The sequence below is a fragment of the Corallococcus sp. BB11-1 genome (assembly GCF_026626625.1).
In the GTDB taxonomy this organism is placed as follows: Bacteria; Myxococcota; Myxococcia; order Myxococcales; family Myxococcaceae; genus Corallococcus; species Corallococcus soli.
Window position 1 is genome coordinate 1 of the sequence record NZ_JAPNJY010000039.1, and the last position, 114,115, is coordinate 114,115.

A 114,115-nucleotide genomic window follows, 5' to 3' on the forward strand; every position below is an offset into this window, starting at 1 on the left:
TTCACGGCTGCCGGAAGATGGCGACGGTGGGCGCGCCGTCCTCGCCGACGTAGCCGCGATACATGCCGCTGGAGTTGAAGGGCATGGCCACGTTGCCCTGGTGGTCCATGGCGATGACGCCGCCCTCGCCGCCGACCTTCGCCAGCACGTCGTGGATGACGACGTTGGCGGCCTCCGGCAGCGGCAGGTCCTGGTATTCCACGCGGGCGCAGATGTCGCGCGCCACCGTGTAGCGAATGAAGAACTCGCCGTGCCCGGTGGCGGACACCGCGCAGCGTTCATCCGCGTACGTGCCCGCGCCGATGATGGGCGAGTCGCCCACGCGACCGAAGCGCTTGTTCGTCATTCCCCCGGTGGAGGTGCCCGCCACGAGGTTGCCCTCCTGGTCCAGGGCCACCGCGCCCACCGTGCCGAACTTGTGGTCCCCCGTCACCGGATCCACGCCCGGCTCCAGCGATGAGGCCGGAGACTTCCCAGGCGCCGGAGGGGGCTGGGTCGTGGGCGGCTGCCCAGGCACGGCAGGGGGCGGCTTCCCGGGCGCGGCAGGCGCATGTCCTGGAGCTGCGGGCGGCTGCGTCGCGGCAGGCTGTCCCGGCGCGACGGGCGGCGGCTGCCCAGGCGCGGCAGGGGGCGGCGTCACGGGCGGCGATGTCCCCGTGTCAGGCGCCGAGCCCTGCGGCACCGCCTTCGCCCGCTCCTGCGCCAACGCGCGCTGGAGGCCCTGCCAGCGCTCCTCCGTGTAGAAGTACTTCGCGTCCACCAGCGGGATGCCCTGCGCCCGCGCGAACGCCTCCGCGCCCTCGCCCACCATCATCACGTGCGGCGACTGCTCCATCACCCGCCGCGCCAGGTCGATGGGGTTCTGGATGTGGTGCACGCCGGCCACCGCGCCCGCCGTGCGCGTCTTGCCGTCCATCAGCGCCGCGTCCAGCTCGTTCACGCCGTCGTGGTTGAACACCGCGCCCTTGCCAGCGTTGAAGTACGGCGAGTCCTCCAGCACGCGAATCGCGGCCGTCACCGCGTCCAGGCTGTGACCGCCCTTCGCCAGCACCGCGTGCCCCGCCTGGAGCGCCTGGGTGAGCGCGGCGCGCATCGCGGCCTCGCGCTCCGGGGACAGGTTCTCGCGGGAGATGACGCCCGCGCCGCCGTGGATGACCAGCCCCCACTTCGGCTTCGCTTGCGGCGGAGGGTCCATGCGCAGGGCTGCCTCGTCGCGCGCGGCGCCCGCCTGGGTGGACGTGGCACAGCCCAGCGGGGCGAGCAGCAGCGCGGTGCCCGCGAGCAGGCTCCGGTGCAGCCGGGGGGTGAACGAAGAAGACATGCCGTTGCGCCTCCAGAAGAGAGCCTGACCTAAAGCTGTTCGTCCCGGGCCGTCCAGGCCCACGGCACGCCGCGCCGCGCCGTGCCCGCGCGTCGTCCTCCGGGGAGGGGCCGCCCGACGAACCCCCGAGCCCCCGCCTGCCTGCCTGCCCTCTGCTTCCCCTCCCGGGAGGGCATGTCCACCCTTCACCACTGGGTTGTCGGAGAACCACGGACATCGGGAGGATGGGCGCGATGAAGAAGCTGACGGGGATGCGGGTGGCCGTGCTGGCGGCGGATGGCTTCGAGCAGGTGGAGCTGACGCGGCCGGTGAAGCGCCTGGAGCGCGAGGGCGCCCAGGTCACCATCGTCTCCCTCCACAAGGGCCGCATCCGGGGCATGAACCTGCTGGTGCCCGGCAAGAAGGTCCGCGTGGACGCCACGCTGCGCGAGGTGAAGGCCGCGGACTTCGACGCGGTGCTGCTGCCCGGCGGCTTCATGAACCCGGACTTCCTCCGGCAGAGCGCGCTGGCGCTGGACTTCGTGCGCGACGCGGACCTGCTGGACCTGCCCATCGCGGTCATCTGCCACGGGCCCTGGCTGCTCGCGTCCGCGGGGCTGCTGGAGGGCCGGCACGTCACGTCCTGGCCCGGCATCCGCAACGACCTGGAGAACGCGGGCGCGCACTGGACGGACGAACCGGTGGTGCGCGACGGCAACTGGGTGTCCAGCCGGGGGCCGCACGACCTGCTCGCCTTCGAGCACGCCCTGGTCGCGCTCTTTGCCGAGCGCATGACGCCCGCCATCGCGCAGCGTGAAGCGACCGCGCCAAGCTGGCCCAAGTGGGTCGCGGGCGGCGTGGCCGCCGTGGCCACGCTGGGACTCGTGGCCCGGGGCCGCAAGGCGCTGGCCTGAGACGTCAGGGCACCTGGAGTTCCCGGATGAATTCATCCGAGCAGCGGTAGCCCACGCGGCCCTGGCACGGATCCACGACGATGACGGTGTAGGAGGTGTCGCGCTGCGCAGTCACTTGGCAGACGCGTGCGGTCGCCGCCAGCCACACGTTCAGTTCCGCGTCGAGCGCCCCTATCCCTTTCGCGAGGGAGTGCTTCGTCGCCGTCTCCAGACATTTCCGGTAACGGACACAGCGGGGGCTGTTCGAAGCACTACAGGAGTCGACCGGGGCCCCGTGCGCACCAACAAGCCCCACCCACACGACCACTAACGCCCCCTGCCAACCAACTCCCTAGCTTTCACGGCAAGGAACTTCGAAAACTCAGCATCCCCAGTCAACCACTTAAAATCTTCCCGACCCAACAACCTCTGCCTTAGAACGCTAATAAACTGACCTTCCGTCTGCCCGCTGAACTTGAATTTACTATTTGCATAACCAACCACACCAGCCAAAACCTGACTAGCCTTCACCATCTGCTCATCAGGGAGGCCACGCCTCATTATCCTCGCCAAGATTTCAGCAGATCCTTCGCCATCACTGCCCGACAGCGAATCTTCCTCGGGCAATATCCAGCGATGAATAACGCTCCTAGGCCTCGCCAGGGATTCATGTACAGCTGACAGCCCATCATACTGGCTCTCCCTGACCTTACTACCACGTCTAGGTGCCGATACCGCAGTCCCTGGAGATACGGCTGCAACCAACACAATGCCTGATGCATCTACCTGCGCAATAATCCGCCCAGGAGGCATGCATCTCGCAAGAGCAAGACTAGCAGCAGCGTCGGAAGCATCGGCCGTTGCCAACCAATCATATACTTCCCTCAACCCACTAGCGTTCTCCACCACTAACTTAAGCCAAGACGAAGGCATCAACAATTCCGAAGCAAAACGATTAGCCTCAGATTCACCCTCCTGATAAATCTGACCGCCCCAATCCTCAAATGCAGTTGGATGACAACCAACAACCCCAAGATGCCATGGAATCAGCAAATGCCCTAGTTCATGCGCCAGCGTAAATCTCTTCCTCGCTGGCAACTGATTCTTCTCGACAACAATCAACGGGCGCGCCCTGACAACCGGATTATTGACCAGCACAGCATCAACGCCAGGCGGAAGAAAATCCTCTTCCATATCCGCAAACTGCGCCACCAACCCCTCAACATCAACCGGCACAGCCAATCGATGTTTTTCCAAAACCCTCACAGCAATCATTTGCTCCGGAGTCATGTCTTCAAGCGCCCCGTTTGACGCAGCCAATCCAACACCGCTCGTGCCTCTTTTGGAGACGACGCCCGCGCTGCCGCGCTCATATTATTCGCCTCACCCAGAACGTCCTCCAGACTCATTCGGTTTCTTCTTGCAAATAATATAATCCTAAGGGCTTCAGGCCGTTCCACCCAAAGAGCATACTCCTGCGCAGAAAACCCCAAGAACTCAGAAAGACTACGACTATCCCCCCCGTCGTGCCAACGATCTACATATTCATCTGCATCCTCCGGCAAGGCGAGCCCCTTCAAACACCTACTCACAAAATCAAACGCTCCCGCAGATTGCTTAGACATCAATCACCCTGCCTTTGACTGCCTCCTTAATTAATTTCCCAGACACCGCATCTAAAGCCCCCAGATGCCGCCCTCTCTTATTAAAAACCTCAATCTCACCATGAAGCGAATCCCAGGTATAAAGCCTCTCTCCATCTAAAGAACGCCATCGTTTTTCCCCGTCCCTCGACCCTAACGATTCCATTTCATCTAAGAAACACGGCCGTGGCCGCGGATAAGCAGACAATCCACTCCTCCAGTAACTCCCAATCGCACTACTGTATATAGCTCCACACGCGACAAAGAGACGAACTTCACATCCAGCCGAGCTGGAGCTTCGCCACGTCCGTCATGCGGCTCTGATCCCACTGCGGCTCCCAGACGAGCTCCACCTGGGTCTCCTTCACGCCGGGCACGGAGGACACCTTCTGGCGCACGTCCTCCACCAGCACCTGCCCCATGCCGCACCCAGGCGCCGTCAGCGTCATCTCGATGGAGACGCGCTGTCCGCCCTCGTCCAGCGGCGTGGCCTTGCAGGTGTACACGAGCCCCAGCTCCACGATGTTCACCGGGATCTCCGGGTCATACACCGTGCGCAGCTGCTCCCAGACCTGCTCCTCGTGGAACTCCCCGGGGGGGGCTTCGGTGGCGTCCGCCTGCGGCTTCGCCTTCGCCGCGTAGTCCTCGCCCAGCACCGACGCGTTCTTCTCGTCGATGCGGAAGAGCTGGCCGTACGGGTCCTGCACCGTGACGTTGCCGCCCAGCGTCTGCACCACCGTCAACTCCGAGCCCGCCGGCAGCAACACCTTGTCCCCGCTGGGGATGAGCATCGCGTCCACGTCGCGCTCGGTGATCGTCATCGCGCCTCGCATCGTGTTCCCTCCCCTACTCCGTCGACACCGACGTGGAGCGGCCATCCAGCGCCGCGTGCAGCGTGTGCCACGCCAGGCTCGCGCACTTCACCCGGGCCGGGAACTCACTCACGCCCGACAGCACCGCCAGCTTGCCCAGCGTCTCCGGATCCACCTTCTCCGGGCCCTCCGTCACCAGCGTGTGCACCCGCTCGAAGAGCGCCTCCGCCTCCGCGCGCGTCTTGTCCTTCACCGCGCCCGTCATCAGTGAAGCGGAGGCCTTGGAGATGGCGCACCCCTGTCCCTGGAAGCCGATGTCGCGGATGACGTCGCCGTCCATCTTCAACGTGACGGAGAGCTGGTCTCCGCACAGCGGGTTGTAGCCCTCCGCCGTGCACGTCGCGCCCTCCACCACCCGGAAGTTGCGCGGGCGCTTGGAGTGCTCCAGCACCACCTCCTGGTAGAGGTCCTTGAGGTCCGAACTCACGCGAACACCTCCCTCACCTTGTGCAGCCCCTTGACCAACGCATCCACGTCTTCCGGCGTGTTGTAGAGCGCCAGCGACGCGCGCACGGTCGCCGCCACCCCGAAGCGCTGCATCAGCGGCTGGGCGCAGTGGTGCCCCGTGCGGATGCAGATGCCCTCCTGGTCCAGGATGGTGCCCACGTCGTGCGGGTGCACGTCCGCCAGCGTGAAGGACAGCACGCCCGTCTTCTTCGGCGCGGTGCCCACCAGCTTCAGCCCGGGCACCGCCTCCAGCGCCTGCGTCGCGTAGGCGAGCAACCACTGGTCGTGCCGCGCGATGGCGGAGAGCCCCACGCCCTCCAGGTAGCGGATGGCCGCGCCCAGGCCCACCGCGCCCGCCATGTCCGGCGTGCCCGCCTCGAAGCGGTGCGGCACGCGGTTGTAGACGGTCTTCTCCATCGTCACGGAGAGGATCATGTCCCCACCGCCCTGGTACGGCGGCAGCGACTCCAGCATGGCCAGCTTGCCGTACAGCACGCCGATGCCCGTGGGCCCGAAGAGCTTGTGCCCGCTGAAGGCGAAGAAGTCACAGTCCAGGTCCTGCACGTCCACCGGGAAGTGCGTCACCGACTGCGCCCCGTCCACCAGCACCGGGATGTCCTTCGCGTGCGCCTTCGCCACCAGCTCCTTGATGGGATTGATGGAGCCCAGCGCGTTGGACACGTGGGTGATGGCCAGCAGGCGCGTGCGCTCCGTGAGCAGCGCGTCCACCGCGTCCAGGCGCAGCTCGCCCCGGTCATCCACCGGAATCACGCGCAGCTTCGCGCCCGCCGCGTCGCACACCATCTGCCAGGGCACGATGTTGGAGTGGTGCTCCATGGCGGAGATGAGCACCTCGTCGCCCGGGCCCACGTGCTTGCGGCCGTAGGTCGCGGCCACCAGGTTGATGGCCTCCGTGGTGCCGCGCACGAAGATGACCTCCCGCGCGTCCTTCGCGTTGAGGAAGCGGCGCACCGCTTCGCGCGCGTCCTCGTACGCCTGCGTGGAGCGCTCGGAGAGGATGTGCACGCCCCGGTGCACGTTGGCGTTGTCGTGCGTGTAGTAGCGCGTCAGCGCATCCAGCACCGCCTGCGGCTTCTGCCCGGTGGCCGCGCTGTCCAGGTACACCAGCGGGCGGCCCCGCACCTCCTGCCGCAGCAGGGGGAAGTCCCCGCGCACGCGCCCCAGGTCGAATCCAGGCCCCGTCATCCCGTCACCTCCGGCCGGGCCCCGCCCGGCAGCTTCGCCGACAGCAACGCCTCCACGCGCGCGCGCACCGGCCCCGCCGGCACCGCGAGCACCAGCTCGCTCGCGAACGCCTGCGTCAGCATCCGCTCCGCCTCCGGCTTCGGGATGCCGCGCGAGCGCAGGTAGAACAGCGCCGTGTCGTCCAGCCGGCCCACCGCCGTGCCGTGGGCGCACTTCACGTCGTCCGCGAAGATCTCCAACTGGGGCCGCGTGTCCACCTGCGCGCCCTCCGACAGCAGGAGGTTGCGGTTCGTCTGGCTCGCGTCCGTCTTCTGCGCGTCCTCGCGCACGCGGATGCGTCCATGGAACGTGCCGCGTGAGCGGTCATCCAGCACGCCCTTGTAGAGCTCCCGGCTGGAGCAGCGCGGCACCGCGTGGTCCAGGTCGGTGCGGTTGTCCAGGTGCTGGGTGCCCCGGCCCACGAACAGGCCGTTGAGCAGGCACTCCCCGCCCTCCCCCGCGAACAGCGCGTGCACTTCATTGCGGGCCACCGCGCCACCGAAGGAGAAGGCGTGCGACTGGAAGCGGCTGTCGCGCCCCTGCCGCGAGTACAGCCCGCCCAGGTGCAGCGCGGCGTCGCCCTCCGTCTGGAGCTTGTAGTGGTGCAGGCTGGCGTTGTCGCCCAGCGACACCTCCGTCACCGCGTTGGTGAAGGTCGCCTCCGTGCCCAGCCCCGCGTACGTCTCCACCAGCGTGGCCTCGCTGCCCTCGCCCGCCACCACCACGATGCGGGGGCTGGCCAGCACCGGCCCGTTGCCACCGCGCGCCAGGAAGAGCAGCTGCACCGGCACCTCGCTCAGCGCGCGGGGCGCGAGCGTGAGCAGCGCGCCCTCTTCCAACAGGGCGGCGTTGAGCGACGTGAAGGCATTGGCCCCCAGCCGCGTGCGCTGGCCCAGCGTCCCCTCCAGCAGCTCGCCGTCCTCGCGCAGCGCCTGCGACAGCGGCTTGAGCGTCACGCCGCGCGGCAGGCCGGTGAGCACCGACAGCGCCGGGACGTAGCGTCCGTCCACGAAGACGAGCCGGGGCCCGGGCAGGGCCAGCCGCGCCACCGCCGCCGCCACGTCCTCGCCCGCGTACACGTCCCGCGCGGGCTGGAACGGGTGCGACGACAGCGTGGAGAGGGGCGTGTACTTCCACTCCTCGTCCTTCGACGTGGGCAGGCCCCGCGCCTCGAAGTGGCGCAGCGCTTCCGCGCGCAGCGTCTTGAGCCACGCCGGGTCGTTCGCGCTCCCGCGCGACTGGAAGCCCCGGGCGACGTCCAGGTAGTGCGCAAGGCCCGCGCTCATCGCCGCACCTCCTTCGCCTTGCCGGCCCCGACGCCCTCCCCGCCCAGCCACGCGTAGCCCTTCTCCTCCAGCTCCAGCGCCAGCTCGCGCCCGCCCGAGCGCACGATGCGGCCCGCCGCCATCACGTGCACGTGGTCCGGCACGATGTAGTCCAGCAGCCGCTGGTAGTGGGTAATCACAACCATCGCCCGGTCCGGCGCGCGCAGGGCGTTCACGCCGCCCGCGACGACGCGCAGCGCGTCGATGTCCAGGCCCGAGTCCGTCTCGTCCAGCAGCGCCAGCTTCGGCTGGAGCACCGCCATCTGGAAGATTTCGTTGCGCTTCTTCTCCCCGCCGGAGAAGCCCTCGTTCACCGAGCGGCCCATGAAGGCGCTGTCCAGCTCCACCAGCTTCGCCTTCTCCTTGGCGAGCTGCATGAAGTCCATGGCGTCCAGCTCGTCCTCGCCCTTCGCGCGGCGCTTCGCGTTGAGCGCGGTGCGCAGGAAGTGCAGGTTGCCCACGCCCGGAATCTCCACCGGGTACTGGAACGCCAGGAACACGCCCGCCTGGGCGCGCGCCTCGGGCGACAGGCCCAGCAGGTCCTCGCCGTTGAAGCGAACCGAACCCTGCGTCACCGTGAACGTCTCACGCCCCGCCAGCACGCCCGCGAGCGTGCTCTTGCCGGAGCCGTTGGGCCCCATGATGGCGTGCACCTCGCCCGGGCGGACCTCCAGGTCGATGCCCTTGAGGATCTCCTTGTCGCCCACGCGGGCGTGCAGGCCTTGAATGCTGAGCAGCGACATCACCCCACGCTCCCTTCCAGGCTCACGCCCAACAGCTTCTGCGCTTCCACCGCGAACTCCATGGGCAGCTCCTTGAAGACCTGCCGGCAGAAGCCATTGACGATCATCGACACCGCGTCCTCCTGGGAGATGCCCCGCTGCCGGCAGTAGAAGAGCTGGTCCTCGCCAATCTTCGACGTGGACGCCTCGTGCTCCACCTGCGCGGTCGAGTTCTTCACCTCGATGTACGGCAGCGTGTGGGCGCCGCACTTGTCACCGAGCAGCAGGGAATCGCATTGCGTGTGATTGCGCGCGTTCGCCGCGCTCTTGAGAATCTTCACCAGTCCCCGGTACGTGTTCTGGCCCCGCCCGGCGGAGATGCCCTTGGACACGATGGTGGACCGGGTGTTCTTCCCGATGTGGATCATCTTCGTGCCCGTGTCCGCCTGCTGGCGGTGGTTGGTGAGCGCCACGGAGTAGAACTCGCCCACCGCGTCGTCCCCCTTGAGGATGACGCTGGGGTACTTCCAGGTGATGGCCGAGCCCGTCTCCACCTGGGTCCACGAAATCTTGGAGCCCTTGTGCGCGATGCCGCGCTTGGTGACGAAGTTGTAGATGCCGCCCTTGCCCTCCGCGTCACCCGGGTACCAGTTCTGCACCGTGCTGTACTTGATGGACGCGCCGTCCAGCGCGACCAGCTCCACCACCGCGGCGTGCAACTGGTTGGTGTCGCGCATGGGCGCGGTGCAGCCCTCCAGGTAGCTCACGGAGGCGCCCTCGTCCGCGACGAGCAGCGTGCGTTCGAACTGGCCCGTGTCCGCCGCGTTGATGCGGAAGTACGTGGACAGCTCCATGGGGCACTTCACGCCCTTGGGCACGTAGCAGAAGGAGCCGTCGCTGAAGACCGCGGAGTTGAGCGCCGCGAAGAAGTTGTCGGAGAACGGCACCACCGTGCCCAGGTAGCGCTCCACCAGCTCCGGGTGCTCCTTCACCGCCTCGGAGAACGAGCAGAAGATGACGCCCGCCTTGTAGAGCTTCTCCCGGAACGTCGTGGCCACCGACACGGAGTCGAACACCGCGTCCACCGCCACGTTCTGCAGCCGCTTCTGCTCCTCCAGCGGGATGCCCAGCTTCTCGTAGGTGCGCAGGATCTCCGGATCCACCTGCGACAGGCTGTCCTTCAGCGGCTTCTGCTTCGGCGCCGAGTAGTAGCGGATGGCCTGGTAGTCGATGGGGTGGTACTTCACCGCCTGCCAGGTGGGCTCCTTCAGGGTGAGCCAGTGCCGGTACGCCTTCAGGCGCCAGTCGAGCATGAAGGCCGGTTCGCCCTTCTTGCGCGACAGCACGCGGATGACGTCCTCGTCCAGGCCGGGCGGCAGCGTGTCCGACTCCACCTGCGTGACGAAGCCCGCCTGATAGCCCTTGCGGGTGAGTTCCTGGATGGTTTCGGTGCTGCTCATGACCGGACTCCCGTCGCGGAAGGAGGAAGGGCGCTGTTCACGCCGGCGGCGCTCGCCGGCAGGCCCAGGCCCACCAGCCGCTCCGGCATGCGGGGCGCGGGCGCGCGCAGGTCCGCCAGCGTCAGCTTCCCCAGCGCCTCCTGGATGGCTTGGTTGATGAGCCGCCAGTGGCCCCGCACCTGGCAGACGGACTCCAGCTCGCAGGGTGTGGCGGGCGCGGTGTGCTGGCCGCACTCGGTGAGGGCCACCGGGCCCTCCAGCGCCGTGACGAGCTCCGCCAGGGAGATGGCCTCCGCGGGACGCGCCAGGCCGTAGCCGCCGCTCGCGCCCCGGTGGGACACCACCAGCCCCGCCTGCAGCAGGCCCTTGAGCACCTTGCTCGCGGAAGGGAGGGAGACACGCGTGCGTGCCGCCAGCTCTCGCGTGGTCCGGGTGTCCCCGTCCGCGCGCGCCAGCTCGGCCATCAGCACGATGCCGTAGTCCGTCATCTTGCTCATCCGGAGCATGAGGGGGTGTCTCCTGTGCCTGCCGTGGCTTCGCGGGCCCGATGCCCGACGGCCTCTTACGTAATCTGGACCTATTCAGTCCACATTCAAATCAGGGGCGTCCGCCGGCCCCTGGAGGGAGGGCCGCCAGGGTGGGGAGCGCACACCGCCCCGGGGTGCGGGTTCGCCGCGCTCCACTGCTCAAGCTAGGGTGCGACCGTTCGCTTTCCGGTCGAGGAGCCCCCCTGATGCGCCGTCCCCTGCCCCTCCTGCTCACCGCCCTGGCCCTGGCCCTGGTGGGCTGTGAGAAGAAGTCCGCTGCTCCCGCGCCCGCGGCCCCCGCGTCGCAGGGCGCCCCGTCCACGGCCGCCCCGCCGGGTCCTCCGCCCGAAGGCAGCATCCTCATTGGAGAGGTGGGCAGCCTCACCGGCTCCGAGGCCACCTTCGGCATCTCCGCGCGCAACGGCATCGACCTGGCCATCCAGGAAGCCAACGCCGCGGGCGGCGTGAGGGGCCAGAAGCTGGTGGTGCGCCTCTACGACAGCCAGGGCCGTCCGGAGGAAGGCGCCCAGGCCGCCACGCGGCTCATCGCGCAGGACAAGGTGGTGGCGCTGCTGGGCGAGGCCGCGTCGTCCGTGTCCATGGCCATGGCGGACAAGGCGCAGGCCGGGCGCGTGCCCATGATTACGCCCACGTCCACCAGCCCGGAGGTGACGAAGAAGGGCGACTACATCTTCCGCGTCTGCTTCATCGACCCGTTCCAGGGTTTGGTGATGGCGAAGTTCGCGCGGGAGAACCTGAAGCTGTCGAAGGTGGCGATGCTCGTGGACAACAAGAGCGCCTTCTCCGTGGGGCTGGCGGAGGTGTTCAACGAGAAGTTCAAGTCCTTCGGCGGGCAGGTGGTGGCCCAGGAGAGCTACTCCAAGGGCGACACCGACTTCCGCGCCCAGCTGACCGCCATCAAGAACCGCAAGCCGGAGGCGGTGTTCGTGCCCGGCTACTACACGGACGTGGGCATCATCGCGCGGCAGGCGCGCGAGGTGGGCCTGCGCGTGCCGCTGCTGGGCGGTGACGGGTGGGACTCCGACAAGCTCTTCGAGCTGGGCGGCTCCGCGCTGGAGGGCAGCTACTTCTCCAACCACTACTCGCCGGACAACCCGGACCCCATCGTCCAGGGCTTCCTCAAGAAGTACAGGGCCGCCTACGGCGCGGTGCCGGACAGCGTGGCGGTGCTGGCGTACGACGCCGCGCGGCTGCTGGTGGACGCGATGAAGCGCGCGCCGGACACCTCCGGGCCCGCCATCCGCGACGCCATCGCCGCGACGAAGGACTTCCCGGGGGTCGCGGGCACCATCAACCTGGACGCCAACCGCGACGCGGTGAAGCAGGCCGTGGTGATGAAGGTCGAGGGCGGCAAGGCGGTGTTCGTCACCACCGTGAAGCCCTGACGTCGCATCCACCCGCCCCCGGGCCTTGAGGGCCCGGGGTCCGTCCCTCCCATCACCGCATCAGGGGATGGGGGACTGGATGACGTAGTAGACGGACTGGAAGTAGGTGTGCAGGGCGTTGATCAACTGCACGAGGAACGGCCAGCTCATCACCGAGAAGCCGAAGAAGGCCGCGGAGATGACGCCGTACTCGGACATCGCCTGGCCGCGCTGAAGGCGCTGGCGGCGCAGCAGCTCAGTGCTCGTCTTCATGGGAGTCGTCTTCATGGGAGTCGTCCTCCTGGGGCGCCGCCTTCTGCGACGGATTCTTGCACTCCTTGAGGCACTCGTCCTTCGCCTGCGTCATCATCTGCACGCACTCGACCGACTTGTTCTTCGCGTGTTGCTTGCACAGCTTCGAGTTCCTCGCCAGGTCGTCGACGCAAACCCGCGCGCACTCCTTCGCCCAGGCCGACGGAGCCACGAACAGCATCGCGCTCACGCCCATCGCCAGGGTCCAGCCACCAAGCTTCTTCATGCTCCAGCGCTCCTCTCGCACCGTGTTCATGGCACGGCCTCCGCCTTCTGCATCAGCGACAGGTGGAACTCCACCTCGTCGCCGGCCGCCTGCTTCAGGATGACCTGCCCACGCAGGCCCGTGTTGCTGACCGTCAACTCCCGCTGCTGGAAGCTTGGAGAGCTGCCGTCCTCCGCCACCCAGCCCCGGGAGCGCAGCGTCTTCCGGTAGATCTGCTCCGCCGCCTCCACGGTCGCGGCGGACATCGTGCCGGTCACCGTGGTGTTGTCGAGCCCTTCCATCTTCAGCGTCAGGGAGGAGGTCACCTGCAGGCCCGGGGGCACGGGGATCCAATCCGGCACCCGGCTGTCGCGGTTCAGCACGTTGGCCATCTGCCCGGCGGACACGAACGCCATCGTCTCCCCACCCTGGTGCAGCGTGGAGACGAGGCGAACCTCCTCGGTGTCCGGGACCCAGTAGCCCACGTAGCCCGCGTTCGGGTTGAAGCGCATGCCGATGACGGGCAGGCCCTGGTCCAGGAGCACCTTGCGGTAGTGCTCGAGCACCTGGTCCGACGAGTCCGTGGTGGCGAACCAGGACACCGCGATGGGCGCGTCCGGCCCCATGTAGTCAGCGGCCAGCGCTTCCGGACGGCTCGCCTTCGGGTAGGGCGGAAAGTACGTCAACGTCCGCGCCAGGATGGCCTCGTCCCGCTTCGTACGGGCCGGAAGCCCCGTGTCCTGCGCGGTCTCCCGCGCTTCCACCTGGGCCTCCACCCGCTCCAGCGCCGTGGGGGCGCCGCTGTAGCGGACATCCTCCCAGGCCACGCCAAGGAGCACGCCCACCACGGCGACGGACGCCAGGAGCGTCCCCGCGCGAAACGCAGGATGGTGGGCGAGCTCCTTCAGCACTGCTCAGCTTCCTTGCAGCCCATGTACCAGTCGCCGCGGTCGCTGTTGTTGTAGATGTTCTCGCTCTTGTTCGACTCCCAGTCCCTCCACTCGGTGGTGAAGTAGTTCGACGAGCTTCCGCCGCGCCCCTCCTGCGCCACCCTGATGGAGGGCATGGTGTTGCCCGTATGCGGCTTGATGGCCAGGTTCGGGGTGAGGATGTTGTCGGCCCCAAAGAGGGGCAGGTACTGCATCGACAGCAGGTCCTGGGTGATGTTCTGCATGAACGTCGGGTACTCCGAGACCACGTTCGTGTACCCCTCGCTCGTGCGGTAGGTGAAGTTCACCCGGTCATACATCTCACCGCTCTTGTCTCCGGGCTCCGTGTCGGCCTCCTGGGTGAGCGCCCAGGTGTCGGTGAAGACGGACATCTGCTGCTGCTTGAGGAAGTAGGCATTGCCCTCGATACGCGTCCCCATGCCGCCCGCCCCGGCCTCGCCCGCCGTGGCGTTGTCGTGGACCGCGTTCGCGCTGTCGTTCTGCCATTGCTTCTTGGTCAGCTTCTCCTTGCTGAACTCGGGCAGGAACGTTTCGGGCAGCATGTAGTTCTCCACCACGGCCCGGGCCTCGCACTGCACCAGACCGCCCCGGGTGTACTGGCTGTGGAAGGCCTGGTGCCTGGGGTCCATGGACCTCCCTGCGCCCTCGTCAATCTGGCACGTCACCTGCTTGGCGTTGGCATTCAGCCAGCAGACGTGGGCCACCACGGCCTTGTGGTGGTCAGGGACTTCACAGTCATCGTACTTGCCGCCGGTCATGGCCTCCGGCCGGTCGATACCGGACTCGTGGTCGCAGAAGGTCAGGCGGGCGAAGCGCTGCACATCGGTGGGGGCCTTGGTGAAGTCCTGCACGGTGTAGTCCCACACCGTGGAGAGCGCGCCCTCCTGGGCATCCAGTGAGTAGCGCAGCAGGTCGTCCAGGAACACCGAGTACAGGAAGATGGGGATGAGGACGATCATCGACAGCGCCATCTCCACGGAGGCGGCGCCACGGCGGCGGACGTGATGGCGACGGTTCATAGGGGCAGGTCCTGTGCGGATGACGCGATTTGGCTGCCGTCCGAATTGTTCGCGGCGCTGAGCACCCTCGACGCCTCCTCGGCCGAGAACGGGTGGAGCTTGGCGCGCCAGTAGGGATTGAAGAGGCTGGGGGACTCCTTCCAGCCGTTCGGTCCCAGGCGGTGGTAGTAGACGAGCGCCTTGGAGAGGGCGGCCCCTTCTCCCGGCGCGAGCCGCAGCGAGCCCGTCCCCTGCGCTCCGTGGCCGAACTTGAGGGTGCCGGAGCTGTTGAGCTCCCAGGGCGCCTTGGCGTAGGAGCCGTTGAAGAACTGCCGGGTGGTGTAGCTGTAGGCGCGCGGCTGGCCCCAGTCCTCCGCCTTGGAGTCAATGCCGCGGAACTTCATGAAGCAGTTGCCTTCCGTGGCGCACGAGGCCAGGTCCTTGGTGTTGACGCCCTTGAACTCGGAGTGCTGGCCGCTATGGGCACCGTTCGGCGAGTGCTCGCTGCCGCTCGCGCGGCTGCTGATCTTGGCGTCATACGACGAGATCCACGCGCCATCGCGCCACTGCTGGAAGAGCGTGCCGTGCTCATCCGCGGCGACGGCATCCCCCGTGTTGCCGCCATACTGACCATTGCCGTGGACGTCACCCATCTGCTTCACGACCTTCGCCGTGCCCTTATGGTCGAAGCCGATGTGGGTGCCGCGGCTTGGGATGTCCTTGAGGAGCGACTTCTGGAACTTGTTGTTCAGATACGAGGGGATGCCATTCATCAGCACCGGGATGCCACGGTCGGTGGCCCAGCTTGGACGGGTCGCGTTGGCGACCTCCGTCATCGAGCGGGCGCGCGCCTGGGTGGAGGTGCTCTGCGCCTTCTGGCAGTTCATCCCGTCCACCACGCAGTTGAACTCATCCGTGTTGATGCTGCCCACCCCCGTGGCCACGGTGGACGCACCCGGCGCGTTGTACTCGGTGAGCTTCTTGAGGTCCGCCGACTGGCCGTCCCGCACCGCGTTGGCCGTCGACCTGTGCACCGCGGCCTGCGAGGCGTGCAGGGAGTTGGCCATCTTGTCGAGGTTCTTGATGATCTTGTTGAAGTCGCTCTCGAGGTTCTTGACCTTCTTGTTGTAGTCGTTGGCCTTCTGACTGTACTTGCTCGAGATCTTGAGCGCCTCAGCAGCATGAATGCAGTGCGTGAGCTTGGGGTAGCACTGCGCCAGCTCCATGATGGCGATCATGACGAAGTTCGTGCTGCCGGCGCTCATCATGTCGCCGGTCACGCTGGCGGCCGCCATGTAGCCGTGCATGGTGGTCATGGCCGCGTAGGAGGCGGCGATGGAGCGGTTGGTGACCGCGTAGTAGTTGAGCGAGCGCGCCTCCAGCACGGCCATGGAGTAGGCCATGGTGTCGCTGTGCTGCTGCAGGCTCATCTTCTCACGCAGGGCGTGGCTCAGGTTGAAGCTGAGCGTCGTCATCAGCGCGAGCAGGAGGAAGGACAGACAGGCCAGTACCAGCGACTGGCCCCGGGCACGGCTTCGACGAACGCGTTTCGAGCTCATTCCGCCGCCTGGTCGAACGTGAAGGTGCATTTGTTCACTTCCGGGAGGGCTTTCTGCGTGAGGTAGAAGTTCGAGTGCATCCGCATGATGTAGGTGGCGCGGATGGGCAGGATGTAGAGCTTGTTCTCCGCCGCGGCATCCAGGGGATCGGTCCGGAAGTCGACGTACGACTTCTTCGTGTGGTTCTCTTCCTTCCCGAGCCTCAGCACGTACGGAAGGGCCTTCTGCCCGCGGGCGATGTTGAAGATGGTGACGTCCGCGAAGGGGATGGGCAGGCGGTAGTTGAACGTCACCTGGATGCTCAGCTTGGTGCGCAGGCTCTCCGCCCAGTCACCGCCGGACGCGACCCGGGGGTCGTCGAAGTCGAGTTCCTTGTTGGCATGGGTGCCGGAGGTGATGTCCGCCTTGAGCGGGCCGCAGATGTGGACCTGTGCGTACTTCAGGTCCGCATCCGGCATCTTGTTCTGCGAGATGCCCGACGAGTTCCACTTCTGCGCGAAGTCCGAGGCGCTGGCGATGGGCTTGAGGACCTCCGCCCCACCGCCGCCCGCCTGGCTCACCATGGGCAGCAGCACCGCGAGCGCGGCCCTCTCCATCACCTCCACGTCCGCGTTGTGGAGGGAGCCGGCGCGCACGGCCTTGTAGGCCGCGTACTTCGTCAGCAGGCGGGCCTGATGCATCATGCCCAGTTGCAGGATGCCCAGCAGCAAGAAGACAAAGAGGGGGAGGACGATGGCCGTCTCCACCGCTACCTGGCCTGATTCGCCCCTGCCGCGCATGGCTGTCACCCGGTCAAACAAAAGGTAGGAGTCTTCCAGACCTCGATTTACCTCCACCTTATCCTCCACAGGCAAGCATGAAGGGCATCCGCCAACTGGACGGGGCGTGGTCGCCGTCCAGCCTGTCGGACATTCCCCCGTGGCCCGCCGCCAGGAGCGCTTGACGCATCCGGGCGCGCGTGGTCTCGAGCGGGTCCGACGTGAAGCGGGCCGGACGTGGGAAGCGAACGAGCAGCGATCAGGAGGAGCGGTGATGAACTGGCATCTGGCATGGCGCGCGGGTGTGGTGGCGATGGCGGTGGCCCTGGCGGCCTGCGGCGATGAGGAGGATCCCATCGACAAGCCCGACGGGGGAGGAACCACCGACCCGGTGCACCGTCCTGGGATGGGCCTCAACGAAGAGGAGCCGGAGGGCCTCCCCTTCATCCTGCCGGAGGGCCTGACCGTGGAGACGCCCATCAAGGGCTACAACAGCGCCGACCCCGAGGACTGCGACTACAAGTATGAGGATCAGGCCAAGGGGCATGGCGAGCAGGTGCAGCTCTGCCTCGTCTTCAACAACACCACGAATCTTCCCATCCCCCTGGAGCTTCCCCCGGGGCTCATCTTCGTGTCCCGGAGCCGCGAGGTGCAGAACGGGATCATCGCGCAGCGCATCTCCATCCTGGTGCCGCCCCAGGAGCGGTACTTCCAGCCCATCTTCGCCTACTGCACCAACAGCGGGCGCGACACGTCGGCCCTGAGCAGCGAGTTCGACCTGGGCAAGGTGACCCAGTACGAAGATTTCCAGGAGCTGTTCAAGATCCTGGAAGGCAAGACCTTGAGCAAGCAGGACGCCGCCTATGTCGATCAGGCGATCGGTGACCTGTCAGACGGCCAGAGCCTGTCAGCGGAGCAGCGCGCCAGGTTCAACGCCCTGCCGTAGGTGCCGCACCCGCCCGGTGGCGCTCACCGCCGCCGGGCGATGTCTTGGATGAGCGCCACGTAGCGGCGCTGCTGGGGGTTCAACTTGAAGGCCTTGCGCAGCGCGTCCTCCGCGAGCGCCCACTGGCCTTCCCCCCGGGCCACGTCGCCCAGGAAGGCCCAGCCCTCCTCCAGGCCGGGCTCCTGGCGCACCAGCTCCTGGAGCTCCTGGAGCACGAGCCGGCCGTGGGCCTCCGGCTTCATCAGGTAGCGCGCCCAGGCGCGGTGGGCCTGGTAGAGCGGCCGGGGGTCGATGTCGCAGGCGTACTCGAAGTACTCGAAGGCGCCCGGGAAGTTGCGCGCCTCCAGGCGCCGCTTCGCCTCGTCGAACTGGGTGGTCGCGTCCAGGAGGTCGGTGCGGATGCGGAACTGTTCGGCCGCCGTGGGCCGGCCGGTGCCCCGGGCCTTCTCCCGGTGGGCCTGCCGGCGCTTCTTCCACAGCGCGTTCTGCTCCGGCTCCGACAGCGCGCCGTAGGCCCGGGCGTAGGCGGCGAGCAGCCCTTCGGCCTTCTCCTTCAGCTCCGAGGTCTGGAAGCGCAGCGGGGAGCACCGGTCCGCGGCGGCGAGGAACGCCTTGCGCAGCGCCACCGGCTGCACGTCCTCCGGCACGTCCAGGAGCGCGAACGGATCCTGGCTCCGGTGGGAGAGGAACGCGCCCACGAGCGCGTTGCGCGCGGCCTCGTCTTCATCCGCGAAGGGCGTGCCGGTGGGGGCCATCGGGGCCACCACCGCCACGGGCTCGGGGGCCGCCACCGGTTCGGGCGCGGACGGGGCCTTCGCGGCGACCTCCGCGGCCCTCTGGTCCACGTCCTCCACGAAGCCCGCCACGCCCAGGAGGCACAGGGCGTAGAGGCGGCGCAGCACGGACTCCATGTCGAAGCCGGTGCGCTCCAGCAGCTCGTTGAAGGTGGGCCGCTGGCGCAGGGCCTGGAAGAGGCGCGCGTCCTTCGAGGACAGCTTGGGCGCGGACTCCACGCCGGGCATCTGCCCGAAGCGGCGGTCGTCGGTGAAGGTGAAGTGCGTGGCGACGGCGTCGAAGGGCAGCTGGGTGGAGACGCCGGTGAGGATGAGCTGCGCGCTGTTGGCGCGCACGGTGGCGTCCGGGGCCTCCACGTCCGAGATGAGCCGGTAGCGCGCGTCCGTCCAGCGGAAGCAGTCCAGCAGCTTGTGCGCCAGGTTCGCCTGGAGCTGCTTGTAGAGGTCGAAGGGGCTGATGAGCGCCTTCTGCACCAGCAGCGCGCCCATCTGGTGGCCGGAGGACACGCTCTCCGCCAGGGCCTTCTGGTAGTCGCCCTCCGTCAGGCGGCCCTTCTCCACCAGGTACTTGCCCAGCGTCTCGTGCAGGAGGTTGGAGTGGCACGCCACCGGCGCGCCGTCCTCGAAGATGATGCGCTTCTCGCGCTGGCGCACCTTGAGCTCCAGCGTGCAGGTGCGCTCCTCCACCATCAGCGCGTGCAGCAGCAGCGGGAAGGGCGTGTCCTCCAGCGTTCCCTCCCGCTGGCGCAGCACCTGGGACGGCGGGGGGAACATGCGCGGAAGCCTCGGCCTGGGGTCGGGCGGAAGCCTGGGGAGCGGACGTGCGCGGACTACTCCGCGTCGTCCCCGCCCAGGTCCTCCGCGGCGTAGGGAGCCTCATCGTAGTAGTAGCGCGGCGCCACGTCGTGCGTGGGCAGGTGGCGGGTCGCGTAGGCCCCCACCCCCATCATCACCAGCGCCACGGCGGCGTACGTCAGCGGCCGGGAGGGCCGCGCGCGCCAGGCCCACCAGCGGTCGCGCCGGCGCTGGAAGCGGGGCGCCACGGTGTACTCGCGCCAGGCGGCGTCGCGCGTCGCCTTCGCCTCCGCCGCGAGCCCTTCCTTCGCCAGCACGCGCGACAGCAGCACGCGGCCCTCCACCGAGCCCTGGCGCACCTGGAGGAAGCGCTCCAGGGCTTCGCGCGCGCCCTTGAGGTCGCCGTACTGGAGGCGGAAGCGGCCGCGCTCCAGGTCGATGGCGCCCTGGCGGTAGTCGGCGTCCAGGCGGGCGGCCTCGTCGAGCAGCAGCTCGCCCTTGGGAGCATCCCCCGCGCCCAGGTAGGCCACGCCCAGCAGGTAGAGGGTGTCCACGTCGTCGTCGCCCGCGTCCAGGTTGGGGCGCAGGAGGTCCACCGCTTCCGCGTAGCGCTTCTGGCCCAGGCGGATGTCGGCCAGCTCCGCGCGGGCGCGGCGGTCGTGGGTGTTGGTGAGGATGGTGCCGGCCAGCTCTCCGGCGCGCTGCCACCGCTTCAGGGCGCGCACCGGGCTGGGAAACAGCTGGAGCGTGAAGCGGTCCGCCGCGAACAGCAGCACCACCAGCAGGGCCAACGACAGGAGGGGGCTGCCCGTCAGCAACGTCAGGCCCATCCACAACAACCACTTGGTCAGCACGCTCGAACGTCCTTCCTCATCCGACACCCCCGCTCCGCGAGCGGTCATCCCGTCCTAGAGCAGCCGCGCACAGATGGCGCTGTGCACGTCCGCGCCCCGCTCCGTCAGGGCCAGTCTGCGCCCGTCCCGGGTGGCGAAGCCATGGGCCACCAGCCGCTCGACCTCCGCGCGCCGGGGCTCCACGGGCTGGCCGTATCGCTCACACACGGCCTCCCAGTCCACCCCCGACACCAGGCGCAAGCCCATGCTCAGTCGCTCGGCGAAGAGCTCCTCGGGCGCCAGGTCCTCGCGGCTCGCCTCCGGCACCCGGCCCTCCTCCACCGCGCGCAGGTACGCCTCCGGGCTGCGCAGGTTGACGTAGCGGTGGGGCTGGGGCGACAGCAGCATGCCTGTGGCGCCTACGCCCAGCGCCAGGTACTCGCCGCCCGTCCAGTAGAGCGCGTTGTGCCGCGAGCTGAAGCCGGGGCGCGCGTGGTTGGACACCTCGTAGCGGGCGAGGCCGTGGGCGCCGTACACGTCGCGCACCGTGCGGGCCATGGCCACCACGTCGTCGTCCTCCGGCAGCGTAAGCTCCCCTCGCGCCAGCTGCTTGGACAGCGGCGTGTCCTCCGCCAGCACCTCGCGCTCCACCGTCAGCGCGTAGGTGGACAGGTGCTCGGGGGCCAGCGCCACGGCGCGGAGCGCGTCCGCCTCCACCTCCGCGCGCGTCTGGCCGTGCACGCCGTAGATGAAGTCCAGCGCCACCACCGGGAAGTCCGCCTTGCGCGCCGCCGCCACCGCGCCCTCCACCATGGCCGCGTCGTGCGCGCGGCCCAGGGCCTTCAGCGTCCGGGGCTGGAAGGACTGCACGCCCAGCGACAGCCGGTTGATGCCCGCGGCGCGGTAGCCGGCGAAGCGCTCCGCGTCCGAGCGCTCCGGGTTGCCCTCCAGCGACACCTCCAGGCCCGGCGCGAGCGACATGCGCGCGGCGATGCCCTCCAGCACCCGCGCCACGTAGCGGGGGTGCCAGAGGGACGGCGTGCCCCCGCCCAGGAAGAGCGACTCCAGCGGCTTCGTTCGCAGCGAGGGGTCCGCAGACAGCCGCGCGTCCAGCTCCGCGAGCACCGCGTCCGCGTACCGCTCCTCCGGCACCTGGCGCGCCACCGCCACCGCGAAGTCGCAGTAGGGGCACTTGGCCAGGCAGTACGGGAAGTGCAGGTACAGCCCGAAGCGGGCCGCCTGCATCCCCGTGAGCGGATCCGTGGGCGCGGCGAAGGACATGGAGGTGGAACCTCTACTTCAGTGCCTTCAATTGCGCTTCCAGCCTCGCCACCTTCGCCTTGGTGCTGGCGGCCGATTCGAGCGCCGCCTCGGCCGCCATCAGCTTGCGCTTCATGGAGGCCATGTCCGCCCTGAGCTGCTCGCGCTCCTGCTCCCAGTCAGCAGGGACGCCCGAAGCGGCCGACGGTGCCTCCTCCAGTTGGGCTTCGAGCAGCTGTCGTGCCGCCTGCTCCGCCTGCAGCGCGGCGTTGAGCTGGGCGAGCTGCGCGTCCAGATCCTTCACCCGGACCGCCTGCGCTTCGGCGACGCGGCGCTTGGATTCGGATGCCTCCAGCGCGCCCTCCACCATCTTCACGCGCTGCTGGAGCCGGTCCACCTTGTCCGCTTCCGCGCGGGCCGCCTCCAACTGCTCGGTGAGGGCGGCCAGCTCGTCGCGCTGCCCCCCCTGCCCCGCGGCCAGGGCGTCCACGCGGGCCTCGGCTTCCGCGGCGTTCACCCGGGCGTCCGCGGCCTCGGCTTCCACCGCCTCGCGCCGGGCGCGCTCCAGCGTCAGCTCCTCCTGCGCCTTGGCGACCTGGGCCTGCAGGCGCAGGAGCTCCGCGTCGCGCTGGCCCACGGCCGTCTCCAGCATGGACACGCGCGCGGAGAAGCCGACGCGCTCCGCCTGGGTGGTGGCCACCTTGCGGTCCAGCGCGGCCAGCTGCTGCTGGTGCGACTCGCGCTCGGTGTCCGCGGCCGTCACCTGGGCCGTCAGCTCCGCCACCCTGGCCTCGGCGTCCCGCACCCGGGCCTCGGCGTCGTGCACGCGCGTCTCGGCGTCCTGCACCGCCTCGCCGAGCGCCGCCGCGTCCGACTCCATCCGGTCGCGCAGCGACACCTGCTCGACCTCGGCCGCCTCCAGCACCTCCTTCAGCGAGGCCAGCTCCGACTCGGCCATCCGCGCGCGGACCTCCGCGGCCTCGATGTCCTGGCGGACGCCTTCCTTCGCCTGGGCCAGCTCCGCTTCCAGCGCGCGCACGCGCGCCAGGGCCTGGCCGGCCTCCGCCGCGCGGCCCTCCAGGGCGCTGCGCAGCGAGGGCAGCTCCGCGGCCTCCGCCGTGCGCGCGGTGAGCGCGGCGCGCAGGCCCACCGCGTCCGCGTCCTTCAGCGCGAGCGTCCGCTCCAGCTCCGTCACGTGCGTCTGGAGCGAGCGCAGCCCGTCCTCCACCACCGCGAGCTGCCGGCGCGCGGCGTCCCGTTCGCCCTCCAGCAGCTTCGCGTGGTTGTGGGCCTCTTCCAGCGAGCTGCGCGACCAGTCGCTCTCGCTCTCCAGCGTGCCCAGCGACCCCTGCGCCTCCGCGAGCGCCGCCTCCAGCTGGCCGCCGCGCAGGGTGAGCGCGTCGCGCTCCTGGGTGAGCGCCTGGACGTCGGCGGTCAGCCGCTCCACGTCCCCGAGCAGCGACTGGTACTGCTCCTGGACGGCCTCCAGCGCGCCCTGGGCTTCGGACTTGCCGGCGGCCAGCTCCGCCACCCGGTCCTGCGCGAGCCCCAGCGCCTCCTTGGCGCCGACCAGCTCCTCCGCCATCGAGCCGCGCGACTCGCGTTCGACCTGGAGCTCCTCCGTCAGTCGGGGGACCTCCGACTCCACCTCCGCCAGCGCGCGGGACAGGTCCCGGCGGTCCGCCTCCGACGCGGCCAGCTCCGCCTCCAGCGCGGCGAGCTTCGCCTGGGCCAGCTGCGCGCGCTGCTCGTCCTGGGCCGGCGTCCCCGCCGCGCCCGCGTCCTTGCGCGCCTTCTCCAGCGCGGCCCGCAGGGGGGCCAGCTCCGCCTCGCGCTCCGCGTACAGCGCGCGCGCCCGGGCCAGCGTCTCCGTCTTCTGCTTCAGGATGCCCCGGAAGAACTCCAGCTTCTCCTCCGGCGACCCACCCATGGGCAGCCGGGGTTCGGCGGGCTCCCCGAAGGGGTCCCCCTTGCCGGGGCTGCGCGCCGCGGCGGCCGGTGACAGGGGGGCGGTCGTGGGCAACCCTCCACCCCCGATGGGCGCGGGGGTGCGGGGCGCCACGGGGGCGGGCGTGGCCGGAGACCCGGCGGGACGGGCCGCCGGCTCGGCGGACAGGGGGGCGGCCGGCCGGCGGGGCGGCAGGGGCGGAGGCGCTGTGGTGGGAGGCTTGGGAACCGTGAGCGGCCTGGAGGGCGCCGGGGCGGGCGCCGCCACCGGGGCGTCGCCGTCATCCAGCAAATCCTTGAGGTCCGCGAACGGATCCGCCTCATCCGGAGGGGACGGCATGTGCGCTCCCAGGTTACTGGCGGCGGGGGGTTTCCACCAGTTACGCGACACACCCGCCGTCGCTTCGCCTGCCTGGCAGGAGGAAGGCGGCACGGTCCGCTCGACGCGGGGGGCCCCGGACGTTAGCCAATGGGGCAAACATCACACCTCGCACACCTCGCCTTGCCTCCCCGAGGGGGCGGTGACAGCTTCGGACGTTCCCTATGGCCATCCGCTACGCCCTGCCCAACGGTCTCACCGTCGTCTTCGAAGAGCAGCACGCCGCCAAGGTCGCGGCCTTCCAGGTCTGGGTCAAGGCCGGCAGCGCGGACGAGCGGCCCGACCAGGCCGGACTCGCCCACCTGCACGAGCACATGCTCTTCAAGGGCACGGAGCGCCGCGGACCCGGCGAGATCGCCCGCGACATTGAAGCGCACGGCGGGGAGATCAACGCCTGGACGTCCTTCGACCAGACCGTCTACCACATCGTCATCGCCAGCCAGTTCGCCCGCACGGGCCTGGACATCCTGGGGGACGCGGTGCGCCGCTCCGCGTTCGACAAGGACGAGCTGGCGCGCGAAATCGAGGTGGTGTGCGAGGAGATCAAGCGCAGCTTCGACTCGCCGTCGCGCCGCGCCTCGCGCGGCCTGTTCGCCACCGCCTTCCAGACGCACCCCTACCGGCTGCCCGTCATCGGCACCGAGGAGAGCGTGCGCAGCTTCACCCGCGAGAAGGTGCTGGAGTTCTACCACCGGCACTACACGCCGAAGAACCTGGTGCTGTCCGTCGCGGGAGACCTGCGCGAGCCGGAGCTGCGCGAGTGGGTGGAGGAGATCTTCGGCGGTGACTGGGGCCGGCCCTACGCGGGCCCGGTGCCCCGCCCCCGCGAGGCGGCGCCCACCGGCCGGCGCATCCACATCCAGGCGGAGGACGTGAAGGAGGCCTACCTGCACCTGTCCTTCCCCATCCCGGAGCTGGAGCACCCGGACGTGCCCGCGCTGGACATGCTGGCGATGATCGCCGGCCAGGGCGAGTCTTCATGGCTGGTGCGCGAGGTGAAGCACCGCCAGCACCTGGTCAATGACATCCACGCCTCCGCGTACACGCCCAAGGACCCCGGCATCTTCTCCGTGGCCCTGACGCTGCCGCCGGCCCAGGCGACGAAGGCGCTCACGCAGGCCGCGCGCGTGCTGGAGGCGCTGCGCACCACGCTGGTGCCCGAGGACGAGCTGCGCACGCTCAAGTCCGCGGTGGAGGCGGAGTCCGTCTACCGCAAGGAGACGGTGCAGGGCACCGCGCGCAACCTGGGCTCGTACCAGACGAGCCCCGGCGGCCTGGAGTCCGAGGCCCGCTACATGGAGGACATCCGCGGGCTGAAGCGCGAGGACCTGCTCCGCGTCGCCCAGAAGTACCTGCGGCTGGAGCACGCCATCTTCACCGCGCTGGTGCCGCCGGCCGCGGAGCTGACGCAGGACGCGGTGAACACCGCGCTGGACGAAGCGGCCAGGGCCCCGGGCCTCACGCCCCCGGAGCGCGCGGCCCGGCCGGTGCCCCCCGAGGCCCCGGCGCGTCCGGCCCGGAGCGCGGTGGCCTCCGCGCGTTCGGAGGTGCACCAGGAGAAGCTGCCCTCCGGCGCGACGCTGGTGGTGCGCGTGGAGCCCCACGTGCCGCTGTTCTCCATGCGCGCGGCCTTCTCCGGCGGCCTGCGCTACGAGACGCCCGAGGACAACGGCATCACCACCCTGGTGAGCCGCACCCTCACGCGCGGCACCGCCACGCTCAGCGCGGATGAGGTCTCCCAGCTGAGCGACATCTACGCGGGCAACGTCAGCGCCCAGGGCGGCCGCAACTCCGTGAGCCTGAAGGCGGACTTCCTGTCGCGCTATTTCGAGCCGGGCTTCCGGCTGTTCGCCGACTGCCTGCTCAACCCCGCCTTCCGCGAGGAGGAGGTCGCCCGGGAGCGGGCGCTGCTGCTCCAGGACATCCTCACCCGCGAGGACAAGCCGTCCAGCCTCGCCTTCGAGCTGTTCGCGCGCACGCTGTACCGCGAGCACCCGTACCGGCTGCCGCTCACGGGCGAGAAGGCGTCGGTGGAGAAGCTGGGGTCGGAGCAGCTGCGCGCGTACCACCGGGCGCACATGGACCCCTCGCAGATGACGTTGAGCGTGGTGGGCGACGTGCGGGTGGAGGAGGTGCGGGCGCTGGCGCTCGAATACTTCGGCACGTCCCGGGGCGGCGCGGTGAAGGCGAAGCCGGTGCTGCCGGAGGCGCCTCCCTCGTCAGCGCGCACGGAGAAGAAGGAGCTGGCGCGCGCGCAGACGCACCTGGTGATGGGCTTCCAGGCCGCGCGGCTCACCGACCCGTGGCGCATCACGCTGGACGTGCTGTCCACGGTGCTGTCGGGCCAGGGCGGCCGGCTCTTCGTCGAGCTGCGCGACAAGCGTTCCATGGCCTACAGCGTGAGCAGCTTCTCCATGGACGGGTTGGACCCGGGCTACTTCGCCGTCTACATGGGCACGAGCCCGGAGAAGGTGGACGCGGCCGTGGCGGGCATGCGCAAGGAGCTGGAGCGCATCCGCGACGAGCCGATTCCGGACGCGGAGCTGGAGCGCGCCAAGCAGCACATCATCGGCGCGTACGAAATCGACCTGCAGCGCAACAGCGCCCGCGCGACGCTGCTCGCGCTGGACACCTGCTACGGCGTGGGGCTGGACAACTTCCTGCACTACTCCGAGCACGTGGCGAAGGTGACCGCCGCGGACGTGCAGGAGGTGGCCCGCCGGGTCATCGACTTCGACCGCATGGCCATGGCCGTCGTCGGGCCGTAGCGGGGTCGGAACTGACGTGCGTGGGAGCGTCCAACGGCGCTTCCACGCCGCACCGGCTGGGGTAGAAGGGGCGCATGTCCCAGACCTACCTTTCACTCACCGTGGATATCGCGGAGGAAGCGTCCGAGATTCTCCAGGACCTGCTCCATGAGTCCGGCGCCCTGGGCCTGGAGGTCCGCGACCCCGACATGCCCATCATGCCGGGCGTGCGCGCGCCTCCCCCGGGTGAGGCCATCGTCGTCGCCTACTTCGAGGACCGCGAGAGCGCCGAGGCCGCCCGCGACGCCGTGGCCGAGTCCCACCCGAGCGCGCGCATCACCCTGGACGAGCAGCCCCAGCAGGACTGGAGCAACGAGTGGAAGTCGCTCATCAAGTCCGTGCAGGTGGGCCGCCTCTGGGTGGGCCCGCCCTGGGAAGCGGAGAACGCGCCCAAGGACAAGCTGCGCATCGTCATTGAACCGAAGATGGCCTTCGGCACGGGGGACCACCCCACCACCGCGCTGTGCCTGGCCGCGGTGGACGACTTCATGGCCACGCACCCGGGCGCGAGCGTGCTGGACGTGGGCACCGGCACGGGCGTGCTCGCCATCGCCGCGAAGAAGCTGGGCGCGGGCACCGTGGTGGGCACCGACAACGACCCCGTCTGCGTGGAGCTGGCGCGGGAGAACTGCACCGACAACGCGACGCCGGACCTGGACATCTCCGAGCGCGAACTGACGCAGGTGCCGGGCACCTTCGACCTGGTGCTCGCCAACATCCTGGCCAACACGCTGATCGAACTGGCGCCCCTCATCGTCGCCAAGGCGAAGGACCGGCTGGTGCTCGCGGGCGTGCTCGCGCACCAGCGGGTGGACGTGGAGGCCGCGTTCCGCCAGCTCGGGTGCAAGGTGCTGGCGGGCGCGCAGCAGGGCGAGTGGGTGCGCATCGACTTGCAGCGCTGAAAACAAAGGGGGGTCGGGTCGCGAACGGTGTCCGCCAACCCGACCCCTGCCTTGGACTCGCGAGGCTTTCCCCCTTTACCTCAGGACCTCGCGACTCCCGCCGTGTGCCGGGAGTCATTGCAGTCCCCATGCCCGCCTGGCGTGTCCCGGCGCCCCGGAGAAGGGCCGGACGGGGCCCCCGGGGTTGTAGCGGGGCGGGTTACGGGGCGCGGCGCGCGTGTGACCTTCCGCGCTACAGCGGGTCTCCGGGCGTCACGCGAAGCCGAGCGACCCGGCCACGCGCAGGGAGCCCACCGCTTCACCCCGGGTGTTGAAGAGGCGCGGCTCCGAGTGGTGTTCCAGGCCCGTCATGGGCAGCGGGATGCCCTGCTGTTCGGCCACGAAGCGGAGCACGGTGAGCAGCGCGGGCGGGGCGCAGCGCGCATCGCCGTCCTCCACCTTGAGGGCCACGCCCAGCCGGGCCCGGGGCAGCGCGGCGCAGTAGACGCCCTCCGCGCCAATCTTCACCACGGCCTCCCCCTGGAAGGCCGTCATCAGGTCCGTGCAGGCGCGCCCCTTCCCCGCGACCAGCTCCGGGTGCGCCAGCATCGCTTCACGCAGGCGGCGCGCGCCGGGGTCCTCGGAGATGCCGAAGCGGGCCCACGCGGTGGCCATGGCGCGCAGGGGCAGGCCGAAGCACACCGCGAGGCAGCCATCCACGCCCGTCACCAGCGCGTCGCGCGGCAGGCCCGTCCACTTCGCGATTTCATCCTGGATGCGCTCCTGCACCGGGTGGCCGGCGCTGGCGTAGCCCTTCGGGTCCCACCCGTGGTGCCGGGCCAGCGCGAGCATCCCCGCGTGCTTGCCGGAGCAGTTGTTCCACCGGGGCGTCAGCGCCACGCCCGCGCGCAAGGCCTCCTCCGCCACGGCCTGTGACAGCGGGGGATGCGGGCCGCACGCGAGCTGGTTCTCGTCACAGCCTGACGCGCGCAGCATCTGCATGGCGAGCGCGCGGTGCACGGGTTCGCTGGAGTGGGACGCGCACGCCAGCGCCAGCTCGCGCGAGCCGAAGCCGTAGCGGTCCGCCGCGCCGTCCTGCACCAGGGGCAGCGACTGGAAGGGCTTGGCCGCCGAGCGCCAGAAGGTGACGCGGTCCGGGTCCCCGGCCGCCGCGACGAGTTCGCCCTCCGCGCTCACCACCGCGACGGAGACGACGTGGAGGGACTCGACGAAGCCGGAGCGGGTGGACTCGACGACGAAGGTGGGCGTGGAGGTGGACATGGGCGTGGCGGCCCATAGCAGGGCGGGCATCCGCGTGTCCCGCCGCACCGGGACGCGTCCGGGGCTTCCAGGGGAGACGTGTCCAAAAAAGGGGAAGCCGGGGCTGGTGTCCAGGCGGGGGCTGCTGAATCCTTCGCGCCCCTCCTCCAAGGAAGTCGCCGTGGTCCGCCTCTTCGTCCCCCTGCCCGAGCCCGCCCCTTCCGACGTGACGCTCACGGGCGAGCGCCGCCACTACCTGGTGCACGTGCTGCGGCTCGCTGACGGCGACGCGCTGGAGGTGTTCGACGGCCAGGGCCGCGCCTTCGAGGCGCGCGTCAGCAGCCTGGGCGCGGAGGAGGTGCGGCTGGTGCTGGGCACCGTGCGCGTGACGCCGCCCGCGCGCGAGATGAGCGTGCTCCAGGGACTGCCCAAGGGGGACAAGCTGGAGTGGGTGCTGCAGAAGGGCACCGAGCTTGGGGCCACCGCGTTCCACCCGGTGGCGACCGCGCGCAGCGTGGTGAAGCTGGAGCCGAAGCGCGCCGAGGAGCGCACCCAGCGGTGGTCCAAGATCGTCGAGGAGGCCGCGCGCCAGTGTCGCCGCGACGACGTGCCGCGCGTGCACCCGCCGCGTCCGCTCCTGGAGGCCGCGCGCGCACTGACGCCGGGCACGCTCCTGCTGGTGCTGGATGAAGAGGAGTCCGCGGTGCCGCTGGGCGAAGCGTTCCGGAGCGTGGGGCCGGGCACCCCGGTGGCGCTGGTGATTGGCCCCGAAGGCGGGCTGGCGCGCGAGGAGGTCACGGGCTTGCGCGAGCTGGGAGCGCGGCCCGTCACGCTGGGGGCGCGCATCCTGCGGACGGAGACGGCGGCGCTCGCGGCGCTCGCGGTGATGCAGCACCTGGACGGCTCGCTCGGGTAGCAGGCGGGCGGACAGGCCCTCTCCCCAGCCTGGGTCACGGATCCGTGTGCCCATTCCTACGTTTCTGCCATTCGGGACCTCGCGGGTCCCTCAATAAGGAGAGACTCTCATGGGGATCATCGCATTCATCATCATCGGCCTCATCGCGGGCCTCATCGCGCGGGCCATCCTCCCTGGCAAGCAGAGCATGGGCCTGGTGGCCACCACCCTGCTGGGCATGGTGGGCTCGCTGGTCGGCGGTCTCGTCGGCTCGCTCTTCCAGCGCGACGGGCGGCTCTTCGACCTGCATGCGTCCGGCATCATCATGTCCGTCGTGGGATCGATCCTCGTGCTACTCCTCGTCGGAGCAGCGGGACGGCGCCGCGTCCACGCCTAGCGTGAGCCCCCGCGCAGCGTCCCCTGAGGATGGCTGCCGCTGGGTTGATGAGCCCCTGACGGTTCCTCGGGCGAGGGACCTCGGGGGCTTGTCCTTTTCTTGCTACAGGCCTGAATGCGGCCTTTCATGGCGGCGGTTGTGCGCATCGCCAGGAGGATCCGTTGTCCAAGTGCCTGAAGTGCGGCGCCTCGCTGCCGCCGGTCGGAGATTGCACTGCTTGCGCCGCCACCGCCGCGCGCCCACCCACGGTCGCCCCCGTCCCGAGCCTGCTCGACCGCGACATCCACATTGACCGCCGCAAGCTGGGGGAGCGCAACGCCCCGGAAGCGACCACCCTCGATGGCGAGCCGCTGGAGCCGGAGACGCTGCGAGGCACGCCGGCGTTCGCGATGGAGCCTCCGCGCGGCCCCATCACCCCGCCGGGCATGACCCCGACGGTGCGCCCGGCCACGGGTGCGCCTGCTCCTCAAGCCGCGCCCCGCGCCGCCGCGCCTCGGCCCGCGGCGCCCCCCCAGGCTCCAGCCGCCGCCCCTCCGCGTGCCGCCGCGCCGCGTGCTTCCGTGCCCGTGACGGATGGACCGATGGCGCGCGCGCCTGCGTCGCCGGCGGATGCGACGCTGCGTGCCGCCGTGCCGCAAACCGATGCGCCCGTTCGCGCCGCCGCACCTCACGCGGATGCGACCGTTCGCGCCGCCGCGCCGCAAGCCGATGCGACCGTTCGCGCTCCCGCCCCGCACGCGGATGCGGCGGTTCGTGCAGCGCCGCGTGCACCTGCTCCGCCGACGGACGCCGCGCGGGCCTCCCAGCCTCAAGCGGATGCGGCGGTTCGCGCTCCCGCCTCGCACGCGGACGGTCCGCCGGGCCGGGCTCCCGCGCAGCCAGAGCGCGCCGCGGCTCCCCGTGCGGCCGTGCCCGCCTCCGCGGCCCCTGTTCCTCCGCGCGTCGCACCGCCTCCCGCGAACGCCACTTCCGGCGCCGTGCTCCCGCCGCGTCCCGCAGTCGCGCAGCCGCCGAGTGCATCCCCGCAGGCCGCGCGCGCCGCGCCCACCCCGCCTCTGTCGGAGGCGGGCTTCCAGAACCCCGGTGTCGCCGTGCCTCGCGCGGCGCAGGCCCCGGTGAGCGCGGAGCCCCGTCCGGGGTCCGTGCCCACGCCGGCCTACGGTACGGAGGCGCACGGTGCGCGTCCCGTGCCGGCCCCTGGCCTGCCACGTCGGGACGCCGCGCCCGCGCAGCCCTCCTCCGGCCTCCCGCGCATGGAGGCTCCCGCCCAGGCCCCCTCCGGCCTCCCGCGCATGGAGGCCCAGGCCTCGTCCGGAACGCCCCGCGCGGAGTCCTCCGACCCGGCTCCGGTCGCCTCGGGCCTGCCGCGGCGGGAAGCAGCCCCCGCGCCGGCCCTGTCGCTCGCGGACGAGCCCTCCTTCCTTCCCCCGCTGGAGACGCCGGCCGTCGCCGCTGCTTCCGCGTCGTCCGCCCCGGGAGTGTCCCGCATGGAAGCCTCGCCCGCCCCCGCCGCGTCCTCGAAGTCGAAGGCCCCCGCGCCGGCCCCGGTCGCGGGTGAGGTCCACGCGCGCCCCGCGTCGCTGTGGCGGCGCCTGCTGTCGTTCACCGTGGACACCGCGGCCATTGGCGCCGTGGCGGCGGCCTACATCGTCCTCGCCTCTTCGATAGCGGGCGTGAAGGGCCCCCAGCCGGGCCTGACGGGGCTGGATGCCTTCGTGGCATGGCTGCGCGCCCTGCACACCGTGCTGCTGCCGGGCATGGTACTGGTGCTGGTGCTCGCCACCGTGTACTGCGCCGTCGCGGCCTTCCTCTGGAATGGACGCACCCTGGGACGGTTGCTCCTGGGACTTCGGCTGGTGGACACCCATGGCATGGCGCCCACCCCGGGCCGGGCCATCTTCCGGGCCCTGCTTGCCGGGCTTTCCTTCGTTCTCTTCTTGGGCGGCTTCTGGATGGCGCTGTTCGACCGACGCGGCCAGACCCTGCATGACAAGCTGACGTCCACCTTCGTCGTCCAACCGAGCTGAAACCGGCTCATTGTGCCTTGCGGCCGCGGCCGTAAGATGCCGCGGCCTTCATGCCTTCCCGTCTTGCCCAGCACCTCGTCTCGCGCGGCCTCCTGTCCCAGGAGCAGGCCGGGGAGTTGTTGCGTCAACACCAGGCCCAGGGTGGCCACCTCGACACCGCGCTGATGGAGCGCGGCATGTCCGAGCAGGACGTCCTCGCCATGCTCGGCGAGGCCTCCGGCTTCCGGCCCGTGAACCTGGTGGACTTCGAGCCCAACCAGGAGGTCGCCACCTTCATCCCGCCGAAGATCGCGGAGCGCCTGAGCGTGGTGCCCCTGTCCCTGGACGGCACCACGCTGCACGTCGCGTGCGCCTACCCGGTGCCGAAGAAGGAGCTGGACGAAGTCGGCTTCCTCCTGGGCAAGCCGCTGGAGCTGTGGGTCGCCATCGAGCTGCGGGTGCGCGAGTGGATCTCCATCATCTACCGCCAGCCGCTGCCTCCGCGCTTCGTCCAGCTTGGTGACGCGCTGGCCGCGCAGCAGGCCGGAAGCCACACCCCGCCGCCGCCTCCTCCTCCCGAGGACGAGTCCATGTCGGTGGACATGGTGGAGCAGCTCGCGCGCTCCGTCGCCCAGGAGCCCGTCGCGCCCGAAGGCCGCCCCGCCGCGCCGCGTGAGCCCGCGCCCGCGGACATCCCGCCGCCCGCGTACGTGCGCGAGCCCCTGCGCCTCAACACCTCCGCGGGTCCCGTCACGTCGGCCCGCGCGGTCCAGCGCCCCACCCCGCCCCCGGCGCCCGCGGACATCCCGCCGCCCGCGTACGTGCGCGAGCCCCTGCGGCTGAACATGCCGGGCACGCCGGCCCGCGCCACGCCCGCCGCGCAGCCGCCCCCCGCCGCGACGCCCCCGAACCGGAGCGCGACCGCGCCCGCTGGCGGCGCGCCCCCGACGCTCCATCCCCCCGGCGAGCGGCCCCCACCGCCTCCGCAGGCCGTGCCCGTGCTGACGCCCGTGGGGCCGGCCACGCCCCAGGCCCCCACGACCGCGGGGATACCGCCGCAGCCCCGCGCCGCGCCGCCGCAGGCCCCGGGACAGCCGCCCTCCGCGCGCCCGTCCACGCCCCAGGCCTCGGGCCGGGGAATCAACACGGACGGTGTCTCGGGAGTGACGGGTCCGCAGGGCACGTCCGTCTCCGCGCCACCGGCTTCCGCGCAGGGGGTTCGACCGGGCGCTTCCGCCCAGGCGACCCCACCACCAAGCGCGGCTGCCCAGGCCCAGAACGCCAGGCCGGGCGCCTCCGCGCCCACGGCGCCCGCGCAGGGCCCCTCCGGAACGCAGCCGCCCGCCACGGCGCCGCAGCCCTCCGCGCAGGGCGCACGACAGGGTCCCACCGCGCCGCCGCAGGCCCCGGGCGCGCGTGCTCCCGCGACGACGCCGGTATGGCCTCCGGCGCCCGCGCAGCAGGCCCGTGAAGCCGCGCGCGCCGCGACGCCGACCCCGCCGCCCGTTCCCCCGACGCCGCCCCGGGGCGAGCCGTCGTTCATCATTTTCAGCAACCCGGCGTCGAACCCGGGCGCGGCCCGTCCGCGCGGCGCGCCCGAGGGTGCCGCCCCGGTGCCGGGCGCTTCGAGCGCGCCGGGAGCGCCGGTGCCGGACTGGACGCTGCCCCAGGCTCGCTCCGCGCTGCGCGAGGCGACGCGGGATCGCGACCGGCTGGTGGACGTGGCGCTGCGCTTCGGCCGCCGCACGTTCGACTACGTGGCCGCCTTCGCGGTGGTGCGCGGCGCGGCCGGCGGTTGGGACGCGCGGGGCGAAGGCCTGGACGCGAGCGCCCTGTCGCAGGTGTCCATCCCGCTGGACGCGAGCAGCGTCTTCCGCACCGTGGCCGTCACGCGGGGCAGCTACGCGGGCCCGCTGCCTCCGGACGCGCTCACGCGGCACTACCTGGAGCTGTTCGGCCGTCAGGCGCCGCGCACCGTCTTCCTGTACCCGGTGGAGGTGAAGGGCCGGCTGGTGGCCATCCTCTACGGGGACTGCGGCCAGAAGCCGATGAGCCAGCGCCGGCTGAGCGACTACATCCTGTTCTGCCAGGACCTGCCGGCCGCCTTCCAGGAGCTCATCCTCTTCCGCAAGCAGCGCGTGGCCGAGCTGCGCGCGCCGGAGGAGGAGGACATCAGCATCGACGTGGACGTGCCCGGCTTCCCGGCCGCGTCCCTGCCCGCCCCCGCGCCCGCCGTGGTCGCGGGCCTCGGCTGGAGCCCGTTCTTCGGTCGGGGTGGCGTGGCCAACCTGGGCCGCGCCGCCGCCATGCCGCCGCGCGTGCTGTCCCCGGAGGAGCGGCCGCCCCCGGACTTCGCGCCCCTCCTGCGCCGGCTCACGGGTCCGGACGCCGCGCAGCGCTCCAGCGCGATGGCGGAGCTGGCGCGCTCGCCCGAGGCCAGCGCCCGCGTGCTCGCGCAGCACTTCCCCGGCCCCACGGCCTGGAGCCGCCTGCCGGTGGTGGAGCTGCCGGAAGCGGACGAGCTGGGTCCCATCCCCGCCGCCCTGTCGCGCCTGGGCCGCCCCGCGGCCGTCGCGCTGGCGCCGCTGCTGGACTCGAACGACGCGGACGCGCGCTACCTGGCGCTGCTCACCGCGGGCAACCTGCCCTACGCGGAGCTGGTGGACGGGGTGCTGCGCGGCCTCTTCGACATGGAGCCGGACATCTCCAGCGCCGCGCGCGTGGCCGCCGCCGCGCTCAAGCACCTGCCGCGCCTGGATGCGTCCCTGCGCGACCTGCGCCAGGAGCTGACCAGCCGGGACGCGCTGCGCCGCTCCCTGGCGGCCCGGGCCCTGGGCACGCTGCACGACCGCGACGCCATCGAGGGCCTCATCAACCTCACCGGCAGCGACGACGCGATGTGCGCGCAGGCCGCCGCCGAGGCGCTGCGCGAGGTCACCCGCGCCACGCTGGGCCTGCAGCCGCGCCAGTGGACGTCCTGGTGGGCGGAGAACCGCAGCCGCCGCCGCGCGGACTGGCTGGTGGCCGCGCTGCGCCACCGCGAGCTGGACGTCCGGCTGGCCGCCATCGAGGAGCTGAGCCGGGCCCTGCACGACACGCTCGGCTACTACGCGGACGCGCCCGACGCGGAGCGCGAGGCCGCGGTGCGACGCTGGGAGGCCGCGGCGGTGGACCCCGCCAACGCCCGCCGGCTGGGCATGCTCTGAGGTTCCCGCCCGGGAGCGCGCGATGACCGGCGCCATGTGGGTCAGCCTGTTGGCGTGCGCGGGGCAGCTCGCGCTCGCCGGCATCGCGCTGGCCCGCGTGGGCAGGAGTCCGCTCGCGCTGCCGCTGTCGCTGCTGTCCATCGCGCTGTCCACCTGGAACTTCTCCGCCTTCGGGCTGGCGCGCTCGGGCGACGCGGGCTGGCGGCTGGTGGGCTTCGCCGCGGCGCTGATGACGCTGCCGTGCGCGGTGCACTTCATCCTCGCGTTCGTGGGCCGCAGGCGCCGCTCCGCCTGGGCCATGTACGGCACCTACGGCGTGATGAGCGCGCTGGCGTTCACGATGCTCCTGGCCATCGGCGTGCCCGCGCTGGCGCAGCGGATCAACACCGTGGACTTCGGCGTCGCGGTGAGCGTGCTGGTGGTGCCCACCCTCGTCACCGGCTTCGTGCTGCTGGCGCGGCACCTGCGCCGCTCCGGACCGCCGGACGAGCGGGCCCGCGCGGGGCTGGTGCTGCTGGGGCTGGCGCTGCTGGTCGCGATGCTGCTCACGGACCTGGCGGCGGACATGGGCCTGCCCGTGATGAAGCTGGGCAACCTGGGCACGCTGCTGGGGCTGCCGGTGATGGCCACCGCGTCGCTGCGCTTCCAGCTCTTCGGCCGGGACGCGCGGGCCACGAGCGCGGCGGTGCACGCCGTCGTCCTGGCGCTGGTGGGCGTGCTCGCGTACCTGGCCCTCTTCCGCGCCTTCGCCGCCGAGTCGGGCGCGCTCGTCGTGGGCACCACCGCCATCACCTTCGCGCTGCTGGCGGCGGCCCGGCGCGTCGTCACCGGCTTCGTCACCCGGCGCGAGCGGCTGGAGCAGCTGGCCACGCTGGGGCGCTTCTCCGCGCAGATGTCCCACGACCTGCGCAACCCCATCGCCGCGCTCAAGGGCGCCGCGCAGTACCTCAAGGAGGAGCATGCGCGCGGCCACTCGTGGGAGGCGCACGGCGAGTTCCTGGACCTGCTGCTGGAGCAGGTGGAGCGGCTGGACCGGGTGGCGGGCACCTACCAGCGCCTGGCGCGCGTGGAGCCGCTGCGGCGGCCGCTGGACCTGAACCGGCTGGTGGAGGGCGTGCTGTCGCTCCAGGCGTTCGCGAACCCCGGCGCGGTGGCGCTGACGAAGGTGCTCGCCCCTGACCTGCCCCCGTGCGAGGGCGACGAGGACCTGCTCGCCAACGCGCTGGAGAACCTGGTGCGCAACGCCTTCGAGGCGATGCCCGCGGGCGGCACCCTCACCGTGCGCACCGGCGCGGACTCCGGCGCGGTGGTGCTGAGCGTGGAGGACACCGGCGCGGGCATGGACGCCCGCACGCGCGAGCGCGCCTTCGACGACTTCTTCACCACGAAGGCGACGGGCAGCGGCCTGGGGCTGGCCTTCGTGCGGCGCGTGGCGGAGGCACACGGCGGCACGGCGACCCTGACGAGCGCGGAGGGCCGTGGCACCATCCTGCGCCTGCGCCTGCCGACGGCCCCTGCCCAGCCGTCCGCGGTGTCCGAGGGAGAAGCCGCGTGAGCGAGCCGCTGAGAGGCCATGTGTTGGTGGTGGACGACGACCCGGCCCTGCTCAAGGTGCTGGGCGCGCTCCTCACGCAGGCGGGCCTCACCCCGCACCCCGCGTCCAGCGCGCGCGACGCCCTGGCCCTGCTCGCGCGCCGGCCCATCGACGTGGTGCTCAGCGACGTGCGCATGCCGGGCATGAGCGGCCTGGAGCTGCTCGCGGAGGTGGGGCGCGGCTGGCCGGACGTGCCCGTCCTCCTGATGACCGCGCACGGCACGGTGCCCCTGGCGGTGGAGGCGATGAAGGCGGGCGCGGCGGACTTCGTGCTCAAGCCCTTCGACCGGGAGGAGCTGCTCTTCTCGCTCCACAAGGCCCTGCTGCGCGCGCAGAAGGAACCGGAGCCGACGCGCGGCCCCGGCAAGACATCCGGAGGCTTGTTCGTGGGCGCGAGCCGGGCCATGGCGGACGTGCAGTCCCTGCTGGCGAGGGCCGCCGTGGGCACCGCCACGGTGCTCCTGCGAGGCGAGTCCGGCACCGGCAAGGAGCTGGCCGCCAGGGCCGTGCACGACGGCAGTCCCCGGCGCGCGGGCCCCTTCGTGAAGCTGCACTGCGCGGCGCTGCCGGACACGCTGCTGGAGAGCGAGCTGTTCGGCTACGAGAAGGGCGCCTTCACCGGCGCGGCCACGCGCAAGCCCGGACGCGTGGAGCTGGCGCACGGCGGCACGCTGTTCCTCGACGAGATTGGCGACGTGTCCCAGGCCGTGCAGGTGAAGCTGCTGCGCGTCATCCAGGAGCGTGAGTTCGAACGCCTGGGCGGCACGCAGACGGTGAAGGTGGACGTGCGGTTCGTGGCGGCCACGCACCAGCCCCTCGAAGAGCTGGTGCGCCGGGGCGCCTTCCGTGAGGACCTCTTCTACCGCCTCAACGTGGTGCCCCTCTGGCTGCCCTCCCTGCGCGAGCGCCCCGAGGACATTGAACCGCTCGCCCGCCACTTCCTGGACGTGCACGCGAAGGCCAACGGCCGGCCGCCGTTCACGTTGAGCGCGGACGGGCTCGCGGTGCTGCAATCCCAGCCCTGGCCCGGCAACGTGCGCCAGCTGCAGAACTTCATGGAGCGGCTGGTGGTGCTCTCCGACGGGCCCGCGCTCACGGGCCTGGACGTCGCGCGCGAGCTGTCCCGCCAGCCCGGCCTCGCGCCGCCGCCCGTCGCCGCGCCCCTGCCCACCACGGACACCGGCACGCTGGAGTCCCGGCGCAAGGACGTGGAGAAGGAGGCGCTGGTGGATGCGTTGAAGCGCGCGGGTGACAACCGCACGCTGGCGGCGCGGCTGCTCGGCATCAGCCGGCGCACGCTCTACAACAAGCTGGAGGAGCACGGCCTGCTGTAGGGGAGCAGGGCTCAGGGGGCCACCGTGGCCAGCGCCTCCACCTCTTCAAGGAACGCGGCGACGAGGGCCCCCGGGTCGGGCACGCGCGCCGCATCCGAGGCCACGCCCAGGGTCACCTGTCCGGCGTAGCTGAAGAGGCTCACGCCCAGCCCTACGTGGCCGGCCTGGGGCACCCAGAACGTGAGCCCGTCGAGCCGCGCCCCCGCCAGCGACACCGGCTGGCGCGGTCCCGGCACGTTGGTCGCGACGAGCGACGCCTTGGTGCCCATCACGTCCACGACGGCGCGCTCCAGCGCGGCCGGGGTGCGCCCGAGCAACTCCAGCGCGCCGGACGTCACCACGGCCTCGGGTGAGCGCTTGAGGGCTTCCATCCGCTTCGCCACTTCACGAAGCCGGCGGCGAGGGTCCTCCAGGTGGACGGGCAGCCGAAGGAACACGACGCCGAAGCGGTTGCCCAGCTCCCTGGGCACGGGCTCATCCAGGGGCCGCAGGTTCACCGGCACCAGCGCGTGCACGTCCCGCAGTGGGGCGTCCACCGCCGCGAGGTAGCGCCGCAGCGCGCCCGTCACCGCCGTGAGCAGCACGTCGTTCACCGTGCCCCCGAGCGTCTGACCCACGGCCTTCACCCGCGCCAGGGACACCGGCTCCGACCAGGCGGCGATCTTCCGCGTCCCCAGCGGCCCCCGCAGGGGAGAGCGGGGGTCGGGAGGCAATCCGAGCAGCTTCCCCAGCGCCGCCACGCCCCGCGCGCCATCGCGCACCAGGTCACCCGCGAGGATGGGCTCCTGCACCAGCTCCGCGCCCTTGCGCAGGGCAGCCCGCGCCCCCCGGGCCAGCCGCAGCCATCCCGGCGCGCGCAGCGACTCCGCACCCGAGCGCACGGGCGCTTCGCGCTCACGCGTCCGCGAAGGACTACGGGGCTCGTCATCCTGGAGCACAGAGGGTTCCGAGGCGCGAGCCTCCTCATCCCGGAGCGCGGAGAGCTCCGCGACCGTTTGCACGGGCGCGTCCCGGTCCCCAGTCCGCGAATCCGCGCGAGCCTCGTCATCCCGCGCGAGAGGCCGCACGCCCGCCGGATCCGGGCCCACCGGAGTGCCCGCGTCATCCTCACGCGCCGACACCTCCCGTGCCTCCCCGCCAGACGCGCTCCGCTCACGAACCGCCCCCTCCACCGGCTCCGTGAGCGACAGCAGCACCCGCGCGAGCGCGATGCCGTCCGCCATGCAGTGGTGCAGCCGCGCCAGCAGCACGTCACCGCGCGCCGCGCCCTTCACGATGTGCAGGTGCCACAGCGGCCGGGAGCGCTCCAGCGGCACGCCCAGCCAGTCCCCCACCACCGCCTCCAGCGCCGCGCGTCCTCCCGTGGCCGGCACGCGCAGCGTGGACAGGTGCGCGTCCAGGTCGAAGTCCGCCACGTCCTCCCAATGCGGCGCGCCCAGGGCTCCCGGCACCGCGCGCTGACGGAAGCGCGGGTAGCGCTCCACCAGGCGCTCGCGGACCACCGCGCGCAGCCGCTCGCGGTCCAGGGGACCGTCGAACCACAGCACCGCGGTGATCATCATCAGGTTCGCGGGCTCCTCCATCTGGAGCCACGCCGCGTCCATGCTTCCCATCCGCTCGCGGCCTGCCATGGCGTCCTTCTCACCCGCGCGCCCCCTCCGAGCAAGGCCCAAGGCCCCGCCCCGCTACGGCTTGGGCGGCGGCTCTGGGGCCCGGGGCTTCTCACGCTCGAACTGGAAGGTCTGCCGCGTGGCGCCCGGCACCGTCAGGATGAGCGAGTCCTCCTCCTCGATGGCGTACGTGTAGTCGCCGCCCTTGAACTTCCCCTTGGACAGCGGCACCACGCGCTCCTTGCCGCACACCGGCCCCAGCGCCTGTCCGTCCTGCGTGCGCAGCGCCAGCCGGTCCTTGCCCTTCAGCTCCACCCGCCCCCAGGCGCGCACCTCCAGCGTGCTGCCCCGTCCGAGCGTCGCGTCATCCAGCTTGGTGCGCAGCACGAAGCACCCCTTCGGCGTCAGCCGCAGCGACCGCGCGTAGTCCGAACGCGGCTGCACCTCCAGGCGGTCCTCCCTGCCCTGCTCCACGTCCGGGAGGCTCGCCGCGGACAGCACCCACGTGCCCACCAGCTCCGCCGGCACCGCCGTGCCCTGGACCGCCTTCGGCCCCTCGCAGGGGTCCTCCACCGGCTTCTCCGGACTCTTCGGCGCGGGCTCGAAGGCCCGCTCACACGTCAGCCCGCAGGACGAGGCCGCGCACTTCGTGTCGTCCGGCGCGCACGCGGCCTTGCTGGTGCAGGACTTCAGCCGGTCGAGCGATGCCTCACAGCCCTCCCGCAGGCACTTGTCGACGCACTCCGCGTCAATGCACTCCGACACACAGACCCAGTTGGTCCGGCCACACACCCCGGCCACCGTGCGCGGGGCCTGGGCGGCGGCGGGCAGCGCGGCGCTGGAGACGAGGAGCAGGACGAGGAGGCGGGACGGTCGCATGCGTACTGCAAGCTAGGCAGTCCCACCTCCAGCGACACCCGGAGGCAGGACGCCTGTCCACCGGCCATCACTCCGGCCCGCCGCACTGCCGTCAGGTGAACTGCCACCGCCAGGTGCGCGGATCCGCCGGGTTGGGCAGCTCCAGCTCGAACTCCAGCGTCTCGTAGCGGCTGAACTCGCGCGGCTCCACGCGCAGCAGCGTCATCGCCGAGGCGTTGCGCTCGCGCAGCGGGGACACGGTGAAGTCCAGCTCGGAGTCGAAGGCGACCTTGTAGAACAGGCAGAAGCCATCCACCCGGCCGTCCTCCTCCACCGGCCGCCGGACGCGCACGCGCGAAGGCAGGCCGTCCGCGCGCATCGTCTCCAGGTCGAAGCTGAACGCGACCTCCGGCTCACACAGCAGGTGGTCCACTTCGTACGAGCGCACCAGCCGCGTGAAGTACGACGGGCTCATCGCCTCGCGCAGCGACTGGAGGCAGCGGAAGTCCACGTGGGGCAGCTGCTGCGTCCAGATGAAGGGGACGCACGCCTCCTCGCGAAGCTGCACAGGCTCCACGAAGACCTCGAAGCGGTTGGGGAGGATGCGACCGCCGGGCTTGAGCACGCGCGAGCGCAGGTCCAGCATCCGGGGCACGAGCCCCGCGTCGAAGAGCGCGTCGCCCAGCAGCTCGTGCAGCAGCACGTCCGCCTTCTCCGCGGGCTGGAAGTGCCTCGAGGGCTCGCGCACGAAGTCGATGTGCTCCAGCCCGTTGCGGCGGGCCACCCACTGCGCGGTGTCCAGCAGGCGCGAATCGTCCACCGCGTACAGCTTGCGCGGGTGCTGGTGCGCGGCGAGGAAGGTCCGCAGGCCCGTGCCAGCCTCCACGTCCACCACCACCTGGTTCGGGCGCACGTAGCGCTCCACCGCCCGGCGCCAGGTCTCCACGCGCTGCGAATCGGCCAGCATCAAGTCCTGTGGCGCGGGGCTCGACAAGGTGAGGCTGTTGGGCGAATGCCGGCGCTGGAGCTGGGACACCAGCGGCAGGTGGCTGATACGCGAGCGCAGGTCCATCAACGCCTGACGAGGCAGGTCGAGCAGGTTCAACATGGCAATCCCCCCGGAAGGCCTGTGAAGGTCCCGAAGGCATGGGCCGGACGCCCCACCCTCAAGACCCGGACTCCGCACGATGCTGGAGTTCCCGGACCTGGCCCATCCGTCCTCGGGGCAGCCCTCTGTCCCCCCCTGAACACGCGCCTGCCCCGCCGTGACGCACGCCGGGCGATCCACGAAATACCGGGCCCGACAAGATAAAGGGATGACCCTGGAAAGACCTGACAGGACCGACGCAACCTCTCGGAATCCCAGCGAGCGAGAAGGGTCTTCCCACCGGCGGGGGTGTCGAAGACTGGCGCGTCCGACACGCCTCCGGGGCGGTCAAGAAATCGGGGCTCAAGCGTTTTCCATGGGGAACCTGAGGCCCCCAGGCCGCGAGGACGGCTCGCGGACCGGAGGCTCGATGTCGGTCATGCCTGGAGACGGAGCCCGTGGTGGAGAGGGGGCACTGATGATCCGAGCCATTGAGTCGCAGCGGGTGCAGGAGCGGCGTTCGGACCCGGCCGGGGTGCGGGAGTCCCCGGGGGACGCGGCCCGAACGGGGTGGGAGGCGCAGCCCTGGCGACGGCAGTTGCAGGACCCTCGGGGCCATGAGCACCGGGTGGCCCGCGCGGCGCTGGTGGAGGCGCTGCTGGCGGAGGGCTTCGGGGTGGAGGCGGACGTGGCGCGCTTCGCCGGGGCGCTGGAGGACCGGGGCGCCCTGAGCATCGGCCAGGTGGTGCGCTTCGCGGACGGGCTGCGGGTCCGGATGGCGCAGGCGACCACGGACGACGAGGTGTTGCAGCTCGCCTACCTGCGCCGCAACGCGGAGGAGCTGGCGGAGCGGATGATCGACTGGGCCAACGCGGGGCGCCTCTAGTCACCGGAGCCAGGCGGGCGTTGGTGGAGGGCGTCCGGGGCCGGAGTGCCTTGACAGGGGCGGTGGGGTGCTCTCACTTGGGGGGATGCTCGCCCTCGCCCTTGCCGCCACCCTGGCGGCCGCCCCCGCGCCCCGCGTCGCCGCCTCCACGGTGACGGTCCTCCACGTCCCCCAGTTCGACCAGCTCCAGGGGCTGACCGCGTTCATGACGCGCGCGGGGGCGTCCTCGCAGATGCTCAACCCCGCGTCGTGGCGGGGGGAGCTGCACCCGTTCCTGCCGCTGGACCCGACGCGGCCGGAGTCGCTGGAGGCGCTGGGCATCGACGCGACGGGGCCGCTGTCCGTGTCCATCCGTCAGGACGGGCGCCTGGCGTGCACGCGGGTGAAGGACGCGAAGGTGTTCCAGGAAGCGTCCGCGAACGTGCTCGCGCGCAACGGCGACGTGAAGGCGGGCACGGTGAAGGGCGTGACGACGCTGCGCGCGCCCACCGGCCTGGGCGGCTACGCGGGCTACGTCATCAAGGGCCAGGAGGCCTGCGCCTTCCTGAGCGCGGATGAGGACACGGCCCTGCGCAAGGAAGCGGCGAAGCTCGTCACGAAGGCGCCGGCAGCCGATGCGCGGATGGCCGCGGTGCCCGGGGTGCTGTACGTGGCCACGCAGCAGGGCGTCTTCGGGCTGGACGGCACGGCCAACGGGCTGAAGGTGGAGGGCACGGCGACGAAGCTGCCCCTGCCGCCCTTCCAGTCCCAGGGCACCAGCCCCTACGGCGCCATGGCGCCCACGGGCCTGCTCTTCTCCCGCGCGCAGGTGGCGCCCACGGGCGTGGCGCAGGCGACCGGGTCCATGCGGAGCCTGGCGCGCACGGTGTGCCCCGACTGCGACGAGGACCAGGTGAAGGGCGTGACGGACGCGCTGGCGAAGCAGCTCACCGGGCACATGTTGTTCGCGGTGGACTCGGTGCAGGTGAAGGGCTCGCTGCGCAAGCCGGAGGTGCGCTTCTTCGCCGCGAAGCAGGCGCTGGCGGCGGAGGTGCTGGACGCGGCGGCGGTGAAGGCCGCGCTGGCCCCGCTGACGCAGCTCCCGGGCGCGAAGGTGCTGGAGGACGGCTACATGCTGGAGGCGAAGGCAGGCCGCATCTACGTGCGGCTCAAGGGCAAGCACCTGGTGGTGGGCAACGACTCCACGGTGACGCAGGCGGTGATGACGTCCCTGCCGGAGAAGGGCGCGCCGCTCGCCCGCGCGGTGGACTTCACGTTGGATCCGAAGAAGGTGGCGCGAGCCCTGTCCCAGGTGTCGCTGATGGACGTCATGGGGGATGAGACCCTGGCGGCCTTCTTCGGCGCGAGCACGGAGCTGGGCCCGCTGCTCTCCAAGAGCGAGCGCATCACGGGGTGGCTGGACAGCGCGCCCAATGGCGCCCACCGCTTCCTGCTGAACTGGACGCTGCCGCAGAAGCCCTGAGCGGCCCGGCGCAAGGGGCCCGGCCCTTCAGGCAGAGCCTGTTCCGGGCTCCGGGCTCCGCGACAGCCGCACCGTGAACGTGGTGCCCGCGTCCGCGGTGGACTCGACCGAGATGTCGCCCCCGTGCGCGCCCACGATGGAGCGCACGATGTAGAGCCCCAGCCCCACGCTGCGGCCCGCCTTGTCCACGTCCTCCGTGCCCCGCTGCAGCGGCTGGAAGAGGGCCCTGAGCCGCTCGGCCGGAATGGGCGCGCCCTGGTTGTGCACGGCCAGCACCACCGCGCCGCCCTCCCCCCGCGTCTCCACCTGGACCGGCGTGTCCTCCGGGCTGTACTTGAGCGCGTTGGTGACCAGGTTCTGCACCACCTGGGACAGCCGGTCCGGATCCCACGTCCCCCGGCCATCGCCGGAGCGGCGCACCTGGAGTTCCCGGTGCGGGTAGGCGGCCTCCACCTCGTCCAACACGCCGCGCGCCAGCTCGTGCAGGTCCGCCGGCCGCCGCTCGATGCGGATGCCGCCCCCCAGGCGCGCCTGGGTGAAGTCCAGCAGGTCCTTCACCATGCGCGTGGCCCGCTCCGCCGCGTTCTGGATGCGCGTGACGCTCTTGCGGCTGCGCTCGTCCAGGTCCTCGCGCCGGGCCATGGCGGACACCCCCAGTTGGATGGCCGACAGCGGGTTGCGCAGGTCATGGCTCACGATGCCGATGAGGTGCTGCTCGAACTCCGCCTGTTGCTTGACCGCGCCCTCCAGCCGCCGCTGCACCGTGATGTCCTGGAGGAGCGCCACGTAGCCATCCGCCTGGCCCTCCGCGTTCCGGTAGGGATTGAACGTCACCCGCACGTCCCGGGTGCCCCCGAAGCGATAGGGCACGCCGTGCTGTTCGAAGGACAGCGCCTCTCCGGCGAGCCCCCGCCGCACGTAGGGGCCCAGCACCGCGTAGGCCGCCTCCCCGATGATCTCCCGCACGGGCTGCCCGAGCAGCTCCTCGCGCGTGTGGCCGAACCAGTCCTCGTAGGCCTTGTTGGCGAAGCCGTAGCGCTCGTCCGCCGTCACCAGCGAGACGAGCACCGGGATCGCGTCCGTCACCTGGCGCAGCTGCGCCTCTCCCGCGCGGACCTTCTCCGCCAGGGCCTCCGCGCGGCGCCGCGCCTGCACCGGCTCCGTGATGTCGAAGCCGAAGACGACGATGCCGTCCACCTTCCCCTGGGCGTCACGCAACGGCTGGTAGACGAAGTCGACGTACGCGTCCTCCAGTTCGCCATGGCCCTTCCGGGCGAAGCGCACGTGGGTTTCGCGCCCGATGTACGGCGTGCCCGTCTGGTAGACGTCGTCCAGCAGCTTCAAGAACCCCTGGGGCACCAGCTCCGGCAGCGCCTGGGCGACGGGCAGGCCCAGCAGCTTGCGCTCGGACCCGACGTGCAACTGGTAGGGCGGGTTGATGGCCTCGTAGACATGGTCGGGGCCCATCAACAGGGCGAGGAAGGCGGGCGCGTTCTCGAAGAGGCTGAGCAGCCGGTTGCGCGCCGCCTCCACCTCCGCCAGCAGCCTCTCCCGCTCCAAGTCCGCCTGCTTCCGCACGGTGATGTCGGTGACGGTCCCCGTGACGCGCGCGGGGTTTCCATCCAGGCCGGGGAGGACGTGCCCCCGGACCTCCACCCACCGGATGTCCCTGGACGGGAGCGAGGGCAGGACCCGATGTTCCATTTGGAACTGGCCGCCGTTGCGCCCCACCCTGGCGTCCTCGAACGCCTGGAGGAACCGCGGCAGGTCCTCCGGGTGACAGGTCCGGGTGGCCTGCTCGAAGGTGAAGGGCGCATCCCCAGGCAGACCGATGATGGCCCGGCAGCGGGGATCCGCCTCCCCTTCCCCGGTGCCCAGGTCCAGGCGGAAGCTGCCCGCGGCCAGGCCCTCCACGACGCCGCGCAGGCGCGCCTCGCTCTCCACCAGCGCCGCGCCGCGCTGCTGGTGCTCCAACACCGCCTCGGTGATGACCGAGGAGAAGAAGTCGGAGAGGACACGCACCTCGCGCAGCGTCACCGGCAGCCGCCGCGCCTCCGCCAGGTCCAGGATGAGTCCGCGCAGCAGGTCGTACTCGTGGACGAGCACCTCCAGGTTGAAGCCCATGCGGTGGCGCTGGCGCCCGTGCTCCCGCGCGTTCGGGTTCGTCGCCGGGACGGCGCCCTGTCGCAGGCAGGAGCTGAGCTCGCGCAGCACGTCCGGGATGTGGTCGCGCAGCACGGACGCGGAGCGCTTCTCCGGGGACAGGTGCTCCTGGATCTGGACGGTCCACCGCCGCACCAGCGGCTCCAGCTCGGCTTCAATCAGCGCCGCGAGCTCACTCACGCCCAGCCCCGACTCCTGCGAACAGCCACGCCACGCGGATCCTCCAAGGGCTTCTTGTCGTCCACAACCTACGCGCCGCGCGCGACCCTGGCGACCGTTGCTGCCCCCACGCTCACGCCGGACGCTCGCGCTGCCAGCCTGTCCGCGTCCCGTCCCGCTCCGCCTCCTGCTCCGCCCGGTTCATCCCGCGTTGGAGGTCATTCCAATCCAGCGTGCCCGCGAGCAGCCCCTCCTCGTCCACCACGGCCACCAGCGGCACGCGCGCCTCCGCCATCCGCCGCAGCGCCGTCCAGCCGTCCTCGTGCAGCGCCACCACCACCCCGTCCTCCATCGCGTCGCGCACCATGCGCCCGCCCCGCTCCGGCTCCGGCAGCGCCTGCACCGCCGCCCACGTCACGCGCCCCACCGGACGCCCCGCGTTCGTCACCGGCAGCGCCGCCACGCGCTCGCGCCGCAGCGCCCACTGCGCGTCCAGCATGGACAGGTCCAGGTCCACGCCCACCACCCGGGGCGTCATCATCGCCTCCACCTTCACGCGCTCCAGCGCCACGCGCATCCGCACCTGCTTCGACTCGGCCTCCGCGCCCATCAACACGAAGAAGGCAATCACCAGCGTGAACGGGTTGAACGACACCACGCCCCACACGCCGAACAGCACCGCGAACACCCGGCCCAGCCCCGCCGCCACCCGCGTCGCCTTCACCACCCCCAGCCGGGGCGTCAGCGCCGCGCGCACGATGCGCCCCCCGTCCATCGGGAACGCCGGCAGCAGGTTGAACAGCCCCAGCACCAGGTTGAGCATCGCCAGCGTGAAGCACGCGAACTGCCACTGGAACGCGCCCAGGCCGTGCATGAGCCACGTCACCCCGCCCAGCACCACCGCCAGCCCCAGGCTCGTCAGCGGCCCCACCAGCGCCATCAGCGCCTCGTCCCGCGGCCGCTTCGGCGTCTCCGCCAGCTCCGACACCCCCCCGACGATCATCAGCGTGATGCCGTGCACCTCCCCGCCATGACGCAGCGCATAAAGCGTATGCGCCATCTCATGGAGGAGCACCGACACGAAGAGCCCCACGGCCACGCCCAGCCCCCAGAGCAGGGGGTGTCCGCCCAGGGTCTCCGGCGGCACCTCCGCCGCGCTCGCGGCCTGCTGGAACGCCGCGCCGAAGGAGAAGGCCAGGAGCGGCAGGACCAGCAACAGCGTGAAGTGGACGCGGATGGGCACGCCCCGGAACGAGCCCACCTGGAGTGCTCCCGGCCTCGCTTGCATCGTCGCCTCCCCGCTCCCTCGCGCCCCACCCGGAGGACGCGTGTCGGAAATCCTGAACTTCCATCCCACCCCCTGCCGGTGCACGAAAAGCCCGCCCGTCCGCCCGTCCCTCCGGGGGCAAGGGAAGCGCTGCGACCGCCCCTCCAATCATGTTAGAGCCGCGTCCCATGGACGCGACCCCCGAGAAGGATCCTCTCCGCGCACGGCTCCAGCAGATGGAGAAGCAGGCCGAGCAGGGCGGCGGTGCCGACCGCATCGCCAAGCAGCACGAGGCCGGCAAGCTCACGGCCCGCGAGCGCATCGACCTGCTGCTCGACCCCGGCTCCTTCAGCGAGCTGGACAAGTTCGTCACCCACCGCAGCCACGACTTCGGCATGGGCGACAAGAAGATCCTCGGCGACGGCGTCGTCACCGGGTACGGCACCGTGGACGGCCGGCAGATCTTCGTCTTCGCGCAGGACTTCACCGTGTTCGGCGGCTCGCTGTCGGGCGCCTACGCGCAGAAGATCTGCAAGATCATGGACCTGGCCACCCGCGTGGGCGCGCCCGTCATCGGCCTGAACGACTCGGGCGGCGCGCGCATCCAGGAAGGCGTGGAGAGCCTCGCCGGCTACGCGGACATCTTCCTGCGCAACACGCTGGCGTCGGGCGTGGTGCCCCAGATTTCGCTCATCCTGGGGCCGTGCGCGGGCGGCGCGGTGTACTCGCCCGCCATCACCGACTTCATCATGATGGTGAAGGACACGTCGTACATGTTCATCACCGGCCCGGACGTCATCAAGACGGTGACGCACGAAGAGGTCACGAAGGAGGCCCTGGGCGGTGCGCTCACGCACAACCAGAAGTCCGGCGTGGCCCACTTCGCCGCGGAGAACGAACAGTCCGCCATCGCGATGACGCGCGAGCTGCTCTCGTACCTGCCCTCCAACAACCAGGAGGACCCGCCCGCGCAGCCCTGTGAGGACGACGCGTTCCGCGCCGAGGAGTCGCTCAAGACGCTCGTTCCGGCGAACCCGAACAAGCCCTACGACGTGAAGGAGATCATCCGCGCCGTCGTGGACGACAAGCACTTCTTCGAGGTGCAGGAGCACTTCGCCAAGAACATCGTCGTCGGCTTCGCGCGCATGAACGGGCGCAGCGTGGGCATCGTCGCCAACCAGCCCGCCATCCTCGCCGGCTGCCTGGACATCGACGCCAGCGTGAAGGCCGCGCGCTTCGTGCGCTTCTGCGACTGCTTCAACATCCCCCTGCTCACGCTGGTGGACGTGCCCGGCTTCCTGCCCGGCACCGACCAGGAGTGGGGCGGCATCATCACCCACGGCGCCAAGCTGCTCTACGCGTACGCGGAGGCCACCGTCCCCAAGATCACGCTCATCACGCGCAAGGCCTACGGCGGCGCGTACGACGTGATGGCGTCCAAGCACATCCGCGCGGACATCAACTACGCCTGGCCCACCGCCGAAATCGCCGTGATGGGCCCCGAAGGCGCGGTGAACATCATCTTCCGCGGCGAGTTGCAGAAGGCCCCGGACGCCAACGCGGAGCGCAAGAAGCTCACGGACGACTACCGGGAGAAGTTCGCCAACCCGTTCAAGGCCGCGGAGCTGGGCTACGTGGACGAGGTCATCCGCCCGGAGGAGACCCGCGCCAAGGTCATCCGCGCCCTGGAGATGCTCAAGGACAAGCGCCAGGAGAACCCGCCGCGCAAGCACGGCAACATCCCGCTCTGAGTCCCGGGAGGCGCTCGCCCGCCCTCCTCCGGCCGGAGGGCAGGCGGGCGTGGACACTTCTGGAAATTCTCGGGTAACGCCGGGGCTTTCACGGGGCCACCCAAGGAGCCCCCCGCGTGTCCCAGCAGCGACGCCTTGTCCTCTTCCTCTCTGACGTCGAAGGTAACCTCACCGCCCTGCGTCAGACGCTCAAGGGCGTGTGCGAGGGCCTGGACCTGCCCACCCCGGAGGTGAAGTGGGTGGAGGCCCGCCCGGACGCGCTCGCCGACGGTGGCTGGCACGTGGCGGAGATCCCGCTCGTGTCCGGCAAGACGTCCGGCAAGGTGTCCTCCCCCGAGGAGCACCTGGACGCGATGACGCAGGCCCTGTCCAAGGACTTCCGCGACCGCTCCATGGGCATGTACGTGGACCGCGAGCACAGCTACGCCCGCGTCTGCATGGCCGCCCCCAGCCGGCCGCCCAAGGCCATGGAGGGCGAGTACCTGGACGTGCTGCGGCAGGCCGCGCGCTGGCTGGACGTGGAGACCACGACCCTGGCCCGGCTCTTCAGCGGGAACGCGGCGCGCAACCTGCTGGCCGCCGCGGTGGACTTCGGCCCGGACGGCAAGCCGGTGGAGGCCCCCGCCCACCCGCCCCAGCCCCCGGAGCCGGACGAGGACGACCGCTTCGTGGAGGCGAAGCTCGCCCAGGCGAAGCTGCTGATGGACCAGTACCTCAACCTGCGCAAGTAGGGGCGGGCAAACAGGGGCGCCCCATGGTACAGGGGCCCCCATGCCCAAAATCCGCAAAGTGCTCGTCGCCAATCGCGGCGAGATCGCCATCCGGGTAATGCGCACCTGCAAGGAACTCGGCATCGCCACGGTGGCCGTGTATTCCGAAGCGGATCGCTCCGCGCTCCATGTCCGCACCGCCGACCAGGCCTTCCTCGTCGGGCCCCCGCCCTCCCGGGAGAGCTACCTGGTCCAGGAGCGCATCCTGGAGGTCGCGAAGCAGTCCGGCGCGGACGCCATCCACCCCGGCTACGGCTTCCTCTCCGAGAACGCGTCCTTCGTGCGCGCCTGCGAGAAGGCGGGCATCACCTTCATCGGTCCGCCCGCCGCCGCCATGGACGCCATGGGCGAGAAGACCCGCGCGCGCGCCAACATGATCCAGGCGGGCGTGCCCGTCGTCCCCGGGTCCACCGAACCCATCAAGACGCCCGAGGAAGCGCGCGAGTACGCGCAGAAGATCGGCTTCCCCATCATGCTCAAGGCCGCCGGCGGCGGCGGCGGCAAGGGCATGCGCCGGGTGGAGGGCCTGCACGACTTCGACTCCGCGTGGCGCTCCGCCAAGAGCGAGGCGATGAGCTCCTTCGGCAACGACTCGGTCTACATCGAGAAGTACCTGGAGAAGCCCCACCACGTCGAAATCCAGATCTTCGCCGACCAGTACGGCAACACCATCCACCTGAACGAGCGCGAGTGCTCCGCGCAGCGCCGTCACCAGAAGGTGGTGGAGGAGACGCCCAGCCCCATCCTCACGCCGGAGCTGCGCGCGAAGATGGGCGAGGTCGCGGTGAAGGCGGCCAAGGCCGTCAACTACGTGGGCGCCGGGACGGTGGAGTTCCTCGTCGACGTGCACCGCAACTTCTACTTCCTGGAGATGAACACCCGGCTCCAGGTGGAGCACCCGGTGACGGAGTGGGTCACGGGCCTGGACCTGGTCGCCATGCAGATCCGCGCCGCCGAGGGAGCGAAGCTGCCCCTCTTCGAGGCCCCGGAGCCGCGCGGCCATGCCATCGAAGTGCGCGTGTACGCGGAAGACCCCGCGCGCAACTTCATGCCCAGCCCCGGGAAGATCACGTCCCTGCGCGTGCCGGGCGGCCCCAACGTGCGGGATGACTCGGGCGTGTTCGCGGGCTTCACGGTGCCCAACGTCTACGACCCCATGATCTCCAAGCTGTCCGTGTGGGCGCCCACGCGCGCGGAGGCCATCGCGCGGGCGAAGCGGGCGCTGTCCGAGTACGTGGTGAAGGGCATCACCACCAACATCCGCTACCTGCACGGCATCCTGTCGCACCCGGAGTTCGTGGGCGGCGACTACGACACCAGCTTCCTCACGCGCGAGCACACGGCGCTGCTGGGCACGGAGGACACCGGCCTGAGCGAGGTGGCGCTGCTGGCGAGCACGCTGCACGCGTTCCAGCGCGACCAGAAGCGCGCGAAGACGCTGCCGTCGGGCGCGGGCGGCGGCGCGGGCAACGGCCGCGTCAGCCCGTGGCGTCTGGCGCTGAAGAGCCGCCGCCGCTGAAGCCCTCTTTCCTAGCGCAAGCCTTTCGGAAGGACCCTTTCCCCATGCGTTACTTCACGAAGCAGCAGGGCCAGAAGGAAGCGGTGGCGGTGGACCTGGAGTCCCTGGGCCAGGACCGCTACCGGCTCACGTTGAATGGCAGGACGTACCAGGTGGACGCGCTGTCCGTGGAGCAGGGCACGCTGTCGCTGCTGGTGGACGGCCAGTCGTACAACGTCGAGTTCGAGGAGAACGGCGACGAGATCGGCACCCTGGTGCGCGGTCAGGTCAACCGCGTGGACGTGGCGGACGAGCGCAAGCTGCGGATGCGCGCGGCGGCCGGCAGCTTCTCTGTCGAAGGCAGGCAGACCATCCTGGCGCCCATGCCCGGCAAGGTCGTGAAGGTGCTGGTCAAGGTTGGTGACGAGGTCACCGAAGGCCAGGGGCTCGTGGTCGTGGAGGCCATGAAGATGGAGAACGAGCTCAAGAGCCCCAAGGCCGGCAAGGTGACGGAGGTCTTCGCGAAGGAAGGCACCGCCGTGGAGAACAACGCGAAGCTCGTCGTGGTGGAGTAGCCCCGCCCGTTTCCCTTCGCACCGCGCAGCCCCGAGGTCGACGCCCCATGGACATGCTCTGCACGCTGCGCAGCGCCACCGAGACGCAGCTCCAGGCCCTGCGAAAGGCCCCCAAGCAGCTGGAGGCCTTCCTGGAGGACGAGGAGGACTTCGGCGACGCGAAGGGCGCGGCGTTCCTGGAGCTGGACATCGGCGAGGCGTGGCACGGCCTCCAGTTCCTGCTCACCGGCACCGCGTGGGAGGGCACCCCGCCCCTGGACTTCCTGGTGCGCGGCGGCGAGGACGTGGGCGACATCCCGTCCGACGAAGGCACCGCGCGCGTGTTCGACCCGGCCGGGGTGAAGGCCCTGGCGGAGGCCCTCAAGAAGGTGTCCGAGGACACGCTGCGCCAGCGCTTCGATCCGGCGCGGCTCCAGGCGGAGGACATCTACCCCGGCACCTGGGAGGAGGAGGAGCCCACGGAGGACGTGGATCCCCTGGAGGAGTTGCTCTCCTACTTCGTGGAGCTGCGGAAGTTCACCGCCGCCGTGGCGAAGCGCGGCCACGGGCTGCTCGTGCACATCGGCTGAAGGCTGCCGCCCGTCAGGTGGCCGTCCAGGTCCCCCACACGTCGTGCCCCAGCTTCACCACCAGCGCGGCCACCACGCCCAGAACGACGACGCGCACCAGCTTGTCGCCGCCCTTCACCGCCACGTGCGCGCCCAGCCACGCGCCGGTGAACTGCGCGGCGGCCATGGGCAGCGCCACCTTCCACAGCACCACGCCCTTGAGCGCGAAGAGCGCCACGGACGCCAGGTTGGAGGCGAAGTTCACCACCTTCGCGTCCGCGGACGCCCGCGCCAGCCCGTGCCCCAGCAGCGACGAGAAGGCCACGATGAGGAAGGTGCCGGTGCCCGGGCCGAAGAAGCCGTCATAGGTCCCGATGACCAGCGCGATGAGCGCGCCAATGGCCTGCGCGCGGGGCCGGGGTGAGGGCTCCACGCCGTCGCGCTTCGGCGGCGTGCGGCGGAAGGCGAGGAACACCGCCACCGCGATGAGCAGCACCAGCACCAACGGCTTGAGCACCTCCGGGCGCACCAGCAGCACCAGCGCCGCGCCGCCGAACGCGCCCAGGAGGCCGAAGGGGAACGCCACGCGCGCCAGCTTCCTGTCCACGAGCCCCGCGCGCGCGAAGCGCGCCAGCGCCGCGCCCGAGCCGAACACGGACTGGCCCTTGTTGGTGCCCAGCGCGAGGTGCGCGGGAAAGCCCGCCGTCAGCAGCGCCGGCAGCGTGATGAGCCCGCCGCCTCCGGCGATGGCGTCCACGAAGCCCGCGCTCAACGCGGCAAGACACAGCAGCCCCAGCTTCAACGCGCCGACGTCCAGGTCCACGGAAGGGCCCGCCTCCTCGACGCGGGTGGCGCCCGCTTATCACCCTTACTTGCGCGCGGTCGAAGCTTGGGGGTCAATGCGACCATGCTCGTGACCCTGATGACCGTGCTGGCGCTGACGCTGGCCGCGCCGCCCTCCCCGCCTGACGCGTCCACCGCCGCGTGCCGCGCTGTCGACGGCCATGTGTCCTGTGGCTATGCGTGCAAGTCGGATGGACAGCGGGTGCGGTGCGCGAAGACGCTCCAGGGCCGCTGTACGGTCATCGACGGGCAGGCGTCCTGCTTCGACCCGCCCGCCTACGTGGTGAAGGCCTACGGCGACGCGCTGCCGGAGCCGGAGTGCAAGACCATCGACGGGGTGGTGGGCTGCGGCTACGGGTGCGTCACCGACTTCGGCAAGGTGAAGTGCGCCCGGACGCCCGCTGGCGTGTGCAAGAGCCAGAGCGGCAACGTGACGTGCTTCGACCCGCCCGCCGCGGTGTTCGCGGTGTACGGCAAGCAGGTGCCGCGCGCGCAGTGCATCAGCAACGGCGTGCAGATGGCGTGCGGCTTCAACTGCGTGAACGCCGGCGAAGGCGTGCGCTGCGCGAAGACGCCCGTGGGCGTGTGCAAGGCCCAGAACGGCGGCCTCACCTGCTTCGACCCGACGCCTGCGGCGATGTGCGCGTGGGGCCGGGACCTGCCGACGCCCCAGTGCAAGCAGGGCGAGACGGGCCCGGTGTGCGGCTTCAACTGCACCGCGGCCTACGGCAAGGTGGCGTGCTCGGGCACCCCGGCGGGCATGTGCAAGGTGTTCGACAGCGAGGTGCACTGCTTCGACCCGCCCGCCGAGCAGCAGGCCGACGCGGCGTGTCTGGCGAGCGTGGGACTGGCCGCCATGGATGGCGCCACGCCTTGATTCGACACCCGCCGGCTCGCGCCAGATGGGCGCGCGCTTGGACCTTCGTGGCGGCGGCGGTAAAATTGCGCCATCCCGGCAGCGTCGGGAATGGGAGCAGGACGGCACATGGCGGAGGGTGAGGTCCGGCAGTACTGGGTCCGCAACGATCGAGGCACCACGTGGGGGCCGCTGACCGCGCCCACCATCGAGCTGCTCATCGACAGTGGCGCCATCCAGGGCAGGATCCAGGTCTCCAACGACGGCCTGCAGTTCGCCTTCCCCTGGCGGTTTCCGGAGGTGCGGGACGTCTTCCCCCGGGAGCTGTGGGGAGACGGCGCGCCCGCGTCGCTGGTGCAGTCCGCGCCCATCGCCCCGCCGCCTCCGCCCGGCCCGGTCGCGCAGTCGCCCGTGGCGGGTCCGGTGGCCGCCCCCATGGCGGGCCCGGGGGCCATGAACGCGCCGCGAGCGGGACCGCCCCCCACGGCCGGTCCCGGCGCGATGCGAGGCCCGGCGCCGTCGGTTCGCGCGGGCGTCGACGCGGCGGGGCGACCCATCGCCACGCACGCCGCCGGCCCCGGCGCGCCGCCCCGTCCGGGAGCGCCGGCCGGAGTGCCCTCCGCGGCGGCCCGTCCCGCCGCGCCTCCGCAGCCCGCGCCCCCCCAGGATGACGGCTCCAACACGGTGCCGCCCCAGGGCCAGCTCCAGCAGTGCTCGCCGGTGCAGCTCTACGGCCGCATCGCGGCGGGGGAACACACGGGCCTGCTGACGCTGGGACTCGTGGACCGCACGCTGTGGATCCACTTCCGCAAGGGCAACCCGGAGTTCGTGGACTCGTCGCACGCGGAGGACGGGCTGGGCGTGTCGCTGCTGGCCGCGCGGCTGCTGACGGCCGACCAGCTCCAGCAGGCGGAGGGCTCTCGCGAGCGCTTTGGCGGGGAGCTGCTCTCCGCGCTCTTCGGGCTGGGCATCCTCCAGCCGGCCACGGCCTTCACCCAGCTGGCGCAGCGGGGCCTGGGGTTGCTGGGCAAGGCGCTGCGCGCGGAGTCCGGCACGTTCACGTTCGAGGCGCGCGACCTGCCCTCGCAGAAGGCGATGCCGCTGGGCAACCGCTGGGCCGTGCTCAGCGACCAGGTGCGCCGCATCCCGACGGCGGACCTCAAGCGCCGGCTCGCGCACGTCCTCCCGATGCCCATCATGAAGTCCGGGGGACGGGTGGCGGCCAGCGAGCTGCGCCTGACGCCGCATGAGGTGCGCGCGCTCGCGTTCATCGACGGGGTGCGTTCGCTGGGGCAGCTCCTCCAGGACGTCCCGCAGGACGCGGAGCACCTGCTGCGCATCGCCTTCCTGCTCAAGGAGCTGAACGGGGTGTCGTTCGCGGCGGTCACGCGCACGCAGACGGCCCCCCCGCCACCGGCCGCCACCGGCCCCACGCCCGCCGCCGCGAGGCCCGCCGGCCCCGTTCCGCCGCAGGGTGCTGCCCCGGGTGGAGCGCCCGCCGCCGCGAGGCCCGCCGGTGCCGCGCCGCCGCCGGGTGCGGTGCCCGGTGGACCGCCTGCCGCCGCGCAGCCCGCGCGCCCGGTTGCGCCTGTCGCGGGCCCCGGGGTTCCCGTCGCCGGCCCGGTTGCGCCTGTCGCGGGCCCCGGGGTTCCCGTCGCTGGCCCGGGTGCGCCTGTCGCGGGCCCCGGTGCCGCGCCCCGCGCTCCAGGTGCTCCCACCGGCGCCGCCCCCATGGCGGGCCCCGGAGCCGCCCCCCGTGCCCCGGGGGCTCCCGCCGGCGCCGCCCCCATGGCGGGTCCCGGCGCCGCCCCCCGTCCTCCAGGGGCTCCCACCGGAGCCGCCCCCACGGCGGGCCCGGGCGCGGCACGGCCGCCCGTCGCGGGCCCGGGTGCCCGCCCCGCTCCGCCCGTCGTCGGCGCTCCGGCCCAGGCGGCCCCGGCCGCGTCGGCCAACACGCCCGGCGCCGAGGAGCTGCCCGCGCTGCGCGCGCTCGCCGTGACCCTGAAGGGGCAGAACCACTTCCAGCGGCTCGGCCTCACCGAACAGACCGACGGCGGCGCGGTGAAGGTGGCCTACTTCCGCATGGCCAAGCTCTACCACCCGGACACCCTGCCCCAGGGCGCGCCGCCGGAGCTGGAGAAGCTCAAGGCGGAGGTGTTCGCGTACATCGGCGACGCCTACCGGACGCTCACGGACGACAAGAGCCGCGCGACCTACCTGGAGGAGCTCAAGAGCGGCGGCGGCGACGGCGTGGACATCCAGGCCATCCTCCAGGCCGAGGAGCTCTTCCAGAAGTCCTGCATCCTGGTGAAGGCCCGCAAGTACCCCGAAGCGGTGAAGATGCTCAACGACGCCATCGCCCTCAACGCGGAGGAGCCGGAGTTCTTCGCGTGGCGAGGCTACGCCCGCTTCCTCGCCTCCCCGGACAAGAAGGCCGCCCAGCCGGAGGCGTTCCGGGAAATCCAGGCTGCCATCAAGAAGAACGAGCGCATGGCCCCCGCCCACTACTTCCTGGGCGTCATCGCCAAGCTGTGCGGCGACGCCGGCGGGGCCCTCAAGCACTTCAAACGCACGGTCGAGCTGCAACCCGACCACATCGACGCGATGCGGGAAGTCCGCATGGCGGCCCAAAAGAAGTAGGGTGCGCCCCTTTTCGCCGGTCCGGGTCCCTTCCAGGCCCCGGACCCCGCGCCCTTCTCAAGGAGACACCCCATGCCCCTCACCGGGAAAGAACGCCGCCACCTGCGGGCCCTCGGCCACCACCTGGAGCCGGTGGTCCTCGTCGGCCAGTCCGGCGTCACCGAGGGCGTCATCGCCGCCGTCGAGCAGGCGCTGAACGACCACGAGCTCATCAAGGTGAAGATCAACGAAGGCCCGGAAGGGCGTCACGAAGTCGCTGACCGCATCGCCGCGGACACCGGCTCGGATCTCGCGCAGCTGCTCGGCCGCACCGCCCTCTTCTTCAAGCGGCGCAAGCTGAAGTCCCGCTTCGAGGACATCCTCAAGGGCCCCCACGAGCCCAAGGCCGTCGCCAAGCCGGCCGAAGAGAAGAAGCCGCGCCGCCGTTAGTCGCACCGTTTTCCAGAGGTCGCGGGGAATACAGCCCAGCCCGAGCATTTTGTGCGGGCTTGAGCACCGCCGGCCCCTCGCGCCGGTCTGCAACAGTCCCTACGCTGTGGGTCTCCCCCCGGAGGTGACGTTGCAGACCCCCTCGTCCGTCCCCCCCACCGCTTCAGGTTGGCAAGACGTGCTGATGCGCCACCTGGAGCCCCTGCTGGGCGGGTTCACCGCGAAGATGGCCATCCAGACCGCCTCGCTGCGGGCCCTGAAGCGTCCCCCCGAACAGGTGGGCCTGCAGGAGCTGCCGCTGCTGCTGGAGGGCCTCAAGCCCATGCTGAACACCTTCATCGGAGCCCTGCACACGAAGGTCATCCTCACGGAGTTCGCCACGGCCATGGAGAAGCTGCGATGAGCCCCTCTTCCTCCCCGGGCCGTCCGTCCGGGTCGGTGGCCCCCTGGCTGGGCGCCGTCGCGGTGCTGCAGCTGGTCCACCTCACCGCGGTGGCCACGTCGCTCCAGGATCCGCACCGCCTGTCGCTCGTGGGCGACGCGGCCGGCTGGACCGTGGGCCTGCTCGCGGTGCTGGGCACGCTGGCGGCGGCGCTGTCGTTCGCGCCCGGCGACTACCTGCGCCGCGTGTGGGGCCTGCTGACGGTGGGCGCGGGGCTGTCGTTGATCAGCACGGCGCTGCGCAGCTACTGGATGCACGCGGTGCCGGACGTGCCGTTCGTGGACTCGCCGCTGCTGCCCGTGCGCATGGTCGTCGTGGTGCTGGCCAACGTGAGCACCACGTTCGCGCTGGTGATGCTGGCGCGCACCTACCAGCAGTCGGGCCTGCAACCCCCGTCCGGCTCCCGCGCGACCCTCCTGTGGGCCGTGGCGGCGGTGTCCGCGCTCGTCGTGGGCGGGCCGGCGCTCGTCACCGCGATGGGCCACCTGGGCAAGGACTTCGCGTCCACGTGCACGGCCATCATCGCGCTCGCGTCCACGCTGGCGGACATGACGACCATCCTGCTCGTCGCGCCCATCCTGCGCGTCGCGTACATGCTGCGCGGAGGACGGCTGGCCTGGGTGTGGTGGGCCATGGGCGCGTCCGGCGCGGTGTGGCTCTTCTACGACGCGCGCGAATGGCTGGGGATGGTGCTGCCCGGCAACCCGGCCGAAACGGTGGAGCTGCTGCGCACGCTGCGCACCTCGGGGCTCGCGATGCTGGGGCTCGCCGGGTGGTTGCAGCGCTCCGCCCTCGCCGCGTCCCAGCGTGATGCGCGCGCCGCGACCGCCGTCTCCCCGAGCTGACACTTCCCGGAGTGATGCGGGCCGTCCTGTCCTGGGAATTCGCGCATCCCAGGGCATGAGGGGAGACTGGGGCCTCCCCACGCATCCCCAACGAGGCCCGCCCCATGCGACTTCCCCTGCGGTACCTGCTCGCGGCCACCGTCGTGCTCGGTGGTTGCAGGACGACGCCCGAGGCACCGACGACGCCCGAGGCACCGGCGACGTCCGAAGCACCGACGACGAAGCCGCGCGTGGACTGTGGTCCCACCATCCCCGGCATGGAGGCGGTGCTCAAGCCCTCGGCCTTCGTCGTGCTGGGGGAGATCCACGGCACGCAGGAGGCCCCCGCCTTCGCCACGCGGCTGGCGTGTCATGCGGCGGCCACGGGACAGCCGGTGCGCCTGGCCCTGGAGCTGCCCGTGGAGGAGCAGCCGCGCCTGGACGCCTGGCTCGCGAAGCAGGACGGCGACGCCCGCGAGCTGACCGACAGCGCCTTCTGGCGCCGCGAGGTGCAGGACGGCCGCAGCAGCGAGGCCATGAAGCAGCTGCTGGTGCGCGTGCGGGACTTGCGACACGCGGGGCTGCCGCTCCAGGTGCTGGCGTTCGACCCGGGCGGCAAGGAGCGGGACACCACCATGGCCGACCAGCTCCGCGCGGCGCGCAGCGAGGCGCGCGCGGACACCTTCATCGTGCTGGTGGGCAACCTGCACGCGCGCCGCGACGTGGGCGCGCCCTGGAACCCGTCGCTGGAGTTCATGACGCACCGGCTGCTCCAGGCGGAGCCCGGGCTGGTGGCGCTCGACATCGCCCCGGAGGGAGGCTCCGCTTGGATCTGCCGGGGCATGACGGCGGACACCTGCGGCCAGCAGTCCCTGCGCAGCCGGGGCACGGCGCAGCCCCCTGGCATCTCCCTCCAGAAGAGCGCTGACGCCCCGGACCGCTACGACGGCAGCTACTCCGTGGGGGCGCTGAGCGCCTCACCGCCCGCGCTCGATGCCAGCACCGCGACGCCCGCGCCGCGTTAGCGCCAGGTGTCGTCTGCCCGCCCCCACGCCCTTCCGGAGTGGGCGCGGGCCCCCGCACCGCGCTACACGTCGCGCTCCATTTTCGGAGGACGAGGGCCCACCATGCTCGCACGCACCTGGCGCGGGGTGACGAAGGCGGAAGACGCCGACGCCTACCTCACCTATCTCCATCAGACGGGCCTCACGCACTACCGGCGCACGCCGGGCAACCTGGCCGCGTACTGCCTGCGCAAGGTGGAGGACGGCCGCGCGGAGTTCCTGCTCGTCACCCTCTGGGAGTCCATGGACGCGGTGAAGCGCTTCGCGGGCGACACGCCCGAGCGCGCCATCTTCTTTCCGGAGGATGACCGCTACCTCATCGACCGCGACGAGCACGTCACCCACTACGAGGTCCCCTTCGCGGAGGGCCAGGCCTTCGTGGGCCACCGCGTCCGCTTCGACGACTTCCGCGTCGCAGGGCCCACGGGGGACCTGCGGCTGGTGGACACCGGCGGCGGCGGGAAGACGCTGCCCGTCCTCTTCGTGCACGGGCTCGCGGGCAACGCCTCCCACTGGCAGGCGCAGTTGGAGCACCTGGCCGCCGCGGGCCGGCGGGGCATCGCGCTGGAGCTGCGCGGACACGGCGGCTCCACGTTCCCGGAGCCGGAGGACTACACGCTGGAGTCGCTGGCGGGAGACATCTCCGGCGTCGTGCGCGCGCTGGGCCTGCGCCGCTTCGTGCTCGTGGGACACAGCATCAGCGCCGGGGTGGCCCTGGCGTACGCGGGGGAGAATCCCCGCCAGGTGGCGGGCCTGTTCCTGGTGGATCCGATGACGGACGCCCGGAGGATCCCCGACCCCCAGCGCGAGGCCTTCCTCGCCTCGTGCGACGCGCCGGACGTGGCGCAGGCCCTGCGGCAGGACTGGGCGGAGTCGGCCGGCCCCCGGGCGGACGTGCGCGAGCAGCTCCTCGCGGACCTGGAGGCCACCCCGCTGCCCGCGGTGGTGGCGACCCGGCGCGCCTGGGCGGACTTCGACCTGACGGCCGCGCTCGGGCGCTATCCGGGCCCGAAGTTCTCGCTCGTCGCGCCGGACAACGACACGCCGCGAAGCCTCCACCGGCTGGCCGAGGGCATCCCGCACCAGGTGGTGGAGGGCGCCGGACATTGGATCCAACTGGACCATCCGGACGCGGTCAACGCGGCGCTGGACGCGTTCCTCACGAAGTCAGCACCAGCTTGACCAGCTCCGGGGGGCTGCCCAGCCGCATCGGTGGCCCCCAGAAGCCGCAGCCCCGGCTGACGTAGATGTGGGAATCGTCGTGCTGGTAGTGGCCGGCGGAGTGCTCCCAGCTCAACCCGATGAGGGCCGTCATGGGGAACAGCTGGCCGCCGTGGGTGTGGCCTGAAATCTGGAGGTCCACGCCCTGCTTCGCGGCGACCTTGAAGTTGGCGGGCTGGTGCGCGAGCAGCACCGCGGCGCGCTCCGGATCCCTCCCGGCGAGCGCCATGTCCAGGTCATAGCCCTTCTGGCGCAGGCGCCGTCCGCCGTGCCAGTCGTCCACGCCCACCAGGTCGAACGTGCCGCCCGCGTCCCCGATGCTCACGCGCTGGTTGCGCAGCGACGTGATGTCCAGCGAGCGCAGGTACGCCACCCACGCGTCGGCACCGGAGGAATAGTCATGGTTGCCGGTGACGAAGAAGCGCCCATAGCGGGCCTGGAGGTTGCCGAGCGCCGCGACGTGGCCGCCCAGCCGGGGCACGCTGCCGTCCACCAGGTCCCCGGTGATGGCCACCAGGTCCGGCTTCAGCGCGTTGGCCCGCCGCACCAGCTCATCCATGAAGCGGCGCTGGATGAAGGGCCCGACGTGCAGGTCGGTGAGCTGCACGATGCTCAACCCCTCCAGCGCGCGGGGCAGCCGGGGGATGCGCACCACCAGCTCCGTCACCTCCGGCGCGGTGAACGCGCGCCAGCTCCCGTAGCCGGCAAGGCCCCCACCCAGCACGAGCGCGCCACCCGCCGTGGCCTGGGAGAGGAAGCGCCGCCGCTCCACGTCCACGTCGGGCGTGGGCGGAGGCACGGACGCGCGGGCCGCCTCCGGACGAAGCCGCCGGCCCAGCGCCAGCAGGGCCCGGCCCACATCGAGCCCGCCCAACGCCAGCACGAGACACAGCGCGATGCCCATCCACGAATAGGACACCAGCTCCACGACGTCGCCCGGGGCCTCCGGAAGCGTGCGGTGCAGGTAGCGGCGGGCCACCAGCACCAGCGTCATCACGCCCAGCACCACAGCGGCGAAGAGCCGGGGCAGGCGGCGCGGGGTGAGGTTCCACACGAGCCGCCAGAACAGATACAGGTGCCCCAGGAGCGCACCCAGGGCGATGAGCAGTGAGAACGGAGACAACGACATGGCGCCAAGCCTTGCGCGCCACGGGCCTCCGCGCACCTGAATCCATCCGCGCCCGGTCGCCTGCTGTCCACGACGAACGCCCCGCTCAGTGGGGTTCGTCCCAGAGGAAGCCCAGGTCCAACGCCAGCACCTCGAAAGGCTCGGCATGGACGGGGCCGAGCCCGGAGTGGGTGGCGAGCAGGGTGTAGCGGCCCGCCTCCAACCGCAGCACCTCCAGCGTGCGCGACCTCGGGTCGATGAACCAGACGTGCCGCACGCCTTCACGCGCGTAGACCGGCAATTTCACCTTCCGGTCCAGGGCCCGCGTCGACGGTGACAGCACCTCACAGAGCCAGTCCGGCGCCAGGGTGAAGGCCGTCGCATCGGGCACCCTGGGCACCCTTTCGCGTCGCCAGCCCGCGAGGTCCGGGACGAGGACGTCGTCTCCCAGATGGAGCTCGGGCTCGCTCAGGATGAGCCACCCGCCGGGCCCACCCACTCCCAGGCTGAACGGCCCACCCAGGGCCGCCATCAGCATCGAAGCCGCCGCGGCATGGGGCAGCGCAGGCCGTGGGCTTGCATACAGCTCCCCCGCGACAAGCTCCCCCACGACATGCGCGGGGAGCGCCTCCAGATCCGCATAGGTCGCGGGCTTCTTCGCCATGGACTCTCCCCTGCCTTCGCCGCCCATCACTCTATCCATGAACGCCAGGGGTAGCACGCCCGTCTGACGTGCCAGGGCGTCCGCCGCAGCCCCTACCCTCCACGTCTTTCCGGGAAGCAATCCCTTTCCGGCAGCCGACATCCCCTCCCAATTCCCTGCCCGTGTCCTCCACCGCGGTTAAGAGCCCGCCTCCCGGCACCGCACGCCGGCCCATCTCCAAGGAGACACCCCATGGCGCAGCCCCTCAAGGGACGTGAAGTCCACCTGAAGTCCCGCCCGAAGGGAGAGCCCACGCAGGAGAACTTCGAGCTCGTGGAGGCCGCCGTCCCCGAACCCACCGAGGGCCAGGTGCTGGTGCGCAACCACTTCATGTCGGTGGACCCGTACATGCGCGGCCGCATGAACGACGCGAAGTCCTACGTGCCCCCCTTCAAGCTGGGCGAGGTGCTGGACGGCGGCAGCGTGGGACAGGTCGTCCGCTCGCGCTCCCCCGACCTGAAGGAGGGCGACTTCGTCGTCGGCGGCACGGGCGGCTGGCGCGAGTACGCCGTGGCCCCCGCGAAGCACTACCAGAAGGTGGATCCGTCCGTGGGCCCGCTGCCCGCGTACCTGGGCGTGCTCGGGATGCCGGGCATGACGGCCTACGTGGGCCTGCTCGACATCGGCCAGCCGGTCTCCGGTGAGACGGTCTTCGTGTCCGGGGCGGCCGGCGCGGTGGGCGGCGTCGTGGGAGAGCTGGCGCGCATCAAGGGCTGCCGCGTGGTGGGCAGCGTCGGCTCGGACGCGAAGGTGAAGCACCTGCGCGAGAAGCTGAAGTTCGACGACGCCATCAACTACAAGTCCGGCCCGGTGGCCGAGTCCCTCGCGAAGGCGTGCCCGGACGGCATCGACGTCTTCTTCGACAACGTGGGCGGCGAACACCTGGAGGCCGCGCTGGGCCTGATGAAGAACCACGGCCGCATCGTCCTGTGCGGCGCCGTCTCCCAGTACAACGCCACCGCCCCCACGCCCGGTCCGCGCAACCTGGCGCTCGCCGTGGGCAAGCGCCTCAAGCTCCAGGGCTTCATCGTCTCCGACCACGGCAACCGCCGCGCGGACTTCCTGCGCGACATGGGCGGCTGGCTGCGCGAGGGCAAGGTGTCCGACGTGTCCACCGTCGTGGACGGCCTGGACAAGGCGCCCGACGCCTTCATCGGCATGCTGCGCGGGGACAACACCGGGAAGATGCTCGTGCGCCTGGTCAAGGACGCTTGAGGGGGCTGCCGAAGGCCGCCTGACGCTCGCTGGCCAACGTCCGGAACGAACGCCATCGAACAAGTCCGCCGCGCTTCGTCCTGCACCTCGCAGACGGAGCGCGGGGAACGCGCGGCGCTCGCGGCGTCGGGCAGGGTGCACCTCCCCTTGAAGGAGGCAGCACGTTGAGTTCACAGAAGCAGCCGGACGCGGTGCACATCGACGAGAAGAGCAAGGACGCGCAGCTCGCGAAGGATCGCTCGGAGCCCACGGGCAACTTCCTCACCACGGATCAAGGCATCCGCGTCGAGCACACCGACGACTCGCTCAAGGTCGGCGCGCGCGGCCCCACGCTGCTGGAGGACTTCCACTTCCGGGAGAAGATGACCCGCTTCGACCACGAGCGGATCCCCGAGCGCGTCGTCCACGCGCGCGGCTCGGCGGCGCACGGCTACTTCCAGCCCTATGAGTCCCAGGCGAAGTACACCCGGGCGAAGTTCCTCCAGGACCCCAAGAAGAAGACGCCGGTGTTCGTGCGCTTCTCCACCGTCGCGGGCTCGCGCGGCTCCGCGGACACCGTGCGCGACGTGCGCGGCTTCGCGGTGAAGTTCTACACGGAGGAAGGCAACTTCGACCTCGTGGGCAACAACATCCCCGTCTTCTTCATCCAGGACGGCATCAAGTTCCCGGACGTCGTCCACGCCGCCAAGCCGGAGCCCCACCACGAGATGCCCCAGGCGGCGACGGCCCACGACTCCTTCTGGGACTTCGTGTCGCTCGTCCCGGAAACCCTGCACATGATCATGTGGACCATGTCCGACCGCGCCATCCCGCGCAGCTACCGGATGATGCAGGGCTTCGGCGTCCACACCTTCCGCCTCGTGGACGACAAGAACGTCGCGCGGTTCGTGAAGTTCCACTGGAAGCCGCTCCTGGGCACGCACTCGCTCGTCTGGGACGAGGCCCAGAAGCTGGCGGGCAAGGACCCGGACTTCCACCGACGGGACCTGTTCGAGGCCATCGAACAGGGGGACTTCCCCGAATACGAGCTGGGCTTCCAGATCGTGGAGGAAGCGGACGCGCAGAAGCTGGGCGTGGACCTGCTGGACGCGACGAAGATCATCCCGGAGGAGGTCGCCCCGGTGATTCCCGTGGGCAAGCTCACGCTGGACCGCAACCCGACGAACTTCTTCGCGGAGACGGAGCAGGTCGCCTTCTGCGTCGCGAACATCGTGCCGGGCATCGACTTCACGGATGACCCGCTGATGCAGGCGCGGCTCTTCTCCTACCTGGACACGCAGCTGACGCGCCTGGGCGGGCCGAACTTCGCGGAGATTCCCATCAACCGTCCGCTGGCGCCGGTGCACAACCACCAGCAGGACGGCTTCAGCCGGCACACGAGCAACGTGGGCCGGGCCAACTACTTCCCGAACTCGCTGGGCGGCGGCTGCCCCTTCCTCGCGTCCCAGCAGCAGGGCGGCTTCGTGCACACGCCGGAGCAGGTGAGCGGGCAGAAGCTGCGCGCGCGCCCGGAGTCCTTCAAGGACCACTACAGCCAGGCCGCGCTCTTCTTCCGCAGCCTCTCCGCGCCGGAGCAGGAGCACCTCATCGACGCCTGCCGCTTCGAGCTGGGCAAGGTGGAGACCCGCGCCATCCAGGAGCGCGTGCTGGAGCACTTCGCGAAGATTGACGCCCTGCTGGTGACGGCCGTGGCGGAAGGGCTGGGCCTGCCCGCCCCCAAGGCCGCGCCCGTCACCCCCAAGGGCCCGCCCGCGTCCAAGGCCCTGAGCATGGAGGCCATGAAGCTCATGACGCCCCCGTCCATCAAGACCCGCAAGGTCGCCGCGCTGGTCGCGGACGGCGTGGACGCGGACGAGCTCATGGCGGTGCGCAAGGAGCTGGAGGCCCAGGGCGCCCAGCTCAAGGTCATCGCCAAGCGCCTGGGCACGGTGAAGGCCTCCAACGGCAAGGACGTGGCGGTGGACAAGAGCGCCATGACCACCACCTCCGTGGAGTACGACGCCGTCTTCATCCCCGGCGGCGCCGCCAGCGTCGCGACGCTCAAGAAGGACGGCGAGTCGCGCCACTTCGTGCAGGAGGCCTACCTGCACTGCAAGACGGTGGGCGCGTCCAAGGACGCCGACGACGTGCTCAAGGCCTGCGAAATCACACCCGCCGCGCCCGGTGTCGTCTCCGGCAGCATCGTGGGCAATGGGGCCGCGCTGGCCACGGCGTTCGCCCAGGCCATCGCGAAGCACCGGCACTGGGACCGCAAGGACCACGACCGCGTCCCGGCCTGAGCCGGGGGGCAGCACGCAGGCACGGCACACGGGACGCGAGCCGGTTAGGGTCTCGCGGTCCCACCGTGTGTGAGAGGTGTCGCGCGATGAATCCCTGGGCCCGCTGGTTCCGCATCCCCTTCTGGCAGCGCGTCCTGGGCGCCTTCGTCCTGGGCGCCCTGGCCGGCTGGGCGCTGGGCGACAGGGCGGGCGTGTGGCTCCAGCCGCTGGGCACGCTCTACGTCCAGCTCATCCGGATGATCGCCACGCCGCTGGTCTTCTTCGCCGTCATCCACGCGGTGTCCGCGCTGCGCGGCCAGAAGAGCATGGCGAAGCTGGGGGGCCGCACCTTCCTCTGGTTCGCCCTCACCGCCGCCATGGCCGTGGGCGTGGGCCTGGGCACCGCCGCCCTCACCCAGCCGGGCGTGGGCGTGGGCCAGCTCCAGCCGGCCACCGACTTCAAGCCCCGCCAGGTGCCCGGCCCGGTGCAGGTGCTGCTGGACGTGGTGCCCACCAACCCCTTCGCCGCGCTGGCGGAGGGCAAGATGCTCCAGGTCATCTTCTTCGCGGGGCTCGTGGGCTTCGCGCTGGTGAAGCTGGGCGAGCGCACCGCGCGCCTGCGCGAGCTGGTGGGCCAGGCCAGCGAGGCGATGATTCAGGTCACCCGCTTCGTGCTGGAGTTGACGCCGCTGGGCACCTTCGGCCTCATCGCCGCGCTGGTGGGCACCTACGGCTTCGAACGGCTGCTGCCCCTCGGCACCTTCGTGCTCACGCTGTACCTGGCGTGCGCGCTGCACGTCGTCTTCGTGTACGGAGGCCTGCTGCTCGCGCACGGGCTCAACCCGCTGCGCTTCTTCCGGGGCGCCGCGCCCGCCATGCAGGTGGCGTTCGTCAGCTCCTCCAGCTTCGCGTCCATGCCGGTGGCCCTGCGCAGCGTCACCCACAACCTGGGCGTCAACCGCGACTACGCGGCGTTCGCGGTGCCCCTGGGCGCCACCATCAAGATGGACGGCTGCGGGGCCATCTACCCGGCCATGACGTCGCTCTTCATCGCGCAGTACTTCGGCCTGTCGCTGTCCGCGCCCCAGCTCTTCATCATCCTGCTGGCGTCGGTGCTGGGCAGCTTCGGCACCGCGGGCGTCCCGGGCACCGCGGTGGTGATGACCACCGTGGTGCTGAGCGCCGCGGGGCTGCCGCTGGAGGGCCTGGGCTACCTGCTCGCCATCGACCGGGTGCTGGACATGATGCGCACCCTCACCAACGTCACCGGGCAGATGCTGGTGCCGGTGCTCGTGGCGCGCGAGGAGGGTCTGCTGGACCTGGACGTCTACAACCGCGCGTCCACCAACGTGGGGCTGGAGGAGCCTCCAGCGCCCACGACCTGAGCTACTTGCAGGTCTTCGCCGGCAGCGAATCAATCCAGTCCGCGACGAGCTTGGAGCCCTCCGCGTGGTGAACGACGCGGCCAATCTGCGGCATCATCTTGCCGGACTCCTCCGTGTGCATCCGGTACCAGAGGATGGACTCCGCGTGGTTGCCCGGGACGATGTCGAACTCGCCGCCCACGCCGCTGCCCGCCGAACCGGGGCGCTTGCACTCGCCCAGCGTGAACAGGTTCGTGTTGTCGATGTTGAGGAACAACTGGCTGGTGATGCCCGCCGTCCCCTTCGGGTTGTGGCAATGCGCGCAGTTGATGTCCAGGTACGTGCGCGCCCGCGTGGCCAGGTCCGCCGCCGCCGGGTTGAACGCGTCCGGCGCCTTCGGCCGCTCCGCCACCGCTGGCAGTCCGTCCAGCTTGCCCAGCGACGCCAGGTACTCCAGCTGGTTGCGCTCCGCGCCGCCGTAGGTGTTCGTGTGGTTCAGGTAGCGCGCCTTCACGCCAATGGGGTGCATCACCTGCTCCCCCGCCTCGTCCTGGAGGTGGTGGCACTGCTGGCACTGGTTCTTGGAGGGCACCGAGTACTTGAACGCCCGGGTGTTGCCCTCCAGGTCGATGAACGTCACGTCGCGGGAGCGTCCACCGGTGGCCAGCGTGGCCTCCGTCTGAGTGTTCCACACGTAGGGCCACGCCTCCCAGCCCGACGGCTGGCGGACCAGGATGCGCGTCTCGATGTAGCGCACGTCCTGGTCCGGCTTCCGCAGGTCCGCCGGGAAGGCGAACGTCTTGGAGATGAGCGTCCCCACCGGCAGGTCCAGCGCCTCGTTGGGCTCGTAGTGCGCCACCTTGCCGGCGGGGATGGAGAGCGTGCGCAGCTTGACCGAGTAGTCGGAGAACAGCGGGGTGGACAACGTGTAGGGCACGTTGCCCTCCACCGGCACCAGCCCCCCGTCCGCCGGGCTTCCGGTGAACAGCCCGAAGCCCGACAGCACGTTGGGAATGACCAGCGGACCGGCGTCGTCAGGCCCCGCGTCCGGAGCGCCCGCGTCGGGCACCCCGGCATCCTCCGGCCCCGCATCGGGAACACCCGAATCTGGGACGCCCGCGTCCGCCGTCCCTGCGTCCGGAACGGAGGTGCCCGCGTCGGGCCCTGGGGCCTCGGGGTCGGAGGAACCGCAGGCGGCCAGCACGAGGGCCAGCAGCACCACGGAGAGACGGGGCTTCACGAACGACGTCCGCATGGGTGTCACGCTCCCTGACTGCGATTACTTGATGAAGTCGCCAATCGTCAGCGCGGGGGAGAAGCCCGCGCAGTCGAATGCGGTACCCGTCGCGGCGTAGTGCCGCGTCTTGCCCCACGCCCCGACCAGGTCACCGCCGGTCGCGGCAGCGCTCGCCCCGGCCAGGTCCATGTCCACGATGACGTTCTTGGTGCCCTCAGGCAGCGTGTTGTTCGTGAAGCAGATGTTGATGGGGTTCACCTGGCTGCGGTCGTGGCCGGCCGGATCCACGCCGTCCCACAGCAGGTGCGGCACCCGCAGCTCGCCCTGCGTCTCACCGTAGGCGTAGAGCGCCGCCACGAGCGCGCCCAGCGGACGGCGCTGCGCGCTCAGGCTGCCGTTGTCCACCAGGTCTCCGCTGCCACCCTTGAACGTGTTGCCGTGGATGCTGATGTCCTCGCTGTTGAAGTTCCCGCCACCCGCCGCCCACAGCGTGGGGTCCGGTTCGATGGACAGACCGCTCAGCACCGCCACGTCCAGGGAGTTGTTGTTCTCCCAGGTGTTCCCCGTCAGCTCCACCCGGCGCGACGCCAGGATGAACGTGCCCGTGCCGGCCGGCACCTGGGACACCGTGCTGCTGCTGGCGGCCACCGACGCGAAGTTGGTCCGGTTGTTGTTGATGATCGTGTTGTCCTTCACGCGGACGTCGGTGCCCTTGATGGGGTTGCCCGGCAGGTCGAACACCACCAGGCCCGTGGTGTTGTCCTCGGCGAGGTTGCCCGTCACGTAGGCGTACTTCGTGTTCTCGATCTCGATGCCGGCCACGTTCTGCTTCGCGATGTTGTTGCGCACGACGGCGTACTCCGTCTGCCCCACGTAGATGCCCGCGTCCGCGGCGTTGTAGGCCTCGCAGTCCTCGATGACGACGTACTTGGACTTCACCGGGTACAGGCCGTACTTGCCGTTGTTCTCGTCGTTGACCTTGGCCCACTCGGTGCGCACGCGGCGCATGATGACGTCGGTGGAGGACTCGATGCGCACCGCGTCCTTCTTCGCGTCCCACACCGCGACGTCACGCACCTCGAAGCGCTTGCCCACCACGTCCAGGCCGTTGGAGTTCGGGGCGGCGGCGGAGAAGACGAGCACCGTGCTGGTCGCCGTGCCCGTGCCCTCGCCCTTCACGCCCTTGCCCGCGCCCGCGATCGTGATGCCGTTCTGGCGGACGGTGATGGCGTTGTCGAACGTGAACGTGCCCGCGGCCAGCTGGATGGTGGTGCACTCGGCCAGCGTGTTCACCTTGTCCTGGAGCTCCTCCTCCTGGCCCGGCGCGAAATTCAGCGTCGTCTGCGTCTTGCCCTCGCAGGAGAAGTCCCCCGCGGCGCCACCGGTCCAGGGGATGCCCGTGTCCACCGGCGGGCCGGCGTCCGTGCCAGCGTCCGCGTCCGTCTGGGTGCCCGCGTCCGGCCTCGGGCCGGCGTCCGGCACGTCCGCGTCGTCGGAGCAGGCGGTCAGGGAAAGGGCCCCCACCAGGGCCAGAAGGGTGGCGCTCGAAGCGCGGGTCCACTGCAAACGGGGCATGTCTTTCCTCCGCGAAGCCGCTCCGCATGGACCCTGGGGAAGGACCCGGGCCCGCGAAGCAGCGGGAAGGCGGCATGCTCGGAGCAAAGACACACGGGCGACAAGCACAAGTTTCACGTTTGTGTTTTGACGCAGTGCCCCTTTGGCCACGCGGAAAAAGCACGCGCACGCGGTAAGCCTTTCGTCTCGAATGTACTCCCAGGGGGGACGACCGGCCGGGCGCCCCTGGCCCCTTCGTGGGGTCCCCGTCCCCCACCCGCGCGGTCACCTTTCCAGGGTGTCGCGGCACCATCCTTCCTCTCCCCGCGACGGACAAGGAGGACTCCCATGCGTGCAAGTACCTTGACGACCCTGCTGGTGGCGTTCGCATCCGGCGCGGCCACGACGTCCCTGGCGCAGGAGGATGAGGCGTTGGCGGCCCCCGGGGGCAATGACTCGCAGAACCCGGAGACCCAGCAATCACTGACAAGCACCACCGACGACGGCACCTTCTGGGACAATTACTGGTATCAGCCCTCCGCCCCTGGCACCGGCTTCCAGCGGCCCCTCGACGGGTCCTACGAACTCCAGCAGCCGCTGAACGGGACGTACCAGCTCCAGCAACCCCTCAACGGGACCTATGAACTCCAGCAGCCCCTCAACGGCACCTATCAGCTCCAGCAACCGCTGAATGGGACGTACCAGCTCCAGCAACCGCTGAACGGGACGTACCAGCTCCAGCAGCCGTTGAACGGCACCCAGCGTCGCGCTCGCTAGCGAAGGACGCGTCCCCCGGCGCACCTTCCGGGGGACGCCCTGGTCGGGGTCAGCGGCGCGCGTTGAAGGTGTCGCAGGCCTCCAGCGTGCCCTGCTCCAGGCCCCGCTTGAACCAGGTCATGCGCTGCGCGGAGGAGCCGTGGGTGAAGGACTCCGGGACGACGTGCCCCCGGGCGCGCTTCTGGAGCGTGTCGTCGCCCACGGCGCTGGCCGCGCCCAGGCCCTCCTCGATGTCGCCCGGCTCCAGCATGTCGCGCTCCTGCTGCGCGTGGCGGGCCCAGATGCCGGCGAAGCAGTCTGCCTGCAGCTCCGTCAGCACGGAGAGCTGGTTGGCCTGCTCCTCGCTGGTGCGGCGGCGCAGCGACTGCACCTTCTGGGAGACGCCCAGCAGGTTCTGCACGTGGTGCCCCACCTCGTGCGCGACGACGTACGCGCGGCCGAAGTCACCGGGCGCGCCGAAGCGGCGCTCCAGCTCGTCGAAGAAGGTCAGGTCCAGGTACACGCGCTGGTCGCCCGGGCAATAGAAGGGCCCCACCGCGCTCTCCTGCGCGCCGCACGCGGACTGCACCGCGTCCGAGAAGAGCACCAGCCGGGGCTGCACGTAGCGCACGCCCAGGGGCTCCAGCAGTCCGGGCCAGGTGTCCTCGGTGTCCGCGAGGACGACGGAGACGAAGTCCTTCAGCTCCTCCTGCGCCGGATCCACCGCGCGCCCAGAGCCCCCGGTCGCGGGATCCGAATAGGGGGACCGCGAATCCACCTGCACGTCGGAGGGGTCACCGCCCAGCAGCATCACCAGCAGCGCCACCACCAACGACGCCGCGCCACCGCCCACCGCGAGCGGGCGTCCGAAGCCGGAGCCCCGTCGGTCCTCGATGTTCGAGCTGCGACGTCCACCTTGCCACCGCATCCAGACCCCCTCTGCTGTCGAGCCACCCTGCGGACCAAGGTAGGCAGCGCTCCCTGGGGCAGCGATGGGAATTCCCACGACGACCGTTCGCCAGGAGGTCGACAGGGCAGGCGGGCAACCAGGCGCTCCGCGTCACTCCGGCGCGGAGAAGCCCACCGTCCCGGCGGCCACGCGCGCGGCGGCGCCCAGGCGCTCCATCAGGGCCGGGCCGAAGTACTGGCGCCGGGACTCGCCCTGCCCCGTGAGCACGACCTCGGACGTGTCCAGGTAGCCCACGTAGCCGTTGGCCAGCCCCAGCACGTGGGTCGCCCCCGTGAGCGCCTCCAGCGCCCGTCCAGCGCCCGTGGTGGGCTCGCCCGGAATCGACAGCAGCTCCAGCGGCCCCAGCGCCAGCGCGTCGACCTCCGTTTCCCGGGGCGAGGAAGCGCACAGGAAGTTGTCCCCCGCCGCGCGGGTGAACGCCGGCACCAGCCGCGAGGAGTCCGGCCGGGGCAGGGACGCCTGCACCCGCGCGAAGGCCAGCCGCACCGGCCCCGCCACCGCCGCCGGCGCCGCGCCGTCCGCCAGCGTGGACAACCGGCTCGCGAAGCCCGCGGCCCGCTCCGCGCCCTGACCTTCGGAGAAGGCCACGGACGCGTTGCCCTGGCTGCCCTGCACGAACAACGTCACGCCGCTGCCCGCGGCCTCGCGCAGCGCGCTCAGCCGGCCCGGGTAGTCCGGATCCACCAGCGCCTCCTTGCGGGGAATGAGCGTGGCGTGCGCGGCGAACATCAGCACCTCCGCCACCGGCGCGGTCGCGCCCTTCAGCACCACGCGCGTGAGCTGTCCGTCAGGAGCCAGCCCCCCGCTGCGCGAGGACACGAGCCCCGCGTCCGCCGCCCCCCCCACCTCCAGCGTCACGTCCTCCAGGGAAGCGACGGCCTTCTCCAGCGCCTCGCTCGCGCCCGCCACCGCCGCGCCCACCGCCGAGGGCATGTAGCGGCCCGTGCCGGAGAGCTGGGCCACCCACCGCGTGTCGTAGCCGCCAAAGGAGGAGTGCGTGTGCGTGGCCAGCACCAGCACCTCCCTCACCCCCACCCTGGCGGCGCGCTCGCGCACCTGCGCCACGATTTCCGGGGTAACGAAGAGCAGCTCCAGCGACACCACCCCCACGCGGGCGCTCCCGGCCTCCAGCACCACCGCCCTCGCGTGGAGGGGCATCGCGGCCTGGCTCGCTTCGGGCCTGGGCGGTGCGTAGCCGGCCACCACCACCGGGAAGGGCGGCGTCAGGGCCACCTTCGCGGCGCCTGCTCGGAGGGAGCCCTCGCCCCGGACCTGGGACAGCACCACGGGCGTGCGCTCCTCCCAGCGTCCACACCAGTTCCAGGAAGCAATCGCGTACGCGGCCCCCGCGGTCAGCAAGGCGAAGGGCAGCAGGGCGCGGAGGACGGAGCGACGGGAAGAGGACATGCCAGAGGCAGCCTAATCGCTCCCGATGCTGGGGCGGCTCCTACCTTTCCGGCCAGCGCCACCCTGCCTGGCCTACAGGAGCCGACGTCTTGCGACAGATGGAATACCTGCCTTCGAGACGTGCGTTCCTGTTCCGCTTCACGGTCGAAAGGGGTAAGGGAGCGCGCCATGTGCGGCATCTTCGGAATCACGGGTCACGGAGAAGCGTCCAACCTGACGTACCTGGGGTTGCACGCCTTGCAGCACCGCGGACAGGAGTCCGCCGGCATCGTCGCGTCCGACGGCCACCTGCTGCGCGCGCACCGGCAGATGGGGCTGGTGGCGGACATCTTCACCGCGCCGGTGATTGACGGTCTGCCGGGAGACGCGGCCATCGGACACGTGCGCTACAGCACGGCGGGCGGCAGCCAGTTGAAGAACGCCCAGCCGCTGTTCGTCGCGTACGCGGGCGGCCAGTTCTCCATCGCGCACAACGGCAACATCGTGAACGCGACGGAGCTCAAGGCCTCGCTGGAGTCGGAGGGCGCGCTCTTCCAGTCGGACGCGGACACGGAGGTGGTGATGCACCTCCTCGCCCGCTCCAAGCAGCCCACCTTCGAAGCCAAGCTGGTGGAGGCGCTGCGCAAGGTGGAGGGCGCCTACAGCATCCTGCTCCTCACGGAGGACAAGCTCATCGCGGTGCGCGACCCGCACGGCTTCCGGCCGCTGGTGCTGGGCAAGATGAAGGAAGGCGCGTTCGTCGTCGCCAGTGAGACGACCGCGCTGGACCTCATCGAAGCGGAGATCGTGCGCGAGCTGGAGCCCGGCGAGCTCATCGTCATCGAGAACGGCGTGCTGCGCGCCAGCATGCCCTTCAAGCCCGCGCCCCGGCTGGGCCGCTGCATCTTCGAGCACGTCTACTTCGCCAAGCCGGACTCGGTGCTCTTCGGCACCAGCGTGTACGACGTGCGCAAGCGCCTGGGCATGCAGCTGGCGCGCGAGCAGCCCGCGCCGGACGCGGACCTGGTCATCGCGGTGCCGGACTCCGGCGTGCCCGCGGCCATCGGCTTCGCGCAGGCGAGCGGCATCCCCTACGACGTGGGCCTCATCCGCAGCCACTACGTGGGCCGCACCTTCATTGAACCGCAGCAGTCCATCCGTCACTTCGGCGTGAAGCTGAAGCTGTCCGCCGTGCGCAGCGTCCTCAAGGGCAAGCGCGTGGTGGTGGTGGACGACTCCATCGTGCGCGGCACCACCAGCCGGAAGATCGTGAAGATGCTGAAGGCCGCGGGCGCCGTGTCCGTGCACCTGCGCATCTCCTCGCCGCCCACGCAGTGGCCCTGCTACTACGGCATCGACACGCCCAGCCGCACGGAGCTCATCGCCGCCAGCCACAGCACGGAGGAGATCGCGAAGTACGTGACGGCGGACTCCCTGGGCTACCTGTCGCTGGAGGGCCTGGGCGCCGCGGTGGAGGACCCGAAGCGGAGCACCTACTGCACCGCGTGCTTCTCCGGGCAGTACCTCACGGAGAAGCTGTCCCGGGACTCGGACGCCAAGCTGAGCGCCTGAGTCCGGGCGCCCGGTGCCGGTGATGCCCTCGACCTCCAGCCGGCCGGAACTCGCGCAGGCGGAGCGGCAGTTCATCCGCTCCGTGCTCGCGGGACTGCTGCTGCTGGGCGTCGTCGCCGTCGCGGGCCCGCTGCTCTCCTACCGCGGTGACGTGGCGGGGGCCCGCGCGGAGTTCCGGACGCGCATGACGCGGGAGGCGCGCGTCTACGCGGAGGCGCTGGGCCTGCACCTGAAGCTGCTCCAGACGGAGCTGCTGCGCGTGTCCGAAGGCGTGGGCCCGGACGTGAAGCGCGAGCTGCCCACCGAGGACCTCCAGGACCTCACCACCCCGCGCGCCGGCCTCTTCCACGCGGGCGTGATGGTGCTGGACGCGCAGGGCAAGCCGCGCTGGAGCGACCCGCCGCTCCTGGCGGACGCCTCGCAAGGCGACTTCGCCGCGCGCCCGTGGTTCCAGCAGGTGCTGGCGCGGCAGACGCCGGTGGTGGATGCCATCGCGCCGGGTGCGTCCTCCTTCGTCGTCGCCGTGCCGGTGGTGCGCGCGGGCGTCACCACGGCGGTGCTCGCGGGCCTGCTGGACACGAACGCGTCACTGCCGGGCGGCCGGCCCCTGAGCAGCGACCTGGAGCTGCTCGTCCTCAACGCCTCCGGGGACCTGTTCCTGCCCACGGCGCCACCGTCGTGGGCCAGCGTGCCGCGCGCCGCCGGGGAGCTGCGCGCGTTCATCCGCGAGGGCACCCGCCCCCCGTCGCTGGACGCGGCGCCGGAGACCTTCGTCACCGCCACGCCGGTGCCGGGCACGGAGCTGCACCTGCTGCTCGCCGCGGATGAGACGGCGCTCCTGTCCGGGCTGCGCGACCGCTTCCTCGTGCAGCTGCTGGTGCTGGCGCTGCTCCAGGTGGGCACGCTGGTGCTCTTCACCATCCACTGGCGCCGCGTCTACGGCCTGTTCCGCGAGGTGGAGGACCGCGCCGCGCAGCAGGAGAAGATGGCCGCGCTGGGCAGCGCCGCCAGCCTCATCGCGCACGAGGTGAAGAACTCGCTCAACGGCCTCAAGGCCGCCACCGGGCTCGTCCCGCCGGAGGGCGAGGGCGGGCTCGTGGTGCGCACGCTGTACGGCCAGATTGACCGGCTGGCGCACCTGGCCACGTCGCTGCTCAACTTCGGCAAGCCGCCCGTCGTGCGCCGCGTGGACGTGGACCTGTCGCGGCTGGTGCGCGACGTGGTGGAGGGCCTGCGCTCCCTGCCGGAAGCAGGCGAGGTGCGCGTGGACGTGGAGGTGCCCCAGGACGCAGCTCCCCTGTCATGCGACCCGCTGCTGCTCACCACCGCGCTGGACAACCTGGTGCGCAACGCGATGGAGGCCACGGTGGCGGCCAAGGACCTGGGCCGGGTGGCGCAGCCCCAGGTCTGGGTGCGGGCCCGCTTCGAAGCCGACGCCGCGGTGGTGACGGTGGAGGACAACGGGGGCGGTCCGCCCGAGGGCGCGGAGGGCCGCCTCTTCGAACCCTTCCGCACCTCCAAGCCCCGGGGCATCGGGTTGGGGCTGGCCATGACGCGCCAGGCGCTGGAGCATCAGGGCGGACAGCTCACCTTCGAGCGCCTGCCCGACGGCAGCCGCTTCCTCCTCCACCTTCCCCGGGCCCCCCGCGCATGAGCCTCCCCGCCCTCCTCGTGGACGACGACCGGGCCTTCTCCTCCATCGCGGCGGTGGCCCTCCAGCGCGAGGGCTTCAGCCTCACGGTGGCGCACTCGCTGCACGAAGCCCGGGCGTCGCTCGCGAAGGCCACGCCCGCGCTGGTGGTGTTGGACCGCCGCCTCCCGGATGGCGACGGGCTCTCGTTCCTGACCGAGCTCAAGGCCCACGCGCCGGGCGTCGCGGTCGTGATGGTGACCGCGCACGGAGACATCGCGAGCGCGGTGGACGCGGTGCGAGCGGGCGCGACGGACTACGTGGCCAAGCCCGTGGAGCTGGCGGACCTGGTCCTGCGAGCGCGCCGGGCCGTGGACGCGGGCCGGCTGAGAGACCGCCTGGAGATGGCGGAGGCGGAGCTGTCCGGCCGGCGCCGGCTGGTGCCCCCCACCTCCGCCGCGATGCAGCGGGTGTTCGCGATGCTGGAGCGCATCGCCGCGTCCCCGCGCAGCCCGGTGCTGCTGCTGGGCGAGACGGGCGTGGGCAAGGAGCAGCTCGCCAGGCACCTGCACGCGCTCGCGTCGAAGGACGGGGGCGCGCCCTTCGTGCACATCAACTGCGCGGCCTTGCCCGAACAGACGGTGGAGAGCGAGCTGTTCGGCCACGAGAAGGGCGCCTTCACCGACGCGCGCACCGCGAGGCGCGGGCTGGTGGAGGTGGCGCACGGGGGCGTGCTGTTCCTGGATGAGGTGGGCGAGCTGCCGCTGCCGCTGCAGGCCAAGCTGCTCACGTTCCTGGACTCGGGCCGCTTCCGGAGGCTGGGCGGCACCACGGAGCAGACGAGCACCGCGCGCATCGTGGCGGCCACCAACCGCGACCTGCCCGCGCTGATGACCGGCGGCGGCTTCCGCGAGGACCTCTGGTTCCGGCTGGGCGTGTTCCGCATCGACGTGCCGCCCCTGCGCAAGCGGCGCGAGGACATCCTCCCGCTGGCCGAAGGCATGCTGGCGGACCTGGGCCGCGAGCTGGGACGAAGAGACGTCCGGCTGGGCGTCACGGCCCGGGCCAGGCTCACCAGCTACGCGTTTCCGGGCAACGTGCGAGAGCTTCGCAACATCCTGGAGCGGGCGTTGGTGCTGGAGTCGGGACCGGAGCTGGAGCTGGAAGTGCTCGGAGGGGGAGTGCCCACGAACCGTGGAGCGCCGACGGAAGCACCGGCCGCCGTGGCCCCGGGAGCCTTCAGCGTGGACCAGCCCGTACCGATGGAGGACCTGGAGCGCGCCTATGTGCGCTGGGTCCTGGAGCGACTGGGCGGGCGGCGCATGGAGGCGGTGAAGGTGCTCGGGCTGTCCTATCCAACCTTCGTGAAGCGCCTGGGCGGCGACTGAAGCGGTTTGAAGTTCCGCGGTCCAGGCGTTGAAAGCATTTTGAAGTCGGTCGGCACTTCAAGGAATTTGAAGTCGCGCCGCGACGCATCCGCCCGGAGTTGCTGAGGTTGTTTCGGGCACACGGCTTGCCATGGGGTCTTCCGGATTCTCACCGGAGCCTGCCCCTTGCGCCGTTCCCTGCCAGTCCTCGCCGCCTTGAGCACCCTGCTCGGTCCCGCCGCGCGTGCCGAGGAACGTCCCTCGCCCCCCACCCTGCTGTCGCTGGCCACGCTGCCGGACGAGGACCGGTTGGCCGCGCTCCTCTGGGAACGCTCCCCCGACTTCGCCGAGGCCCGGGCGCGCATCGCCGCGTCGCGCGCGGCGCTCCAACGCACGCACCTGCTGCCCAACCCGGAGCTGGACGTGTCGATGAACACCATCCCCATCGGTGAGACCAACCCGCCCGGCCTGCGCCGCCTGGACGACGTGCCCAACTACGTCATCGGCGTGTCGGAGCTGGTGGAACTGGGCAAGCGGGGCCCCCGGCAGGACGCGGCGAAGGCGGCGCTGTCCGCCACGGCGCTGGACGTGCACGCCACGCTGCGGACGCGCACCTACGACGTGCTGGAGCGCGCCGCGGACGTGGCCGCCACGGAGGTGCGCATCGCGGAGCTGCGCAAGCTCACCGAGGACGCGCTGAAGCTCACGGAGCTGCAACGCGCGCGGCAGCAGCACGGCGACGCCGCGGGGCTGGACGTGGATCGCTCCACGCTGGAAGCCCAGGCGCTGGAGACGTCGCTCGGCGAGGAGCAGGTGAAGCTGGCGGACGCGCTCATCGCGTGCGCACGGCTCGCGGGCCTGCCGTGTGAGCCCTTCGGAGGAAGGGAGCCGGCGTCGGCCTTCCTCAAGATGCGCCTCGACCGGGCCTCCGTGCCGGACGCCATCGAGTCGAGACCCGACCTGCGGGCCCTCGGCGCGCAGCAGGACGCGGCGCAGGCCTCCCTGAAGCTGGCGAGGCGCCGCTGGATTCCCGACCCGACGGTGCGCGCGGGCTACACGCGCGACCAGTTCATGATCTCCGGCAACCAGAAGAACTCCCTCTTCGTGGGCCTGTCGATTCCCCTCCCCTTCTTCGACCACGGGCAGGCGGACGCGCACGAAGCCAGCGCCAGCGCGGAGTCCGCAAGGGTCGCGCGCGAGCTGCTCGCCGCCCAGGCGAAGCGAGAGGCGGAGGTGCTGGACCAGCAACTGCGAGCGGTGCGGCAGCGACGCGACCGGCTCCACACGCAGACGCTCCCCCTCGCGGAGGGCGTGGTGCGGCGGCTGGACGCGGCGGTGAAGGCCGGAGGCGCGGCGTTGCAGGACCTGCTCCTCGCGCGTCGCACCTACGGAGAGCTGCTGCTCCATGCGGCCGACCTGGATCAGACCGCCTACCACCTCACCGTCGCCCTCGACCGGACGAGCGCCGCAGGTCCACGCGCCCCGGATGCCCTGGCCCACCCCAAGTCCTGAGTTCCCGTCCCCCTACCTCCTGAAAGCCCCCCCATGAACACCCCCGACACCTCCGCCGCGCCGACGCCCGCTGTCTCCACCCCTCGCCGCACCCCGGTCTGGATGGCCTTCGCGGGAGCGGGCCTGCTGAGCACCGGCGTGCTGCTGTACCTGCTCACCCCCACCGACTCCGTCGCGGAGAGCGAGACCGCCCTCCCTGGCCTCTCGGTGAAGGGCGAAACGGTGCACCTGCCGGAAGGCGCGCCGCAGTGGCACTACGTACAGCTCGCCGTGGCCACCGAAGGCAGCGCCCTCACGCCCCTCCCGTCGCCCGCGCGAGTGCAATTCGACGAAGCGCGCACCGCCTCCGTGGGAGCGCCCCTCGCCGGCCGGGTGGAGGAGGTGAAGGTGCGCCCCGGGGACCGCGTGAAGCAGGGCGATGACCTCTTCAGCGTCCGCTCTGGCGCCTTCGCGGAGCTGCTGCGCGAGCAGCGAGGCGCGGAGGCGGAGCTCGCGGAGAAGCGCCGCAGCGCCGAACGCCTCCAGGAGCTGGTGGCCCTCCGGGCCGCGCCGGAGAAGGAGCTGCTCGCCGCGCGGACGGAGCTGCGTCAGGCGGAGCTGTCCCTGGAGGCCGCGAAGGCGAAGCAGGGCAGCCTCCGCGTGTCCTCGCGAGGAGAGAACCTCTTCTGGGTGACGGCGCCGCGCTCCGGCACGGTGGTGGACCTGGACGTGGTGGGCAGCCAAGAGGTGACGCCGGACCGGGACAAGCCGCTCGTGCGCCTGTCGGACCTGGACCAGGTGATGGTGGTCGCGGACCTCCAGGAAGCGGACGCGCTGGACATGACACAGGGCCAGGACGTCACCGTCACCACGCGCGACGGCATCGTCCGCGCCGGCAAGGTGGACCGGGTGTCTGAGGTGGTGGATCCGCTGCGCCGCACGGTGGAGGTGCGCGTGCGCGTCCCCAACGACGACCGCCGCTTCCGGCCCAACGCCTTCGTGGAGGTGACGCCCACACCGCCCACGGGCGTCAAGCGCGTGCGGGTGCCCGACAGCGCGGTGGTGACGGACGGAGCCCGCTCGGTGGTCTTCGTCGCCCGGGACTCGAACCGCCTGGAGCGGGTGGCCGTGACGCCGGGCCGCCGCCGCGACGGTGAGGTGGAGCTGCGAGGAGGCCTGGCCTCCGGAGACCGCTTCGTCGCCCGGGGGGCGCTGCTCCTGGAGAACCAGATCGAACTGGCGGACTGACGCAGGGAAAGGACAAACGCCCATGTTCGAAAAGCTCGTCGACTTCAGCCTGAAGAACCGCGCGGCGGTGGTGTTCCTCACGCTGCTGACCGCCATCTGGGGCTACTTCTGCTTCCGCGACCTCACGGTGGAGGCCTTCCCCGACCCCACCGACACCCAGGTCAACGTCATCACCCTCTACCCGGGCCAGCCGTCCGAAGAGGTGGAGCGCCAGATTGGCCTCCCGCTGGAGCGCGCCCTCAACGGCATGCCGGGCCTGACGCGCCTGCGCAACCTCTCCATGTTCGGCCTGTCCTTCGTCACGTTGAGCTTCAATGACAACACGGACGTGCTCTTCGCCCGGGCCCAGGTGCTGGAGCGCCTGCGCGACGCGGAGCTGCCCCAGGGCCTCACGCCGTCCCTGGGCCCGCTGGCGACGCCCATCGGTGAAATCTACCGGTACACGCTCAAGGGAGCGAAGGGCGACCCGATGCACCTGCGCACCCTCCAGGACTGGGTGGTGCGCCCCGGCCTGCTGCGCGTGGACGGCGTCGCGGACGTCGTCAGCTACGGCGGCCTGCTCAAGGAGGTGCACATCCAGCCGGACCCCGCGAGGCTCGCCGCGTTCGGCCTCACGCTGGACGACGTGGAGGACGCGCTGAAGGACGGCTCGGAGAACGCCAGCGGCGGCGTGCTGGAGCGGGGCTCCGAACAGTTCGTCATCCGCAGCGAAGGCCTCTTCCACACGCTGGAGGACATCCGCGACGTGCGCGTGGCCACGCACGAAGGCACGCCCGTGTTCCTCAAGGACGTGGCGGACGTGAACGAGGGCTGGTCCCCGCGACAGGGCGTGGTGAGCCGCGACGGGGACGGCGACGTGGTACAGGGCGTGGTGCTGATGCGCCGGGGAGAGAACCCCTCCGTGGTCCTGGAGCGGGTGCGCGACGCGGTGGCCTCCGTGAACACCCGGCTGACGGCGGAGGACGCGCGCATCGATCCGTTCTACGACCGCACGGACCTGGTGAACACGACGCTGCGCACGGTGGGCCACAACCTGCTGGAGGGCGCGCTGCTGGTGACGCTGGTGCTGTTCATCTTCCTGTTGGACCTGCGGGCCGCGCTGGTGGTGGCGGTGCTCATCCCCCTCTCGCTGCTGGCGTCGTTCATCTACCTGAAGATGCGGGGCATGTCGGCCAACCTGCTGTCCATGGGCGCGGTGGACTTCGGCGTCATCGTGGACGGGGGCGTGGTCATCATCGAGAGCATCCTGTCGCGCATGTCGGGCCACCAGTACGAGGGGGAGACGCCCCTCGAACGCATCCAGCGCGCGACGAAGGCGGTGGTGCGCCCCACGGTGTTCGCGCTGCTCATCATCATCGCGGCGTACCTGCCCATCTTCATGCTGGAGCGCGTGGAGGGCCGCATCTTCGCGCCCATGGCGAACACGGTGGTGGCGGCGCTGCTCGGAGCGCTCGTCTTCTCCGTCACGCTCATCCCGGTGCTGGCTTCGTTCGTCTACCGCAAGCCGGTGAAGCACCGGGAGTCCCCGGTGCTGCGGGCCGCGGACAAGGCCTATGGCCCCGTCCTCGGCTGGAGCCTCAAGCACCCGGCCATCGTCATCGTGGTGTGCTCGGCGGCCCTGCTCTTCGCCGGAGCGCTGGTGCCGCGCATGGGCAGCGAGTTCCTGCCGGCGCTCAACGAGGGCAGCCTCTACCTGACCTTCACCATGCCCTCGAACATCTCCCTGTCCGAGGGCCGCAAGATGGTGCCGCGCATCGAAAGCCTGCTGCGCCAGGCGCCGCAGGTGGACGGGGTGCTCAGCCAGTTGGGCCGCCCGGAGGACGGCACCGACGCGAAGCTGACCAACAACCTGGAGTTCTTCGTGAAGCTCAAGCCACCCGCGGAGTGGCCCAGGAGCACACCGAAGCTGGACGACGTGCTGGCCGTCCTGCAGCGCTCCGTGTCGGAGGTGCCGGGCATGGAGGTGAGCTTCAGCCAGCCCATCGGTGACAATGTGAACGAGAGCATCAGCGGCCAGCAGGGGCAGCTCGCGGTGAAGCTCTTCGGCGACGACCTCCAGGCGCTCCAGGCCTACTCCGCGAAGGTGAAGTCCACGCTGGCGAAGGTGGACGGTGTCGCGGACCTGGGCATCGTGAAGAGCGGAGAGGTACCCAGCATCCAGGTGACGCCGGACCGCGTGGCCCTGGCCCGCCACGGCATGTCCCTGGGCGACTTCCAGCACGTCTTCCAGACGGCGGTGGGAGGCCGTCCGCTCAGCGAGTTCTGGGAGGGCGAGCGCCGCTTCGACGTGGTGATGCGCCTGCCCATGTCCAGCCGCGACGACGTGGAGAAGATCTCCCACCTGCGAATCCCCGTGGAGGGCGGAGTCCTCGTCCCCCTCAGTGAGCTGGCCAAGGTGAAGACCGGCTTCGGCCGGGCCTCCATCAACCGCGAGAACGGCCGGCGCTACATCGGCGTGCGCATGAACGTGCGAGGCCGCGACCTGGGCTCCTTCGTGAAGGACGCGCAGGCCCGCGTGGAGAAGGAAGCCCCGCTGCCTCCAGGAACCCGCATCGAATGGGGCGGCGAGTTCGAGAGCAAGGAGCGCGCGATGAACCGGCTGCTCACCGTGCTGCCGGTGGCGCTACTCCTCACGCTGCTGCTGCTCTTCAAGGCGTTCAACTCGTTCGGCCGGGCGGTGGTGACGCTGCTCAACGTCCCCTTCGCGCTGATGGGCGGCGTGTTCGGCCTGTACTGGGCGGGCATGCCCCTGAGCGTGGCCGCGGCGGTGGGCTTCATCGCGCTCATCGGACAGGCGGCGCTCAACGGCGTGCTGGTGATGAGCGCCATCGCGGAGCGGCGCGAGGCCGGCGAGTCCCTGGACGACGCCATCCTCCACGGCAGCCGGGAACGCCTGCGCCCGGTGCTGATGACGGCCACGCTGGCGGCGCTGGGCCTGGTGCCGGCGTGCTTGAGCAATGGGATTGGCTCGGAGATGCAGAAGCCCCTGGCCATCGTCATCGTGTCCGGGACCGTCTCCGCGTGCGCGCTGACGCTGGTGCTGTTGCCGGTGCTCTTCCGGGTCTTCGCCCGCTTCACGGAGCAGGTCGTGGACCGGATGCCGCCGCGGCTGCTGCGCGCGGTGCCCGGCGCCAGGAGCCTGCGCAAGGCGGGCTGAGCCTCAAGGCGTGGAGGGCTCCGGCTCCGAAGGGGCCGGGGCCTTCCCGGCGATGAAGTCCGCCAGGTCCTGGGGCAGCGGCGAGGCGAAGGTGACGGGCTCGCCGGTGCCCGGGTGCGGGAACGTGATGCGCTCCGCGTGCAGCGCGTGCCGGGGCAGCCGCAAGCGCGCCCACGCCTCCGGCTCCAGGGTGTGCTTGCTGAAGCGGTCGAAGTAGCCCGGATCCGGGCCGTACATCTTGTCCCCCACCAGCGGGAAGCCCGCGACGTGCAGGTGGATGCGGATCTGATGCTGCCGCCCCGTCTCTGGAAAGCAGCGCAGGAGCGCGAACGGCGCGCCGTCATGCACGAAGCGCTGGAGCACCTGGAAGCGCGTGCGGCTGGGCTTGCCCAGCACCGGGTCGATGCGCACCGCGATGCGGATGAGGTCCGTGCCCTCCGCGATGGGCGCGTCCACGATGAAGGCGTCCTCGGGAGGGTGGCCCTCGCACAGCGCCAGGTATTCCTTGTGCACGTCGCGCGACAGGAACAGCCCACCCAGGACGCGGCACGACTCCGTGGTGCGGCCACACACCACCAGCCCGCTCGTCTCGCGGTCCAGCCGGTGCGCGGGCTCCGCGAAGCGCTCCCCGAAGCGCTCCCGCAACAGCGTGACGAGCGTGCCCTTGTGGTAGCGCGCGGTGGGGTGGATGGGCAGCCCCGCCGGCTTGTCGAGCACCAGCAGCCAGTCATCGGAGAAGACCACGGGCAGCTCCGTGGGCGTCGCGGGCTCCTGGCTTGAAGGGCGGCGGATGCGGAACGTCAGCCCCGGGTATACCGGCGTGGAGGGCTTGAGCCGGTACGCGTCGCACAGGACGCCGCGCAGGATGATGCCCCGCACGCGCTCCAGGTCCATGCGGCGGATCTTCTCGCAGAGGTAGCGGTCCAACCGCCAGCCGGCGTAGTTCGGCTCGACGACGAACGGGATGTCCACGTAGCCGTCGGGCACGTCCGTGTCGTCGGCCGGAGCGGTGTCTTCGTCTTCACGCATGACGTTGCGCGCCGCTTAGCACGCTTTGGAGCGCGAAGGCCGCCCGGCCCTCGCGCACGAAGACTCGAGCACCCGGCGGCCTGAGTGCTTCACACGGGACGCTTCAGCTTACCCGCGGCAGCTCACCCGAAGGCGCGCTTCTGCTCCACGCCCAGCACGCGCGCGTACAGGTCCGCGATGCGCTCGCCGGTGCGGCCGTCCCACAGCTCCGGCACGCGGCCCTTCTTCACGTCGCCGGACAGGACGCGGTCGGCCGCCTCGCGGATGCGCGCGGGGTCGGTGCCCACCACCTCGTTGGTGCCCACCTCCACGGTGACGGGGCGCTCGGTCTCCTCGCGCAGGGTGAGGCACGGCACGCCCAGCGCGGTGGTCTCCTCCTGGAGGCCGCCCGAGTCCGTCATCACCAGCTGCGCCTGGGACGTCAGCGACAGGAACTCCAGGTAGCCCATGGGGTCCACCAGCTTGAGGGTCGGCGTCTTCTCCAGCTCGGGGCCATGGCCCTGCTCGGAGATCATCTTGCGCGTGCGCGGGTGCACCGGGAACACCACGGGGACCTTCCTGGCCACATGGATGAGCGTGGACAGCAGGCCCGCCAGCAGCTTCGGGTTGTCCACGTTGGACGGCCGGTGCAGCGTGGCCACGACGTAGGCCCGGGGCGTGAGGCCCAGTTGCTTGAGCGTGGGCAGTTGGTCGGCCTTCTCCTTGGACGCCAGGAGCGAGTCGATCATCACGTTGCCCACCAGGTGGATGCGCTTCGGGTCGATGCCCTCCTTCAGGAGGTTCGCGTCCGCGTCGCGCGAAGGCGTGAGCAGCATGTCGGAGAGCCGGTCGGTGACGACGCGGTTGATCTCCTCCGGCATGAGGCGCTCGAAGCTGCGCAGGCCCGCCTCCACGTGGGACAGCGGGATGCCCATCTTGGACGTGACGAGCGCGGCGGCGATGGTGCTGTTGACGTCGCCCACCACGGACACCAGGTCCGGCTTCTCCTTGAGGAAGATCTTCTCCATCTCCACCATCATCTTGGCGGTCTGCTCGGCGTGGCTGCCGGAGCCGATGCCCAGGTGGATGTCCGGGGCGGCCATGCCCAGGTCGGCGAAGAACACGTCGCTCATCTTCGCGTCGTAGTGCTGGCCGGTGTGCATGACCAACTGCTGGAGGGAGGTACGCGCGGCGATGGCCTTGTGGATGGGGGCCACCTTCATGAAATTCGGACGCGCGCCAACGATATGGATGACCTTCTTCATGTCGCTGCGCAAGCTAGGCACGCCCCCGTTCCTGCCTAGTGGTGGCCGGCACGCGGCCGTTTCCCCCCGGGGGCGGGACGTCCTGAATCTGATAGATGACGCCCATGCCCGCCTCCCGGACCGTGGCCGTCATCCCCGCCCGCCATGCCAGCACCCGCTTCCCTGGCAAGCCGCTCGCCCCCATCGCCGGCCGCCCCATGGTCGAACACGTCTGGCGCCGCTGTCAGGAAGCCCACGCCTTCGACGAGGTGTGGGTGGCCACCGACGACGCGAGGATCCGCGACGTGGTGGAGGGCTTCGGTGGCCGCGCGGTGATGACCAGCCCCGCCTGCCCCACCGGCACGGACCGCATCGCGGAGGTGGCCCGCGCCCGTCCGGACGTGGACGTCTGGGTGAACGTGCAGGGGGACGAGCCCCTGGTGGACCCCGCCGCGCTCAAGGTGCTCGCGGACCTCTTCCAGGACGACGCCGTGCACATGGGCACGCTGGTGCGCCCCCTGGAGGCGGACGAGTTGGAGAACCCGAACGTGGTGAAGGCCGTGCTCGCGCTCAACGGCGACGCGCTCTACTTCAGCCGCGCCCCGGTGCCCCACGTCCGCGAACCCGGCCCGCCCGTGCGCCGCCACGCCCACCTGGGTCTCTACGGCTACCGGCGTGACACCCTGCTGAAGCTCGCCACGCTCAACCCCACCCCGCTGGAGGAGGCGGAGAAGCTGGAGCAGCTTCGCGCGCTGGAGCACGGCCTGCGCATCCGCTGCGCCCAGGTGTCCTGGCGCACGGTGGCGGTGGACGTGCCGGAGGACGTGGCCCGCGTGGAGGCGCTCCTGCGCGAGCGCGGCTGAAGCGCCCGCGCGCACCCCGGGTCAGATGACCGGCAGCGAGTCCGGCTCGTCGCCCCGGGGGAACGCCGCGTCGATGCGCCGCAGGTCCTCCGGCGTCAGCGTCAGGGACGCCGCGCTCGCGTTGTCGCGCATATGTCGCGCGTCGCTGGCCTTGGGGATGGCGAACGTCGACGGCCGGCGCACGAGGAACTGGAGCGCCACCTGGTACGGCGTCGCGCCGTGCGCCTGGGCGATGGACGCCAGCACCTTGCCCCCCGCGCTGGAGGGCGCCGGGAAGTGGCCGTTGCCGAACGGGCTGTAGGCCACCACCGCCACGCCCTCCGCCTCGCACCACGGGACGACGGTGTGTTCGATGGCGCGCTCCTCCAGGTGGTACAGCACCTGGTTGCACGCGATGCGCCCCGGCCCCGCCAGGGACAGCACCTCCTCCAGCTCATCCACCGCGAAGTTGCTCACGCCCCAGGAGCGGATCTTCCCGTCCTTCACCAGCTGCTCGAAGGCCGCCACCGTGTCCGCCAGCGGGTGGGAGCCGGGCCAGTGCAGCAGGTAGCAGTCCAGCCGGTCCGTGCGAAGCCGCCGGAGGCTGCGCTCGCAGGCCGTCACCGTGCCCTTCCGCGTCGCGTTGGACGGCATCACCTTGGAGACGAGGAACACCTCGTCGCGCCGCCCTTCAATGGCCCTGGACACCAGCGCCTCCTCCACCCGGCCCTGGCCGTACAGCTCCGCGGTGTCCAGGTGGGTGAGGCCCAGGTCCAGGCCCGCGCGCAGGGTCCGGACGGCGCCTTCCGCGTCATCGTCCTCCATCTGCCAGGTGCCCTGACCGATGACCGGCACCGACACCCCGGTGTTGCCAAAGACGCGCTTTTCCATGGCCGCTCCCTCGCGATGGGACTCCTCCCCGGAATACCACCCCGGCCGCCCCGGCTGCATCCCGACCCGGCGCGCGCGGCCCGGGCTGCGTGCCCGTCGACACTCCAGTAGGATTCGCCGGTGCCTCCTCCTGAACCCCCTCCGCCCTCCAAACGGCCCGCCTCGGGCGTGACCGCGCGCCGCCTGCTGTCCCTGGCGCGCCCCGAACTGCCGACGCTGGCCCTGGCCACCGTCTTCCTGTTGCTCGGCAGCGCCGCCAGCCTGGCCTACCCCCAGGGCATCCGCGTCCTCATCGACGAGGCCCTCAACGGCAAGGACCACTCGCTCATCGACAAGGCCGCGCTCGTCATGCTGGCCGTCTTCCTGGTGCAGGGCGTCGCCATCGCGCTGCGCGCCTACCTCTTCAACGTCTCCGGCGAGCGCGTGGTGATGCGGCTGCGCCGCGACTTCTTCAGCAGCCTCATGAGCCAGGAGGTGGCCTTCTTCGACAACCACCGCACCGGGGAGCTCACCAGCCGGCTCTCGTCCGACACCACCGTCCTCCAGAACACCGTGAGCACGAACATCTCCATGGTGCTGCGCAACGCCGTGCAGGCCATGGGCGGCATCGCGCTGCTCTTCTACACGTCGGCCTCGCTCACGTTCCTGATGCTCGCCGTCGTCCCCCTCGTGGCGGTGGGCAGCGTGTTCTACGGGCGCCGCGTGCGCCTGATGTCACGCGAGGTGCAGGACGCGCTGGCCAAGGCAGGTGAGGTCGCCGAGGAGAGCCTGTCCAGCCTGCGCACCGTGCGCTCCTTCGCGGCGGAGCCGGCGGAGGTGACGCGCTACGGCGACACGGTGCACCACGCCTTCGTGGTCGCCCGGCGCCGCTCGCTCCAGACGTCCATCTTCATCGGCGGGGTCACCAGCGCGGGCTACATCGCCGCGGTGGCGGTGTTCTGGTACGGCGGCCGGCTGGTGGTGGAGCAGCAGCTCACCGTGGGCGCCCTCACCTCGTTCCTCATCTACACGATGCTCGTGGCCATGTCCCTGGGCGCCCTGGCGGACCTGTGGGCGGACTTCATGCGCGCCTCGGGCGCCGCCGAGCGCGTCTTCGAGCTCATGGACCGCACGCCCGTCATCCCCATCGCCCAGGGCGAGCGCCCCGCCACCGTCGAGGGCCGGGTGGACTTCCAGGACGTGAAGTTCTCCTACCCCTCGCGCCCGGACGTGCAGGTGCTCCAGGGCATCGACCTCACCCTCCACGCGGGGGAGGTCGTCGCCGTGGTGGGCTCCTCCGGCGCCGGCAAGTCCACCCTCGCCGCCCTCCTGTCGCGCTTCTACGACCCGCAGCAGGGCCGCCTGCTCCTGGATGGACGCGCCCTGGACACGCTCGACCCCAGCTGGCTGCGCCGGCACGTGGGCATGGTCGCCCAGGAGCCCCTGCTGTTCTCCTGCTCCATCGGGGACAACATCCGCTACGGCCGCCCGGACGCCACCGACGCCCAGGTGGAGGCCGCCGCGAAGGCCGCGCACGCGCACGACTTCATCAGCCGCTTCCCGGAGGGCTACCAGACCGCGGTGGGCGAGCGCGGCGTGCAGCTGTCCGGCGGCCAGAAGCAGCGCGTCGCCATCGCCCGGGCCGTGCTCAAGGACCCGCGCATCCTCGTGCTGGATGAGGCGACGTCCGCCCTGGACTCGGAGAGCGAACACCTGGTGAAGGACGCCCTGGAGAAGCTGATGCAGGGGCGCACCACCCTCATCATCGCCCACCGCCTGTCCACCGTGGCCAACGCCCACCGCGTGCTGGTGCTGGAGGCCGGCCGCGTGGTGCAGAGCGGCACGCACGCCTCCCTCATGTCGCAGGAGGGCCTCTACCGGCGCCTGGTGGAGCACCAGGTGGTCGCCGCCTGAACGGTCGTTCCCCAGCCGGCGCCTCCCTCCACGCAGTCCGCGTGGCGCGAAAAGCGGGGGCGCATTATCTCTAGCGCCTCAAGAAAGGAGGTGATGCCTTGAACGACAGCAAGAGTCAGGCGTCTACCTCCGTCGCGGTGGCCTGCTAGCCCAGGGGTTTCCCGGCGGTGGTTGACGTCCCGCGGTACCGGTCGCCCCCGTCTCCCGACGGGGGCGACTTTTTTTGTCCCCCCTTCCCCCTGGGAATGTCCGCCCGACCTGCCGGTTCGAGCCGCGGGGGGAGAAGCGCCATCCACGACTGCCGTGGTCGCCCATCGGAGAGCTCCGTGTCCATCACGCCGTGTCCCATCCCCCTGCCTTCCGCCCTCCGTGACGAGGAGACCGTGGACGACCAGCGCAACCTCTTCTGCCCCAACTACGACGCCTGCCTCCACCAGGTCGTGAAGAAAGGCTGGGAAGGCTGGAGTTGCCGAGGTTGCGACCTGCGCCGCTTCCGGGTGGGGCAGCCGTCCGCCCAGCAGTTCGCGGTCGCCCGGCCGGGCGGTTGGGACGCGCAGTGAAACGCCGGCCGGCCTTCCGGGGCCTGCCAGCCTGACACCCGGCAGAGATTATTTGACGCCCCCTGGCCCTCTTGGCAGGAAGGGACATGCGCTCCAAGAAAACCAAGTTCATCTTCGTGACGGGCGGCGTGGTCAGCTCGCTGGGGAAGGGACTGGCCTCCGCATCCATTGGCGCCCTCCTGGAGAACCGCGGGCTGGACATCACGCTCATCAAGCTGGATCCGTACATCAACGTGGATCCGGGCACGATGAGCCCCTTCCAGCACGGCGAGGTCTTCGTCACCGAGGACGGTGGCGAGACCGACATGGACCTGGGCCACTACGAGCGGTTCACCTACGCCCGGATGAGCCGCCTCAACAACTTCACCTCCGGCCGCATCTACAACGCGGTCATCACCAAGGAGCGCCGGGGGGAATACCTGGGCAAGACGGTCCAGGTGATTCCGCACATCACGGATGAGATCAAGGCCAGCATCCGCCAGGCCTCCCAGGACGTGGACGTCGTCATCGTGGAGGTCGGCGGCACGGTGGGCGACATCGAATCGCTGCCCTTCCTCGAGGCCATCCGCCAGATGCGCTACGACGTGGGCAGCCAGAACGCGGTCTACATCCACCTGACGCTGCTGCCGTACATCGGCGCCGCGGGCGAGGTGAAGACCAAGCCCACGCAGCACTCGGTGATGAAGCTGCGGGAGATTGGCATCCAGCCGGACTTCCTCCTGTGCCGCACCGACCGGGAGATTTCGCGCGAGCTGAAGGACAAGATCGCCATGTTCTGCAACGTGGACAACGGCAACGTGTTCACGTCCCCCGACGTGCGCAGCATCTACGAGCTGCCCCTGGAGCTGCACCGCCAGGGCCTGGATGAGCGGCTGGCGGAGGTGCTCAACATCTGGAGCCGCGCGCCCCACCTGGAGAAGTGGGAGACCATCGTCCGCAAAATCTATGAGCCCGCGCGCGGCGAGGTGACCGTCGCCATCGTGGGCAAGTACGTGAACCTCACGGAGAGCTACAAGAGCCTCAACGAGTCCCTGCTCCACGGCGGCATCGCCAACGACGTGCGCGTGAAGCTGCGCTTCGTGGACAGCCAGGACGTGGAGGCGCAGGGGGCGGAGACGACGCTCGCAGGCGTGGACGCGGTGCTCGTGCCCGGCGGCTTCGGCGTGCGCGGCACGGAGGGGAAGATCGCCGCGGTCCGCTACGCGCGCGAAAAGAAGCTGCCCTTCTTCGGCATCTGCCTGGGCCTCCAGATGGCGGTGGTGGAGTTCAGCCGCACCGTGCTGGGCCTGAAGGGCGCCAACAGCCTGGAGTTCGACGAGCACACCCCGCACCCGGTGGTGACGCTGATGGAGAGCCAGGTGAAGGTGCAGGACAAGGGCGGCACCATGCGCCTGGGCAGCTACGCGTGCGCCCTCAAGGAAGGCACCGTGGCGCGCAAGCTCTACGCGCAGGACGCCATCCAGGAGCGCCACCGGCACCGCTACGAGGTGAACAACGCCTACCGCGGCCGGCTCCAGGAGGCGGGGCTCATCATCTCCGGCCACAACCCGGAGCTGAACCTGGTGGAGATGATCGAGCTGTCCGACCATCCGTACTTCGTCGGCTGCCAGTTCCACCCCGAGTTCAAGAGCAAGCCCTTCGCTCCCCACCCCCTCTTCTCCGGCTTCATCGGCGCGGCGCTCGCCCAGCGGGACGCCTCCCACGGTGCGGCCCCCGTCCCCCCGGTGCGCGCATGAGCACGACGCCCTCCATCCAGCTGTGCGGCCACAAGGTCGGCCCCGGCGAGAAGCTCTTCGTCATCGCCGGCCCGGACAGCATCGAATCCGAGGAGATGGCCCTGCGCCACGCCCACCTGCTCAAGGGCATCACCGCCCGGCTGGGCGTGCCGTATGCCTTCAAGTGCTCGTATGACAAAGCCAACCGGACCAGCGGCAAGTCGTTCCGGGGTCCGGGTTTGAAGGAAGGTCTGAGAATCCTCGACCGCGTGAAGCGCGAGGTGGGCGTGCCGGTGCTCACGGACGTCCATGAAACCAGCCACGTCGGGCCAGCCGCTGAAGTCGTGGATATCATCCAGATACCCGCCTTCCTCTGCCGCCAGACGGACCTCGTGGAGGCGGTGGCCCGCTCGGGCCGGGGGGTGAACTTGAAGAAGGGACAGTTCGTCGCCCCCAAGGACATCGTCCACTCGGCGAGGAAGGCCGTGGAGACGGGCAACCCCAACATCCTCGTCACCGAGCGGGGGTCCTCCTTCGGCTACAACAACCTCGTGGTCGACATGCGCGGCCTGGCCCAGATGCGCGAAGCCGGCCTCGTCGTGTGCATGGACGCCACCCACGCCGTGCAGCTGCCCAGCTCCAGCGACGGGAAGACGGGCGGTGAGCGCCGGTTCGTCTCACTGCTGGCCCGCAGCGCCGCCGCCGCCGGGATTGACGCTTTATTCACAGAAGTCCACGAAGACCCCGACCGTGCCCTGTGTGACGGTCCGTGCTCGCTCAATCCACAGATGTTCGAGGACGTGGTACGAGATGTGCTCAGCATCCGTCGCGCGCTGGGTCACGAAGCCGGTTGATGGACGCGAAAGGTGAGGAGGCCATGCAGACGGAAGCGCCTTCCAAGCCGGGCAGGGAAGAGCTGACGTCCCGTGCGTCACGCGTGCGGCTGCTCGTGTTCGACGTGGATGGCGTCCTCACCGACGGCGGCCTGTACTACGGCGACGGCGGCGAAGTGATGAAGCGCTTCAACGTGAAGGATGGCCACGCGCTGGTGATGGCCCGCCTGGTGGGCCTGCCCGCCGCCATCCTCACCGCGCGCACCTCCCGCATCGTGGAGGCGCGGGGGCGCGAGCTGGGCCTGGCCGCCGTGTTCCAGGGCCGCAAGGAGAAGGGCCCGGCGCTGGAAGAGCTGCTCGCCCAGCTCCAGGTGTCCCCGGAAGCGTGCGCCTACATGGGCGATGACCTCAATGACCTGGACCCCATGTCGCTCGCAGGGCTTTCCGCCTGTCCGGCGGATGCGGTTCCAGAGGTGCGCCAGGAAGCGCACTTCGTTACCCAGAACGTTGGCGGTCACGGAGCCGCCCGCGAATTGGTGGAGTTGTGCCTCCGTGCCAGTGGCCTTTGGGACGACGCCGTGGGTCTGATGAGAAGGGCTGATAAACGCAGCAGGTAGGTGGGTTGATCAAACCCCGCATCCAAGGTAGGTGTTTATTTCCATGGCTAGTGGAACGATGCAGTCCGAGGGGAGTACGGCGATGACGGACCAGCTCTACACGACGCACGACATCAGTCGGTTGCTTCAGGTGGATCCGTCGACGGTGAGCAAGTGGATCGACCGGGGCATCCTGATGGCCTTCCGCACGCCGGGCGGTCACCGCCGGGTGCGCTCGACCGACCTGCGCACCTTCCTGGTCACCCACCAGATGCCCGTGCCCGAGGAGCTGGGCAGCAGCACGGTGCGCCTGCTGATTGTGGACGACGAGCGGCAGACGCTGGATGCCATCAAGCGCGCGTTCAAGCCTTACGCGAACCAGGTGGAGATCCAGACGACGACGAGCGGCGTGGAGGCGCTCCTGCTGGTGTCGGAGCAGAAGCCGCACGGGATGCTCATGGACATCAACATGCCGGACATCGACGGCATCGAAGTCTGCAAGCGCATCCGCGCGCGCAAGCAGATGGAGGGCGTGCGGCTCATCACCATGACGAGCAATCACACGCCGGACGTCGTGGAGCAGTCCAAGCAGGCCGGCGCGGTGGCGTGCCTTGCGAAGCCGCTGGACGTGAACGCGGTGCTGGAGCTGTTCCGGGTGCCCATGGCACTGGGCGCCAGCGCCAACCGCAAGTAGGGGACGGGGGCTTCCGCCTGGCCCACAGCGGAAGCCCTCGGGTCGGTTGATGCTGGCGGGAGTCGCCGCGCCTCGGCGGTCGCGAGGGCAGCGGCCTCCCTCAGGGGCTTCGGGTGATGCATGCGCATCAACCCTGGACCTTCACCTCGACGACGCGGGGCTTGGTCTCCTCGCGACGCGGCAGGGTGAGGGACAGCACGCCGTTGTCGTAGCGGGCCTCCACCCGGGTGGCATCCACCGTGTCGGGCAGGCGGAACTGGCGCGCGTAGACGCCGGTGGACCGCTCCTGGCGCCGCAGGGTGGTGCCCTCCGCGACGGCCTCCGCCTTGCGCTCGGAGCGCACGGTCAGGATGTTGTTCTCCACCTTCACCTGGATGGCCTTGGCGTCATGGCCGGGCAGGTCGATGCGCAGCGTGATGCCGGCCTCGGCCTCGAGGATGTCGGCCGCGGGCGTCAGGGTGTGCTCCATGTCCGGGCGCGTGCTGGCGGACGCCGAGGACAGCTCGCGGAAGAGCAGGTCGAAGTCGCGCAGCAGGGGCAGCGTCACGGCGGCGTTGTAGGCATTGCGGTTGCTCAGCATGGTCTTCTCCTGTGCGTGTCGTCCCAGGGGACGCACGTCGTGCGGGTTCACGGTCGTTGTTGAGTGTGGCGGGCGGGCCCAGGCTTCGGTGTTCCAGGAGGGCCCGTCAGCGCCTCACAAGACTCAAGAGAACCATGCTTTGAAACGTGTCAAGCAACGGCCCCGGCCGTCCCGGAGCGCGCTCTGGAGGCGCCCTGCCCGGCCGCCTGCCCTCCGGCCGGGGGCCTTGGGCGGGGCGTCAGTCGTCGTCCCGGCCCAGGGTGACGGAGGGGCCGTCCTCGTCCCGGGTGACCTTCACCTCCCAGGGACGGCAGCAGACGGGGCAGTCCTCCACGTAGGCCTCGGAGGAGGCGCCCAGCGAGTCCACGTCGACTTCCACCTCCTCACCGCAGTACGGGCACGTCTGGGTGGCGGCATCCGCGAAGGGCTGCATCCGAGCCTCCTTGCCTCTTCCCGAGGCAGTTCGGTGACGTGGACTGAGCGTCCACGCCATCAGACGCTAGAATCCCCACCCCATGGCTCCCCCTTCCCGGAATCGCATCGCGGACATCCTCATCAAGGCGCGCGTCATCGACGAGCTGCAGCTTCGCAGCGCGCTCGCGTCGCTGGACCAGTGGGGCGGGCGCGTGTCGCGCGTCGTCGCGGACCTGGGCCTGGCGTCCGAGGAGACCATCACCCAGGCCATCTGCCAGGGACTGGGAATGCCCCGCGTGCAGCTGGGAAACCTGACCAAGGACGTGGCCGCGCTGTCGCGCGTGGACGTCATCCTCGCCGAACAGAAGGGCATCTTCCCCGTCCAGCTCAAGGACAACGGCAAGACGCTGGTGCTGGCGATGTCGGACCCCACGGACCTGGCGACGCTGGACCAGGTGGCGGCGCGCAGCCGCGCCCGCGTGGTGCCCATGGTTGCGGGCGACCGTGAAATCGAGCACGCCATCCTGCGCCACTACCGCAACCAGGAGCCGGTGGAGAAGAAGCGCTTCAAGTCGGACGCGAAGCAGCAGGACGCGGGTGAGCTCCCGGAGGAGGAGGAGTTCAAGGTCGTGGACATGAGCGGCAAGACGGTCGTCAAACGCATCAGCGACATCGTCGACCCGAAGGCCGCTGCCCCCGCCGCCGCGCCGGCCGCGCCCCCCGCCGCCGGCTCCAGCGCCTCCGACATCCTGGATGAAATCCTGGCGGGCGGCTCGCCCACCTCCGAGTGGACGGAGGCGGACCTGCAGCGGCTGCAGACGGTGCAGCAGAACCAGGAGAAGAGCTCGAAGATCCTCCGCGCGCTGCTGGAGCTCGTCTTCGAGAAGGGCCAGGTGCAGCAGCGCGAGCTGGCCGCGCGCATGCGCCTGTAGCCCTGTCGCGAAGCCGCTACGTCACCTCGCGCAGCTCGCGCGCGGTGAGGCCCAGCAGGTACAGGATGGTGTCCAGCCCGCCGGCGGAGATGGACGTGTCGGCGGCCTCACGCAGCTTGGGCTTCGCGCGGAAGGCGATGCCCAGCCCCGCCTTCTCCAGCATGAGCAGGTCGTTGGCCCCGTCCCCCACGGCGATGACCTGCTCCAGCAGGATGCCCTCCTGCTTCGCGAGCGTCTCCAGCAGCTCCGCCTTGCGGCGCGCGTTGACGATGGTGCCCACGGTGCGTCCGGTGAGCTTCCCGTCCCGGGCCTCCAGCGTGTTGGAGTACGCGAAGTCGATGCCCAGGCGCGCCTGGAGCGCCTCGGCCGCCACGGAGAAGCCCCCGCTGATGACGGCCGTGCGGTAGCCCAGGCGCCTGAGCACGCGCACCAGCGTCTCCGCGCCTTCGGTGAGCGGCAGGTTCGCGGCCAGCTCGCGCAGCACCTGGACGTCCAGCCCGGCCAGCAGCGCCACGCGCTGGCGCAGGGACTCGTCGTAGTCCATCTCCCCGTGCATCGCGCGCTCGGTGATGGCGGCCACCTTCGCGTGGACGCCGTGCGCCCGCGCCAGCTCGTCGATGACCTCGATGCGGATGAGCGTGGAGTCCATGTCCATCACCACCATCCGCTTGCCGCGCCGGTAGAGACTCTCGCGCTGGAGGGCCACGTCGAACGTGGGGCTCTCCATGGACAGCGCCAGGAGCGCGCGCTTGAGCGCGGAGGGGTCCGCGTCCGGCGCCAGCGTGACGTGCAGTTCCACGGACGCCAGCGGCGTCTCGCTCAGGCGGGTGATGCGCTCCACGCGCGCGCCCTGCCCGGCCAGCCGCGCCGTCAGCGCGTGCACCTCCCGCGCGCCCAGCGTCCCGCCCACGGCGGTGACGACGTAGCGCAGCGGCTCGGGGCCGGCGGGCGGGGCGACGGGCGCCACCGCGCGGACGTCCACCGTGACGCCCAGCTCGCGCGCCGCGACGAGCAGCGCCTGCCACGGGTCTCCACCCTCGGGGACATGGGCGGCGGGGCGCACCAGGAGGGCCAGGGTGAGCAGGCCCTGCACCACCACCTGCTCCACGTCGAGCAGCTCCGCGCCCGCGTCCGCGAGGATGCCGGTGAGGCGGGAGGTGGTGTCGGGGCCGTCCCTTCCGGTGACGGTGAGGAGGACGGTGTCGGAGGGGCGCGCGGTCATGGGCGCGCCGCAGTCTGACAGTCCCACCGGGGACGGGCGAGCCTCGCGTGGAGGCCCGCCTGCCCGCCGGGTCAGTCCTGCTGCGGGTCGGAGGACACGATGAGAGAGCCGCGCTCCAGGTACTCGCGCTCCGGGAAGGCCTTGTAGAAGTCCTCCAGCATCGCGTCCACGTCCGGGTAGCGCTGCTCGCGCTTGTCCTGGGTGGCCTTGTCGAAGAGCTGATCCAGGCCGCTGGGCGCCTCCGGGTTCACCTCCGAGGGCAGGGGCGAGCGGCGGCCGGGAATCTGCCCGGTGAACATCTCGTAGAGCAGGATGCCCAGGCCGTACACGTCCGCGGACGGGCCCGGCTCCTTGGCGCCCCGGTTCATCAGCTCGGGCGCCATGTACACCATGCCGCCCATGCCCATGAACACCTGGGGCATGCCCTTGGTGGCGTCCACCTCCACCACGCGGCTCATGCCGAAGTCGGCGAGTTTCGCGTTGCCGTACGCGTCGAAGAGGACGTTCTCCGGCTTGAGGTTGTGGTGGGTGAGGCCCGCGGCGTGCGCGGCCCTGAGGCCGTACGCCAGTTGCAGGAACGTGCGCAGCGCGTGCGGCACGTCGATGCCCTTGCCGCCGCTGGACTCCAGCTTCTCCTTCAGGCTGCCGCGCATCAGCTCCACCACGAAGTACGGCCGGGTGGACTCCACGTTCTGGTCGATGATCTGCACCACGCCCGGGTGGCGCACCTGTGCCTGCGCGCACAGCTCCTTCTTCAGCCGCTTGAGGACCTCACCGCGCTGGAGGAAGGAGAAGTAGCCGAAGATGTCCTTCAGCTCCTTGATGCAGATGTCCAGGCCCAGGGCGTTGTAGCGACCCTTGAAGACGGTGCCCAGCGGGCCCGTGCCAATGGGGTCGAACTTCTGGTAGCGCAGGTCCAGGTCGGTGGAGCCCTTCGCCACCGCGGCGGCGTTGGGGACCGGGGCCGCGGGGGCGGGAGTCGTGGAGGGAGGGGGCATCGGAGCGGGCGCGGCGGCGAGCGGAGAGGTGATGACCAGGGGTTGGGGGGCGCTGGGAGGCGGCGCGGGGACGGGCGGGGGCGCGGACGGCGGCAGCCCGATGAGGGTCTCCCGGCGCGGCTCCGGCACGTCCTGCCAGGGCGACGGCTGCGGCGTGGGGATGGGCGGCGAGGCGACCTGGGGCGCGGCCATGCCCAGCTCCAGCGCCGGCATCGCCACCCGGTGGGTGCGCGACGCGGGCATCGGCGGCGGCCCCACCTGCGAGGCCTGGGCGCCCCCGTCCACCTCCGCCTCGTCCAGCAGCAGCTCCGGCGGCGGCGGCGGGACGCTCAGGGGCTCGTCCTCCTCCAGCCGCCCGATGTGCGTCGGCTCCTCCGCCGACAGCTGGTCGGCGAAGAACTCGTCCACCTCCAGGGCGAAGCGGTCCTGCAGGTCCCCGCCCACCACCTTCTCGCCCTGCTCGGTGAGCTTGAGCTGGGCCTCGCGGTCCATGGCGATGTAGTGGAACTTGCGCAGGAAGAAGAAGTAGTTGTCGAACTCCAGCGAGACGGACGGTTCGAGGGCGGCCTTCACGTCGGCCAGCTTGTTCGAGCGTCCCAGGCGGCCGTTCTCCCGCAGATTCTGCAGGATGAGCAGCGCCTCGCCACTGACGGTGTCACGATGGATTGCGGGCTTCGTCATGGGTGCGCGGACTCTACGCGCCCCCACCCCGGGGCTTCAATCTCTGGTGAGAGGAACCCGTCCGAAGGGGGCTCCGGGCACCAGGGGCCCGCCTACTGGATGCGCAGCAGCTGCTTCACCGTCTCCAGCACTTCCACGAACCGCACCGGCTTGCGCAGGTAGATGTCCACGCCCAGTTGCATGGCCCGGTCCTGGGCTTCCTTGCCGCCCGCGGAGATGGCGATGACCGGAATCGACTTGAGCGCCTCCTCCTCGCGGATGCGCTCCACCAGGGCGAACCCGTCCATCACCGGCATGTACAGGTCCAGCATCACCAGGCTGAAGCGGTCCTCGCGCAGCCGCAGCAGGGCGTGGTGCCCGTCCGGCGCGAAGTGGACCTCCAGGGGGACCTTGCCGTGCAGGTCGTTGCTCGCGAGCTTCTTCAGCACGTAGCTGTACATCTCGATGATGTGGGGGTTGTCCTCGACGATGAGCACACGGTACCCGTCCTGCTCGGAGGGGTTCGCCGCGCTGTCGTCTGGTCCCGCCGCACTCAAGATGTCACCCAGTCGCCGCCGATCCTGCTCGCTCTCCACACGGATGCCGACGCCCCCGGGCTGATCCGGAGCCGCCAGCCGCACCCAGGCCACGGTGCCGCCGACTTCTACCGGATCCAGCAGTCCCGGGAAAGAAAGTGCGAGCCGAAGCTCATCCCCGACGACGAAGAGCTGCTCCGTCTGGACGAAGAACCCCCCGGCGGACAGGTTCTCCGTCACGTCCCGGAGCGGACGCCCATGTGGGTAGTCCACCCTGAGGATGGTGGGGATACGGGGGTGCTGCCGCTGGTCCGCAGGGTCCGGGCTCATAACAAGGGGTTGAAATCGCTCGGAAATTTGCTGATGGCGGTCCAGTCTACCGCCGAGGGTTTATGTTGACAACGAAGCCATTGCGGCAATACGTACGGCCCGCCATGGCGGAGCCCCTGTTCACTCCTGAAGAGCAGAAGAAGTTCGACGCGGGGATCGCGGAAATCCTCTCGCACTACCCCCCTGATCGCAAAAGCGCCGGGATGTTGCCCGCGCTTCGCCTGCTTCAGGACCTCAAGGGCTGGCTGCCGCCCGAAGGCCTGCGGTTGGTGGCGAAGAATCTGGAAGTCACGCCGGAGCGCGCCTACGAGGTCGCCAGCTTCTACGTGATGTACCACCTCAAGAAACCGGGCAAATACGTCATCGACGTGTGCACGAACCTGTCCTGTTCGCTGTGGGGGGCGGAGAAGATGCTCGCCTACCTGGAGCAGAAGCTGGGCATGACCGCGGGGGAGACGAACGAGAAGTTCACCCTGCGCGAGACCGAGTGCCTGGCGTCCTGCGGAACGGCGCCCTGCCTGCAGATCAACGAGGACCACCACGAGCGCCTGACCCAGGCCAAGCTGGACGCCATCCTGGCCCGGCTGTCGTGAGTCGCCCCGCCTCCCCCTCGCTTTCCTAGGACACCCATCCATGGCCTCTACGGCAAAGGCGGTTGAACCCGTCATCTCGGCGGCCTGGGGCAAGCCCCAGTCCTGGACCCTGGACAGCTACCGGCAGCGCGGTGGCTACGACGGGCTCAAGCGGGCGCTCACGATGGAGCCCCAGGCCATCATCGACGAGGTGAAGAAGTCCAACCTCCGCGGTCGCGGCGGCGCCGGCTTCCCCACGGGCATGAAGTGGAGCTTCGTCCCCAAGGACAGCCCCAAGCCCAAGTACCTGGCGGTCAACGGCGACGAGTCCGAGCCGGGCACCTTCAAGGACCGCTACATCCTGGAGAACGACCCGCACATGATGCTGGAGGGCATCGCCATCGCGTCGTACGCGCTGGGCGTGCACACCTGCTACGTGTACCTGCGCGGCGAGTTCAAGTTCCAGGCGGAGCGCACCCAGGCGGCCATCGACGAGGCCTACAAGGCCGGCATCTTCGGCAAGTCCATGCTGGGCAAGGACTTCCAGCTGGACTGCTACGTCGTCCGGGGCGCGGGCGCGTACATCTGCGGTGAGGAGACGGCGCTGCTGGAGAGCCTGGAGGGCAAGAAGGGCTGGCCGCGCCTGAAGCCGCCCTTCCCCGCCGTGGTGGGCCTGTTCGGCAGCCCCACCGTGGTGAACAACGTGGAGACGCTCGCCAGCGTGCCCTGCATCCTCGCGAAGGGCGCGGAGTGGTACGCGAAGCTGGGCACGGAGAAGTCCGGCGGCACGCACCTGGTCTGCCTGTCGGGTTCGGTGAACCGCCCGGGCGTCTACGAGGTGGGGATGCACACCACCATCCTGGAGCTGATCCACGACGACCAGTACGGCCAGGGCATGCCCAAGGGCCGCAAGGTGAAGGCGGTCATCCCGGGCGGGTCCTCCGCGCCGGTGCTGGGCGCCGACGAGCTGGACGTGGCGCTGGAGTTCGAGGCGCTGAAGATGAAGCAGACGATGGCCGGCTCCGGCGGCGTCATCGTGATGGACGACGCCACCTGCATGGTGCGCAGCCTGTGGCGCGTGGCCCGCTTCTACGCGGAAGAGTCCTGCGGCCAGTGCACGCCGTGCCGCGAGGGCACGCCCTGGCAGACGCGCCTGCTGCGCAAGATTGAAGAGGGCCGGGGCGAGCCGGGCGACATCGACCTGCTGTCGAACGTGGCATCCTCCATCGCGCCGTACCCGCCCATCGGCCTGGGCAACACCATCTGCGCCCTGGGCGACGCGGCGGCGCTGCCCACGCACTCCTTCCTCATGCGGTTCCGGGACGAGTTCGAGGCGCACCTGCGGGAGAAGCGCTGCCCGTTCGGTGAGCACCCCTGGGGTTCCTACGGAGACTGGTCTTGAACACTGAGTTGGTTCTCTTCGGCGTTTTCGCCGTCATGACGCTGGTGTCGGCGGGGCTCGTCATCACTGCGCGGAGCCCCATCAACTCCGCCATGTCCCTGGTGTCGACGTTCTTCTTCCTGGCCGGCATCTACGTGCTCCTGTGGGCGCACACGGTGGCCATCATCCAGGTGCTCGTCTACGCGGGCGCCATCATGGTGCTCTTCCTGTTCGTCATCATGCTGCTGAACCTGGGGGACGCGCCCCACCGCGGCCGCCCCACGGTGACGCGCATCCTGGGCGGCGCCTCCGCGTTCGGCCTGCTGGCCGTGCTCGCCGTGACGCTCGGCCGCACGAACGCCATGCCCGCCGACCTGAGCCTCCCGGAACAGGCGACGTTCGGCACCATCGCGGCCGTCGGCCAGTCCATCTTCACCGCCTGGCTGCTCCCGTTCGAAGCCGTCAGCCTGCTGCTCCTGGTGGCGATGGTGGGCGCGGTGGTGGTGGCCAAGTCCCGGATCTGATCCCCGCCTTCGGACAACTTCTGCTAGATGGCGCGGGCGGGCTCTTGCAGCCGTCCGCCTGAAAGCCAAGAGCTTCCGCACATGGTTCCCATCACCTACTACCTCCTGCTGGCCGCCGCGCTCTTCTGCATGGGCATGTTCGGCGTGCTGGTGCGCACCAACGCGCTGGTCGTCTTCATGTGCGTGGAGCTGATGCTCAACGCGGTCAATCTCACGTTCCTGGCCTTCGCGCGGATGCACGGCGACGGCATCGGGCACGTGTCCGCCTTCTTCGTCATCGCCGTGGCGGCCGCGGAAGCGGCCATCGGTCTGGCCATCGTCATCGCGGTCTTCCGCAGTCGCGGCTCCGTGAACGTGGACGACATCCGGACGATGAAGCACTGAATCCCGTCACTCCCTGAGCCCATCCATGGACGGAATCGTCGAATTCTTCAGAACGGCACCCATCCCCCCCGAGGTCTTCGCACCCTCGCTGGGATTGATCATCCTGCTGCCGCTCCTGGGCGCGTTCGTGTGCGGCGTGTTCGGCAAGTGGCTGGGCCGGGCGAACGTGCACCTGGTGGCGTGCTCCGCCATCGCCGGCGCCTTCGTGCTGAGCCTGATGGCCTTCTGGGCCACCAGCGACGCGGCGGGCGGGCGCGTGGTGAGCATGCCCAACCCGTTCGGCATCGACCGGGACGTGGTGCGCTACGCCATCGCGCATGACTACGGCACCTGGTTCGCGGCGGGCGACTTCCGCGTGAACTTCGGGCTGATGGTGGACCACCTGTCGGGCATCCTGCTGCTGGTCATCACCGGCGTGGGCTTCCTCATCCACCTGTACTCCACCAGCTACATGGAGCACGACGACGGGTACTGGCGCTTCTTCGCGTACCTGAACCTCTTCGTCGCCGCGATGCTGACGCTGGTGATGGCCGACAACCTGGTCCTGCTCTTCGTGGGCTGGGAGGGCGTCGGCATGGCCAGCTACCTGCTCATCGGCTTCTGGTACACGGACAGCGCGAAGGCGTGGGCGGGCCGCAAGGCGTTCGTCACCAACCGCATCGGTGACTTCGCGTTCCTCATCGCCACGTTCCTGCTCGTGCTCACGGTGGGCGCCTTCAACCGCCAGGCGGACGCGCGCGACTACTCCGCCGCGGGCAGCACCCGGTCCCGCTACGAGCAGGGCCTGTCGGCGAAGGGCCCCGTCACCTTCAAGGGCCTGGAGAAGATGGCCCTCGCCATGCCCGAGGGCGTCGGCGGCGCGGTGGCCCTGTCCACGCCCATCAAGGAGGGCCCGCTGGCGGGCTACACCTTCGGTGGCGTGATGACCGCCACCATGCTGCTGTTCCTGCTGGGCGCGGCGGGCAAGAGCGCGCAGCTGCCGCTGTACGTCTGGCTGCCGGACGCGATGGCCGGCCCGACGCCGGTGTCCGCCCTCATCCACGCCGCCACGATGGTCACGGCGGGCGTGTACCTGTTCTGCCGCATGAGTTCGCTGCTGGTGCTCAGCCCCACCGCCATGGCGACCATCGCCATCGTGGGCGCGCTGACATCGCTCCTGGCGGCGCTCATCGCGTTCGCGCAGGACGACATCAAGAAGGTGCTCGCCTACTCCACGGTGTCGCAGCTGGGCATCATGTTCATGGGCGTGGGCATGGGCGTCTTCTGGGCGGCCGCGCTGCACCTGGTGACGCACGCGTGCTTCAAGGCCTGCCTCTTCCTGGGCGCCGGCAGCGTGATGCACGGCAACGGGGACGAGACGGACATCAAGAAGCTGGGCGGCCTGTGGAAGGAGATGAAGTGGACGCACGCCACGTTCCTCGTCTCCACGCTGGCCATCACCGGCATCATTCCGCTGTCCGGCTTCTTCTCCAAGGACGCCGTCTTCCACGGCGTGCACCACAACCACCTGCAGGACCTGCACTGGGTGTCCGGCTTCGTCTACGCGATGGGCCTGCTCATCACCGCGTGCACCGCGTTCTACATGTCGCGCGTGTACCTGCTGACCTTCACGGGCAAGCGCTCCCCCGAGGCCAAGCTGGCGCACGCCCATGAGAGCTCCTGGTTCATGACGCTGCCCCTGGTGGTGCTGGCGTTCCTCAGCGTCGTGACGCTGGTGTACGCGCTGCCGCTGATGCCCCGGTCGGGTGGCGGCTTCCAGCCGCTGTTCGAGAACTTCCTGAGCCCGGTGCTCCGCCCGGCGGAGACGGTCGCCCGCGTGGCCAAGACGGTGGCGCTGGACAACAGCGCGCCGGCCTTCATGGACTACCTCATCGCGTGGCTGGTGGCCGCGTCCGGCGGTCTGGCGGCGGCGTTCCTCTACCTGAAGTTCTTCCCCGCCCAGGTGGGCAAGCCGGTGCCGGCGTTCGCCCGCGCGGTGCGCCGCACGGCGCAGAACAAGTTCTACGTGGATGAGCTGTACGAGTTCATCCTCATCCGGCCGGTGAAGTTCGTGGCCTTCATCCTCTTCCGCGTGGTGGACGCGCTGGTCATCGACACGGTGCTGGTGCGCGGCACCGCCTACGTGACGGAGAAGGTGGGCCTCGGGCTGCGCCGGCTCCAGACGGGTGACGCGCAGGCCTACGCCGCCATCATGGCGCTCGCCATCCTGGGCGGCGCGGTCTACGCCCTCCTGCAGGTGCTTTCATGAGCTTCTTCGACACCCACCTGTTGAACGTCGTCATCTACCTGCCGCTCGTGTTCGCGGCGCTGGTGCTGATGCTGCCCGCCACGGAGCATGGGCAGGTCCGCACCATCACGTTCGTGGGCATGCTGCTGGACCTGGTGTTCGGCGTCTGGGCCTACTTCCGCTTCGAGCCTTCCGGAGCGGAGTTCCAGATGGAGTACCGCGTCCCGTGGTTCGAGCAGTTCGGGATGAGCTACCACCTGGGCGTGGACGGCCTGGCGGTGAGCCTGCTGCTGCTGACGGTGTTCCTGGGCCCGCTGGTGGTGCTGGCCTCCACCACGTACATCTCGCACCGCATCAAGGAGTTCCACCTGGCGCTGCTGGTGCTCCAGACGACGATGCTGGGCGCGCTGGCGTCGATGGACGTCCTGCTCTTCTACATCTTCTTCGAGGCCATGCTCATCCCCATGTACCTGCTGGTGGGCGTGTGGGGCGCCGAGGATCGCCGCATGGCGGCGGTGAAGTTCTTCCTCTACACGCTGGTCGGCTCGCTGCTGATGCTGGTGGCCATCGTGGCGGTGTACTTCGTGAGCGGTGCCCCGGGTACGCGCTCGTTCGACTACGCCACGCTCTACAACAACCTGCTGGCCGCCAATCAGCAGCTCGCCGCGTGCGCCAACGGCCCGGAGGGCGCTTGCGCGTCGCTGACGGGGCTGGCCGCCACGCTGCACACGTACGGGCCCTGGATGTTCGCCGCGTTCGCGCTGGCGTTCGCCATCAAGGTCCCCATGTGGCCGGTGCACACCTGGTTGCCGGACGCGCACGTGCAGGCGCCGGTGGCGGGCTCCATGATCCTCGCCGGCGTGATGCTGAAGATGGGCACCTACGGCTTCTGGCGCTTCGCGATTCCGCTGTTCCCGGTGGCGGCCCAGGCCGCGCGGCCGTTCCTGGCGGTGCTGTCCGTGATTGGCATCGTGTACGGGGCGCTGATGTGCCTGGCGCAGCGGGACATCAAGAAGCTCATCGCGTACTCGTCCGTCAGCCACCTGGGCTACTGCATGCTGGGCCTGCTGGCCGTCACGAGCGAGGGCGCCACGGGCAGCGCGTACCAGATGATGAACCACGGCGTCTCCACGGGCGCGCTGTTCCTCCTGTTCGGCTTCCTCTACGAGCGCCGCCACACCCGGCTCATGTCGGACTACGGCGGCATCGCCAAGGTGATGCCGGTGTTCACCGCGGCGTTCGTCATCATCACGTTCTCGTCGGTGGCGGTGCCGGGCACCAACGGCTTCATCGGTGAGTTCCTGGTGCTGCTGGGCACCTTCAAGAGCACCCTGCACATGGGCTTCGGCGCGTTCGCCACCCTGGGCGTCATCCTGGGCGCGGCGTACATGCTGTGGATGGTGCAGAAGGTGTTCTTCGGCGGCATCACGCACCGGGAGAACCAGCACCTGCGCGACATGAACCTGCGCGAGATGCTCACCACGGCGCCCTTCATCGTCCTGGTGGCGGTGATGGGCCTGATGCCGCAGCCCTTCCTGGAGCGCATCGCCCCGTCCACGGATCGCTACGTGGCGCGCGCCAGCGTGGGCGCTCCGGGTGCCACCCAGGCGAAGGACGACCAGCTGCGCGTGGAGGTGATGTCGCTGCCCTCCACCGCCGCCGCGGCCCGCCCCTCCGTTCCCGCCGCGCCGCTCGCCGCGCGCGAGTAGGCCCCGAAAGACTCCATGAACCTGCCAAACCTCACCCTGGCGGATTTCCTCCCCCTGCTGCCCGCCATCATCATGGTGGTGGCGGCCTCCATCCTGCTGCTGTCGGAGGTGTTCCTCTCCGCCACCGCGTCCCGTGGCTACCAGGCGGTGCTCACCGTCGCGGCGGCGGCGGCCAGCGGCGCCGTGGCCGTGGGCCTGATGTTCGAGCCGCCCCAGGAGGTGTTCCTGGGCTTCGGCGTCCTGGACCCCTTCTCCAGCTTCCTCACCCTGGTGGTGAGCGTGGGCCTGGGGCTGGCGGCGCTGAGCGCGGTGGGCTTCCTGCGCAAGCGAGGCGCGGAGCGCGGTGAGTTCTACGCGCTGATGCTCTTCGCCTCCGCGGGCATGAGCCTGCTGGCCATGTCGACGGAGTTCATCACCATCTTCGTCAACATCGAGGTGCTCTCCATCGCGACGTACGCGCTGACGGCGTACCTGCGCCGGGGCACGCGGCCCAGCGAGGCGGGCTTCAAGTACTTCATCCTGGGCGCCTTCTCGTCCGCCATCCTGCTGTACGGCGCGGCGCTGCTGTACGGGGCCACGGGCACGACGAAGCTGAACGACATGGTCGTTCCGCTGCAGCAGGCGCTCAACGGCAACCCGGCCCTGGTGTACGTGGGCGCGGTGCTCATCGCGGCGGGCTTCGCGTTCAAGGTGGCGGCGGTGCCGTTCCACATGTGGACGCCGGACGTGTACGAAGGGGCCCCCACGCCGGTGACGGCGCTGATGAGCGCGGGCGTGAAGGCCGCGGCGTTCGCCTCGCTGGTGCGCGTGTTCCTCACGGTGTGCAAGGGCATGGACCCCGCGCTGCCGCTGACGCTGTTCGCCACGCTGGCGCTGCTCACCATGGTGGCCGGCAACCTGATGGCCATCCCGCAGCGCAACGTGAAGCGCATGCTGGCGTACTCCTCCATCGCGCACGCGGGCTACCTGCTGCTGGGTGTGGCGGCGCTGTTCGTCGCGGCGCCGGGCGAGAGCTTCCGCGTGCTGTCCGCGTCGTCGCTGACGGGTGGGACGCCGCTGGACGTGGCCCGCTCGGACGCGCTGCGCGGCATCCTGTACTACCTGCTGGCGTACACCTTCAGCGCGGCGGGCGCGTTCGCCATGGTGTCCGCGCTGGAGCGCCGCGAGGACGAGGAGAAGGGCACTGCCTGGGACCTGGAGCGCTTCGCGGGCCTCGCGCAGCGCCGGCCGGGCTGGGCGTTCGCCATGGCGGCCTTCATGCTGTCGCTGGGCGGCATCCCCCCGACGGTGGGCTTCATGAGCAAGCTGCTCATCTTCCAGGCCGCCATCGACGTGGGCCTCGTGGGCCTCACCATCGTCGCGGTGCTCTCCAGTGCGGCGGGCGCGTATTACTACCTGCGCGTCGTCGTCTACATGTTCATGCACCCCGTCCCGGAGGGCGCGCAGCCGCTGGAGCGCAACTGGGGCACGGAGGCCGCGCTGGTCATCTCCACCGTGGCGGTGGTGTTGCTGGGCATCCTCCCCGGCCACGTCACCGACTGGCTCGCCCAGGCGGGCACCCTGTTCGGGCAGTAGTCCCCGCGGACAGCGGTTCGCGGTACCTGACGCCCGTCGCGGCCCCTGGCCCGGCGGGCGTCGTCGTTGCGGGGCCGTCAAGGCGGCGCCCGGCTCCCCACCGGAGTGGCCCATGACGCAGGAGGGCGGCGCACCGCGTGACGCGGGTGACGCGTGGCCCCACGCGTCATGGCCCGTGGCGTCATGGGCCGGCGTGCATTGCAGAAGTGAAATGGACGGAGACCGCTGTGTCCGCGCCTCCACCGGCTGGGGCGCGGCGTGGGCTCAGGGAGCGGAAAAGAAGGCGGCCCGGCACCCGTGAGGGTGTCGGGCCGCGGGTCTTCTCAAGGTGACGCACCGGAAGTGCTGAAAGGGTGGGGGGGAACCACTTTCAGCCTCGCTTCGATGCGTCCCGGACCAGGGCTATAGCAGGTGCCGTGCCAGCCCCTTCGCGGGGCGAAACTCTAGAGTTCTCAGGCACTTGGACGACAGGGCGACACTGCGCCCCCACCCTTCCGGCATTGCAGGGCTGAAATCAGGTTTCAGATTTGAAAAGCCCCAACAAATCCAAGGGTTTGTTTTTTTCATCCTTGAACGGGCCCGATTTCGGATCTGCACTCACCCTGAAGGGGGGTGGGACACCGCCGGGACACCCGCCCCCGGAGGTCACCTGCACCTACTCGCGGGGGGCGCCGGTGGGAGGCCGGAGGTTGAGGCGCTTCATCTTCCGCCACAGCGTGGTGGAGGAGACGCCCAGCTCGTCGGCCACGCGGGCCAGGTCCACGCCGTGGCGGTCCAGGGCCTGGACGATGGCGCGGCGCTCGGCCTCCTCCACCACCTCCGCCAGCGTGGGGCCGGTGGCCTCCGGACCGCTGGCGCGGGCGTCCGTGGGGGGCAGGCCCGTGGAGGTGGCGGCCGGCAGCACGCGGGCCTGGGGGCGCAGCGGGAAGTCCTCGGGCAGCAGCTCGTCCGCCTCCGCGAGCGCGGCGGCCTGCTCCACCAGGTTCTCCAGCTCGCGCACGTTGCCGGGGAAGTTGTACGTCATCAGGTGCTCCACGGCGGAGGCGGACAGGCGCCGGGGCCGGGGGCTGCGGTTGTTGGAGCGTTGCAGGAAGTGCTCCGCCAGGGCGGGCACGTCCTCCAGACGCTCGCGCAGCGGGGGCACGCGCAGCATCACCACGTTGAGGCGGTAGTAGAGGTCCTGGCGGAAGCGCTTCTCGCGCACCTCCAGCTCGATGTCGCGGTTGGTGGCCGCCGCGATGCGCACGTCCACGCGCAGCGCGGTGGACTCGCCCACGCGGCGCACCTCGCCGTCCTGCAGCGTGCGCAGCAGCTTGGACTGGAAGGTGGGGCTGGTCTCCGTCACCTCGTCGATGAAGAGCGTGCCGCCGGACGCCTCCTCGAAGAGGCCCCGGCGCGTCTTCACCGCGCCGGTGAAGGCGCCCTTGGCGTGGCCGAACAGCTCACTCTCCAGGAGCGTCTCGCTGATGGCCGCGCAGTTGACGGGCACGAAGGGCTGGCCGCTGCGCCGGCTGTGCGTGTGGAGGGCCCGCGCCACCAGCTCCTTGCCCGTGCCGCTCTCGCCCTGGATGAGGACGGTGGCGTCGCTCTGCGCGACGCGCAGCAGGCGCGTGGTGAGCTCCCGCATCGCCTGGCTGCGGCCCACCAGCGCGGACAGGCCGTGGCGCTGGTTGAATTCGGTGGCGAAGTTGTCCACCGCCGACTGGAGCTTGGCCCGCTCCAGCGCGCGCTCCACGCGGTAGCGCAGCTCACCTTCCTTGAAGGGCTTGGTGACGTAGTCGTACGCCCCCAGGCGCATGGCCTCCACCGCGCTCTCGATGGAGCCGAAGGCCGTCATCATGATGGCCTGCAGGCGCGGGGACACCTCCAGCCCGCGCTTGAGCAGCGTGAGCCCGTCCATGGGCTCCATCTTCAGGTCCGTGAGCAGCAGGTCCACCTGGCCCTGCGCGAGCACCCCCAGGGCCTCCTCGCCGGTGGCGGCCTCGGAGACGGTGTAGCCCTCACCGCGCAGGAGCAGCGCGGTGGTGGCGCGCATGTTGCGCTGGTCGTCCACCACGAGGATGCGTCCTCGGGGAATCGGCGTGGTCGCGTCGGTCATGGAAAGGACAGGGGCTGCGTGAGGGGCAGCCGGAAGATGAACGTAGTACCGCGTCCCGGCACGCTCTCCACGGCGATTTCGCCGCGGTGATCCTCCAGGATGCGCTTCACCACGGCCAAGCCCATGCCGGTGCCCTGGGCCTTGGTGGTGAAGAAGGGTTCGAAGACGCGGTGGAGCAGCTCGGCCGGGATGCCCGGCCCCTGGTCCATCACGTCGATGCGCAGCTGTTCACGGCCGCCGTACGCCTCGCGGCGGGCCTTCACCTGCACCTGGCCGCCCTGGGGCATGGACTGGATGGCGTTGACGGCCACGTTGAGGAGGGCCTGGCGGATGAGACGCCGGTCCATGGGCACCGGGGGCATGCCCTCCTCCACCTCCGAGGAGATGCGCACCGGCCGCTCCGTGGCCCCCTGCGCCTTCGCCGCCTCCAGCGAGTCCTGGAGCACGCGCGGCAGGTCCTCGTTCTGGAGCACCGGGTTGCGCGGGCGGGTGTAGTCCAGCAGGGCGCCCACCATCCGGTTGAGGCGGTCGCTCTCCTCCCCCACGATGTCCAGCAGCATGGCGGCGTCCCCCTCCGGCTTCATGATCCGCCGCAGCGACGCCACCGCGTTGAAGATGACGCCCAGGGGGTTTCGCACCTCGTGCGCGACGATGGCGGACAGCTCGCCCAGGGCCGCCAGCCGTTCGCGCTTCACCATCTCCGCGCGCGTGGCGGCCAGCTCCGCGTAGCTGGCCCACAGCGATTCGTACAGCCGCGCGTTGGCGATGGACAAGGCCAGCTGTCCGCATGTGGCCTCCGCCAGGTCGATGAGCTCCGGGCCGAAGGGACGGGGGCCGCGCACGTCGTCCACCATCACCACGCCGATGAGCTCCTCGCGCGACGTGAGCGGCAGGCCCAGCAGGGCCTTCTCCCCCAGCCGCTCCACGAGCCCGGTGCCGGTGGACGCGCCCCCCCGCGTGAGGTCCTCGATGGCGATGGGCTTGCGCTCCCGGGCCACGCGCGCGGCCAGGTCGTCGCTGTCGAGCGGCACCACCACCGTGCGGAACAGGTCCCGGTGCGCCACCGACGCCGCCGCGCCCCGGAGCACCTTGGCCTGCTCGTCGTAGAGCAGGATGAAGCAGTTGGACACGTCCAGCAGGTGCACGAGGAAGTCGGACGCGACGTCCAGGATGCTCGCCGTCTCCAGCACGCCCGACGTGGTGCGCGCCAGGTCCAGCAGCAGGCGCGTCTCCGTGAGCTGGCGCGCGGACTCCGCCCGGAGGCGGCGCTGCTCCAGCAGCGTCACCAGCAGCTCCGCCAGCGTGGCCAGCAGCCGCGCGTCGCGCTCGTCGAAGGGCTTCTCCTTCGTGCGCAGCGCCTGCACCGCGCCCACGCCCTCGCCGCCCCGGGTGAGCCGCGCCGCCGCTCCGGTGCCGAAGCGGCCCTGGGACAGCGTCTCCAGCATGCGGCCCTGGACCTCCGAGGACACCACGCCCCCGTCCAGCCGGAGCGACGAGGTCGCCAGCACGGCCGTGAGGCGCTCCACGTCCACGCCGACGCCCACCTGGCCTTGGGCCTGGCCCTCGTCCTCCAGCCCCACCTGATGGGAGAGCTGGGGAGGCTGGCCCGGCGCCGGCACCAGGTGCAGCGCCACCGCCTGGGCCTTCAGCAGCTCCGCCACCCGGGCGAGGAACCGCTCCGGCGGCGGAGGCACCGGCTGCGCCACGAAGCGCGCCATCTCCGCCACCGCCTCCACCTCCCAGCGGCTGCGGGCGCCGTCCGCCTGCAGGTGCACGTCCGCGAGCGCCGCGCCCACCACCTTCGCGAACAGCGTCAGCACCGAGCCATGCCGGGGCGCCACCCACGGCCCCGCCACCCACAGCACCTCCGACTGCGGCCCGCCCACCGGCAGGTACGCGTGCGTGGGCTCCGCGTGGTCCGCGCCGCCGAACACCGGCCGCCCGTCCGAAAGCGCCTCCAGCGCCAGGTGCGCGTCCGCGGGCGGGGACACCCCGTCACGCACCACCAGCCGCGTGCCCTCCCAGCGCAGCAGCCGGGCCCGGAACCCCGCGCCCTCCAGGCCCGCCAGCGCCACGCGCCGCACCGCCTCCTCCGAGCGCGCGGACACGAGCCCCGCGGACGTGTCCACCAGCCGCTCCGCCACCGCCAGTTCCAGGGGCCGCTGCGTCTGGACGAGGCAGCAGAGCAGCAGCCCGTAGCCCCCGCCTTCCAGTCGCACCTGCGTGGCCTGCACGGAGACCTCCGTCATGCGGCCCTGGGTGCTGGTCACCCGGTAGAGCTGCGTGCGCCCGTCCAGCGGCGAGCCCGTGGCCAGCCGCTGGTAGCGCTCCGCCAGGCGGCTGCGCTCCTCCGCCTGCACGAAGTCGAGGAAGGAGTGGCCCTCCACCTGGTCGCGGGGGAGGCCCAGCAGTTCGGCGTACCCGTCGTTGCAGACGCGCACGCGCCCCTCCCCGTCCAGCACCAGCACGGGGTTGGCGAAGGGCTCCACCAGGGCGCGCAGCGCCTGCTCGCTGTAGGTCTTGGGACTCATCCGCGGCGCAACACCCGTTTGTCACCCACCCTCAACGTCACCTTCTCCCGGTCGAAGTACTCCGACAAGGGGATGATGAACTTGCGACTCTGTCCCACCAGGTCATTGAAGCCCTGCGTGGTGATCTCCTTCTGCTCCCGCAGGTGGGCCACCAGCCGCTCGCGCAGCCCCGCGAGGGCGTTCGCGTCGAAGCACAGCTCCTCGCTCACGCGCACCCCCGTGCCCTGCGCCACCAGCACCTTCATCAACTCCTGGAGCCTCGCCGGTGGCAACCCCAGCTTCTGGGCCAGCTCCGTGGCGGTGGGAGGCGCGAGGCCCGCCGCGGACAGCTCCGCCGACAGGCGCATGCGCGCGGCCTCGTCCCCCAGCGTGAGCGTGCGGCCCCGGCCCTGGAGGCGCACCAGGTCCTTCTCCGCGTCCACCTTCCCGGCGTCCCCCAGCGCCTGCACCACGCGCTGGAAGAGGCGCGCGTCCAACTGCGCGGACAGCCGCTGGCGGAGCTCCTCGCGCGACAGGCCCTCGCGCATGGGCTCGCGCTCGTGAAACGCGGCGAGCAGCGCGAGCGAGCGCTGACGCAGGCCCTCGAACACCTCCTGGGAGACGTACAGCCGCCGCTCGCGGTCCACCAGCAGCACCTGGCCCTTCGCCCCCAGCAGCTCCAGCGTGCGCGCCAGCACCTTCTGCGAGAGCCCCGAGCGGCCGAACAGCTCCGTCTGCGTGAGCCCCGCGTAGCCCGCCTGCCGCAGCAGCCACGCCACCTGCCCGGCCGCGTCCGCCTCCACCAGCGGCCGCACCACCGCGGACGCCCCCCGGCGACGGCGCGGCGGGGTGATGGACAGCACGCGGCCTCCGGCCACCGTGGCGCCCCGGCCCGGCAGCGCGCGCGAGCCGCGCAGGATGAAGCGCTGCCCCACGAGCGCGCCCACCGGCGCCGCCAGCCGCAGCTGCGCGAGCGCCGTCTCCCCGGGGGCCAGCGACTCCAGGTCCAGGAGCGCCACCGTGGCCTCCACCTGCGCGGTGCCCAGGTGCAGGAGCAGCTTGCGGCGCTTCGGCAGCGGGGAGCCGGCCGCGGGCAGCAGCGCCAGCTCCACGTCCAGCATGGACGTCTCCGGCAGCTCACCCGCGCGCGTGAGCACCCCGCCCCGGTGCACGTCCCCGGGCTCCAGGCCCGTCACGTTCACCGCCGCGCGCTGCCCGGCCTCCACGCGCGTCACCGGCCGGCCATGCACCTGCACGCCCCGCACGCGCAGCGGCCCCGGCCG

Annotated in this window: 94 protein-coding genes (1 of these 94 cut by a window edge); 50 read left to right on the plus strand and 44 right to left on the minus strand. The window is 70.8% G+C overall.

Annotation, left to right across the window (positions count from 1 at the left end; translation table 11 throughout):
* Position 1 precedes the first annotated feature (1 nt).
* Entirely contained in the window at positions 2-1,321 is a 1,320-nt protein-coding gene (locus OV207_RS32560; protein WP_267558944.1) for an isoaspartyl peptidase/L-asparaginase family protein, read from the minus strand.
* A 233-nt stretch (positions 1,322-1,554) separates the two neighbouring features.
* On the opposite strand from OV207_RS32560, the gene OV207_RS32565 reads away from it, so the two are divergent.
* The gene (locus OV207_RS32565; protein WP_267558945.1) at positions 1,555-2,214 is read left to right on the plus strand and encodes a type 1 glutamine amidotransferase domain-containing protein; all 660 of its coding nucleotides are present in this window, start codon (positions 1,555-1,557) and stop codon (positions 2,212-2,214) included.
* A 306-nt stretch (positions 2,215-2,520) separates the two neighbouring features.
* Here OV207_RS32565 and OV207_RS32570 read toward each other — a convergent pair whose 3' ends face one another.
* The 9 genes from OV207_RS32570 to OV207_RS32605 all read right to left on the minus strand — a co-directional run bounded on the left by OV207_RS32570 (position 2,521) and on the right by OV207_RS32605 (position 10,413).
* Positions 2,521-3,483, minus strand: a complete 963-nt coding sequence (locus tag OV207_RS32570; RefSeq protein WP_267558947.1) for an ImmA/IrrE family metallo-endopeptidase — start codon at positions 3,481-3,483, stop codon at positions 2,521-2,523.
* A gap of 327 nt (positions 3,484-3,810) precedes the next feature.
* The gene (locus tag OV207_RS37840; protein ID WP_420715284.1) at positions 3,811-4,002 is read right to left on the minus strand and encodes a colicin E3/pyocin S6 family cytotoxin; all 192 of its coding nucleotides are present in this window, start codon (positions 4,000-4,002) and stop codon (positions 3,811-3,813) included.
* Between the two features lie 109 nt (positions 4,003-4,111).
* Positions 4,112-4,669, minus strand: coding sequence for a putative Fe-S cluster assembly protein SufT (sufT, locus tag OV207_RS32575; RefSeq protein ID WP_193346881.1), 558 nt, complete (start codon positions 4,667-4,669; stop codon positions 4,112-4,114).
* 13 nt (positions 4,670-4,682) lie between these two features.
* Positions 4,683-5,135 carry a Fe-S cluster assembly sulfur transfer protein SufU gene (gene sufU / locus OV207_RS32580; RefSeq protein WP_193346880.1) on the minus strand — a complete coding sequence of 151 codons (453 nt, stop codon included), beginning with the start codon at positions 5,133-5,135 and terminating at the stop codon, positions 4,683-4,685.
* Positions 5,132-6,361 (minus strand): cysteine desulfurase, encoded by a 1,230-nt coding sequence (locus OV207_RS32585; RefSeq protein ID WP_267558950.1) that lies wholly within the window; start codon positions 6,359-6,361, stop codon positions 5,132-5,134. The genes sufU and OV207_RS32585 overlap by 4 nt, the downstream gene beginning before the upstream one ends.
* A complete protein-coding gene (gene sufD / locus OV207_RS32590; RefSeq protein ID WP_267558952.1) occupies positions 6,358-7,686 on the minus strand; it encodes a Fe-S cluster assembly protein SufD in 1,329 nt (442 codons plus the stop codon). Before sufD ends, OV207_RS32585 begins: the two co-directional genes overlap by 4 nt.
* A complete protein-coding gene (gene sufC / locus OV207_RS32595) occupies positions 7,683-8,468 on the minus strand; it encodes a Fe-S cluster assembly ATPase SufC (protein ID WP_267558954.1) in 786 nt (261 codons plus the stop codon). Before sufC ends, sufD begins: the two co-directional genes overlap by 4 nt.
* Positions 8,468-9,907, minus strand: coding sequence for a Fe-S cluster assembly protein SufB (gene sufB / locus OV207_RS32600; protein ID WP_267558955.1), 1,440 nt, complete (start codon positions 9,905-9,907; stop codon positions 8,468-8,470). Before sufB ends, sufC begins: the two co-directional genes overlap by 1 nt.
* The gene (locus OV207_RS32605; RefSeq protein WP_193346875.1) at positions 9,904-10,413 is read right to left on the minus strand and encodes an SUF system Fe-S cluster assembly regulator; all 510 of its coding nucleotides are present in this window, start codon (positions 10,411-10,413) and stop codon (positions 9,904-9,906) included. Before OV207_RS32605 ends, sufB begins: the two co-directional genes overlap by 4 nt.
* A gap of 227 nt (positions 10,414-10,640) precedes the next feature.
* Between OV207_RS32605 and OV207_RS32610 the strand changes: the two genes are divergently transcribed.
* Positions 10,641-11,840, plus strand: a complete 1,200-nt coding sequence (locus OV207_RS32610; protein ID WP_267558957.1) for an ABC transporter substrate-binding protein — start codon at positions 10,641-10,643, stop codon at positions 11,838-11,840.
* Between the two features lie 60 nt (positions 11,841-11,900).
* Here the strand turns inward: OV207_RS32610 and OV207_RS32615 are convergent, their stop codons facing one another.
* From OV207_RS32615 to OV207_RS32640, 6 genes are read right to left on the minus strand one after another with little or no spacing between them, the layout of a single operon-like run.
* Complete coding sequence (locus tag OV207_RS32615; protein WP_267558959.1) at positions 11,901-12,092, minus strand: hypothetical protein; 192 nt, start codon at positions 12,090-12,092, stop codon at positions 11,901-11,903.
* Positions 12,076-12,387, minus strand: coding sequence for a hypothetical protein (locus tag OV207_RS32620; RefSeq protein WP_267558961.1), 312 nt, complete (start codon positions 12,385-12,387; stop codon positions 12,076-12,078). Before OV207_RS32620 ends, OV207_RS32615 begins: the two co-directional genes overlap by 17 nt.
* Positions 12,384-13,247, minus strand: coding sequence for a hypothetical protein (locus tag OV207_RS32625; protein WP_267558964.1), 864 nt, complete (start codon positions 13,245-13,247; stop codon positions 12,384-12,386). The genes OV207_RS32620 and OV207_RS32625 overlap by 4 nt, the downstream gene beginning before the upstream one ends.
* Positions 13,241-14,305: a hypothetical protein gene (locus tag OV207_RS32630; protein WP_267558966.1), complete on the minus strand. Its 1,065-nt coding sequence runs from the start codon at positions 14,303-14,305 to the stop codon at positions 13,241-13,243. Before OV207_RS32630 ends, OV207_RS32625 begins: the two co-directional genes overlap by 7 nt.
* Positions 14,302-15,843, minus strand: coding sequence for a hypothetical protein (locus OV207_RS32635; protein WP_267558968.1), 1,542 nt, complete (start codon positions 15,841-15,843; stop codon positions 14,302-14,304). The genes OV207_RS32630 and OV207_RS32635 overlap by 4 nt, the downstream gene beginning before the upstream one ends.
* On the minus strand, positions 15,840-16,622 hold the full coding sequence (locus tag OV207_RS32640) for a TadE/TadG family type IV pilus assembly protein (RefSeq protein WP_193346868.1): 783 nt from the start codon (positions 16,620-16,622) through the stop codon (positions 15,840-15,842). The genes OV207_RS32635 and OV207_RS32640 overlap by 4 nt, the downstream gene beginning before the upstream one ends.
* Before the next feature lie 253 nt (positions 16,623-16,875).
* On the opposite strand from OV207_RS32640, the gene OV207_RS32645 reads away from it, so the two are divergent.
* A complete protein-coding gene (locus OV207_RS32645) occupies positions 16,876-17,547 on the plus strand; it encodes a hypothetical protein (RefSeq protein ID WP_267558972.1) in 672 nt (223 codons plus the stop codon).
* Between the two features lie 23 nt (positions 17,548-17,570).
* Here OV207_RS32645 and OV207_RS32650 read toward each other — a convergent pair whose 3' ends face one another.
* Genes OV207_RS32650 through OV207_RS32665 form a run of 4 tightly spaced genes read right to left on the minus strand, consistent with a single transcriptional unit; the run spans position 17,571 to position 23,516 of the window.
* Positions 17,571-19,115, minus strand: a complete 1,545-nt coding sequence (locus tag OV207_RS32650; protein WP_267558973.1) for a DUF4388 domain-containing protein — start codon at positions 19,113-19,115, stop codon at positions 17,571-17,573.
* 56 nt (positions 19,116-19,171) lie between these two features.
* A complete protein-coding gene (locus OV207_RS32655; RefSeq protein WP_227026903.1) occupies positions 19,172-19,987 on the minus strand; it encodes a hypothetical protein in 816 nt (271 codons plus the stop codon).
* 57 nt (positions 19,988-20,044) lie between these two features.
* The gene (hemW, locus tag OV207_RS32660; protein ID WP_267558975.1) at positions 20,045-21,250 is read right to left on the minus strand and encodes a radical SAM family heme chaperone HemW; all 1,206 of its coding nucleotides are present in this window, start codon (positions 21,248-21,250) and stop codon (positions 20,045-20,047) included.
* 13 nt (positions 21,251-21,263) lie between these two features.
* The gene (locus OV207_RS32665) at positions 21,264-23,516 is read right to left on the minus strand and encodes a plectin 1 isoform 8 (RefSeq protein WP_267558976.1); all 2,253 of its coding nucleotides are present in this window, start codon (positions 23,514-23,516) and stop codon (positions 21,264-21,266) included.
* Between the two features lie 203 nt (positions 23,517-23,719).
* Here OV207_RS32665 and OV207_RS32670 point away from each other — a divergent pair, with 203 nt between their 5' ends.
* The gene (locus OV207_RS32670; RefSeq protein ID WP_267558978.1) at positions 23,720-26,323 is read left to right on the plus strand and encodes a M16 family metallopeptidase; all 2,604 of its coding nucleotides are present in this window, start codon (positions 23,720-23,722) and stop codon (positions 26,321-26,323) included.
* Between the two features lie 74 nt (positions 26,324-26,397).
* Positions 26,398-27,264, plus strand: a complete 867-nt coding sequence (locus tag OV207_RS32675) for a 50S ribosomal protein L11 methyltransferase (protein ID WP_267558981.1) — start codon at positions 26,398-26,400, stop codon at positions 27,262-27,264.
* A gap of 252 nt (positions 27,265-27,516) precedes the next feature.
* On the opposite strand, the gene OV207_RS32680 is transcribed toward OV207_RS32675, so the two are convergent.
* Entirely contained in the window at positions 27,517-28,554 is a 1,038-nt protein-coding gene (locus tag OV207_RS32680) for an asparaginase (RefSeq protein ID WP_267558983.1), read from the minus strand.
* 130 nt (positions 28,555-28,684) lie between these two features.
* Here OV207_RS32680 and OV207_RS32685 point away from each other — a divergent pair, with 130 nt between their 5' ends.
* The 6 genes from OV207_RS32685 to OV207_RS32710 all read left to right on the plus strand — a co-directional run bounded on the left by OV207_RS32685 (position 28,685) and on the right by OV207_RS32710 (position 37,935).
* A complete protein-coding gene (locus OV207_RS32685) occupies positions 28,685-29,419 on the plus strand; it encodes a 16S rRNA (uracil(1498)-N(3))-methyltransferase (protein ID WP_267558984.1) in 735 nt (244 codons plus the stop codon).
* A 109-nt stretch (positions 29,420-29,528) separates the two neighbouring features.
* Positions 29,529-29,795, plus strand: a complete 267-nt coding sequence (locus tag OV207_RS32690) for a GlsB/YeaQ/YmgE family stress response membrane protein (RefSeq protein WP_193346859.1) — start codon at positions 29,529-29,531, stop codon at positions 29,793-29,795.
* 161 nt (positions 29,796-29,956) lie between these two features.
* Positions 29,957-31,822, plus strand: a complete 1,866-nt coding sequence (locus tag OV207_RS32695) for an RDD family protein (protein WP_267558985.1) — start codon at positions 29,957-29,959, stop codon at positions 31,820-31,822.
* A 50-nt stretch (positions 31,823-31,872) separates the two neighbouring features.
* Positions 31,873-35,007: a FrgA protein gene (locus tag OV207_RS32700; protein WP_267558986.1), complete on the plus strand. Its 3,135-nt coding sequence runs from the start codon at positions 31,873-31,875 to the stop codon at positions 35,005-35,007.
* A 22-nt stretch (positions 35,008-35,029) separates the two neighbouring features.
* A complete protein-coding gene (locus OV207_RS32705) occupies positions 35,030-36,562 on the plus strand; it encodes an ATP-binding protein (RefSeq protein ID WP_267558988.1) in 1,533 nt (510 codons plus the stop codon).
* Positions 36,559-37,935 carry a sigma-54-dependent transcriptional regulator gene (locus OV207_RS32710; RefSeq protein ID WP_267558989.1) on the plus strand — a complete coding sequence of 459 codons (1,377 nt, stop codon included), beginning with the start codon at positions 36,559-36,561 and terminating at the stop codon, positions 37,933-37,935. Before OV207_RS32705 ends, OV207_RS32710 begins: the two co-directional genes overlap by 4 nt.
* An 11-nt stretch (positions 37,936-37,946) precedes the next feature.
* Here OV207_RS32710 and OV207_RS32715 read toward each other — a convergent pair whose 3' ends face one another.
* From OV207_RS32715 to OV207_RS32725, 3 genes are all read right to left on the minus strand, one after another.
* Complete coding sequence (locus tag OV207_RS32715; protein WP_267558990.1) at positions 37,947-39,566, minus strand: WS/DGAT domain-containing protein; 1,620 nt, start codon at positions 39,564-39,566, stop codon at positions 37,947-37,949.
* Between the two features lie 54 nt (positions 39,567-39,620).
* On the minus strand, positions 39,621-40,424 hold the full coding sequence (locus OV207_RS32720; RefSeq protein ID WP_267558992.1) for a hypothetical protein: 804 nt from the start codon (positions 40,422-40,424) through the stop codon (positions 39,621-39,623).
* Positions 40,425-40,515: 91 nt separating this feature from the next.
* Positions 40,516-41,511, minus strand: coding sequence for a class I SAM-dependent methyltransferase (locus OV207_RS32725; RefSeq protein ID WP_267558996.1), 996 nt, complete (start codon positions 41,509-41,511; stop codon positions 40,516-40,518).
* Between the two features lie 457 nt (positions 41,512-41,968).
* Between OV207_RS32725 and OV207_RS32730 the strand changes: the two genes are divergently transcribed.
* Together OV207_RS32730 and OV207_RS32735 are read left to right on the plus strand one after the other, a co-directional pair.
* Positions 41,969-42,376 (plus strand): hypothetical protein, encoded by a 408-nt coding sequence (locus OV207_RS32730; protein WP_227026752.1) that lies wholly within the window; start codon positions 41,969-41,971, stop codon positions 42,374-42,376.
* An 85-nt stretch (positions 42,377-42,461) separates the two neighbouring features.
* The gene (locus OV207_RS32735) at positions 42,462-43,838 is read left to right on the plus strand and encodes a hypothetical protein (RefSeq protein WP_267558998.1); all 1,377 of its coding nucleotides are present in this window, start codon (positions 42,462-42,464) and stop codon (positions 43,836-43,838) included.
* Between the two features lie 27 nt (positions 43,839-43,865).
* Here the strand turns inward: OV207_RS32735 and OV207_RS32740 are convergent, their stop codons facing one another.
* Positions 43,866-46,181 carry a PAS domain-containing protein gene (locus tag OV207_RS32740; RefSeq protein WP_267559001.1) on the minus strand — a complete coding sequence of 772 codons (2,316 nt, stop codon included), beginning with the start codon at positions 46,179-46,181 and terminating at the stop codon, positions 43,866-43,868.
* 112 nt (positions 46,182-46,293) lie between these two features.
* Positions 46,294-47,448 (minus strand): site-2 protease family protein, encoded by a 1,155-nt coding sequence (locus tag OV207_RS32745; RefSeq protein WP_267559002.1) that lies wholly within the window; start codon positions 47,446-47,448, stop codon positions 46,294-46,296.
* A 167-nt stretch (positions 47,449-47,615) separates the two neighbouring features.
* Between OV207_RS32745 and OV207_RS32750 the strand changes: the two genes are divergently transcribed.
* From OV207_RS32750 to OV207_RS32770, 5 genes are all read left to right on the plus strand, one after another.
* On the plus strand, positions 47,616-49,178 hold the full coding sequence (locus OV207_RS32750; RefSeq protein WP_193346849.1) for an acyl-CoA carboxylase subunit beta: 1,563 nt from the start codon (positions 47,616-47,618) through the stop codon (positions 49,176-49,178).
* A 116-nt stretch (positions 49,179-49,294) separates the two neighbouring features.
* Positions 49,295-49,909, plus strand: coding sequence for a hypothetical protein (locus OV207_RS32755; RefSeq protein ID WP_193346848.1), 615 nt, complete (start codon positions 49,295-49,297; stop codon positions 49,907-49,909).
* A gap of 40 nt (positions 49,910-49,949) precedes the next feature.
* On the plus strand, positions 49,950-51,467 hold the full coding sequence (locus OV207_RS32760; RefSeq protein WP_267559003.1) for an acetyl-CoA carboxylase biotin carboxylase subunit: 1,518 nt from the start codon (positions 49,950-49,952) through the stop codon (positions 51,465-51,467).
* A 44-nt stretch (positions 51,468-51,511) separates the two neighbouring features.
* Positions 51,512-52,021: a biotin/lipoyl-containing protein gene (locus OV207_RS32765; RefSeq protein WP_193346846.1), complete on the plus strand. Its 510-nt coding sequence runs from the start codon at positions 51,512-51,514 to the stop codon at positions 52,019-52,021.
* 47 nt (positions 52,022-52,068) lie between these two features.
* Complete coding sequence (locus OV207_RS32770) at positions 52,069-52,590, plus strand: YfbM family protein (RefSeq protein WP_267559004.1); 522 nt, start codon at positions 52,069-52,071, stop codon at positions 52,588-52,590.
* A gap of 13 nt (positions 52,591-52,603) precedes the next feature.
* On the opposite strand, the gene OV207_RS32775 is transcribed toward OV207_RS32770, so the two are convergent.
* A complete protein-coding gene (locus OV207_RS32775; protein WP_267559005.1) occupies positions 52,604-53,392 on the minus strand; it encodes a TSUP family transporter in 789 nt (262 codons plus the stop codon).
* An 84-nt stretch (positions 53,393-53,476) separates the two neighbouring features.
* On the opposite strand from OV207_RS32775, the gene OV207_RS32780 reads away from it, so the two are divergent.
* From OV207_RS32780 to OV207_RS32810, 7 genes are all read left to right on the plus strand, one after another.
* Complete coding sequence (locus OV207_RS32780) at positions 53,477-54,289, plus strand: hypothetical protein (RefSeq protein WP_193346843.1); 813 nt, start codon at positions 53,477-53,479, stop codon at positions 54,287-54,289.
* Positions 54,290-54,397: 108 nt separating this feature from the next.
* Positions 54,398-56,908 carry a DnaJ domain-containing protein gene (locus OV207_RS32785; protein WP_267559006.1) on the plus strand — a complete coding sequence of 837 codons (2,511 nt, stop codon included), beginning with the start codon at positions 54,398-54,400 and terminating at the stop codon, positions 56,906-56,908.
* Positions 56,909-56,980: 72 nt separating this feature from the next.
* On the plus strand, positions 56,981-57,337 hold the full coding sequence (yhbY, locus tag OV207_RS32790; protein ID WP_193346841.1) for a ribosome assembly RNA-binding protein YhbY: 357 nt from the start codon (positions 56,981-56,983) through the stop codon (positions 57,335-57,337).
* 184 nt (positions 57,338-57,521) lie between these two features.
* Positions 57,522-57,740 carry a hypothetical protein gene (locus OV207_RS32795; RefSeq protein WP_267559380.1) on the plus strand — a complete coding sequence of 73 codons (219 nt, stop codon included), beginning with the start codon at positions 57,522-57,524 and terminating at the stop codon, positions 57,738-57,740.
* Entirely contained in the window at positions 57,737-58,624 is an 888-nt protein-coding gene (locus OV207_RS32800) for a hypothetical protein (RefSeq protein WP_267559008.1), read from the plus strand. The genes OV207_RS32795 and OV207_RS32800 overlap by 4 nt, the downstream gene beginning before the upstream one ends.
* A gap of 104 nt (positions 58,625-58,728) precedes the next feature.
* A complete protein-coding gene (locus tag OV207_RS32805) occupies positions 58,729-59,628 on the plus strand; it encodes a hypothetical protein (protein WP_267559009.1) in 900 nt (299 codons plus the stop codon).
* Between the two features lie 102 nt (positions 59,629-59,730).
* Entirely contained in the window at positions 59,731-60,849 is a 1,119-nt protein-coding gene (locus OV207_RS32810; protein WP_193346838.1) for an alpha/beta fold hydrolase, read from the plus strand.
* Here the strand turns inward: OV207_RS32810 and OV207_RS32815 are convergent.
* A complete protein-coding gene (locus OV207_RS32815; protein WP_267559010.1) occupies positions 60,827-62,017 on the minus strand; it encodes a metallophosphoesterase in 1,191 nt (396 codons plus the stop codon). The genes OV207_RS32810 and OV207_RS32815 overlap by 23 nt on opposite strands.
* Positions 62,018-62,102: 85 nt before the next feature.
* Positions 62,103-62,660, minus strand: coding sequence for a Uma2 family endonuclease (locus OV207_RS32820; RefSeq protein ID WP_267559012.1), 558 nt, complete (start codon positions 62,658-62,660; stop codon positions 62,103-62,105).
* Positions 62,661-62,891: 231 nt separating this feature from the next.
* Here OV207_RS32820 and OV207_RS32825 point away from each other — a divergent pair, with 231 nt between their 5' ends.
* From OV207_RS32825 to OV207_RS32835, 3 genes are all read left to right on the plus strand, one after another.
* Positions 62,892-63,914, plus strand: coding sequence for an NADP-dependent oxidoreductase (locus OV207_RS32825; RefSeq protein WP_267559014.1), 1,023 nt, complete (start codon positions 62,892-62,894; stop codon positions 63,912-63,914).
* 164 nt (positions 63,915-64,078) lie between these two features.
* Positions 64,079-66,193: a catalase gene (locus OV207_RS32830; RefSeq protein ID WP_267559017.1), complete on the plus strand. Its 2,115-nt coding sequence runs from the start codon at positions 64,079-64,081 to the stop codon at positions 66,191-66,193.
* Between the two features lie 86 nt (positions 66,194-66,279).
* Entirely contained in the window at positions 66,280-67,557 is a 1,278-nt protein-coding gene (locus tag OV207_RS32835) for a dicarboxylate/amino acid:cation symporter (RefSeq protein ID WP_267559019.1), read from the plus strand.
* A gap of 1 nt (position 67,558) precedes the next feature.
* Here OV207_RS32835 and OV207_RS32840 read toward each other — a convergent pair whose 3' ends face one another.
* Both OV207_RS32840 and OV207_RS32845 read right to left on the minus strand, forming a co-directional pair.
* Complete coding sequence (locus tag OV207_RS32840; RefSeq protein WP_267559021.1) at positions 67,559-68,791, minus strand: SO2930 family diheme c-type cytochrome; 1,233 nt, start codon at positions 68,789-68,791, stop codon at positions 67,559-67,561.
* Positions 68,792-68,815: 24 nt separating this feature from the next.
* A complete protein-coding gene (locus OV207_RS32845; protein ID WP_267559022.1) occupies positions 68,816-70,348 on the minus strand; it encodes a parallel beta-helix domain-containing protein in 1,533 nt (510 codons plus the stop codon).
* 327 nt (positions 70,349-70,675) lie between these two features.
* On the opposite strand from OV207_RS32845, the gene OV207_RS32850 reads away from it, so the two are divergent.
* A complete protein-coding gene (locus OV207_RS32850; protein ID WP_267559023.1) occupies positions 70,676-71,104 on the plus strand; it encodes a hypothetical protein in 429 nt (142 codons plus the stop codon).
* A 49-nt stretch (positions 71,105-71,153) separates the two neighbouring features.
* Here OV207_RS32850 and OV207_RS32855 read toward each other — a convergent pair whose 3' ends face one another.
* Positions 71,154-72,011 carry a neutral zinc metallopeptidase gene (locus OV207_RS32855; RefSeq protein ID WP_193346829.1) on the minus strand — a complete coding sequence of 286 codons (858 nt, stop codon included), beginning with the start codon at positions 72,009-72,011 and terminating at the stop codon, positions 71,154-71,156.
* A 132-nt stretch (positions 72,012-72,143) separates the two neighbouring features.
* Positions 72,144-73,460: a neutral/alkaline non-lysosomal ceramidase N-terminal domain-containing protein gene (locus OV207_RS32860; protein WP_267559024.1), complete on the minus strand. Its 1,317-nt coding sequence runs from the start codon at positions 73,458-73,460 to the stop codon at positions 72,144-72,146.
* A 168-nt stretch (positions 73,461-73,628) separates the two neighbouring features.
* On the opposite strand from OV207_RS32860, the gene purF reads away from it, so the two are divergent.
* The 6 genes from purF to OV207_RS32890 all read left to right on the plus strand — a co-directional run bounded on the left by purF (position 73,629) and on the right by OV207_RS32890 (position 83,904).
* Positions 73,629-75,011: an amidophosphoribosyltransferase gene (purF, locus tag OV207_RS32865; protein ID WP_193346827.1), complete on the plus strand. Its 1,383-nt coding sequence runs from the start codon at positions 73,629-73,631 to the stop codon at positions 75,009-75,011.
* A gap of 22 nt (positions 75,012-75,033) precedes the next feature.
* Positions 75,034-76,665 carry an ATP-binding protein gene (locus OV207_RS32870; RefSeq protein WP_267559025.1) on the plus strand — a complete coding sequence of 544 codons (1,632 nt, stop codon included), beginning with the start codon at positions 75,034-75,036 and terminating at the stop codon, positions 76,663-76,665.
* Positions 76,662-78,029: a sigma-54-dependent transcriptional regulator gene (locus OV207_RS32875; protein ID WP_267559026.1), complete on the plus strand. Its 1,368-nt coding sequence runs from the start codon at positions 76,662-76,664 to the stop codon at positions 78,027-78,029. The genes OV207_RS32870 and OV207_RS32875 overlap by 4 nt, the downstream gene beginning before the upstream one ends.
* Positions 78,030-78,194: 165 nt before the next feature.
* A complete protein-coding gene (locus OV207_RS32880) occupies positions 78,195-79,520 on the plus strand; it encodes a TolC family protein (protein ID WP_267559027.1) in 1,326 nt (441 codons plus the stop codon).
* Between the two features lie 33 nt (positions 79,521-79,553).
* Positions 79,554-80,747, plus strand: a complete 1,194-nt coding sequence (locus OV207_RS32885; protein WP_267559028.1) for an efflux RND transporter periplasmic adaptor subunit — start codon at positions 79,554-79,556, stop codon at positions 80,745-80,747.
* A 22-nt stretch (positions 80,748-80,769) separates the two neighbouring features.
* Entirely contained in the window at positions 80,770-83,904 is a 3,135-nt protein-coding gene (locus tag OV207_RS32890; RefSeq protein WP_267559030.1) for an efflux RND transporter permease subunit, read from the plus strand.
* A 3-nt stretch (positions 83,905-83,907) separates the two neighbouring features.
* Here OV207_RS32890 and OV207_RS32895 read toward each other — a convergent pair whose 3' ends face one another.
* Positions 83,908-84,933: an RluA family pseudouridine synthase gene (locus tag OV207_RS32895; RefSeq protein WP_267559032.1), complete on the minus strand. Its 1,026-nt coding sequence runs from the start codon at positions 84,931-84,933 to the stop codon at positions 83,908-83,910.
* Between the two features lie 122 nt (positions 84,934-85,055).
* Positions 85,056-86,177 (minus strand): non-hydrolyzing UDP-N-acetylglucosamine 2-epimerase, encoded by a 1,122-nt coding sequence (gene wecB, locus OV207_RS32900; RefSeq protein WP_267559381.1) that lies wholly within the window; start codon positions 86,175-86,177, stop codon positions 85,056-85,058.
* 104 nt (positions 86,178-86,281) lie between these two features.
* Between wecB and kdsB the strand changes: the two genes are divergently transcribed.
* Complete coding sequence (gene kdsB, locus OV207_RS32905; protein ID WP_267559035.1) at positions 86,282-87,019, plus strand: 3-deoxy-manno-octulosonate cytidylyltransferase; 738 nt, start codon at positions 86,282-86,284, stop codon at positions 87,017-87,019.
* Positions 87,020-87,040: 21 nt separating this feature from the next.
* Here the strand turns inward: kdsB and OV207_RS32910 are convergent, their stop codons facing one another.
* A complete protein-coding gene (locus tag OV207_RS32910) occupies positions 87,041-87,889 on the minus strand; it encodes an aldo/keto reductase (RefSeq protein ID WP_267559037.1) in 849 nt (282 codons plus the stop codon).
* A gap of 168 nt (positions 87,890-88,057) precedes the next feature.
* Between OV207_RS32910 and OV207_RS32915 the strand changes: the two genes are divergently transcribed.
* The 6 genes from OV207_RS32915 to OV207_RS32940 all read left to right on the plus strand — a co-directional run bounded on the left by OV207_RS32915 (position 88,058) and on the right by OV207_RS32940 (position 94,180).
* The gene (locus tag OV207_RS32915) at positions 88,058-89,782 is read left to right on the plus strand and encodes an ABC transporter ATP-binding protein (RefSeq protein WP_267559039.1); all 1,725 of its coding nucleotides are present in this window, start codon (positions 88,058-88,060) and stop codon (positions 89,780-89,782) included.
* Positions 89,783-90,108: 326 nt separating this feature from the next.
* Positions 90,109-90,342 carry a hypothetical protein gene (locus tag OV207_RS32920; protein ID WP_120533363.1) on the plus strand — a complete coding sequence of 78 codons (234 nt, stop codon included), beginning with the start codon at positions 90,109-90,111 and terminating at the stop codon, positions 90,340-90,342.
* An 86-nt stretch (positions 90,343-90,428) separates the two neighbouring features.
* The gene (locus tag OV207_RS32925) at positions 90,429-92,078 is read left to right on the plus strand and encodes a CTP synthase (protein ID WP_267559040.1); all 1,650 of its coding nucleotides are present in this window, start codon (positions 90,429-90,431) and stop codon (positions 92,076-92,078) included.
* Positions 92,075-92,911: a 3-deoxy-8-phosphooctulonate synthase gene (gene kdsA, locus OV207_RS32930; RefSeq protein ID WP_267559041.1), complete on the plus strand. Its 837-nt coding sequence runs from the start codon at positions 92,075-92,077 to the stop codon at positions 92,909-92,911. Before OV207_RS32925 ends, kdsA begins: the two co-directional genes overlap by 4 nt.
* 23 nt (positions 92,912-92,934) lie before the next feature.
* Entirely contained in the window at positions 92,935-93,507 is a 573-nt protein-coding gene (locus OV207_RS32935) for a KdsC family phosphatase (protein ID WP_267559382.1), read from the plus strand.
* Positions 93,508-93,550: 43 nt separating this feature from the next.
* Complete coding sequence (locus OV207_RS32940; RefSeq protein ID WP_120533359.1) at positions 93,551-94,180, plus strand: response regulator; 630 nt, start codon at positions 93,551-93,553, stop codon at positions 94,178-94,180.
* Between the two features lie 127 nt (positions 94,181-94,307).
* On the opposite strand, the gene OV207_RS32945 is transcribed toward OV207_RS32940, so the two are convergent.
* Together OV207_RS32945 and OV207_RS32950 are read right to left on the minus strand one after the other, a co-directional pair.
* On the minus strand, positions 94,308-94,760 hold the full coding sequence (locus OV207_RS32945; protein WP_267559043.1) for an Hsp20/alpha crystallin family protein: 453 nt from the start codon (positions 94,758-94,760) through the stop codon (positions 94,308-94,310).
* A gap of 238 nt (positions 94,761-94,998) precedes the next feature.
* Positions 94,999-95,193 carry a CPXCG motif-containing cysteine-rich protein gene (locus tag OV207_RS32950; RefSeq protein ID WP_120541511.1) on the minus strand — a complete coding sequence of 65 codons (195 nt, stop codon included), beginning with the start codon at positions 95,191-95,193 and terminating at the stop codon, positions 94,999-95,001.
* An 82-nt stretch (positions 95,194-95,275) separates the two neighbouring features.
* Between OV207_RS32950 and OV207_RS32955 the strand changes: the two genes are divergently transcribed.
* Positions 95,276-96,106, plus strand: coding sequence for a general secretion pathway protein GspE (locus OV207_RS32955; protein ID WP_267559046.1), 831 nt, complete (start codon positions 95,276-95,278; stop codon positions 96,104-96,106).
* A 16-nt stretch (positions 96,107-96,122) separates the two neighbouring features.
* Here OV207_RS32955 and serB read toward each other — a convergent pair whose 3' ends face one another.
* The 3 genes from serB to OV207_RS32970 form a co-directional block, all read right to left on the minus strand.
* Positions 96,123-97,328 (minus strand): phosphoserine phosphatase SerB, encoded by a 1,206-nt coding sequence (gene serB / locus OV207_RS32960; protein ID WP_267559047.1) that lies wholly within the window; start codon positions 97,326-97,328, stop codon positions 96,123-96,125.
* A 71-nt stretch (positions 97,329-97,399) separates the two neighbouring features.
* Positions 97,400-99,007, minus strand: a complete 1,608-nt coding sequence (locus tag OV207_RS32965; RefSeq protein WP_193346817.1) for a serine/threonine-protein kinase — start codon at positions 99,005-99,007, stop codon at positions 97,400-97,402.
* A 92-nt stretch (positions 99,008-99,099) separates the two neighbouring features.
* Positions 99,100-99,852: a TIGR02266 family protein gene (locus OV207_RS32970; protein WP_193346816.1), complete on the minus strand. Its 753-nt coding sequence runs from the start codon at positions 99,850-99,852 to the stop codon at positions 99,100-99,102.
* Between the two features lie 104 nt (positions 99,853-99,956).
* On the opposite strand from OV207_RS32970, the gene nuoE reads away from it, so the two are divergent.
* The 7 genes from nuoE (at position 99,957) to OV207_RS33005 (ending at position 108,224) form a co-directional block, all read left to right on the plus strand.
* Complete coding sequence (gene nuoE / locus OV207_RS32975) at positions 99,957-100,445, plus strand: complex I 24 kDa subunit family protein (protein WP_193346815.1); 489 nt, start codon at positions 99,957-99,959, stop codon at positions 100,443-100,445.
* Positions 100,446-100,485: 40 nt separating this feature from the next.
* Entirely contained in the window at positions 100,486-101,826 is a 1,341-nt protein-coding gene (gene nuoF / locus OV207_RS32980; RefSeq protein ID WP_193346814.1) for an NADH-quinone oxidoreductase subunit NuoF, read from the plus strand.
* Entirely contained in the window at positions 101,823-102,329 is a 507-nt protein-coding gene (locus OV207_RS32985) for an NADH-quinone oxidoreductase subunit J (protein ID WP_193346813.1), read from the plus strand. Before nuoF ends, OV207_RS32985 begins: the two co-directional genes overlap by 4 nt.
* Positions 102,330-102,410: 81 nt before the next feature.
* Positions 102,411-102,713 carry an NADH-quinone oxidoreductase subunit NuoK gene (gene nuoK / locus OV207_RS32990; RefSeq protein ID WP_120535510.1) on the plus strand — a complete coding sequence of 101 codons (303 nt, stop codon included), beginning with the start codon at positions 102,411-102,413 and terminating at the stop codon, positions 102,711-102,713.
* Between the two features lie 25 nt (positions 102,714-102,738).
* Positions 102,739-104,961 carry an NADH-quinone oxidoreductase subunit L gene (gene nuoL, locus OV207_RS32995; RefSeq protein WP_193346812.1) on the plus strand — a complete coding sequence of 741 codons (2,223 nt, stop codon included), beginning with the start codon at positions 102,739-102,741 and terminating at the stop codon, positions 104,959-104,961.
* Positions 104,958-106,649: a complex I subunit 4 family protein gene (locus tag OV207_RS33000; RefSeq protein ID WP_193346811.1), complete on the plus strand. Its 1,692-nt coding sequence runs from the start codon at positions 104,958-104,960 to the stop codon at positions 106,647-106,649. Before nuoL ends, OV207_RS33000 begins: the two co-directional genes overlap by 4 nt.
* Before the next feature lie 15 nt (positions 106,650-106,664).
* A complete protein-coding gene (locus tag OV207_RS33005) occupies positions 106,665-108,224 on the plus strand; it encodes an NADH-quinone oxidoreductase subunit N (RefSeq protein WP_193346810.1) in 1,560 nt (519 codons plus the stop codon).
* Positions 108,225-108,879: 655 nt separating this feature from the next.
* On the opposite strand, the gene OV207_RS33010 is transcribed toward OV207_RS33005, so the two are convergent.
* The 3 genes in view from OV207_RS33010 to selB are tightly spaced (each overlapping or abutting the next) and all read right to left on the minus strand, a layout consistent with a single transcriptional unit that may run on beyond the window.
* Positions 108,880-110,322 (minus strand): sigma-54-dependent transcriptional regulator, encoded by a 1,443-nt coding sequence (locus OV207_RS33010; protein ID WP_267559066.1) that lies wholly within the window; start codon positions 110,320-110,322, stop codon positions 108,880-108,882.
* The gene (locus tag OV207_RS33015) at positions 110,319-112,853 is read right to left on the minus strand and encodes an ATP-binding protein (protein WP_267559069.1); all 2,535 of its coding nucleotides are present in this window, start codon (positions 112,851-112,853) and stop codon (positions 110,319-110,321) included. Before OV207_RS33015 ends, OV207_RS33010 begins: the two co-directional genes overlap by 4 nt.
* Positions 112,850-114,115, minus strand: partial view of a selenocysteine-specific translation elongation factor gene (gene selB, locus OV207_RS33020; protein WP_267559071.1) — the 3' portion only. It continues 663 nt past the right edge of the window; only the last 1,266 of its 1,929 coding nucleotides appear in the window; its start codon lies beyond the right edge, outside the window — the gene reads right to left on this strand; its stop codon occupies positions 112,850-112,852. Before selB ends, OV207_RS33015 begins: the two co-directional genes overlap by 4 nt.

What these genes read in the sequence shown, in the direction of transcription:
- OV207_RS32670 (WP_267558978.1), top strand. Translation starts at nt 23,720, where the DNA reads ATGGCCATCCGCTACGCCCTGCCCAACGGTCTCACCGTCGTCTTCGAA.
- OV207_RS32795 (WP_267559380.1), top strand. Translation starts at nt 57,522, where the DNA reads ATGCGCCACCTGGAGCCCCTGCTGGGCGGGTTCACCGCGAAGATGGCC.
- OV207_RS32965 (WP_193346817.1), bottom strand. Translation starts at nt 99,007, where the DNA reads ATGACGAAGCCCGCAATCCATCGTGACACCGTCAGTGGCGAGGCGCTG.
- OV207_RS32785 (WP_267559006.1), top strand. Translation starts at nt 54,398, where the DNA reads ATGGCGGAGGGTGAGGTCCGGCAGTACTGGGTCCGCAACGATCGAGGC.
- OV207_RS32675 (WP_267558981.1), top strand. Translation starts at nt 26,398, where the DNA reads ATGTCCCAGACCTACCTTTCACTCACCGTGGATATCGCGGAGGAAGCG.
- OV207_RS32840 (WP_267559021.1), bottom strand. Translation starts at nt 68,791, where the DNA reads ATGCGGACGTCGTTCGTGAAGCCCCGTCTCTCCGTGGTGCTGCTGGCC.
- OV207_RS32820 (WP_267559012.1), bottom strand. Translation starts at nt 62,660, where the DNA reads ATGGCGAAGAAGCCCGCGACCTATGCGGATCTGGAGGCGCTCCCCGCG.
- OV207_RS32810 (WP_193346838.1), top strand. Translation starts at nt 59,731, where the DNA reads ATGCTCGCACGCACCTGGCGCGGGGTGACGAAGGCGGAAGACGCCGAC.
- OV207_RS32690 (WP_193346859.1), top strand. Translation starts at nt 29,529, where the DNA reads ATGGGGATCATCGCATTCATCATCATCGGCCTCATCGCGGGCCTCATC.
- OV207_RS32805 (WP_267559009.1), top strand. Translation starts at nt 58,729, where the DNA reads ATGCGACTTCCCCTGCGGTACCTGCTCGCGGCCACCGTCGTGCTCGGT.
- OV207_RS33005 (WP_193346810.1), top strand. Translation starts at nt 106,665, where the DNA reads ATGAACCTGCCAAACCTCACCCTGGCGGATTTCCTCCCCCTGCTGCCC.
- OV207_RS32725 (WP_267558996.1), bottom strand. Translation starts at nt 41,511, where the DNA reads ATGTTGAACCTGCTCGACCTGCCTCGTCAGGCGTTGATGGACCTGCGC.
- sufC (WP_267558954.1), bottom strand. Translation starts at nt 8,468, where the DNA reads ATGTCGCTGCTCAGCATTCAAGGCCTGCACGCCCGCGTGGGCGACAAG.
- nuoK (WP_120535510.1), top strand. Translation starts at nt 102,411, where the DNA reads ATGGTTCCCATCACCTACTACCTCCTGCTGGCCGCCGCGCTCTTCTGC.
- OV207_RS32850 (WP_267559023.1), top strand. Translation starts at nt 70,676, where the DNA reads ATGCGTGCAAGTACCTTGACGACCCTGCTGGTGGCGTTCGCATCCGGC.
- OV207_RS32925 (WP_267559040.1), top strand. Translation starts at nt 90,429, where the DNA reads ATGCGCTCCAAGAAAACCAAGTTCATCTTCGTGACGGGCGGCGTGGTC.
- OV207_RS33000 (WP_193346811.1), top strand. Translation starts at nt 104,958, where the DNA reads ATGAGCTTCTTCGACACCCACCTGTTGAACGTCGTCATCTACCTGCCG.
- OV207_RS32770 (WP_267559004.1), top strand. Translation starts at nt 52,069, where the DNA reads ATGGACATGCTCTGCACGCTGCGCAGCGCCACCGAGACGCAGCTCCAG.
- OV207_RS32735 (WP_267558998.1), top strand. Translation starts at nt 42,462, where the DNA reads ATGCTCGCCCTCGCCCTTGCCGCCACCCTGGCGGCCGCCCCCGCGCCC.
- OV207_RS32615 (WP_267558959.1), bottom strand. Translation starts at nt 12,092, where the DNA reads ATGAAGACGAGCACTGAGCTGCTGCGCCGCCAGCGCCTTCAGCGCGGC.
- purF (WP_193346827.1), top strand. Translation starts at nt 73,629, where the DNA reads ATGTGCGGCATCTTCGGAATCACGGGTCACGGAGAAGCGTCCAACCTG.
- OV207_RS32705 (WP_267558988.1), top strand. Translation starts at nt 35,030, where the DNA reads ATGACCGGCGCCATGTGGGTCAGCCTGTTGGCGTGCGCGGGGCAGCTC.
- OV207_RS32745 (WP_267559002.1), bottom strand. Translation starts at nt 47,448, where the DNA reads ATGCAAGCGAGGCCGGGAGCACTCCAGGTGGGCTCGTTCCGGGGCGTG.
- OV207_RS32640 (WP_193346868.1), bottom strand. Translation starts at nt 16,622, where the DNA reads ATGCGCGGCAGGGGCGAATCAGGCCAGGTAGCGGTGGAGACGGCCATC.
- OV207_RS32560 (WP_267558944.1), bottom strand. Translation starts at nt 1,321, where the DNA reads ATGTCTTCTTCGTTCACCCCCCGGCTGCACCGGAGCCTGCTCGCGGGC.
- OV207_RS32605 (WP_193346875.1), bottom strand. Translation starts at nt 10,413, where the DNA reads ATGCTCCGGATGAGCAAGATGACGGACTACGGCATCGTGCTGATGGCC.
- OV207_RS32730 (WP_227026752.1), top strand. Translation starts at nt 41,969, where the DNA reads ATGATCCGAGCCATTGAGTCGCAGCGGGTGCAGGAGCGGCGTTCGGAC.
- OV207_RS32750 (WP_193346849.1), top strand. Translation starts at nt 47,616, where the DNA reads ATGGACGCGACCCCCGAGAAGGATCCTCTCCGCGCACGGCTCCAGCAG.
- OV207_RS32845 (WP_267559022.1), bottom strand. Translation starts at nt 70,348, where the DNA reads ATGCCCCGTTTGCAGTGGACCCGCGCTTCGAGCGCCACCCTTCTGGCC.
- sufB (WP_267558955.1), bottom strand. Translation starts at nt 9,907, where the DNA reads ATGAGCAGCACCGAAACCATCCAGGAACTCACCCGCAAGGGCTATCAG.
- OV207_RS32935 (WP_267559382.1), top strand. Translation starts at nt 92,935, where the DNA reads ATGCAGACGGAAGCGCCTTCCAAGCCGGGCAGGGAAGAGCTGACGTCC.
- nuoE (WP_193346815.1), top strand. Translation starts at nt 99,957, where the DNA reads ATGGCGGAGCCCCTGTTCACTCCTGAAGAGCAGAAGAAGTTCGACGCG.
- OV207_RS33010 (WP_267559066.1), bottom strand. Translation starts at nt 110,322, where the DNA reads ATGACCGACGCGACCACGCCGATTCCCCGAGGACGCATCCTCGTGGTG.
- OV207_RS32855 (WP_193346829.1), bottom strand. Translation starts at nt 72,011, where the DNA reads ATGCGGTGGCAAGGTGGACGTCGCAGCTCGAACATCGAGGACCGACGG.
- OV207_RS32650 (WP_267558973.1), bottom strand. Translation starts at nt 19,115, where the DNA reads ATGTTCCCCCCGCCGTCCCAGGTGCTGCGCCAGCGGGAGGGAACGCTG.
- OV207_RS32940 (WP_120533359.1), top strand. Translation starts at nt 93,551, where the DNA reads ATGGCTAGTGGAACGATGCAGTCCGAGGGGAGTACGGCGATGACGGAC.
- nuoF (WP_193346814.1), top strand. Translation starts at nt 100,486, where the DNA reads ATGGCCTCTACGGCAAAGGCGGTTGAACCCGTCATCTCGGCGGCCTGG.
- OV207_RS32815 (WP_267559010.1), bottom strand. Translation starts at nt 62,017, where the DNA reads ATGTCGTTGTCTCCGTTCTCACTGCTCATCGCCCTGGGTGCGCTCCTG.
- OV207_RS32620 (WP_267558961.1), bottom strand. Translation starts at nt 12,387, where the DNA reads ATGAACACGGTGCGAGAGGAGCGCTGGAGCATGAAGAAGCTTGGTGGC.
- OV207_RS32825 (WP_267559014.1), top strand. Translation starts at nt 62,892, where the DNA reads ATGGCGCAGCCCCTCAAGGGACGTGAAGTCCACCTGAAGTCCCGCCCG.
- sufD (WP_267558952.1), bottom strand. Translation starts at nt 7,686, where the DNA reads ATGAGCGCGGGCCTTGCGCACTACCTGGACGTCGCCCGGGGCTTCCAG.
- OV207_RS32800 (WP_267559008.1), top strand. Translation starts at nt 57,737, where the DNA reads ATGAGCCCCTCTTCCTCCCCGGGCCGTCCGTCCGGGTCGGTGGCCCCC.
- OV207_RS32715 (WP_267558990.1), bottom strand. Translation starts at nt 39,566, where the DNA reads ATGGCAGGCCGCGAGCGGATGGGAAGCATGGACGCGGCGTGGCTCCAG.
- OV207_RS32720 (WP_267558992.1), bottom strand. Translation starts at nt 40,424, where the DNA reads ATGCGACCGTCCCGCCTCCTCGTCCTGCTCCTCGTCTCCAGCGCCGCG.
- OV207_RS32585 (WP_267558950.1), bottom strand. Translation starts at nt 6,361, where the DNA reads ATGACGGGGCCTGGATTCGACCTGGGGCGCGTGCGCGGGGACTTCCCC.
- OV207_RS32635 (WP_267558968.1), bottom strand. Translation starts at nt 15,843, where the DNA reads ATGAGCTCGAAACGCGTTCGTCGAAGCCGTGCCCGGGGCCAGTCGCTG.
- OV207_RS32950 (WP_120541511.1), bottom strand. Translation starts at nt 95,193, where the DNA reads ATGCAGCCCTTCGCGGATGCCGCCACCCAGACGTGCCCGTACTGCGGT.
- OV207_RS32860 (WP_267559024.1), bottom strand. Translation starts at nt 73,460, where the DNA reads ATGTCCTCTTCCCGTCGCTCCGTCCTCCGCGCCCTGCTGCCCTTCGCC.
- wecB (WP_267559381.1), bottom strand. Translation starts at nt 86,177, where the DNA reads ATGAAGAAGGTCATCCATATCGTTGGCGCGCGTCCGAATTTCATGAAG.
- OV207_RS32875 (WP_267559026.1), top strand. Translation starts at nt 76,662, where the DNA reads ATGAGCCTCCCCGCCCTCCTCGTGGACGACGACCGGGCCTTCTCCTCC.
- OV207_RS37840 (WP_420715284.1), bottom strand. Translation starts at nt 4,002, where the DNA reads ATGGAATCGTTAGGGTCGAGGGACGGGGAAAAACGATGGCGTTCTTTA.
- OV207_RS32565 (WP_267558945.1), top strand. Translation starts at nt 1,555, where the DNA reads ATGAAGAAGCTGACGGGGATGCGGGTGGCCGTGCTGGCGGCGGATGGC.
- OV207_RS32680 (WP_267558983.1), bottom strand. Translation starts at nt 28,554, where the DNA reads ATGCCCGCCCTGCTATGGGCCGCCACGCCCATGTCCACCTCCACGCCC.
- OV207_RS32610 (WP_267558957.1), top strand. Translation starts at nt 10,641, where the DNA reads ATGCGCCGTCCCCTGCCCCTCCTGCTCACCGCCCTGGCCCTGGCCCTG.
- OV207_RS32945 (WP_267559043.1), bottom strand. Translation starts at nt 94,760, where the DNA reads ATGCTGAGCAACCGCAATGCCTACAACGCCGCCGTGACGCTGCCCCTG.
- OV207_RS32910 (WP_267559037.1), bottom strand. Translation starts at nt 87,889, where the DNA reads ATGGAAAAGCGCGTCTTTGGCAACACCGGGGTGTCGGTGCCGGTCATC.
- OV207_RS32895 (WP_267559032.1), bottom strand. Translation starts at nt 84,933, where the DNA reads ATGCGTGAAGACGAAGACACCGCTCCGGCCGACGACACGGACGTGCCC.
- kdsA (WP_267559041.1), top strand. Translation starts at nt 92,075, where the DNA reads ATGAGCACGACGCCCTCCATCCAGCTGTGCGGCCACAAGGTCGGCCCC.
- OV207_RS32955 (WP_267559046.1), top strand. Translation starts at nt 95,276, where the DNA reads ATGGCTCCCCCTTCCCGGAATCGCATCGCGGACATCCTCATCAAGGCG.
- OV207_RS32760 (WP_267559003.1), top strand. Translation starts at nt 49,950, where the DNA reads ATGCCCAAAATCCGCAAAGTGCTCGTCGCCAATCGCGGCGAGATCGCC.
- sufT (WP_193346881.1), bottom strand. Translation starts at nt 4,669, where the DNA reads ATGCGAGGCGCGATGACGATCACCGAGCGCGACGTGGACGCGATGCTC.
- OV207_RS32890 (WP_267559030.1), top strand. Translation starts at nt 80,770, where the DNA reads ATGTTCGAAAAGCTCGTCGACTTCAGCCTGAAGAACCGCGCGGCGGTG.
- OV207_RS32835 (WP_267559019.1), top strand. Translation starts at nt 66,280, where the DNA reads ATGAATCCCTGGGCCCGCTGGTTCCGCATCCCCTTCTGGCAGCGCGTC.
- OV207_RS32780 (WP_193346843.1), top strand. Translation starts at nt 53,477, where the DNA reads ATGCTCGTGACCCTGATGACCGTGCTGGCGCTGACGCTGGCCGCGCCG.
- hemW (WP_267558975.1), bottom strand. Translation starts at nt 21,250, where the DNA reads ATGTCCTTCGCCGCGCCCACGGATCCGCTCACGGGGATGCAGGCGGCC.
- OV207_RS32765 (WP_193346846.1), top strand. Translation starts at nt 51,512, where the DNA reads ATGCGTTACTTCACGAAGCAGCAGGGCCAGAAGGAAGCGGTGGCGGTG.
- OV207_RS32645 (WP_267558972.1), top strand. Translation starts at nt 16,876, where the DNA reads ATGAACTGGCATCTGGCATGGCGCGCGGGTGTGGTGGCGATGGCGGTG.
- OV207_RS32700 (WP_267558986.1), top strand. Translation starts at nt 31,873, where the DNA reads ATGCCTTCCCGTCTTGCCCAGCACCTCGTCTCGCGCGGCCTCCTGTCC.
- OV207_RS32970 (WP_193346816.1), bottom strand. Translation starts at nt 99,852, where the DNA reads ATGAGCCCGGACCCTGCGGACCAGCGGCAGCACCCCCGTATCCCCACC.
- serB (WP_267559047.1), bottom strand. Translation starts at nt 97,328, where the DNA reads ATGACCGCGCGCCCCTCCGACACCGTCCTCCTCACCGTCACCGGAAGG.
- OV207_RS32630 (WP_267558966.1), bottom strand. Translation starts at nt 14,305, where the DNA reads ATGAACCGTCGCCATCACGTCCGCCGCCGTGGCGCCGCCTCCGTGGAG.
- yhbY (WP_193346841.1), top strand. Translation starts at nt 56,981, where the DNA reads ATGCCCCTCACCGGGAAAGAACGCCGCCACCTGCGGGCCCTCGGCCAC.
- kdsB (WP_267559035.1), top strand. Translation starts at nt 86,282, where the DNA reads ATGCCCGCCTCCCGGACCGTGGCCGTCATCCCCGCCCGCCATGCCAGC.
- OV207_RS32870 (WP_267559025.1), top strand. Translation starts at nt 75,034, where the DNA reads ATGCCCTCGACCTCCAGCCGGCCGGAACTCGCGCAGGCGGAGCGGCAG.
- nuoL (WP_193346812.1), top strand. Translation starts at nt 102,739, where the DNA reads ATGGACGGAATCGTCGAATTCTTCAGAACGGCACCCATCCCCCCCGAG.
- OV207_RS32885 (WP_267559028.1), top strand. Translation starts at nt 79,554, where the DNA reads ATGAACACCCCCGACACCTCCGCCGCGCCGACGCCCGCTGTCTCCACC.
- OV207_RS32665 (WP_267558976.1), bottom strand. Translation starts at nt 23,516, where the DNA reads ATGCCGTCCCCTCCGGATGAGGCGGATCCGTTCGCGGACCTCAAGGAT.
- OV207_RS33015 (WP_267559069.1), bottom strand. Translation starts at nt 112,853, where the DNA reads ATGAGTCCCAAGACCTACAGCGAGCAGGCGCTGCGCGCCCTGGTGGAG.
- OV207_RS32570 (WP_267558947.1), bottom strand. Translation starts at nt 3,483, where the DNA reads ATGACTCCGGAGCAAATGATTGCTGTGAGGGTTTTGGAAAAACATCGA.